This window comes from Serpentinimonas sp. SSL01, from assembly GCF_056323735.1.
This window is the reverse complement of sequence record NZ_CM150487.1, coordinates 781,895-893,646: the sequence shown is the minus strand read 5'-3', so window position 1 is coordinate 893,646 and position 111,752 is coordinate 781,895. Positions and strand designations below refer to the sequence as shown.

At 66.3% G+C, this 111,752-nt stretch carries 99 protein-coding genes, 1 tRNA gene and 7 pseudogenes (2 of these 107 running past the window's edge); 54 read left to right on the top strand and 53 right to left on the bottom strand.

Annotation, left to right across the window (positions count from 1 at the left end; genetic code table 11):
- The 3 genes in view from ACVMK0_RS04310 to ACVMK0_RS04300 are tightly spaced (at most 25 nt apart) and all read left to right on the top strand, a layout consistent with a single transcriptional unit that may run on beyond the window.
- A protein-coding gene (locus ACVMK0_RS04310) for an FAD-binding oxidoreductase (RefSeq protein ID WP_476464420.1) crosses the window boundary here: on the top strand, positions 1–1,337 show its 3' portion. It extends 130 nt beyond the left edge of the window; only the last 1,337 of its 1,467 coding nucleotides appear in the window; its start codon lies beyond the left edge, outside the window; it ends in the stop codon at positions 1,335–1,337.
- A complete protein-coding gene (locus ACVMK0_RS04305) occupies positions 1,334–2,164 on the top strand; it encodes a thymidylate synthase (RefSeq protein WP_045535307.1) in 831 nt (276 codons plus the stop codon). Before ACVMK0_RS04310 ends, ACVMK0_RS04305 begins: the two co-directional genes overlap by 4 nt.
- 25 nt (positions 2,165–2,189) lie before the next feature.
- Positions 2,190–3,086 carry a DMT family transporter gene (locus tag ACVMK0_RS04300; protein ID WP_476464419.1) on the top strand — a complete coding sequence of 299 codons (897 nt, stop codon included), beginning with the start codon at positions 2,190–2,192 and terminating at the stop codon, positions 3,084–3,086.
- Between the two features lie 226 nt (positions 3,087–3,312).
- Here ACVMK0_RS04300 and ACVMK0_RS04295 read toward each other — a convergent pair whose 3' ends face one another.
- Positions 3,313–4,893, bottom strand: a complete 1,581-nt coding sequence (locus ACVMK0_RS04295) for an IS91-like element ISCR22 family transposase (protein WP_011798713.1) — start codon at positions 4,891–4,893, stop codon at positions 3,313–3,315.
- Between the two features lie 60 nt (positions 4,894–4,953).
- On the opposite strand from ACVMK0_RS04295, the pseudogene ACVMK0_RS04290 reads away from it, so the two are divergent.
- Positions 4,954–5,130: pseudogene (locus ACVMK0_RS04290) on the top strand (hemerythrin domain-containing protein); the annotation flags it as partial.
- Positions 5,131–5,550: 420 nt separating this feature from the next.
- Here ACVMK0_RS04290 and ACVMK0_RS04285 read toward each other — a convergent pair.
- The 3 genes and pseudogenes from ACVMK0_RS04285 to ACVMK0_RS04275 form a co-directional block, all read right to left on the bottom strand.
- Positions 5,551–5,778, bottom strand: a complete 228-nt coding sequence (locus ACVMK0_RS04285; RefSeq protein WP_476464418.1) for a DUF2933 domain-containing protein — start codon at positions 5,776–5,778, stop codon at positions 5,551–5,553.
- Positions 5,775–8,285, bottom strand: a complete 2,511-nt coding sequence (locus ACVMK0_RS04280) for a heavy metal translocating P-type ATPase (RefSeq protein ID WP_476464417.1) — start codon at positions 8,283–8,285, stop codon at positions 5,775–5,777. Before ACVMK0_RS04280 ends, ACVMK0_RS04285 begins: the two co-directional genes overlap by 4 nt.
- A 312-nt stretch (positions 8,286–8,597) precedes the next feature.
- Positions 8,598–9,122, bottom strand: a pseudogene (locus ACVMK0_RS04275) (IS91 family transposase); the annotation flags it as partial.
- On the opposite strand from ACVMK0_RS04275, the gene ACVMK0_RS04270 reads away from it, so the two are divergent.
- Positions 9,062–9,376, top strand: coding sequence for a sodium:calcium antiporter (locus tag ACVMK0_RS04270; protein WP_476464416.1), 315 nt, complete (start codon positions 9,062–9,064; stop codon positions 9,374–9,376). The pseudogene ACVMK0_RS04275 and the gene ACVMK0_RS04270 sit on opposite strands and share 61 nt — an antisense overlap.
- 66 nt (positions 9,377–9,442) lie before the next feature.
- On the opposite strand, the gene ACVMK0_RS04265 is transcribed toward ACVMK0_RS04270, so the two are convergent.
- Positions 9,443–10,753 carry a short-chain fatty acid transporter gene (locus ACVMK0_RS04265; protein WP_476464415.1) on the bottom strand — a complete coding sequence of 437 codons (1,311 nt, stop codon included), beginning with the start codon at positions 10,751–10,753 and terminating at the stop codon, positions 9,443–9,445.
- Positions 10,754–11,092: 339 nt separating this feature from the next.
- Between ACVMK0_RS04265 and ACVMK0_RS04260 the strand changes: the two genes are divergently transcribed.
- Complete coding sequence (locus tag ACVMK0_RS04260) at positions 11,093–11,788, top strand: response regulator transcription factor (protein WP_476464414.1); 696 nt, start codon at positions 11,093–11,095, stop codon at positions 11,786–11,788.
- Positions 11,785–13,018: pseudogene (locus ACVMK0_RS04255) on the top strand (sensor histidine kinase). Before ACVMK0_RS04260 ends, ACVMK0_RS04255 begins: the two are co-directional and overlap by 4 nt.
- Here ACVMK0_RS04255 and ACVMK0_RS04250 read toward each other — a convergent pair.
- Both ACVMK0_RS04250 and dcd read right to left on the bottom strand, forming a co-directional pair.
- Positions 13,000–13,371, bottom strand: coding sequence for a cupin domain-containing protein (locus ACVMK0_RS04250; RefSeq protein ID WP_250960012.1), 372 nt, complete (start codon positions 13,369–13,371; stop codon positions 13,000–13,002). The pseudogene ACVMK0_RS04255 and the gene ACVMK0_RS04250 sit on opposite strands and share 19 nt — an antisense overlap.
- 20 nt (positions 13,372–13,391) lie before the next feature.
- Positions 13,392–13,958, bottom strand: coding sequence for a dCTP deaminase (dcd, locus tag ACVMK0_RS04245; protein ID WP_045535289.1), 567 nt, complete (start codon positions 13,956–13,958; stop codon positions 13,392–13,394).
- 141 nt (positions 13,959–14,099) lie between these two features.
- On the opposite strand from dcd, the gene ACVMK0_RS04240 reads away from it, so the two are divergent.
- Positions 14,100–14,531, top strand: coding sequence for a DUF4395 family protein (locus ACVMK0_RS04240; RefSeq protein ID WP_045535287.1), 432 nt, complete (start codon positions 14,100–14,102; stop codon positions 14,529–14,531).
- Positions 14,532–14,568: 37 nt separating this feature from the next.
- Here the strand turns inward: ACVMK0_RS04240 and dinG are convergent, their stop codons facing one another.
- Positions 14,569–16,857, bottom strand: coding sequence for an ATP-dependent DNA helicase DinG (dinG, locus tag ACVMK0_RS04235; protein ID WP_476464413.1), 2,289 nt, complete (start codon positions 16,855–16,857; stop codon positions 14,569–14,571).
- Positions 16,858–17,023: 166 nt separating this feature from the next.
- Here dinG and ACVMK0_RS04230 point away from each other — a divergent pair, with 166 nt between their 5' ends.
- Positions 17,024–19,963, top strand: a complete 2,940-nt coding sequence (locus ACVMK0_RS04230; protein WP_476464412.1) for a putative bifunctional diguanylate cyclase/phosphodiesterase — start codon at positions 17,024–17,026, stop codon at positions 19,961–19,963.
- Positions 19,964–19,969: 6 nt separating this feature from the next.
- Here the strand turns inward: ACVMK0_RS04230 and ACVMK0_RS04225 are convergent, their stop codons facing one another.
- Positions 19,970–20,692 carry an N-acyl amino acid synthase FeeM domain-containing protein gene (locus ACVMK0_RS04225; protein WP_144400270.1) on the bottom strand — a complete coding sequence of 241 codons (723 nt, stop codon included), beginning with the start codon at positions 20,690–20,692 and terminating at the stop codon, positions 19,970–19,972.
- A 533-nt stretch (positions 20,693–21,225) separates the two neighbouring features.
- Between ACVMK0_RS04225 and rpoD the strand changes: the two genes are divergently transcribed.
- Both rpoD and ACVMK0_RS04215 read left to right on the top strand, forming a co-directional pair.
- Complete coding sequence (gene rpoD / locus ACVMK0_RS04220; protein WP_476464411.1) at positions 21,226–23,610, top strand: RNA polymerase sigma factor RpoD; 2,385 nt, start codon at positions 21,226–21,228, stop codon at positions 23,608–23,610.
- Positions 23,611–23,634: 24 nt separating this feature from the next.
- A complete protein-coding gene (locus ACVMK0_RS04215; protein WP_476464410.1) occupies positions 23,635–24,759 on the top strand; it encodes an AI-2E family transporter in 1,125 nt (374 codons plus the stop codon).
- 36 nt (positions 24,760–24,795) lie between these two features.
- On the opposite strand, the gene ACVMK0_RS04210 is transcribed toward ACVMK0_RS04215, so the two are convergent.
- The gene (locus tag ACVMK0_RS04210) at positions 24,796–26,265 is read right to left on the bottom strand and encodes a methyl-accepting chemotaxis protein (RefSeq protein WP_476464409.1); all 1,470 of its coding nucleotides are present in this window, start codon (positions 26,263–26,265) and stop codon (positions 24,796–24,798) included.
- A 421-nt stretch (positions 26,266–26,686) separates the two neighbouring features.
- Here ACVMK0_RS04210 and ACVMK0_RS04205 point away from each other — a divergent pair, with 421 nt between their 5' ends.
- The 3 genes from ACVMK0_RS04205 to ACVMK0_RS04195 are packed head-to-tail and all read left to right on the top strand — an operon-like array spanning position 26,687 to position 32,411.
- The gene (locus tag ACVMK0_RS04205; RefSeq protein WP_476464408.1) at positions 26,687–28,921 is read left to right on the top strand and encodes a putative bifunctional diguanylate cyclase/phosphodiesterase; all 2,235 of its coding nucleotides are present in this window, start codon (positions 26,687–26,689) and stop codon (positions 28,919–28,921) included.
- Positions 28,918–30,054 carry an ABC transporter substrate-binding protein gene (locus ACVMK0_RS04200; protein ID WP_476464407.1) on the top strand — a complete coding sequence of 379 codons (1,137 nt, stop codon included), beginning with the start codon at positions 28,918–28,920 and terminating at the stop codon, positions 30,052–30,054. The genes ACVMK0_RS04205 and ACVMK0_RS04200 overlap by 4 nt, the downstream gene beginning before the upstream one ends.
- Positions 30,051–32,411 carry an ATP-binding protein gene (locus ACVMK0_RS04195; protein ID WP_476464406.1) on the top strand — a complete coding sequence of 787 codons (2,361 nt, stop codon included), beginning with the start codon at positions 30,051–30,053 and terminating at the stop codon, positions 32,409–32,411. The genes ACVMK0_RS04200 and ACVMK0_RS04195 overlap by 4 nt, the downstream gene beginning before the upstream one ends.
- Here the strand turns inward: ACVMK0_RS04195 and ACVMK0_RS04190 are convergent, their stop codons facing one another.
- Both ACVMK0_RS04190 and ACVMK0_RS04185 read right to left on the bottom strand, forming a co-directional pair.
- On the bottom strand, positions 32,412–33,263 hold the full coding sequence (locus tag ACVMK0_RS04190) for a class III extradiol dioxygenase family protein (RefSeq protein ID WP_476464405.1): 852 nt from the start codon (positions 33,261–33,263) through the stop codon (positions 32,412–32,414).
- 57 nt (positions 33,264–33,320) lie between these two features.
- Complete coding sequence (locus ACVMK0_RS04185; RefSeq protein WP_250960020.1) at positions 33,321–33,737, bottom strand: protocatechuate 4,5-dioxygenase subunit alpha; 417 nt, start codon at positions 33,735–33,737, stop codon at positions 33,321–33,323.
- A 125-nt stretch (positions 33,738–33,862) separates the two neighbouring features.
- Between ACVMK0_RS04185 and ACVMK0_RS04180 the strand changes: the two genes are divergently transcribed.
- Complete coding sequence (locus ACVMK0_RS04180; protein ID WP_476464404.1) at positions 33,863–34,870, top strand: LysR family transcriptional regulator; 1,008 nt, start codon at positions 33,863–33,865, stop codon at positions 34,868–34,870.
- Here ACVMK0_RS04180 and ACVMK0_RS04175 read toward each other — a convergent pair.
- On the bottom strand, positions 34,767–35,726 hold the full coding sequence (locus ACVMK0_RS04175; protein WP_476464403.1) for a helix-turn-helix domain-containing protein: 960 nt from the start codon (positions 35,724–35,726) through the stop codon (positions 34,767–34,769). The genes ACVMK0_RS04180 and ACVMK0_RS04175 overlap by 104 nt on opposite strands.
- A gap of 276 nt (positions 35,727–36,002) precedes the next feature.
- Between ACVMK0_RS04175 and ACVMK0_RS04170 the strand changes: the two genes are divergently transcribed.
- The 4 genes from ACVMK0_RS04170 (at position 36,003) to ACVMK0_RS04155 (ending at position 40,418) form a co-directional block, all read left to right on the top strand.
- Positions 36,003–37,184, top strand: coding sequence for a cytochrome P450 (locus tag ACVMK0_RS04170; RefSeq protein WP_250960022.1), 1,182 nt, complete (start codon positions 36,003–36,005; stop codon positions 37,182–37,184).
- A 38-nt stretch (positions 37,185–37,222) separates the two neighbouring features.
- Complete coding sequence (locus tag ACVMK0_RS04165; protein WP_045535266.1) at positions 37,223–37,546, top strand: 2Fe-2S iron-sulfur cluster-binding protein; 324 nt, start codon at positions 37,223–37,225, stop codon at positions 37,544–37,546.
- 46 nt (positions 37,547–37,592) lie between these two features.
- Positions 37,593–38,909, top strand: a complete 1,317-nt coding sequence (locus ACVMK0_RS04160) for an NAD(P)/FAD-dependent oxidoreductase (RefSeq protein ID WP_476464402.1) — start codon at positions 37,593–37,595, stop codon at positions 38,907–38,909.
- A gap of 159 nt (positions 38,910–39,068) precedes the next feature.
- Positions 39,069–40,418, top strand: a complete 1,350-nt coding sequence (locus ACVMK0_RS04155) for an esterase-like activity of phytase family protein (RefSeq protein ID WP_250960023.1) — start codon at positions 39,069–39,071, stop codon at positions 40,416–40,418.
- 8 nt (positions 40,419–40,426) lie between these two features.
- Here ACVMK0_RS04155 and ACVMK0_RS04150 read toward each other — a convergent pair whose 3' ends face one another.
- Complete coding sequence (locus ACVMK0_RS04150; RefSeq protein ID WP_250960024.1) at positions 40,427–41,338, bottom strand: LysR family transcriptional regulator; 912 nt, start codon at positions 41,336–41,338, stop codon at positions 40,427–40,429.
- A 167-nt stretch (positions 41,339–41,505) separates the two neighbouring features.
- Between ACVMK0_RS04150 and metE the strand changes: the two genes are divergently transcribed.
- The 8 genes from metE (at position 41,506) to ACVMK0_RS04110 (ending at position 49,013) form a co-directional block, all read left to right on the top strand.
- Positions 41,506–43,785 carry a 5-methyltetrahydropteroyltriglutamate--homocysteine S-methyltransferase gene (gene metE, locus ACVMK0_RS04145; RefSeq protein WP_045535261.1) on the top strand — a complete coding sequence of 760 codons (2,280 nt, stop codon included), beginning with the start codon at positions 41,506–41,508 and terminating at the stop codon, positions 43,783–43,785.
- Positions 43,786–43,852: 67 nt separating this feature from the next.
- Positions 43,853–44,062 (top strand): hypothetical protein, encoded by a 210-nt coding sequence (locus tag ACVMK0_RS04140; protein ID WP_476464401.1) that lies wholly within the window; start codon positions 43,853–43,855, stop codon positions 44,060–44,062.
- Between the two features lie 20 nt (positions 44,063–44,082).
- Positions 44,083–44,523, top strand: a complete 441-nt coding sequence (locus ACVMK0_RS04135; protein WP_476464400.1) for an NADH-quinone oxidoreductase subunit K — start codon at positions 44,083–44,085, stop codon at positions 44,521–44,523.
- Positions 44,406–45,236, top strand: coding sequence for a proton-conducting transporter transmembrane domain-containing protein (locus tag ACVMK0_RS04130; RefSeq protein ID WP_476464647.1), 831 nt, complete (start codon positions 44,406–44,408; stop codon positions 45,234–45,236). The genes ACVMK0_RS04135 and ACVMK0_RS04130 overlap by 118 nt, the downstream gene beginning before the upstream one ends.
- 187 nt (positions 45,237–45,423) lie before the next feature.
- A complete protein-coding gene (locus ACVMK0_RS04125; protein ID WP_476464399.1) occupies positions 45,424–46,419 on the top strand; it encodes a Bug family tripartite tricarboxylate transporter substrate binding protein in 996 nt (331 codons plus the stop codon).
- 57 nt (positions 46,420–46,476) lie between these two features.
- A complete protein-coding gene (locus tag ACVMK0_RS04120; protein ID WP_476464398.1) occupies positions 46,477–46,932 on the top strand; it encodes a MarR family winged helix-turn-helix transcriptional regulator in 456 nt (151 codons plus the stop codon).
- A gap of 78 nt (positions 46,933–47,010) precedes the next feature.
- Positions 47,011–48,051 carry a Rieske 2Fe-2S domain-containing protein gene (locus tag ACVMK0_RS04115; protein WP_476464397.1) on the top strand — a complete coding sequence of 347 codons (1,041 nt, stop codon included), beginning with the start codon at positions 47,011–47,013 and terminating at the stop codon, positions 48,049–48,051.
- Entirely contained in the window at positions 48,048–49,013 is a 966-nt protein-coding gene (locus ACVMK0_RS04110; RefSeq protein WP_476464396.1) for a PDR/VanB family oxidoreductase, read from the top strand. Before ACVMK0_RS04115 ends, ACVMK0_RS04110 begins: the two co-directional genes overlap by 4 nt.
- Positions 49,014–49,017: 4 nt before the next feature.
- Here the strand turns inward: ACVMK0_RS04110 and ACVMK0_RS04105 are convergent, their stop codons facing one another.
- Positions 49,018–50,574, bottom strand: coding sequence for an acyl CoA:acetate/3-ketoacid CoA transferase (locus ACVMK0_RS04105; RefSeq protein WP_476464395.1), 1,557 nt, complete (start codon positions 50,572–50,574; stop codon positions 49,018–49,020).
- 31 nt (positions 50,575–50,605) lie between these two features.
- The gene (locus ACVMK0_RS04100; protein WP_476464394.1) at positions 50,606–51,838 is read right to left on the bottom strand and encodes a thiolase family protein; all 1,233 of its coding nucleotides are present in this window, start codon (positions 51,836–51,838) and stop codon (positions 50,606–50,608) included.
- A gap of 120 nt (positions 51,839–51,958) precedes the next feature.
- Between ACVMK0_RS04100 and ACVMK0_RS04095 the strand changes: the two genes are divergently transcribed.
- The 3 genes from ACVMK0_RS04095 to ACVMK0_RS04085 are packed head-to-tail and all read left to right on the top strand — an operon-like array spanning position 51,959 to position 55,182.
- The gene (locus ACVMK0_RS04095) at positions 51,959–52,744 is read left to right on the top strand and encodes a crotonase/enoyl-CoA hydratase family protein (RefSeq protein WP_476464393.1); all 786 of its coding nucleotides are present in this window, start codon (positions 51,959–51,961) and stop codon (positions 52,742–52,744) included.
- Positions 52,741–54,624 (top strand): feruloyl-CoA synthase, encoded by a 1,884-nt coding sequence (locus ACVMK0_RS04090; protein ID WP_045535240.1) that lies wholly within the window; start codon positions 52,741–52,743, stop codon positions 54,622–54,624. The genes ACVMK0_RS04095 and ACVMK0_RS04090 overlap by 4 nt, the downstream gene beginning before the upstream one ends.
- A gap of 27 nt (positions 54,625–54,651) precedes the next feature.
- On the top strand, positions 54,652–55,182 hold the full coding sequence (locus ACVMK0_RS04085) for a MarR family winged helix-turn-helix transcriptional regulator (protein ID WP_476464392.1): 531 nt from the start codon (positions 54,652–54,654) through the stop codon (positions 55,180–55,182).
- Between the two features lie 59 nt (positions 55,183–55,241).
- Here ACVMK0_RS04085 and ACVMK0_RS04080 read toward each other — a convergent pair whose 3' ends face one another.
- The 7 genes from ACVMK0_RS04080 to ACVMK0_RS04050 form a co-directional block, all read right to left on the bottom strand.
- The gene (locus ACVMK0_RS04080; RefSeq protein ID WP_045535225.1) at positions 55,242–56,192 is read right to left on the bottom strand and encodes a Gfo/Idh/MocA family oxidoreductase; all 951 of its coding nucleotides are present in this window, start codon (positions 56,190–56,192) and stop codon (positions 55,242–55,244) included.
- 14 nt (positions 56,193–56,206) lie between these two features.
- Positions 56,207–57,085, bottom strand: coding sequence for a class III extradiol dioxygenase subunit beta (locus tag ACVMK0_RS04075; RefSeq protein ID WP_476464391.1), 879 nt, complete (start codon positions 57,083–57,085; stop codon positions 56,207–56,209).
- A gap of 3 nt (positions 57,086–57,088) precedes the next feature.
- Positions 57,089–57,538 (bottom strand): protocatechuate 4,5-dioxygenase subunit alpha, encoded by a 450-nt coding sequence (gene ligA, locus ACVMK0_RS04070; RefSeq protein WP_045535219.1) that lies wholly within the window; start codon positions 57,536–57,538, stop codon positions 57,089–57,091.
- A 101-nt stretch (positions 57,539–57,639) separates the two neighbouring features.
- Complete coding sequence (locus tag ACVMK0_RS04065) at positions 57,640–58,569, bottom strand: amidohydrolase family protein (RefSeq protein ID WP_476464390.1); 930 nt, start codon at positions 58,567–58,569, stop codon at positions 57,640–57,642.
- A gap of 21 nt (positions 58,570–58,590) precedes the next feature.
- Positions 58,591–59,274, bottom strand: a complete 684-nt coding sequence (gene ligK / locus ACVMK0_RS04060) for a 4-carboxy-4-hydroxy-2-oxoadipate aldolase/oxaloacetate decarboxylase (RefSeq protein ID WP_476464389.1) — start codon at positions 59,272–59,274, stop codon at positions 58,591–58,593.
- 1 nt (position 59,275) lies between these two features.
- Positions 59,276–60,304, bottom strand: a complete 1,029-nt coding sequence (locus ACVMK0_RS04055; protein ID WP_476464646.1) for an amidohydrolase family protein — start codon at positions 60,302–60,304, stop codon at positions 59,276–59,278.
- Between the two features lie 85 nt (positions 60,305–60,389).
- Positions 60,390–61,079, bottom strand: a complete 690-nt coding sequence (locus ACVMK0_RS04050; protein WP_476464388.1) for a substrate-binding domain-containing protein — start codon at positions 61,077–61,079, stop codon at positions 60,390–60,392.
- Positions 61,080–61,226: 147 nt separating this feature from the next.
- Here ACVMK0_RS04050 and ACVMK0_RS04045 point away from each other — a divergent pair, with 147 nt between their 5' ends.
- The 5 genes and pseudogenes from ACVMK0_RS04045 to ACVMK0_RS04025 form a co-directional block, all read left to right on the top strand.
- On the top strand, positions 61,227–62,183 hold the full coding sequence (locus ACVMK0_RS04045) for a LysR substrate-binding domain-containing protein (protein WP_476464387.1): 957 nt from the start codon (positions 61,227–61,229) through the stop codon (positions 62,181–62,183).
- A gap of 77 nt (positions 62,184–62,260) precedes the next feature.
- Positions 62,261–62,470: pseudogene (locus ACVMK0_RS04040) on the top strand (helix-turn-helix domain-containing protein); the annotation flags it as partial.
- 544 nt (positions 62,471–63,014) lie between these two features.
- Entirely contained in the window at positions 63,015–63,959 is a 945-nt protein-coding gene (locus ACVMK0_RS04035; RefSeq protein ID WP_476464386.1) for a chromate resistance protein ChrB domain-containing protein, read from the top strand.
- Complete coding sequence (gene chrA, locus ACVMK0_RS04030; protein ID WP_476464385.1) at positions 63,956–65,311, top strand: chromate efflux transporter; 1,356 nt, start codon at positions 63,956–63,958, stop codon at positions 65,309–65,311. Before ACVMK0_RS04035 ends, chrA begins: the two co-directional genes overlap by 4 nt.
- A pseudogene (locus tag ACVMK0_RS04025) lies at positions 65,312–65,458 on the top strand (type II toxin-antitoxin system RelE/ParE family toxin); the annotation flags it as partial.
- 118 nt (positions 65,459–65,576) lie between these two features.
- On the opposite strand, the gene ACVMK0_RS04020 reads toward ACVMK0_RS04025, so the two are convergent.
- A complete protein-coding gene (locus ACVMK0_RS04020) occupies positions 65,577–66,395 on the bottom strand; it encodes an enoyl-CoA hydratase/isomerase family protein (protein ID WP_250960046.1) in 819 nt (272 codons plus the stop codon).
- A 443-nt stretch (positions 66,396–66,838) separates the two neighbouring features.
- Between ACVMK0_RS04020 and grpE the strand changes: the two genes are divergently transcribed.
- The 5 genes from grpE (at position 66,839) to gabT (ending at position 73,631) form a co-directional block, all read left to right on the top strand.
- Entirely contained in the window at positions 66,839–67,429 is a 591-nt protein-coding gene (gene grpE / locus ACVMK0_RS04015; protein ID WP_250960047.1) for a nucleotide exchange factor GrpE, read from the top strand.
- 119 nt (positions 67,430–67,548) lie between these two features.
- A complete protein-coding gene (gene dnaK / locus ACVMK0_RS04010) occupies positions 67,549–69,504 on the top strand; it encodes a molecular chaperone DnaK (protein ID WP_476464384.1) in 1,956 nt (651 codons plus the stop codon).
- A gap of 116 nt (positions 69,505–69,620) precedes the next feature.
- Entirely contained in the window at positions 69,621–70,757 is a 1,137-nt protein-coding gene (gene dnaJ / locus ACVMK0_RS04005; RefSeq protein ID WP_045535200.1) for a molecular chaperone DnaJ, read from the top strand.
- A gap of 20 nt (positions 70,758–70,777) precedes the next feature.
- Positions 70,778–72,142, top strand: coding sequence for an MBL fold metallo-hydrolase RNA specificity domain-containing protein (locus ACVMK0_RS04000; RefSeq protein ID WP_476464383.1), 1,365 nt, complete (start codon positions 70,778–70,780; stop codon positions 72,140–72,142).
- A 94-nt stretch (positions 72,143–72,236) separates the two neighbouring features.
- A complete protein-coding gene (gene gabT / locus ACVMK0_RS03995; protein WP_476464382.1) occupies positions 72,237–73,631 on the top strand; it encodes a 4-aminobutyrate--2-oxoglutarate transaminase in 1,395 nt (464 codons plus the stop codon).
- A 42-nt stretch (positions 73,632–73,673) separates the two neighbouring features.
- Here gabT and ACVMK0_RS03990 read toward each other — a convergent pair whose 3' ends face one another.
- Genes ACVMK0_RS03990 through ACVMK0_RS03975 form a run of 4 tightly spaced genes read right to left on the bottom strand, consistent with a single transcriptional unit; the run spans position 73,674 to position 76,294 of the window.
- Positions 73,674–74,144, bottom strand: a complete 471-nt coding sequence (locus tag ACVMK0_RS03990) for a DoxX family protein (protein WP_045535194.1) — start codon at positions 74,142–74,144, stop codon at positions 73,674–73,676.
- Positions 74,135–74,950, bottom strand: coding sequence for an HvfC/BufC N-terminal domain-containing protein (locus tag ACVMK0_RS03985; protein ID WP_476464381.1), 816 nt, complete (start codon positions 74,948–74,950; stop codon positions 74,135–74,137). Before ACVMK0_RS03985 ends, ACVMK0_RS03990 begins: the two co-directional genes overlap by 10 nt.
- Positions 74,937–75,965 carry an MNIO family bufferin maturase gene (gene bufB, locus ACVMK0_RS03980; protein ID WP_476464380.1) on the bottom strand — a complete coding sequence of 343 codons (1,029 nt, stop codon included), beginning with the start codon at positions 75,963–75,965 and terminating at the stop codon, positions 74,937–74,939. Before bufB ends, ACVMK0_RS03985 begins: the two co-directional genes overlap by 14 nt.
- A 23-nt stretch (positions 75,966–75,988) precedes the next feature.
- Positions 75,989–76,294: a BufA1 family periplasmic bufferin-type metallophore gene (locus ACVMK0_RS03975; RefSeq protein ID WP_476464379.1), complete on the bottom strand. Its 306-nt coding sequence runs from the start codon at positions 76,292–76,294 to the stop codon at positions 75,989–75,991.
- 149 nt (positions 76,295–76,443) lie between these two features.
- On the opposite strand from ACVMK0_RS03975, the pseudogene ACVMK0_RS03970 reads away from it, so the two are divergent.
- Positions 76,444–76,683, top strand: a pseudogene (locus ACVMK0_RS03970) (sigma-70 family RNA polymerase sigma factor); the annotation flags it as partial.
- On the opposite strand, the gene ACVMK0_RS03965 reads toward ACVMK0_RS03970, so the two are convergent.
- Positions 76,594–76,905, bottom strand: coding sequence for a hypothetical protein (locus ACVMK0_RS03965; protein WP_476464378.1), 312 nt, complete (start codon positions 76,903–76,905; stop codon positions 76,594–76,596). The pseudogene ACVMK0_RS03970 and the gene ACVMK0_RS03965 sit on opposite strands and share 90 nt — an antisense overlap.
- Positions 76,906–76,909: 4 nt before the next feature.
- On the opposite strand from ACVMK0_RS03965, the gene ACVMK0_RS03960 reads away from it, so the two are divergent.
- The 4 genes from ACVMK0_RS03960 to ACVMK0_RS03945 all read left to right on the top strand — a co-directional run bounded on the left by ACVMK0_RS03960 (position 76,910) and on the right by ACVMK0_RS03945 (position 81,471).
- Positions 76,910–77,347: a DUF1109 domain-containing protein gene (locus ACVMK0_RS03960; RefSeq protein ID WP_052468402.1), complete on the top strand. Its 438-nt coding sequence runs from the start codon at positions 76,910–76,912 to the stop codon at positions 77,345–77,347.
- 166 nt (positions 77,348–77,513) lie between these two features.
- A complete protein-coding gene (locus tag ACVMK0_RS03955) occupies positions 77,514–78,707 on the top strand; it encodes an acyl-CoA dehydrogenase (RefSeq protein ID WP_476464377.1) in 1,194 nt (397 codons plus the stop codon).
- A 22-nt stretch (positions 78,708–78,729) separates the two neighbouring features.
- Positions 78,730–79,938, top strand: a complete 1,209-nt coding sequence (locus ACVMK0_RS03950; protein ID WP_476464376.1) for a CaiB/BaiF CoA transferase family protein — start codon at positions 78,730–78,732, stop codon at positions 79,936–79,938.
- A 39-nt stretch (positions 79,939–79,977) separates the two neighbouring features.
- The gene (locus ACVMK0_RS03945) at positions 79,978–81,471 is read left to right on the top strand and encodes an NAD-dependent succinate-semialdehyde dehydrogenase (protein WP_144400371.1); all 1,494 of its coding nucleotides are present in this window, start codon (positions 79,978–79,980) and stop codon (positions 81,469–81,471) included.
- A 19-nt stretch (positions 81,472–81,490) separates the two neighbouring features.
- Here the strand turns inward: ACVMK0_RS03945 and pcaF are convergent, their stop codons facing one another.
- From pcaF to ACVMK0_RS03930, 3 genes are all read right to left on the bottom strand, one after another.
- Positions 81,491–82,693 carry a 3-oxoadipyl-CoA thiolase gene (pcaF, locus tag ACVMK0_RS03940; RefSeq protein ID WP_476464375.1) on the bottom strand — a complete coding sequence of 401 codons (1,203 nt, stop codon included), beginning with the start codon at positions 82,691–82,693 and terminating at the stop codon, positions 81,491–81,493.
- A 225-nt stretch (positions 82,694–82,918) separates the two neighbouring features.
- Positions 82,919–82,995, bottom strand: a tRNA-Pro gene (locus ACVMK0_RS03935).
- A gap of 55 nt (positions 82,996–83,050) precedes the next feature.
- On the bottom strand, positions 83,051–83,500 hold the full coding sequence (locus tag ACVMK0_RS03930) for a MerR family transcriptional regulator (protein ID WP_476464374.1): 450 nt from the start codon (positions 83,498–83,500) through the stop codon (positions 83,051–83,053).
- 195 nt (positions 83,501–83,695) lie between these two features.
- Between ACVMK0_RS03930 and ACVMK0_RS03925 the strand changes: the two genes are divergently transcribed.
- Complete coding sequence (locus tag ACVMK0_RS03925) at positions 83,696–83,908, top strand: (2Fe-2S)-binding protein (protein ID WP_476464373.1); 213 nt, start codon at positions 83,696–83,698, stop codon at positions 83,906–83,908.
- Between the two features lie 101 nt (positions 83,909–84,009).
- Here the strand turns inward: ACVMK0_RS03925 and ACVMK0_RS03920 are convergent, their stop codons facing one another.
- The 10 genes and pseudogenes from ACVMK0_RS03920 to ACVMK0_RS03875 all read right to left on the bottom strand — a co-directional run bounded on the left by ACVMK0_RS03920 (position 84,010) and on the right by ACVMK0_RS03875 (position 89,928).
- Entirely contained in the window at positions 84,010–84,723 is a 714-nt protein-coding gene (locus ACVMK0_RS03920; RefSeq protein WP_476464372.1) for an ABC transporter ATP-binding protein, read from the bottom strand.
- 3 nt (positions 84,724–84,726) lie between these two features.
- Positions 84,727–85,506: an ATP-binding cassette domain-containing protein gene (locus ACVMK0_RS03915; RefSeq protein ID WP_476464371.1), complete on the bottom strand. Its 780-nt coding sequence runs from the start codon at positions 85,504–85,506 to the stop codon at positions 84,727–84,729.
- A 4-nt stretch (positions 85,507–85,510) separates the two neighbouring features.
- Positions 85,511–86,194, bottom strand: a complete 684-nt coding sequence (locus ACVMK0_RS03910; protein ID WP_250960058.1) for an ABC transporter permease — start codon at positions 86,192–86,194, stop codon at positions 85,511–85,513.
- Complete coding sequence (locus ACVMK0_RS03905) at positions 86,191–87,135, bottom strand: ABC transporter permease (RefSeq protein ID WP_045535179.1); 945 nt, start codon at positions 87,133–87,135, stop codon at positions 86,191–86,193. Before ACVMK0_RS03905 ends, ACVMK0_RS03910 begins: the two co-directional genes overlap by 4 nt.
- The gene (locus tag ACVMK0_RS03900) at positions 87,135–87,860 is read right to left on the bottom strand and encodes an ABC transporter substrate-binding protein (protein ID WP_476464370.1); all 726 of its coding nucleotides are present in this window, start codon (positions 87,858–87,860) and stop codon (positions 87,135–87,137) included. Before ACVMK0_RS03900 ends, ACVMK0_RS03905 begins: the two co-directional genes overlap by 1 nt.
- Entirely contained in the window at positions 87,839–88,606 is a 768-nt protein-coding gene (locus ACVMK0_RS03895) for a DUF4198 domain-containing protein (RefSeq protein ID WP_144400262.1), read from the bottom strand. The genes ACVMK0_RS03900 and ACVMK0_RS03895 overlap by 22 nt, the downstream gene beginning before the upstream one ends.
- Before the next feature lie 14 nt (positions 88,607–88,620).
- Entirely contained in the window at positions 88,621–88,833 is a 213-nt protein-coding gene (locus ACVMK0_RS03890; RefSeq protein WP_476464369.1) for a hypothetical protein, read from the bottom strand.
- A pseudogene (locus ACVMK0_RS03885) lies at positions 88,834–89,181 on the bottom strand (hypothetical protein); the annotation flags it as partial.
- Positions 89,078–89,503, bottom strand: a complete 426-nt coding sequence (gene nikR / locus ACVMK0_RS03880) for a nickel-responsive transcriptional regulator NikR (protein WP_476464368.1) — start codon at positions 89,501–89,503, stop codon at positions 89,078–89,080. The pseudogene ACVMK0_RS03885 and the gene nikR, both read right to left, overlap by 104 nt.
- 11 nt (positions 89,504–89,514) lie before the next feature.
- Positions 89,515–89,928, bottom strand: a complete 414-nt coding sequence (locus tag ACVMK0_RS03875; RefSeq protein WP_045535172.1) for a GlcG/HbpS family heme-binding protein — start codon at positions 89,926–89,928, stop codon at positions 89,515–89,517.
- Positions 89,929–90,052: 124 nt separating this feature from the next.
- Here ACVMK0_RS03875 and ACVMK0_RS03870 point away from each other — a divergent pair, with 124 nt between their 5' ends.
- Positions 90,053–90,745, top strand: coding sequence for a Bax inhibitor-1 family protein (locus tag ACVMK0_RS03870; protein ID WP_045535170.1), 693 nt, complete (start codon positions 90,053–90,055; stop codon positions 90,743–90,745).
- A gap of 289 nt (positions 90,746–91,034) precedes the next feature.
- Entirely contained in the window at positions 91,035–91,523 is a 489-nt protein-coding gene (locus ACVMK0_RS03865; RefSeq protein ID WP_476464367.1) for a hypothetical protein, read from the top strand.
- Between the two features lie 20 nt (positions 91,524–91,543).
- On the opposite strand, the gene rlmD is transcribed toward ACVMK0_RS03865, so the two are convergent.
- The 4 genes from rlmD to surE all read right to left on the bottom strand — a co-directional run bounded on the left by rlmD (position 91,544) and on the right by surE (position 95,821).
- A complete protein-coding gene (gene rlmD, locus ACVMK0_RS03860; RefSeq protein WP_476464366.1) occupies positions 91,544–93,112 on the bottom strand; it encodes a 23S rRNA (uracil(1939)-C(5))-methyltransferase RlmD in 1,569 nt (522 codons plus the stop codon).
- The gene (locus tag ACVMK0_RS03855; protein ID WP_045535168.1) at positions 93,112–94,029 is read right to left on the bottom strand and encodes a peptidoglycan DD-metalloendopeptidase family protein; all 918 of its coding nucleotides are present in this window, start codon (positions 94,027–94,029) and stop codon (positions 93,112–93,114) included. Before ACVMK0_RS03855 ends, rlmD begins: the two co-directional genes overlap by 1 nt.
- 98 nt (positions 94,030–94,127) lie before the next feature.
- Positions 94,128–94,976: a protein-L-isoaspartate(D-aspartate) O-methyltransferase gene (locus ACVMK0_RS03850; protein WP_476464365.1), complete on the bottom strand. Its 849-nt coding sequence runs from the start codon at positions 94,974–94,976 to the stop codon at positions 94,128–94,130.
- On the bottom strand, positions 94,973–95,821 hold the full coding sequence (surE, locus tag ACVMK0_RS03845; protein WP_045535166.1) for a 5'/3'-nucleotidase SurE: 849 nt from the start codon (positions 95,819–95,821) through the stop codon (positions 94,973–94,975). Before surE ends, ACVMK0_RS03850 begins: the two co-directional genes overlap by 4 nt.
- 215 nt (positions 95,822–96,036) lie before the next feature.
- On the opposite strand from surE, the gene ACVMK0_RS03840 reads away from it, so the two are divergent.
- From ACVMK0_RS03840 to gcvP, 6 genes are all read left to right on the top strand, one after another.
- The gene (locus ACVMK0_RS03840; RefSeq protein WP_476464364.1) at positions 96,037–97,215 is read left to right on the top strand and encodes a cytochrome-c peroxidase; all 1,179 of its coding nucleotides are present in this window, start codon (positions 96,037–96,039) and stop codon (positions 97,213–97,215) included.
- A gap of 264 nt (positions 97,216–97,479) precedes the next feature.
- Positions 97,480–99,168, top strand: a complete 1,689-nt coding sequence (locus ACVMK0_RS03835) for an electron transfer flavoprotein-ubiquinone oxidoreductase (protein WP_476464363.1) — start codon at positions 97,480–97,482, stop codon at positions 99,166–99,168.
- Between the two features lie 150 nt (positions 99,169–99,318).
- Complete coding sequence (locus ACVMK0_RS03830; RefSeq protein WP_045535162.1) at positions 99,319–99,534, top strand: hypothetical protein; 216 nt, start codon at positions 99,319–99,321, stop codon at positions 99,532–99,534.
- A gap of 140 nt (positions 99,535–99,674) precedes the next feature.
- Complete coding sequence (gene gcvT, locus ACVMK0_RS03825) at positions 99,675–100,892, top strand: glycine cleavage system aminomethyltransferase GcvT (RefSeq protein WP_476464362.1); 1,218 nt, start codon at positions 99,675–99,677, stop codon at positions 100,890–100,892.
- An 82-nt stretch (positions 100,893–100,974) separates the two neighbouring features.
- A complete protein-coding gene (gcvH, locus tag ACVMK0_RS03820; RefSeq protein ID WP_045535158.1) occupies positions 100,975–101,340 on the top strand; it encodes a glycine cleavage system protein GcvH in 366 nt (121 codons plus the stop codon).
- A 74-nt stretch (positions 101,341–101,414) separates the two neighbouring features.
- Positions 101,415–104,384, top strand: a complete 2,970-nt coding sequence (gene gcvP, locus ACVMK0_RS03815; protein ID WP_476464361.1) for an aminomethyl-transferring glycine dehydrogenase — start codon at positions 101,415–101,417, stop codon at positions 104,382–104,384.
- Positions 104,385–104,400: 16 nt separating this feature from the next.
- Here the strand turns inward: gcvP and ACVMK0_RS03810 are convergent, their stop codons facing one another.
- The 7 genes from ACVMK0_RS03810 to ACVMK0_RS03780 all read right to left on the bottom strand — a co-directional run.
- A complete protein-coding gene (locus tag ACVMK0_RS03810; RefSeq protein ID WP_476464360.1) occupies positions 104,401–106,053 on the bottom strand; it encodes an acetolactate synthase large subunit in 1,653 nt (550 codons plus the stop codon).
- Entirely contained in the window at positions 106,050–107,684 is a 1,635-nt protein-coding gene (locus ACVMK0_RS03805) for an FAD-binding dehydrogenase (RefSeq protein ID WP_476464359.1), read from the bottom strand. The genes ACVMK0_RS03810 and ACVMK0_RS03805 overlap by 4 nt, the downstream gene beginning before the upstream one ends.
- 45 nt (positions 107,685–107,729) lie before the next feature.
- Positions 107,730–108,878 (bottom strand): lipopolysaccharide assembly protein LapB, encoded by a 1,149-nt coding sequence (gene lapB, locus ACVMK0_RS03800; protein WP_045535150.1) that lies wholly within the window; start codon positions 108,876–108,878, stop codon positions 107,730–107,732.
- Entirely contained in the window at positions 108,868–109,158 is a 291-nt protein-coding gene (locus ACVMK0_RS03795; protein ID WP_045535148.1) for a lipopolysaccharide assembly protein LapA domain-containing protein, read from the bottom strand. Before ACVMK0_RS03795 ends, lapB begins: the two co-directional genes overlap by 11 nt.
- A gap of 79 nt (positions 109,159–109,237) precedes the next feature.
- Positions 109,238–109,537, bottom strand: coding sequence for an integration host factor subunit beta (locus tag ACVMK0_RS03790; RefSeq protein WP_045535147.1), 300 nt, complete (start codon positions 109,535–109,537; stop codon positions 109,238–109,240).
- A gap of 7 nt (positions 109,538–109,544) precedes the next feature.
- Positions 109,545–111,224, bottom strand: a complete 1,680-nt coding sequence (gene rpsA / locus ACVMK0_RS03785; RefSeq protein ID WP_045535146.1) for a 30S ribosomal protein S1 — start codon at positions 111,222–111,224, stop codon at positions 109,545–109,547.
- Between the two features lie 122 nt (positions 111,225–111,346).
- Positions 111,347–111,752, bottom strand: the end of a protein-coding gene (locus ACVMK0_RS03780) for a bifunctional 3-phosphoshikimate 1-carboxyvinyltransferase/cytidylate kinase (RefSeq protein WP_476464358.1). It continues 1,664 nt past the right edge of the window; only the last 406 of its 2,070 coding nucleotides appear in the window; its start codon lies off the right edge, out of view; its stop codon occupies positions 111,347–111,349.

The following is a 111,752-nucleotide window of genomic DNA, read 5'->3' as shown; positions in this document are numbered from 1 at the left end:
GCGGGCGCGCGCGCGCCGTGGTGCGCCCGGGCAGCACGGCGCAAGTGGCGGCCGTGGTGCGCGCCTGCGCCGCCGCCGGGGCCCCGATCGTGCCCCAAGGCGGCAACACCGGGCTGGTGCTGGGCGGCGTGCCCGACCCCAGCGGCACCGAGGTGCTGCTGTGCACCCGGCGCCTGAACCGCATCCGCGCCCTCGATGTGGCCAACCACAGCCTCACGCTCGAGGCCGGCTGCGTGCTGCAAACGGCGCAGCAGGCCGCAGCCGAGGCCGGCCTGTGGCTGCCGCTGAGCTTGGCTTCGGAGGGCAGCTGCACCATCGGCGGCAATCTGGCCACCAACGCCGGCGGCACCCAGGTGCTGCGCTTTGGCAACGCACGCGATCTGTGTCTGGGGCTCGAAGTGGTGTGCCCCGATGGCGCCATCTGGCACGGGCTGAGCGGCCTGCGCAAAGACAACACCGGCTACGACCTGCGCCACCTCTACATCGGCAGCGAAGGCACGCTAGGCATCATCACCGCCGCCACGCTCAAGCTGCAGCCGCAACCGGCGGCCCAAGGCTGCGCCTGGGTGGGCGTGCCCTCGCTGCCCGCTGCGCTGGAGCTGCTGGCGCTGGCGCAGCGCACGCTGGGTCCGGGCTTGAGCGGCTTTGAGCTCATGGGCCAACTGGCGCTGCAACTGGTGGCGCAGCACCTGCCCGCGCTGCGCCCGCCGCTGTGGCCCGATTGGCCCTACTGCGTGCTGATCGAGCTGAGCGAAAGCGCGGACTCTGAAACGCAGATGCAGGCCCGCTTGCAGTCCTTGCTGCAAAGCGCGCTGCAGCAGGGTTGCGCTGGCGATGCCGTGCTGGCCGAATCGCTGGCGCAGGCGCAGCGGCTCTGGCACGTGCGCGAGAGCATCCCGCTGGCGCAAGCGCAAGAAGGGCTCAACGCCAAGCACGACATCAGCCTGCCGATCTCGCGCATCCCCGCCTTTTGCGCCGAGGCCGAGGCCCTGCTGGCGCAGACCCTGCCGGGTGCGCGCTTGGTCAACTTTGGCCATCTGGGCGACGGCAACCTGCACTTCAATGTGCAGTGCCCCGCCGGGGCCGACGCCGCCGCCTTTTTGCGCCTGCACGAGGCGCGCATCAACGCGCTGGTGTTCGACTGCGTGCAGAGCCACGGCGGCTCGATCAGCGCCGAGCACGGCATCGGCACCTTGCGCGCCGCCACCCTGCCGCGCTACAAAGACGTGCAAGCGCTGACCCTGATGCGCCAGATCAAGCAGGCGCTGGACCCACAGGGCTTGCTCAACCCCGGGCGGGTGCTGGCGCGGCCCTTGCCGGATAATCCCCCCCCATGAGCCCGCGCCCCATCCGCACCCCCTACGAAGACCTGCTGCGCCACGTCATGCAACACGGCGTGGCCAAGGGCGACCGCACCGGCACCGGCACGCGCAGCGTGTTTGGGCACCAGCTGCGTTTCGATTTGAGCGAAGGCCTGCCCGTGGTCACCACCAAAAAGGTGTACCTCAAGGCCGTGATCGTCGAGCTGCTGTGGTTTTTGCAGGGCGGGCGCAACGTGCGCTGGCTGCAAGAGCGCGGCTGCACCATCTGGGACGAATGGGCCGGCCCCGACGGCGACCTCGGGCCGGTTTACGGCGTGCAGTGGCGCAGCTGGCCCACCCCCGAGGGCGGCCAGATCGACCAGATCGCCGAGCTCGTGCAACAGCTCAAAAGCAACCCCGACAGCCGCCGCCTGCTGGTCAGCGCCTGGAACGTGGCCGCGCTGCCGCAGATGGCGCTCATGCCCTGCCACGTGCTGTTTCAGTTTTACGTGGCTCCGGCCACGGCGCAGGGGCGCCCGCGCCTGAGCTGCCAGCTCTACCAGCGCAGCGCCGATCTGTTCCTCGGCGTGCCCTTCAACCTCGCCAGCTACGCGCTGCTCACGCACATGCTGGCGCAGCAGTGCGATTTCGAGCCCGGCGACTTCATCTGGTGCGGCGGCGACTGCCACATTTACGACAACCACCTCGAGCAAGTGCAGCTGCAACTCAGCCGCCCGGCCTACCCTTTCCCGCGCTTGCAGCTCAAGCGCCGCCCGCCTTCGATCTTCGACTACGAGCTGGCCGACTTCGAACTGCTCGACTACCAGCACCACCCAGCCATCAAGGCGCCGGTCGCGGTCTAAGCCCTTAAGCACCTAAACCGCCCCCATGCTCAGCCGCCAGCAATTGGTCGGGCTGGTCGCGCTCACGCTGATGTGGGGCGTCAACTGGCCGATGATGAAGCTCTCGCTGCAAGAGCTCACGCCGCTGTATTTCCGTGCCTTCACCATGACCGGCGGCACGCTCTGGCTGGCGGTGTTTTTTTATCTGCGCGGCGTGCGCATGGTGCCCTACGGCGCGTCGGAGTGGCGCAGCATCGTCACCTTGGGCCTGCCCAATCTGCTCGGCTGGCACACGCTGTCGATCTTTGGCGTGCAGGCGCTGGCCAGCGGGCGCGCCGCCATTTTGGGCTTTACCATGCCGGTCTGGACGGTGCTGCTGGGCGCGCTGTTCTTTGGCCAGCGCCTGACGCGGCGCAGCGTGGCGGCGGCGCTGGCGGTGCTGCTGGCCGTGACCCTGCTGCTGGCCGACGAATGGGGCAACCTCGCCGGCAGCCCCTTTGGCGTCGTCGTCATGCTCGGGGCGGCGATCTGCTGGGCCATCGGCACGCTGATGATGCGCCGCGCCCAGCTCACGCTGCCGGTGGAGGCGCTCACCGTCTGGATGATGGCGCTCACCAGCGTCTGCATGTGGCTCATGGCGGCGGCCAGCGAACCGTGGCCGCAGTTCCAGTTCAGCGTGCCGATGTGGATCAGCCTGGCCTACGGCGTGGTGTTCAACTACGGCTTTGCCCAGATCATCTGGTTTTCGCTCGCGCGCCACCTGCCGCCGGCCACCAGCGCCATGAGCGTGATGCTCGTGCCCCTGATCGGCACCGCCAGCGCCACCCTGATCATGAACGAATGGCCGCGCTGGCAAGACGGCGTGGCGGTGCTCTGCGTCATGGTGGCGATTGCGGCGGTGCTGCTGCCGCCGGGCAGCCTGCGCCGGGCTTGGCCGCGCTAAACCCGCCTCAAGCGCGCCGCCGCCAAGCCGGGGATAGGAAATCCAACCGCATGAGCGCAAGTATGGCACACGTTTGGGGCGTCTCAGGCATGCACACAGGGGGCTGCTGGGTTGATTTCTCAAAGCCAGTTGCCCGAGATTTTTCGGTATGACCCGTTTTTGGCGGTGACAGGCGCAGCGCTGCCTCGCAACGTTGGCAAAACCACTGTTAACCGCTGTTGCCACCCTACCAACTGACGCGCTGATCGACCTCGAAGTCCGGGGCCGGTTGGGTCGCTTCATCCCAGTCTGGGGCTGGCTCCACGCCCTCTGCGGCTTGCGCGTCGCACTCGTCCCACAGTGGCGGCCCGCGTGCCGGGGTGATGTGCGGCGGCTCCGTCTCCACCCCGATGTGCTCCAGTATTTGGCGGATATCGGCACTGTGTGTGATGAAGGCGATGATGTGCATTTGCCCGCCGCAGATGGGGCACAGCAGCGGGAACACCTCGTAGATACGGGCCATCAGCACCGCCCACAAATAGTGCGCCGGGCGCTTGGGTGGCACCGGCTGGGCGGGCTCGGTCTGGGTTGGCAGTGGGCTTCTTACCCCAAGTGCGCCCTCGCCTGCAGCCGTGCTGGCTGGCTCGGCTTGCACCTGCGCCGGTTTCACCGCTGCATCACGCGCCAGCGCCGTGACGGCAGGCCTCAAGGGTGAGTTCGGTGCCAGCACGCCAAAGTAGCGGTGGCGGTGCGTGCGCGGCGGGGGCACCAGCTTGGCGATACGTTCAATCAGCTCCAGCGGGGTGAGGGTGATCTCATCGGCCTTTACGCCGCGCTTGTTGTGAGGCAGGCTGCCGGGCTCGCTGTGCTGCTTGGCGCAGCGGTAGACCAGCTCGCTGCCCGCTTTGCGCAGCCGCTCCATGGCAAACGGCGGGCGGGCGCAGTAGCGCAGCAGCCGCTCCAGCCCGGCGCGGTCGTGCGCCGCTATGCACACGCTGGTGTCCGCCGAAAACCCGCTGTGCTTGTAGCCCAGCATCTCTTGGGCCTCGAAACTCTCCAGCAGGCCCCGTCCGACAAAGGCGCGCAGGATGCGTTTGCGTAAGCTGGCCTGCACCTGACCCACGGCATCCGCAGTCACGCCGGTGGCGGGGTGGAAGATGATGCGCGATGGTGAGCTTTGAGAAGCTGCATCAGCAGCATCGCCCTCCTCGCCCGCCACTTCCTCAAACACGCCATCGACTGCGCAGACATGGAAGTGCACATGCTCGTTCAGACTGGAGCCAAAGCGGTGGATGAAGGCGACTGCGCCTATGTGCAGTGCTGCCTTGTCCACATTGGCCGCACCAGGGCTGTTGGCTTGCAGCGTTTGCGCGATGACGCGTAGGAAGATGCGCAGCACCATGCCCAGCACCGGGCCCTCTCGCTGCATGTAGTACCGCAGCCGTTTGGGCACCGACAGCACCCACTGGCGCACCGGCAGGCGGGGAAACACATGGTCGGTGAGGTGTGCCGCCGTCTCAGCCATGCGCCGGGTGTTGCATGAGGGGCAGACACCCCTGCCTTTGCACGAGAAGGCGACCAGGAAGTCGTGTCCGCAGTCGTCGCAGCGGGCGCGGGCAAAGCCGTGGGCGAAGATGCCGCACTCCAGATATTTCTCGAACGCTTTGCGCACGTAGGGCCTGGGGCTGTGGTGGTCGCCCTGGCCCTCAAATTGACCCTCGCAAGCCAGCTCCAGCCAGCTCTCGTAGTGCTCGGCCACGGTTTGGTAGAGCAGAGTGCGTTCGGGGTGGCGGGGGTTGTAGCGCTTGGGTTTGGCGGTGGCTGGCATGAATACTGCGCAAATACACAGTATTTTGCAGACTTCTCCTCAGCCGTGTGAACGCTGGTCAGGCGGGAGACCCTGGCGCGCCAGATCTGCCAGATGCTGACCGTCCATGCGACGATCGAGGAAGAGATCTTCTACCCGGCGGCCCGGCTCGACGAGGCCGAAGTCGAGCACGCGAGCGCAAAGGAGCTCATCGCGCAGATCGAGCTGATGAAGGCGAGCGACCCGCTCTACGACGCTAACTGTCATGACCAGGACCGGGCACCCTGGACGATGGAAGACACTTGGGCGTGCGGGCCAGCGTGGGTAGAGGTCGGTCAATTCTTTGATGGCACTCGACCGCGATCGCTAACTTGACCCGCTGCCGACCACTCGTACCCAGGATTGCCTGCGGGCGATATCCGGTGCCTTTCGGTCCTGGTTGCGCCTGACAGCCCACATTAAATAGAGCCGCCGGGCTTGCCCGGCAGGCCGTTGGTCGGCGGCACCTGCGCGGGCCCGCACGCTTGTGAGCGGCGAGCGCCAGCACCCCGCCAAGACCAAGGGCGCCCATCCCGGAAGCGATCACGATACTGCGTCGGGTAATAGTCATCTTCATTTCGTCCTGTCCTGCAAGTGGCGCCATGGCACGGCGCGGTTGGTGCCTTGCCATGGATGTCTTCAGTGTCGACCGCTTCCATGGCCGCGATGCATGAAGACATGCATCAACAGGCAGATCGCGAGCGGCAACAGCAGCGGCAAGCTGGCCAGCAGATGCACGCGGTGCTCGAAGGCGAGCGCCAGCCCCGCACCGGCGAGCACGATGCAGATCGCCAGTCCGGCCGGGGAGCGTAGAAGACCCGCAATCCCGCGGCCCCCGGGCGGTGCCGGTTTCGGATGTTCTGTCATTTCCTGACCTCCAGCTTGGCGCGCTTCAGCAGCAGTGAATTGCCGATGACCGACAGCGAGCTTGCAGTCATGGCGATGACGCCGATCATGGGGTGCAGCAGGCCCAGAGCGGCAACCGGGATCGCAGCGAGGTTGTAGAACCACGCCCAGAACAGGTTCTCGACGATCTTGCGGAAGGTGGCCTTTGACAGCCGGATCGCCTCAACCACCTTGGTCAGCTCACCTGTGACAAGAGTCACATCGGCGGCCTCGATTGCGACATCCGCGCCCGCGCCGATGGCGATGCCGACATTGGCCTGTTTCAGCGCGGGCGCGTCGTTGATCCCGTCACCGACCATGGCGACATGCTGGCCGTGCTTTTCCTGCAATTCGCGGATGGCCTCGACCTTGCCTTCCGGCAGCACGCCGGCCCTGATCTCGTCAAGCCCGACCTGTGAGGCGACGTATTTCGCCGTGCGCTCGTTGTCGCCCGTGACCATGACGACATGAATGCCCAGATCGTGCATCGCCGCGATGGCAGCTTTCGAGTCTTCCTTCACCGTATCCGCCACCGCGACGAGCCCCGCAGCCTTGTCGCCGATGGCGACCAGCATCGCGGTCTTGCCCTCGGTCTCCAGCGCGACCAGCCGCTCTTCCAGCGCATCGGGCGCGATCCCGGCCTCGTTCAATAGCCGACGGCTGCCCACCCGCACGGTTTCATTGTCAACCTCGCCCTGCACACCGCGCGCGGTGATCGACTTGAACTGCGTGACCTCGGGCACGTCCAGCCCGCGCTCGCGCGCCCCGGTCACGATGGCCTGCGCCAGCGGGTGTTCGGACCCCGCCTCGACCGAGGCGGCAGCGCGCAGCACCTGTGCCTCATCGAACCCCGGCAGGGCATGGACATCGGTCAGCGCGGGCTTGCCGCGCGTGATCGTGCCAGTCTTGTCCAGCACGACCACCTTGATGTCCTTCAAGGTCTGGATCGCCTCGCCCGAGCGGATCAGCACGCCGCGCTCTGCACCCATGCCTGAGCCCACCATCAGCGCCGTGGGCGTGGCCAGCCCCAGCGCACAGGGGCAGGCGATGACCAGCACCGCAACACCCGAGAGCACGCCGACCATGAGCGGCGAAAGCTCGGGATTGACCCAGGGCAGGAAGCCCGCGCCCCAGTCCAGCACCGGCCGCAGGCTTTCGCCGAAGACCAGCCACATGGCGAAGCTGGCAAGGCTGACCACGAGCACCGCAGGCACGAACCTGCCGGTGACCCGGTCGGCGAATTCCTGGATCGGCACTTTCGAGCCCTGCGCCTCCTCGACCAGCCGGATGACCTGCGCCAGAAACGTGTCTGCGCCGACCCGCGTGGCGCGGACCTTCAGCAGCCCCTCCTTGTTGATCGTGGCGCCGATCACCGTATCGCCCGGTCCCTTTTCGATGGGAACGGACTCACCGGTGGCGATGGATTCGTCGAGATGGCTGTTGCCGTCCACGATCTCGCCATCGGTCGGCACCTTGGCGCCCGGACGCACGAGCATGACATCGCCCACGTCAAGCTCGGACACCGGCATCTCGACCTCGGCGCCATCACGCAGAACCGTCGCGGTCTTGGCGCCCATCGTGATCAGACGCTTGATCGCCTGGCTGGCCCGGCCCTTGGCGCGGGTTTCCAGATAACGGCCCAGCAGATGGAACGTCATGATCGTCGCCGCCATCTCGATGAACGAGGTCATCGGATAGACAAAGCCGATCAACCCGATCAGATAGGGCGGCAGGCTGCCCATCGAGATCAGCACGTCCATGTTCGCCGTGCGGTTGGTCAGCGAGCGCCAGGCCGAGACATGCGTGGCCCAGCCGCCGCGCAGAAAGACCACCGGAAAGGCCAACAGCGCGACGATCAGAAGGTAGCCGGGGATCGGCTGCCAGAACATGTGCGGGACCATGATCAGCATGATCAGCGATGCCGGAATCGCCGCGAACCACAGGCGGCTCCAGGCCTGCGCCAGATAGCGGTCCTCCGAGCCCTCGGCCTCCGGCGCGCGGCGCGATGTTGCTGTCTCGACCGCGTCGACCTCGTAGCCCGCGCTTTCAACCGCTTTGCGGATCGCCTGAGCATCGGTTTGTGTGCCGTCAAAGCGCACCCGCACCCGGTGGCTGGCGATGCTGGTCGAGACATCGGCGATCCCCGGCAGGCGGCGGATCGATTCTGACACGATCCCGGCGCAGTGATCGCTGCCCATCCCGGGCACGATCAGGCGAACCTCCGTCGCCCCGCTCCTTGCAACCTCTGAAACGGCATCGACCTCGTAGCCCGCGCGCTCGACCGCTTTCCTCAGCGCAGCCGCATCGACCTGGGAGGGGTCAAAGGCCACTTCGGCGCGGTGACTTGCAATGCTGGTGCGGATCTCACCAACGCCTTCCAGACGGCTCAGAGATGTCTTGACGATCCCGGCGCAATGATCGCTGCCCATGCCGGGAATGGTGAGCGTGGCAGTGGCGTGTTCGCTTGGTGTCTGAACTTTGGTGTTCATGTGGGGTCTCCCGTATTCTTTTGCGCCCGAAAGAGCGTGATTGCGCCGGACGGGGTGGCGAAGCTGACCGTCTCTTCGACCGGATCGAAACCCGCCTCCTGCATCAGCGTCGGCAGGGGATAGGAAATCCAACCGCATGAGCACAAGTATGGCACACGTTTGGGGCGTCTCAGGCATGCACACAGGGGACTGCTGGGTTGATTTCTCAAAGCCAGTTGCCCGAGATTTTTCGGTATGACCCGTTTTTGGCGGTGACAGGCGCAGCGCTGCCTCGCAACGTTGGCAAAACCACTGTTAACCGCTGTTGCCACCCTACCAACTGACGCGCTGATCGACCTCGAAGTCCGGGGCCGGCTGGGTCGCTTCATCCCAGTCTGGGGCTGGCTCCACGCCCTCTGCGGCTTGCGCGTCGCACTCGTCCCACAGTGGCGGCCCGCGTGCCGGGGTGATGTGCGGCGGCTCCGTCTCCACCCCGATGTGCTCCAGTATTTGGCGGATATCGGCACTGTGTGTGATGAAGGCGATGATGTGCATTTGCCCGCCGCAGATGGGGCACAGCAGCGGGAACACCTCGTAGATACGGGCCATCAGCACCGCCCACAAATAGTGCGCCGGGCGCTTGGGTGGCACCGGCTGGGCGGGCTCGGTCTGGGTTGGCAGTGGGCTTCTTACCCCAAGTGCGCCCTCGCCTGCAGCCGTGCTGGCTGGCTCGGCTTGCACCTGCGCCGGTTTCACCGCTGCATCACGCGCCAGCGCCGTGACGGCAGGCCTCAAGGGTGAGTTCGGTGCCAGCACGCCAAAGTAGCGGTGGCGGTGCGTGCGCGGCGGGGGCACCAGCTTGTCAGTCGGAAATCGCCATCGGCAATATCGTCGGCTCCAACATCTTCAACATATTGGGCATCCTTGGCGTGACCGCCGTGATCAGCCCGATCCCTGTGGCCGACAGATTCCTTGGCTTCGATCTGCCGATCATGATCGCCGTGTCCTTGGTGTTCACCGTGTTTCTGGTCACGCGACCCAGCATCGGGCGGCTTGCGGGTGGTTTGATGCTGGCGGGATATGTGGCTTATGTGATCAGCGCCCAAGGCTGAGGCGCATGAAAAACCCCGCCCGCATCGCTGCGGGCGGGGGATTGTTCCGCCAAAGGCGCCGTTGGTTTACCAGACAACCAGCAACGTGCCGATGATCGCACCCGTAATGAACAGGTGGATCAGACAAAAGCCCATGATATCCTTGGCTTTCAGCCCCGCCAGGGCCAGCATTGGCAAGGCCCAGAACGGCTGCAAGAGGTTGGTCCACGCGTCACCCCATGCCACGGCCATCGCCACACGGGCCATATCGGCACCCAATGCTTCTGCCGCAGGCAGGATCACCGGCGCCTGTACCGCCCACTGACCGCCGCCCGATGGTACAAACAGGTTCACGATCCCTGCGCTGATAAATGTCCACAGCGGCAGCGTCTCGGCGGTGGAAATGCTGACAAACCCTTCGGACAAGCTGGCTGCCAGCCCTGATTGCGTCATGATCCCCATGATCCCCGCATAGAAGGGAAACTGGATCACGATGCCCGCACCGCCCTTGATCCCATCGTTCAAAGCATCCAGCAGGTTGCGCGCCGTGCCATGCATCAGGATGCCAAGGAACAGGAACATGAAATTCACGATGTTCAGGTTGATGGCCCCACCACGCACAATCCAGTAATGCGCCAGAAACAGCAGCCCCGGCAGACCGATCATCCACATCAGCAGGCGGCTATTCTCCAGATGCTCGGCCGGGCGGGTGGGCGTGAAGGCGGGCTTGTCGTCCTGACCCAACTGCTCCCGCGTGACATAGACGCTTTCGGATTCGGATGGCAGCATCATCCGGTTGACCAGCGGGATCACGATGAACAGCACTGCCACAATCGCCAGATTGAACCCGGCAAAGATCGTCTCGCCGGTGCCGATCACGCCGATCTGGGCTTCGGTGAAATGCCCCGGCGTGGCGATGGTCAGCGGAATCGACCCCGACATGCCACCATGCCAGATCACAAACCCCGAATAGGCTGCCGCGATCAGCAGCCTGTAATCGACGCGCACCTGACGGGCCAGTTCCTTGGCGAACAATGCCCCCACCACAAGGCCAAACCCCCAGTTCACCCATGACGCCACCAGCGACACAACCGACACGAGCAGAATCGCTGCACCCGGTGTTTTTGCCAACCCGGCCAGTGCGGCCAGCAGCTTTTTCACCGGCGGCGAGGAGGCCAGAATGAAACCCGTCACCAAAACCAGCAACATCTGCATCGCAAAGGCCAACAAGGCCCAGAAGCCGTCACCCCACATCTGCACCACCGCAACCGGAGTGGCGCCTTCAAAGATCATGGCTGCGGCTGCCGCGATCAAAGTCAGAATCACAACAAAGATAAAGGGATCGGGCAGATACCGTTCCATCAGCTTGACAGCTGGTTTCGACAGGGTTCTCAGCATAAGACGCTCCTACAGGTAGTGGATGTTTTTAACGCAACTCCTATTGGTTGCGTGCTGACCCAATGTCAACCGCAGCCCCGGCCGGTAACCGCAAAGTCGATCCGCCTGCGCATGCCTGCCGGACTGGCCCTGCGCCTGGCTGTTCGGGCGATGGCGGATACCCCACGCAGACCCACTGCCGCCGATCGCCGCCGCCTTGGCCGCGCAGCCATAATGGTGCGCCTCCAAGCTGTCAAAGCGCTGTCAAACCGATCGTGGTTTACCCTCATCCCTCAGAGCCCCTTCAATCACCCCGCAAGCGCTTGCAGGCCATCGATCGAACGATAATTCCACTACACCATGAAGCTGCTGCTGATCGAAGACAACCCCGCCATGCAGGCCAGCCTGCAGCGTTCCTTGCAGCGGCGCGGTATCGAAGTGCTCTTGTGCGGCGACGGTCGTCAGGCCTTGGCCGCTTGGGCCGCCAGCGCCCCCGATGTGGTGCTGCTCGACCTGACCCTGCCCGGACTCGACGGCTTGCAGGTGCTGCAAAAGGCGCGTCAAAACGGCTTTGCGGCCCCGGTGATCATCCTCACCGCCCGCGGCACCGTGGGCGACCGGGTGCTCGGCCTCAAGACCGGGGCCGACGACTACCTGCCCAAGCCCTTTGACCTCGACGAACTCGAGGCCCGAATTTACGCCCTGCACCGGCGCAGCCAGGGCAGCGCCACAAGCTCTGGCAGCGCGCCCGACGCCGGCGCACGGCCCGCATTTTGCGGTCTGCGCGCCGACCCCGACAGCAGCGCGGTGTACTTTGAGGGCCGCGCGCTCGATCTGGCGCCGCGCGAACTGGCGCTGCTGCGCGCCCTGCTCGAGCGCCCGGGGCGCGCCATCGCCAAAGAGCAATTGCTGGAACGGGTGTTTCCCCACGCCGATGAAGTCCTGCCCGATGCGGTCGAGGTGGTGGTGTACAGACTGCGCAAAAAAATCGCCCACCTCGGCGTCCAACTCGTGACCTTGCGCGGCCTGGGCTATCTGCTCAAGGCGCAAGAATGAAATCACCCCCACGCTCGCTGCGCAACCAGCTGATGCTGGGCATTTTGTTGCCGGTGGTGGCTTTTCTGGTGCTCAACGCCTACGTGCTGTACCAACAGGCCCTGAATGCGGCCGACACCGCCTACGACCGCACCCTGCTGGCCAGCGCCAAAGCCATCGGCGAACAGCTCGAAGTGGTGCCCGATGCGCTGCACGGCCACCGGCTGTTGGGTTCGCTCACCTACGCGGCGCTGGAGGCCTTTGAGGCCGACAACTGCAGCCGCCTGTACTACCGCGTCACCGGATTTTCGGGCGAAATGGTAGCGGGCTTTGCCGACCTGCCGCCTTGGCGCGGCACGCTGCCCACCAACACCCTGTACGCCGCGCTGGTGCACTTTTACGACGACCACTACCAAGGCGAACCGGTGCGCGTGGCGGTGTTGTTGCAACCGGTGGCCGGGGTGTACGGGCTGGGCATGGCCACCATCCAAGTGGCCGAAACGCTGGAGCTGCGCCAAACCCTGGCGCGCCAGATTTTGCTCGACACCCTCTGGCGCCAAAGCCTGTTGATCGCCCTGATCGGTCTGGTGGTGTTCGTGGTGGTGCAGCGCGCCACGCTGCCGGTGCGCCGGCTCAGCGCCGCCTTGGCCGCACGGCCGGAAAACGACCTCAGCCCACTCGACAGCGCCGCCGCCCCAACCGAACTGCAACCTCTGCTGCAAGCCTCCAACCAGCACATGGCGCGCTTGAGCGATCTGCTGCAACACCAAAAGCGCTTTGTGCGCGACACCTCGCACCAGATCAAGACGCCGCTGGCGGTGCTGCGCACACAGTTGCAATCGGCCCTGCGCGGTGACGTCGATACCCATCCGTGTGCGCGCGCACGATTGGTCGCTCAAAGAACTGGCGCGCAACCTGCTGCACAACGCCATCCGCCACTCACCGCCGGGGGGCTCACTGCGCATCGAACTGCGGGCCGGACCGGAGCACGGCTCGGCCCTACTGACGATCGACGACAGCGGCGGCGGCCTGCCGCAGGATCTGCTTGACAACCCCTTTAGGCCCTTTCACACTGCGGTGCACGCCCCGCAGGGCTCGGGCCTCGGCTTGGCCATTTGTCACGGCATCGTGCAAACGCTGGGCGGGCAGATCGAGCTGCAAAACCGGCTCGACGAACACGGCCGCTGCGTCGGGCTGCGCGCCAGCGTGCGGCTGCCCCTGGCCGAGCCGCCCTACTCCACGATCACATAGACCTTGAGCACCGGCTCGAGCACCTGAAACGAGCCGGTAAAGCCGGGCGGGATGTGCAGGGTTTGCCCGGGGCCGGCCTCGACGTGGCTGCCGTCGTCGCGCCGGATGCGGCAGCGCCCCTCGAGCACCGTAAATACCTCGCGCTCGGCCGGGCCAAAGGCGATCGCCCATTCGCCCACCTCGCTGCGCCACAGGCCGGTGCTGAAGGTGCGCGCGCCCTGCAGCGGGGCGTCGAGCAAATCCCAAGTCTGGCGCAGCGGCAGGCCCACAATGCGCCGGTCGCGGCGCGGGCGTGAAAGCTCGGGCTCGCCGCTGGGCAGCGGGCCGAAACTGAACAGATCGTGCTCGGACATGGCGCTTCCCGCAATCCCGCTCAGGCGCGCGGCAGCGTCACCCCGTGCTGGCCTTGGTACTTGCCGCCGCGGTCTTTGTACGACACCTCACACACCTCGTCGCTCTCGAAAAACAGCACCTGCGCGCAGCCCTCGCCGGCGTAGATCTTGGCCGGCAGCGGCGTGGTGTTGGAAAACTCCAGCGTCACGAAGCCCTCCCACTCGGGCTCAAAGGGCGTGACGTTGACGATGATGCCGCAGCGCGCGTAGGTGCTCTTGCCCAAGCAGATGGTGAGCACGTTGCGCGGAATGCGGAAATACTCCAGCGTGCGCGCCAGCGCAAAACTGTTGGGCGGGATGATGCACGAATCGCCCTCGAAATCGACAAAGCTCTTGGCGTCGAAGTTTTTCGGGTCCACCACCGTGCTGTGGATGTTGGTAAAGACCTTGAACTCGCGCGCGCAGCGGATGTCGTAGCCGTAGCTGCTGGTGCCGTAGCTGATGATTTTTTTGCCGTCGGCTTGGCGCACTTGCCCCGGCTCGAAGGGCTCGATCATGCCCTGCTGTTCGGCCATGCGGCGGATCCACTTGTCGCTCTTGATGCTCATTGCTGCACTCCGTTTGCAGCGATTGTAGGGCTGCCGCAGCGCCCAAACCGGTCGCACAAACCGGTCGCCAACACCAGCCGCTGTGCACGACTGGCCAGAACCCGCTACAATACCCCCATCCGTTTCTTAAAGGAGTATTCCATGCTGCGTTTCGACGTCCCCCAAGTCTGGTCCAACGTGATCCGCCTCGAAGCCTTCCTCACCTTTGCCGTCGCCGCGCTGGCGTTGGCGTTCAATTTCGCTTGGCTGATGGCGCTGCTGGTCGCCTTGGGCTTGGTGCGCGGCTTCTTCGGCCACCACCGCTGCCCCTCGCACCACCTCTGGAAAGCGCTGATGCTGCGCGCCAACTGCGCCGGCAAGCTCGAAGACGCTGGGGCCAAAATGTTTGCCAACAAAATCTTGTTCATCGCCAGCAGCGTGTCGCTGGCGCTGTTCCTCTCGGGCAGCGCGCTGTGGATGGTGCCGGCGGGCATGCTGGTGGTGTTTGCCACGCTGGAATGGGCGTTTTCGTTCTGCGCCGCCTGCTGGGTCTATGGCGCTTGGTATCGGCGTTTTCCGCCGGCGAGCGCTTAAAGCCCTCCCGCCCCGTGCGCTGGGGCAAGCGCCCGGGTTAGCGCTCGGCCGGCTCTGGCAGCGGCTGAAGCGGCGCGCGCACGATGCGCTCAAAGCCCGGCAGGCCCGCCAGCAGCTGGCGCCCGTAGCTGCTTTGGTGCAAGCGCCGGTCGTAGCACACCACGTGCGCTTGGTCGTCTTCGGTGCGGATGGCACGCCCCACCCACTGCGCCAGTCGGATCGCCGCCGCGGGCAGCACCAGCTCTTGAAACGGGTCGCGCCCAGCAGCGCGCAGCCACTCGGCCCGCGCTTGGCCCACCGGGTCGTCGGGCGGGGCAAAGGGCAGTTTGGTGATGAACAAGTCCTCGCACAGCCGGCCCGGCAAATCCAGGCCCTCGCCAAAAGACTGCATGCCAAAAATGATCGACGGCTGCCCAGCCGCCACGCGCTCGGCGTGCAAGCGCAGCAGGCGCTGGCGTGGCAGCTCGTTTTGCACCAGCACCCGCGCGCGCAGGGCCGTCGGCAGGGCCTCGCAAGCCAGCCGCATCTGCAGGCGCGAGGTAAACAGCACCAGCGCCCCGTGGCGCACTGCGGCCAGATCTTGCAACAGGCTGCACACCAGCTCGGCGTTGAAGGCGCTGGCCTCTTTGGGGTCGGCGCGGGTGCCGCCCAGCACCAGTCGCCCCTGGCGGCTGAAGTCGAAGGGGCTGGGCACTTCGAGCGTGCAAGCGTCTGGGTCGTGCTCCAGCCCAGACTCGCGCAAAAAATAATCAAAACGCCCGCCGCTGCTCAAGGTCGCCGACGTCAGCACGGCGGCGCGCACCGAGCCCCACAGGTGCTGGCGCAAGGTGCTGCCGGGCAGGGTCGGGCTGGCGTGCGCCATCAGCGCCGCATCGGCCCCCGCAGACTGCACGCTGAACCATTTGGCGACCGGTTCGTCCCCTAGGCTGGGCTGCTGCAAAAACAAGCGCGCAGTCTCGTGCGCGGCCTCGAGGCGCGGCGTCAGGCTGCCCAACTGGGCGTACAGAGTCGCCAGCTGACGCGACTGCTGCGGCTGATCGCGCATTTCGGCGCGCAACGCCTTGGCCAGCAGCCGCAACGAGTCGATGAAAGCCCCCGAACTGCGCTGCAGCGCCTCCAAGGTCTGCAGCAACGCAGCGGGGGTTTGGCCTTGGCTGAGCCGGGCCACGCGCTCGGGCGCAAAGCCAGCCGGCACCGCCCCCAAAGCCGCCGCAGCGGCAGGGCGAGTCGCTGCATGGGCGCCCAGCAGGCCCAAGCCAGCAGACTCCCGCGGCGCCTCGCTCAGCTCAGGGCCATGCTGCTGCACCACCCAGCGCGCCAGCTCTTGCATGGCTTGGCGCAGCGCCGCCGCTTGTTCGTGCACGCCGGCCAGTTCTGCCAGCCCCAATGTGGCGCCGGCGCGCATGGCGCGCTGCGCCAAGCGCTCGATCCAGCCCAAGCGGCTCAAGTCCATGCGGCTGGCAAACTGCTCCAAGGCCACCGCCGGCAGGTGGTGCGCCTCGTCGATCACCAGCAGGCAGTTGTCGAGATCGGGCAAGGTGCGCGAGCCCAAGGTGCTGAGCAACAAGTCGTGGTTGACCACGATCACCTGCGCCCCCACCAACGCCTTGCGCTGCTCGAAATAGCTGCACTGGCCATAGACCGGACAATGGCGCGCCGCACACGAACTGGCTTGCACCGCCACCGACTGCCACAGCAGGCCTGCAGGGGGCTGGCTCAAGTCATCGAAGTCGCCGCTCCAGCGACCGCTGGCCAAATCGGCTTGCAGGGCCAGCAAGGTGTCCACGTCGCTGCTGCCCCCGGGCTGGGGTGGCTGCGCCTCGAGAAACCAATCGTCCTCGTGCAAATCCTCGTCGGCGGCGGCGTCATTGCCCCGCGCAGCCCCCAAGCCAGCCAAGCGGCGCTCCAGCTTGAGCTTGCACACGTAGCGGCCGCGGCCCTTGGCCAAGGCGTAGCGTATGGGCTGTTCGAACTGCGCCACCAGGGCCGGCAAGTCTTTGTGCACCAGTTGCTCTTGCAAGGCCACGGTGGCGGTGCTGATGAGCACGCGCGTGTTGCGCTCGAGCGCCAGCGCCAGCGCCGGCGCGCAGTAGGCGAGCGATTTGCCCACCCCGGTGCCGGCTTGGATGACGGCCAAGGCCCGCTGCGGCTCCACCCCGGGCAAAGCCTGCGAGGCCTCCAACGGCCCCAGATCGGCTTGACTGAAGGTCTGCGCCACTTGTTCGGCCATCAGGCGCTGCCCCGGCCGCGGCCGCAGCCGCTGGTCGCGCTGCAACAGCCGGTCGTAGCAGGCCAGCGCCTGCTGCGCCAGTTCGGGTTTATCCATAAGCAGCAGAGTGTGGCACAAGCGCAGAATACACAGAAAGCGCTGAAATTGGTCGCATAATCTGGCTCAGCGTCAAAAGGGAGCCAACAGCACATCGGGTCAGTCCCAGTTTATGCCCCCACTTTCACCCTTGTCTGCAGCTTGGTCATCCCGCCTCAACCATGGCTTGGACCGTTCGCTGCTGGCGCTCTCAGTGGTTTGGCTTCCCGTTTTGTTTGGTCTGCTGACCCTGTGGGCGCTCTGGAGCTGGAACAGCCATTACGCCCATGGCCAAGGCACCGTCCTGCAGTTTCGGGTGCTGCACGATGCGCAGGGTGCGTGGCAAGCCTCCGATGCCTTGCAACGGCTGACGCAAGCGGCACCGGAGCCGGTGCAGCAACAAGACAGCAACTTGCATGAGACGCCTTTTTGGCTGCTGCTGCAACCCCTGGATGCACCCCCCCCGTCTGCACGCATCGAGTTCCCCTCACGCCACGCCTACAGTCTGGCTTGTTGGGATGCCCGCACCCTGAACCTAGTGGCCAGCGGCTCGCGCTCCGAACCGCTGCAGGGCACCATGCAGCTGGCCCGGGCTGGCTTTGCCTTCGACCCCGCTGGCGCCAGCTCTTTGTTGTGCCGAACCGCACTGGTCGGCCCGGGCCGCATCGTGGCCTTGCAGTGGGATGCCACCGAACTGCACTTGCGCGAATTGCAATTTCACCGTGGCTCGGGCTTGCTCGACGGCGGTATTCTGGTGCTGGCGCTCTTTACCCTGATCGCTGGCCTGATCAACCGCAACCGCACCTACGTCCTGTTTGCGGCCTGGCTGGTGGTGAACTTGCGCATGGCCGCGCTCTCGATGGGCTGGGATCAGCAGTGGCTGGGGCACACCATCCCCTACGAATGGCTACAAACCATGCGGCCGTTGACGCTGGCGCTTTATTATGTGGTGACTTTTACCCTGTTCGTCTCGCTGCTGCGAGACGAGTTGGCGAAGGTCGGTTACGCCTTCCTGAGCACCGCCATCAAGTGGAGTTGTGTGCCGCTGCTGCTGCTGGCCGTCGCCCTACCTTATGCGCAATTTTTGCCCATCATATGGGTTTGCGCAGGCCTCAGTTTACTGGTTTTGCTGTTTCTTCTTGCCAAAATCTTTACGCGCACCCGCTCTAGAGCAGCTGCTTGGTACGCCGCTGCGATATCGGTTGTGCTCCTTGCAAGCTTGTTGGAAGTTGCGGCTGCGGCCCTGGGCCTCAAGGGGCTGTTGTGGGTCTTTAACAGCCTGACCGCCGCATTGGCCTCCAGCCTGCTGGCGTCGTTGGCGATCGCCGAGCAGATCCGCTTGGCGCAGGAGCAGCGGCTGGCGGCGCAAGCCGAGCTGCAACACAACTACGAAGTGCTGCCGATCGGCCTGTTCACGCTCGACCTGCAGGGCCACTTGAGCAGCGCCAACCCGGCCCTGCAACACCTGCTGGGCGAGACTGAAGCGGGTTTGCGCGCACAGACTTGGCCAGAACGCTTTGGCCCCACCCACTGGAATGCCCTGCTGGAGCAGACGCGCAGACACGGCACCGCCGAACTCGAGCTGCAGCACCAGACCGGGCCCGAACCGGGGCAACGCTTTCAGGTGCGCGCCGCCTTGGCCGGCGACAAACTCGAATGCACCCTGCAAGACATCACCGAAAAGGCCCAAGCCACCGAACACCTGCGGTTTTTGGCGCACCACGATACCCTGACCAAGGTGCTGAACCGGCGCGGCATCGAGCAGGTGCTCGGCGTCGGCTTGGCCGACTTGGCGCACGGCCATCCGCTGGCTGTGGCCTACTTGGACTTGGATCGCTTCAAGCTCATCAACGACCTCTACGGCCATGCCGCCGGCGACACCGTGCTGCACACCGTGTGTCAACGGGCCCAAATCCCCTTGAACCAGGGGATGCACCTGGGCCGAGTCGGCGGCGACGAGTTTTTGATCGTCATGCCGCACACCCCGCTGGCGCAGGCCGAGGCCGTGTGCAGGGAAGTCCTGAGCCAAATCGGCGGCAGCGCCTTTCAGGTCGGCGAGCGCGCCTTCCAAGTGCGTGGCTCCATCGGCTTGATCGAAGTCGCCACCGGCAGCTTGGCCAAAGACGTGATCGCCACCGCCGACCACGCCTGCCGCATGGCCAAAAAGGGCCAAGGCAACACGCTGGTGGTATTTGAGCGCAGCTCGGGCATCTTCAGCGATCACGAAGCGCAGTTGCACTTGGTCGAACAACTGGCCAGCCAGCAGTCTGTCGCGGGCCTGTTTTTGGAGATGCAACCGATCATGTCGTTGCGCACGCCGCATGGGTCCCACAACTTCGAAGTCTTGCTGCGCATGCACGACGAACACGGTCAACTGGTGCCGACGGTGCGTTTGATTCAGGCCGCCGAAATTGCCGGCCGCATGGGCGTGATCGACCGCTGGGTGCTGGCCAAAACCTTGGATTGGCTGGAGCAGCACCAGCAGGCCTTGGTACAAAACCGCTTCGTCTGCGTCAATTTGAGCGGGGCTTCGCTCAACGACGAGCGCTTCATCGACGACGTGTTTGCCATGTTCGAGCGCCACCGCGGTGTGGCGCATCGGATCTGCCTAGAGATCACCGAAAGCGTGGCCTTGCACGATATGGACAACACGCACCGCTTCATCGACCGGGTGCGCGCTGCCGGCGCCAAGGTGGCGCTGGACGACTTCGGGGCCGGCTACACCTCGTTTTCTTACCTGAAGGAACTACCGGCCGACTTGCTCAAGATCGACGGCAGCTTCATCGTCAACATGAACCGCCACCCGGCCAATGTGGCGATCGTCGAAGCCATTGTCAGCTTGGCGCAAAACCTGGGCATGAAAACCATCGCCGAGTGGGCCGAAGACTTTGAAACCGTGGAAACGCTGGCCGAAATCGGGGTCGATTACGTGCAAGGTTACGTGGTCGCCCGGCCCCAGACGCCAAAGGCGATCTTAGAAGCCCAGTCGGCAGCTGATTTCATCACCGATGACCGGCTGAAGGCCTACCTCAGCACCCTCGCTTCCAGCGAACTCGATCATGTCGATCTGGTGCTCGGCACCGATCCGCCCGCAGCGGCGTTGCCACGTTCCAGCGGACCCCGCTGACGCGCCTTATGCGATTGCTTGCTGATGCAGGTCGGGGTGCTCGGTATAAAACATGAACTCACTCCAAGCGTGCCCGGCATCCTCCCAGCGCTGGCGCACGTTTTGCACATCCAGATACATGACCCGGTGTGGAAGATCAAATACGTGTGACAGGGGGATATAGCCCAGATGCGGGTACACATCCTGGAACAGCATGCGCTCGTACTGGCGATCCAACGGAGCGCGGGCCGTGATGACCATGTAGCGGATTCCAGCCTGCAGGCAATACAGGTAGTAGGCCTTGAACAAGGCCGCTTTAACCAGCCTCGCTGTGCCGTCTAGGCTTACGCCCAAGCGCGTGGCTTCGGCCAGCGGCAAGCCCTGCATCCACTGCGGCAGTTGCACCGATTGCTCCAGCGCCAGCGGCTGCGCCTGGTTGGTCTGAATGCGCATGGTGCCCATGGGCGCGCCGTCGAGCTTGGATTCGGCCAGCAGCAGCACCACCCCATCGGCCCTGTCCAGCGCTTCGGGCTCGAGCAACGAGGCTGTCAAGGCCTCTGGCAAATGGCGGGCGTAGGCACTGTGCCGAACTTCCAGCACCTTGGCCATATCCTGCGCACCGCTGGCCAATCGCAACGTGAATGGCCAGTATTCGGTTCGTTTGAATGAGCCGACGTTGGCCTTGGCAACCAGCCTTGGTTGCATGGCAACATGGGTACTGACGCCTGCGGCATCGCTGATTGTCATCATGTCATGAGCTCCAGCATTTGCAGGTGCACCATGCGGCCTGCATGGTTTTCACTGTATGCCTGCTGCGCCACAACATGAGTCAGAAAACGACTGAACCTGAAGTCAGAAAATCCCTGACAAGCCGGATTCAAGCGCATGCCTGTAGACCTGCACAAGCAAAGGTGATCAGACCGGGCGTTGCTCGGTTCGACCACCTGCCAAGGCCAAAATCGCAACAAAAATTGCGCGAAAATTGCGCGAAAGTTTCTGAATCAGTATAATGTCCGGCTTACACAAGTGCGACAGCAGCACCTCCGAACCGGCCAACGCCCTCGCACGGGCAACAAGGGCTCCACGCTCTCGGCCACTGGAAATCCAGCCTTCGCAAGGACTGCACCCCAAATGTTCGCCCCCTCAACTTGTGCCGCACGCCCTGCCCTGTGGTTGGGTGTGGTTTTCCTTGACCCCCGTTGGCCCAACGCTCGTCGGCGGGTCGTGAACCTCCGACATCCCAATCAACGCCCGGGGTTTAGCCCGTGCAGAAAGCGCCGTTTGTGAGCTCCAAAAAACCGACCGCAAAAGCCCAAACTGAAGCCCGCACCACAGAGCCCCACTCCGCGCTGCCCTCGGTTCATGCGGTAGACGCCAGCCTGGAGCCTGTGGCTTCAGCGAAAGCGCCCGTTGCAAGCAAAAAACCGGCGCGCGCACCCAAGGCCGACGTGGCAACCCCAGCCCCTGTCGCCGCCGCCGCAACCGCCGCCGCAACCGCCGCCGCAACCGCCAAGGCCCCCGCCCTGCCCGCCACCGCAGCGGCTGCACCCGTGGCGGCACCAGCGGTCAAGCGCAGCCGCAAGCCTAAAGCCACGGCGCTGCCCGAGGCCATTCCGGCCGCGCCGCCGATCCGCGACGAAGTCGATCTGATCGACCTCGAAGAAGAGTTCAGCGCCGATCCCGATGCCGCGCTCGCGGCTGACGGCACCGCCGATGCGGGTGAGGCGTCCGAGACGGTCGAAAAGGCCAAGCCCTTGCGCATGAAAATCAGCAAGGCCAAAGAGCGCGCCCTGATGAAAGAGTTCGGGCTCGACGACACCATCCTGACCGAAGAAGAAGCCAAGGCCAGGCGCGACCACCTCAAGGCCCTGATCAAGCTCGGCAAGACGCGCGGCTACCTGACGCACGGCGAAATCAACGACCACCTGCCCGACAAGCTGGCCGAGGCCGAAACGCTCGAAGTCGTGGTGTCGCTGCTCAACGACATGGGCGTGGCGGTCTATGAGCAAACGCCCGACGCCGAAACGCTGCTGCTGTCCAACGCCGGCCCGACTTCGGCCACCGAAGAAGAAGCCGAAGAAGAAGCCGAGGCCGCGCTCTCCACGGTGGACAGCGAGTTTGGCCGCACCACCGACCCGGTGCGCATGTACATGCGCGAAATGGGCACGGTCGAACTGCTCACGCGCGAGGGCGAGATCGAAATCGCCAAGCGCATCGAAGGCGGCCTCAACGAGATGATGGCCGCGATCTCGCAGTCGCCCGCCACCATCAACGAAATCCTGAACATGGCCGAGGAAGTTCGCGCCGGTGCGGTGGTGATCTCGACCTTTGTCGATGGCTTTTCCGACGCCGACGAGGCCGACGACTACGTGGCCGAAGAAGACTTCGACGACTACGACGAAGCCAGCGACGACGACGGCAAAGGCGGCTCCAAGGCGGTGTCGCGCAAAATGGAAGAGCTCAAGCGCGAGGCCTTGGCGCGCTTCGATGCCCTGCGCGGGCTGTTCGAGCAGCTGCACTCCAGCTACGACCAGCACGGCTACGCCAGCCCGGCTTATCAGCAGGCGCAAGCGCAACTGACCGCCAAGCTGATGACCATCCGCTTCACCGCCAAAGCGATCGAAAAGCTGTGCGACACGGTGCGCCAGCAAGTCGAGTCGGTGCGCAAGAAAGAGCGCGAACTGCGCCGCATCATCGTGGACAAATGCCGCATGCCACAAGACAAGTTTGTGGCCGACTTCCCGCCCAACCTGCTCAACCGCCAGTGGGTCGAAAAGCAGGCCGCTGCCGGCAAGCCGTGGAGCGCCAGCATGGGGCGCCACATTCCGCCGATCCAGGAACTGCAGCAGCAGCTCATCGACCTGCAGACCAGCGTGGTGGTGCCGCTGGAGCAGCTCAAAGCCATCCACAAGCGCATGAACGACGGCGAGCGCATGTCGCGCAACGCCAAAAAAGAGATGATCGAGGCCAACCTGCGCTTGGTCATCAGCATCGCCAAAAAATACACCAACCGCGGCCTGCAGTTCCTCGACCTGATCCAAGAGGGCAACATCGGCCTGATGAAGGCGGTGGACAAGTTCGAATACCGGCGCGGCTACAAGTTTTCCACCTACGCCACTTGGTGGATCCGGCAAGCGATCACGCGCTCGATCGCCGATCAGGCGCGCACCATCCGCATCCCGGTGCACATGATCGAGACCATCAACAAGATGAACCGCCTCAGCCGCCAGCACCTGCAGGAGCACGGCTTCGAGCCCGACGCCTCGATGCTGGCCGAGAAGATGGAAATCCCCGAGGATAAAATCCGCAAGATCATGAAGATCGCCAAAGAGCCGATCAGCATGGAAACCCCGATCGGCGACGACGACGATTCGCACCTGGGCGACTTCATCGAGGACAACGCCAACACCGCGCCGATCGACGCCGCCATGCAAGCCGGCTTGCGCGAAGTAGTCAAAGAAATCCTCGACTCCCTGACCCCTCGCGAGGCCAAGGTGCTGCGCATGCGCTACGGCATCGAAATGTCCACCGACCACACGCTCGAAGAAGTGGGCAAGCAGTTCGACGTCACGCGCGAGCGCATCCGCCAGATCGAAAACAAAGCGGTGCGCAAGCTCAAGCACCCCAGCCGCTCCGATAAACTGCGCAGCTTCATGGACACGCTCTAAACCAGCCCCAAACAATCGCCGCCCATGCAAGACGTCCACCCCCCCGCCTGGCTGCGCAACGGCCTCGTCGCCTTGCTGCTGGGCGCGCTGCTGCTCGCTGGCCTGATCGTGCTGCAGCCCTTCCTGACCGCGGTGGCTTGGGCGGCGATCTTGGTCTACGTATCTTGGCCGCTGTACGAGCGGCTGGTGCGGCGCTTCAACGGTCGGCGCGGCTGGGCCGCGTTCATCATGACCATGGCGCTGGCCGTGATACTGGTCGCAGTGCCACTGTGGCTGCTGCTGATGATGCAGCGCGAGGGCACGGGCGCGCTGCGTGATGCGATGGCGTTTCTGCGGGCCGGCGTCGAACTGCCGCAGCCGCTGGCTGCAATCCCCGTGCTGGGGCCGTGGTTGCAAGAGCAGCTGGTGGTGATCGGTGGCGACCGCCAAGAGCTGGGCCGCTACCTCGCCGCACTCGGTGAGCAGTGGGGGCAGTGGCTTGGCGCGCGCGCCGTCGGCCTGCTGGGCGACCTGGGCATGAACGCGCTGCGCTTCGCGATCGCGCTGCTGACGGCGTTTTTCCTGTTTCGCGACGGCGAGCAGTTGTTCCAAGAATCGCGCCAGGTGTTGCGCGGGCTACTGGGCAACCGCGTCCAGGCTTACTTCGATGCCGTCGGCAACACCACCCGCGCCGTCGTTTATGGCCTGCTGCTGGCCGGGGTCGCGCAGGGCTTCGTGGCGGGGCTGGGCTATTGGGCGGTGGGCATCTCAGCGCCGGTGTTTTGGGGTGCGGCCACCGCGTTGCTGGCGCTGATCCCGTTCGGCGCCATTCTCATCTGGATGCCGATGGCGCTGTGGCTGCTGCTCACCGGCTATGTTGCAGCCGGCATCGGCCTGCTGCTGTGGGGCATGCTGGCGGTGAGCTGGATCGACAATCTGGTGCGCCCGCTGATCATCAGCGGCGTATCCAAGGTGCCGTTCCTGATCGTGCTGTTTGGCGTGCTCGGCGGGCTCGGCGCATTCGGGCTGATCGGGCTGTTCGTCGGCCCGGTCATCCTCGCGGTGCTGCTGGCCGTCTGGCGCGAATGGGCGGCTACCGCTGCTGCCGGCAGCGCGCCCGCTGCGCCTGCTGCGCCCGCTGCGCCCGATGATTTGCAGGCCCGGGGCTGAAAGCCAGCCCAACGGGAACAGCGCAACAAATCAAGCTTATTCGAGCCGGAAGCGGCACACCACTTCCGAGAGCGCGCGCGCCTGCTCGCTCATGGCTGCAGCAGCGGCTGCGCTTTGCTCGACCAGCGCCGCGTTTTGCTGCGTCATCTGATCGAGCTGACTGACTGCGGCATTGATCTGCGCCACCCCTTCGGCCTGCTCGGCCGAAGCGCTCGATATTTCGGCCACCACATCGCGCACGCGCTCGACCTGTTCGACGATGGCTTGGATTGATTCACCCGCCTGGTTCACCAGACCCACGCCCGCCCCGACACGATCGACGCTGTTGTTGATCAACACCTTGATCTCTTTGGCCGCTTCGGCGCTGCGCCCAGCCAGCGAGCGCACTTCGGAGGCCACCACCGCAAAGCCGCGCCCGGCCTCACCCGCCCGCGCCGCCTCGACCGCGGCGTTGAGCGCCAAGATATTGGTCTGAAACGCGATGCCATCGATCACGGAGATGATTTCGCTGATTTTTTTCGACGCTTGCTGGATCTCGCTCATGGTATGCACCACGCTGCCCACCACCTCGCGGCCTTGCTGCGCGCTCTGGCCCGCAGCCGTGGCCAGCTCGCTGGCGGTGCGCGCCGAAGCCGCCGAATGCCCGATGCCCTCCGACATGCTCTCCATGCTGGCCGCCGTTTGCTCAAGATTGCTCGCGCTCTGTTCGGTGCGCTCGCTCAGGTTCTGATTGCCGGCAGCAATTTCCTGCGCCACCGCCGTGATGCCGTCGGTGCCGTGGCGCACGTCGGCCACCACCTGCGCAATCTGTTTGCGCATGGCGTTCAGGGTGCGGCTCATCTGGCCAAACTCGTCTTGGCGCTTGATCGACAAGCTCACCCCCAGGTTGCCATCAGCCATCTGCTGCGCAAAGGCCATGACCTCGTTGAGGGGCGTGCGGATGCTGCGAATCAGCAACCAAGCCCCTGCCAGAATGAGCAGGATTAGCACCCCAAGCATGGCAGACGCGCGCGCCATGTTGAGGTCGCGTTGTACGGCAAAACCGGCCTGCGAATCTCTCAGCTGGCTGCTCTGCAGCTCTGCGAACTCACGCAGACTGTTCAGGTACGGCCCGACCAATGGGTTGAAAGTTTGGGTGATTTCTTGTATGGCGGCATCTGGCTGACCTTGCTCTCGCAACTGCCGCGCCCGAGCCAATGAGTCCAAAACCGCCTGGCGGCCCTGGGCAATGCGCTGCATCAGCTCTTGATCTTGGGCGCTCAAGGGCAAGGCTTCCAGCCGCTGCTGCACCGCTGTAATTTCTCGCACGGTCTGCGGAATCAAGTCGCCGAAGGTGGCATCCAGCGTCGGGTTGGAGGCAATAAAGGACGCCTGAACCCGAGTCACATTGGTTTCCACCAAACCGGCCCAACGGGTGGCCAGTTGCAGCTTCTCGCTCTTTTGCGCCAGCACGGCCTCAGATTCAGCTGTGATGGCGCGCGACTGCATGGAGGTGGTCAGGACCAAGCCGACCATTCCAAAAATCAGCAAAACCAAGCCAAGCCACAACTTTGCCCCCACGCTCAGACCAGCGTATCTTGATGGCGCTTGCAAGCTATGTTCCATACCGTTTCCCAACTTTCGTTTCTAAACATCCGTGTGGGCATCAAAGCCCAAATGCTGCCCAAATGCACGCAAAGTGCGTAAGCAGTGCGTAAGCAGTGCGTAAGCGGGGCGCATATTAACTCAAAGTCAGCGTTTGCACCGGGCTGTGTTTGCACCGGGCTGGCAAGCAGACTCCCTCTACGCAAAATGCTATTATGAGCCGCTAAATCGCTTTTTGCGCGTGTTGTTGGCACATGCACGCAGTGCACCATCCAGCACCTCCGCATCGGCGCCACTACATGCTGCCCCTAAACCCGCACCATCAGCTTCAACGATTGCATACATGACCGGCAAACCCTTGCAAGACCCGGCCGACATCTTCGTCTTTGCCGATGACCGCCCTGTGACGCCCCAAGACCTCACGCCGCCTAGCAAGCCTTGGCGCGTGCTGGTGGTCGATGACGACCCCGACGTGCACATCAGCACCGCCTTTGCGCTCGACCTCACCTGGACGTTGGAGCGCCCGATCGAGCTGCTGCGGGCCGAATCCGCGGCCCAGGCGCGCCAGATCTTGGCCGAGAGCACCGACATCGCCGTGGTCTTGCTCGACGTGGTGATGGAAACCGCCGACGCCGGCCTGTTGTTGGTGGACTACATCCGGCGCGAGCTCGGCCTGAGTGCCACGCGCATCGTGCTGCGCACCGGCCAGCCCGGCTACGCCCCCGAACACGAAACCCTGGCGCGTTACGACATCAACGACTACCGCTCCAAGTCCGAACTCACGCAGCACAAACTCGTCTCTGCCCTGATGGCGGCGGTGCGCGCCTACGAACAGGTGCGCACCATCGAGGCCAGCCGGCGCGGCCTGCAGCAGATCGTGCTCGGCTCGGCCGAGCTGATGCAAATGAGCGGTTTGCAGCGCTTTGCCGACGGCGTGCTGACGCAGGTCGCAGCCTTGCTGGGCGTGTCGCCCCATGGCTTGGTTTGCGCCCAAGGCCCGTCCCCAGGCGGTCCCTACACGGTGCTGGCCGCCGCAGGCCCCTACGCGGCCATGATCAACCAGCCGTTGGAGTGCCTCAATGGCCACCCGGCGCTGCTGCGCCTGCGCGAAGCGCTGCAACACCAGCGCAACCACTTGGGCCACTCCGAGACCGTGCTCTACGTGGGCAGCGAGCGCGGCATGGACATGGCCATTTACCTGCCCACGGCCCTGACGCAAGACGAGATCACCCTGCAACTGCTCGATGTGCTGTGCGTCAACCTCGGCGCCTGCCTGCGCAACCTCAACCTCGTGCAGCGCCTGCAGCAGGTGGCTTACCAAGATGCGCTGCTCGGCATCGCCAACCGGGCCCGGCTGATCGAATGCATCGAGGCCGCCGTGCACCGCCACGCCGCCCCGCACCTGCTGATCTTGACCGACATCGACGACTTCAACGGCATCAACGAGCTCATGGGACACCCCTTTGGCGACCGGGTGCTGCAGGCCCTGACGCGGCGCCTGATCGACTCGCTGCCCACCGCCGTGCTGGTGGCGCGGGTCTCTGGCAACTCCTTTGGCTTGTTTGGCACCGCCGATCTGCTGCAAGCCGCGCAGGTGCAGCAGGCCTTGGATGCGCCCCTGGTCATCGACGGCCAACCCTTCAAGGTGCGAGCTTCCATGGGCAGTTGCGCGGGCGCCGACCTGAGCAGCTCGGGCGCCGACGCGCTCAAGAACGCCTCCATCGCCCTCAAGCACGCCAAGTTGCAGCACCGTGGCGACTTGGTGTGTTTCGACTCGGCCATGGCGCAGCGCTCGCGCAACCACGCCGAACTGCTGGCGCGGCTCAATGCCGCCTTCAGCGACCAGCAGTTGTTCCTCGTCTATCAACCGCAAGTCAACCTCGACACGCGCGCCGTGATCGGCCTCGAAGCCCTGCTGCGCTGGCGGCGCGAAGACGGCACCATGGTGCCGCCCGACCGCTTCATCCCGGTGGCCGAGCAGTCGGGGCTGATCGACACCCTCGGGTTGTGGGTGTTCAAGACCGCCTGCCTCGACATGCAGCGCCTGATCGCCGCCGGCTTGGCCCCCCAGCTGATGGCGGTCAACGTCTCGGTGGCGCAGTTCAAGAGCCCCACCTTTGTGGCGCGGATCGAACAGACTTTGCTCGACACGGGTTTGGCCGCCGGGCGGATCGAACTCGAAATCACCGAGTCGGTGGCGGCGCTGGGGCTGGGCGTGGTCAAACCCATCTTGGAGCGCTTGCGCCATCTTGGGCTGTCGGTGGCCATCGACGATTTCGGCACCGGCTACTCCTCGCTCGCCTACCTCGATCGGCTGCCGCTGGACCGCATCAAGATCGACCGCGAATTTGTGCGCCAACTGCAAGACGGCCACGAAGCGCGCATCGCGGCCCTGATCGCGCAGCTTGGCTCTACGCTCGGTCTGCGGGTGTTGGCCGAAGGCATCGAAGACGCGCAAGTGTGGCGCAAGCTGCAAAACATCGGTTGCCACGAAGGCCAGGGTTTTCACATCGCCCGCCCCATGCCCTTTGCCGACTTGCCCGCTTGGCTGCGCCAGTGGAATCGCCGAACGCCATGAGCCCACCCCCAAGCCGCCGCCGCCTGCTCCGTCACGCCGTCGCCTGGCCCTTGGGGGCCACGCTGGCGGCGGTCGGGTTGCACGCTTGTGCGCCAGCAGCGCCGGTGCGGCTGGCCCTGCTGGCGGGCCTGACCGGCGCCATCAGCGATTTGGGGGTTGGGGTGCGCGACGGCGCGCTGCTGGCCATCGAACAGGCACGCGCCGCCGGCCGGGCGCTCGAGCTGCTGGAATTCGACGACGCCCAACGCCCCGAGGCGGTGCCCGAGGTGGTGCTGCGCATCGCCAGCGCGCAGGTTGCGGCCGTCATCGGGCCGGCCACCAGCAGCATCGCGCAAGCTTGGATCCCGCTGGCCCAGCAACACGGGCTGCTGAGCGTTTCGCCCACCGTGACCAGCCACGACTTCAGCGGCATCGACGATTTGTTTTTTCGCGTTTGCGCCAGCACGCACCTGTACGCCACCCACAGCGCCACCTTCGCCGTGCAGCGGCGCGGCTGGCGCCGGCTGACCCTGGTCCGCGACGAGGCCAACGCCGCCTACACCCGCAGTTGGGCCGATTTTTTTCTGGCCCAAGCCGGTGCGCTGGGGGCGGATGTAGCCGAACCGGTGGTTTACCGCGGGCCGCTGCAACCGCGGTTGGCGCACACGGTGCTGCAGCAAGCGCTGGCGCAACAGCCCGAGTCCCTCGTGCTGGTGGCCAGCGCCAGCGACACCGCCATGCTGGCCCAGTTGGCCCGGCGCAGCCCGCAGGCGCCGGCGCTGCAAGCCGCCGAGTGGGCCTCGACCGACCAGCTGATCGTGCGCGGCGGGCGTTCGGTGGAGGGCATGGTGGTGTCGCAATACTTTGACCGCGACAGCCGCAACCCGGTCTATCTGGATTTTTTGCAGCGCTTCGAGCAGCGCTTCAGGCGTGCGCCGGGTTTTGCCGAAGTCGCCGCCTACGATGCCGCCCAAGTGCTGCTGCAGGCGCTGCAACAGCAAACGGCTGGCGAAGCGCTCAACGCCACCTTGTTGCGCGTGCGCCGCTTCAACGGCTTGCAAGACCCGATCGTCTTCGACGCCTACGGCGACCACCTGCGCCCGCTGGTGATGACCGAAATTCGCAACGGCCGCTTTAGCACCGTACGCGCATGAAAGCCCCGCGCGCGCTCTCAATCCGCTGGCTGTTGGTGGGCCAGTTCGTGCTGGTGATTGCCTTGTCGGTCGCCTTGGTGGTGGCACTGATGCTGTTCTGGCGCCTGCCGCTGGAACGGGAGAGGCAGCATCACGAGCAGCAGCGCATGGCCACCGTGGTGGTGCAGCAGTTGCAGGACCTGCTCAACGCCACCGAACTGCAGCTCGAAATGCTCCGTGCTGCCAGCCCAGGCGGCCCGATCCAAGGCAAACGGGTTGACCCCCTCGTGCGCCGCTTTGCGCAGCAGTTGGTCGATCAGGCCGGCACTTTTCAAGCCATCTACTGGGTCGGCCCCGATGGGTTGCTGCTCGATTTTGTCTTGCCCTTTGCTTTCGGCTACCCTCATACCACTGAGCGCTCTGGGGCCGACCTGAGCAACCTGCCCATTTTGCGTTTGGCTGCTCAAGGCGAGCACCCGGTCTGGAGCGACCAGTACCTCTCGCCCTTGGTGGAGCAGCCGGTGGTGGGCATCGCCCTGCCCTTGTCCAACGGGTTCATGGTCGCCGAAATCTCGGTGCAGGCGCTGGTCACGGGCAGCGTCGAATGGGGCCAGCGCGGCGACCTGCTGGTGCTATTCACCGACAGCCGCGGCGAACTGGTCCGCTCGCCCGACCCGCTCGACCCCCTGCACCGGCGCAACATCGCCCACCTGGAGCCCATTGCTCGCGCCCTTGATGCGGCGCAGGCCCATGGCCGCATCGTGCATCTGGGTGAAACGTTTGAAGGCTACGCCCAGAGCCTAGACCGCCTCGGGTGGGTCGTTTTTACGGGCAAACCGCTGGATCTGGCACGGGCCTCGGAACGCGCCGCCATCGCCCTCACCGCCGTGGTGGTGGTGTTCGCGATCGGCTTTGGCCTGTTGCTCAACCTGCTGGTGGGCACCCGAATCGGGCGCCACCTGCGCCGCAGCGTGGCCTACTCCGAGGCGCTGGCGCGCGGCGACTACGAGGCCACGCCACTCCGCAGCCGCATCGCCGAGGTGCAGCAACTCGAACACAGCCTGAACCATATGGCACAGGAAGTGCGCCGCCGCGAGCAGCAGCTGCGCGCCATCATCGACCTCGGACCCACGGTGGCGGTGCAGATCTACGACCGCGACAGCCGGGTGGTGGACTGGAACCCGGCTTCGGAGCGCATGTTGGGCTACAGCCGCGCTCAGGCCATAGGCAAGCGGCCGGTCGATCTGTACTACGACACCCAGCAACAGGCCGATTTCGAAGCCATCCTGGAGCGCATCGCCCGCACCGGCGAACCCTTCGGCCCCTTCGAGGGCGCCTTGCGCGGCGCTGACGGCGCCTTGCACTGGATTTATTCCACCACCTTTGCGATCCCTGGGCAGCAGGCGGACGAAGTGCGCTTCGTCTGCATGGACATCGACATCAGCGAAATCAAAAGGCTGGAAGCCGAGCTGCGCAGCCTCAACAGCGAGCTCGAAGACCGGGTGCAGCAGCGCACCCAGAGCCTCGAACAGGCCAATAACGAACTGCAACGCACCCTGAACGAACTGCGCTCCACCCAAGACCGGTTGGTCCAAGCCGACAAACTGGCCGCCTTGGGCAGCCTGGTGGCCGGGGTGGCGCACGAACTCAACACCCCGATCGGCAACGCCCTGATGGCGACGAGCACGCTACAAGAGAGCCTGCGTCAGTTCCGCGAGCGCCTGCAGCAGGGGCTGCGGCGCAGCGAGCTCGACGCCTTTGTGCAACAAGTGGGCACGGCCGACGACATCGCCACGCGCAACCTCGAGCGCGCCGCCGAGCTCATCAGCTCGTTCAAACAGGTGGCGGTGGACCAGGCCAGTTCGCAGCGGCGCCGGTTTCAGTTGTCCGAACTGGTGCACGAAATCGTGCTAACCCTGCAGCCGATGCTCAAGCATAGCCCCTATGCGCTCGAGGTCGAGGTGCCCGCCGGCATCTGGCTCGACAGCTTTCCCGGCCCGCTCGGGCAGGTGCTGGCCAATCTGGTGCAAAACGCCTGGGTGCACGGGCTGCAAGGGCGCGCCAGCGGCCGCATCCGCATCGAGGCATCGGCCCTCGAGGGCGAGCAATTCGCACTCAGCGTGAGCGACGACGGCAAGGGCATTGCGCCGCACCTACAAGACCGCGTTTTCGAGCCCTTTTTTACCACCCGGCTGGGCCAGGGCGGCAGCGGGCTGGGCCTGCACATCGTGCACAACCTGGTGACGGGGGTGCTGGGCGGACGCTTGGCGCTCGAGAGCAGCCCGGGCCAAGGGGCCCGCTTCACCCTCACCTGCCCGCTGGTGGCCCCCCGGGAACTCGTCCAGGGAGCTGCCCCGGTCGGCAGCGCTGCGCCTTGATCAGGCCAGACACTCCAGCGCCATCACCCCGGTGGCGGTGTTCGAGATCGGGATGTGGTAGTTGCTGTGCACCTTGCGCACCCCAGCCCCGCCGCGCGTCAGGGCGGCGCGCATGGCCAGCCACATCAGCAGCTCCACCCCCTGGGTGCCGGCCCGTTCGACCAGTTCCAGATCGCTGAACTGGGTTGCCCACTCGGGGTTGGAGACCATGCTTTCGAGAAACTGCTGGTCGAAGGCCTTGTTGATGAAGCCGGCGCGCTCGCCCTCGAGCTGGTGGCTCAGCCCGCCCGTGGCCATGACCAGCACCCGTTTGTCGCTGTCCCAGCGCTGGATCGCCTCGCCCACCGCCTGGCCCAGCTTATAGACCCGCCGCGCCGTGGGCAGTGGGAACTGCACGGTGTTGATGTCGATCGGCACGATCTGCACCGGGGCCACCTCGTGTTCGGGCCAAAAAAGCTTCAACGGCAGCGTACAGGCGTGATCGACCAGCATCTCCTGGCAAGTCACGACATCAAACTCGTGCGCCACCAGATGCCGGATGATCTGCCACGACAGCTCCGGGCAGCCGGCCAGCGGCGGCAGCGTCGGGATGCCCCAGCCTTCGTCGGCGTTGTGGTACTCGGCGGCGGCCCCAACGGCGAAGGTCGGCATTTTGTCGAGAAAGAAGTTGAGCCCGTGGTCGTTGTAAAACACCACCACCACCTCGGGGCGCACCTGTTCGAGCCAGCGGTGGATGGGCGGGAAGCCGTCGAAAAAGGGCTTCCAGTAGGGCTCTTGCTGCCAGCCTTTGGCCAATGCGTTGCCGATGGCCGGAATGTGCGAAGTGGCCAAGCCACCGAGTAGGGTTGCCATGAGGTTCCTTGAGGCGCTATAGGGAAAATGGGGTTGGGGGTGGCGCGGGGTCTGTCGCTAGACCCCGAGCTTGGCCGCAGGCCAGTCGGGCTGCTGGTTGGCCGCGGCCAGTTTGGCCATGAACTCGGGCTTGCTCACGCCGGTCTGCTGTGCCCCGATGTCTTGCATGTTGAGGCCAAATATGCCGGCAAATTTGGCCAGGTAGTAGGCGTTGCCACCGGCTTGCAGCAGCGCCAGCACCTGCTTGGAGCGCACCGCCTCGGCCTGCTGCGGGTTCAGGCCGTAGCGCGCCATGTAGCCCTCGGGGTCGGCGACAAAAGCCTCGCGGTTGGCTTGGTGATTGAACGAAAAACACATTTTGTTGAGCGCGTAGCCCTTTTGGGCGAGCGCGCCGTCAAACGGCGTCGTGCCGGGGATGTCATGGGTATCGCTGGGGGCGCTGGGATCGCTGGGGTTGCGCATGGGGCTGCTCATTCTTGGGCTCCTGGGTGGTGTGGTCTGCAAGGGCGGTCCAGCACGGCTGGGGCGCTGACCGATTTGGCTGTGACGGGTGCCCCAGTGTGGCGCATGAATTGACTTCGATCAAGCCAGGAGGCATCATGCAACCCATGAATGATTTTGATTGGTACGCGCTCGATGCGCGCCTGCTGCGCCTGCTGGTGGCGGTGGCGCAAACCGGCTCGGTGACCGCCGCCGCCCAGCGCTTGGGGGTGACGCAGTCGGCGGTGAGCCACCAGCTCGATCGGCTGCGCGCCATCGTGGGCGACCCGCTGTTTGTCAAGTCTGGGCGCGGCATCGTGGCCACGGCGCGCACCGAGGCTTTGTTGGAACCGGCGCAGGCGCTGCTGGAGCAAATGGAGCGCTTTGCACAGCGCGAGCGCTTCGAGCCAGCCCTGTGGGAGGGCAGCGTCACCGTAGCGGCCAACGATCTGCAGCGCGACTTGCTGCTGCCGCCGCTGCTGCAGCGCTTGCAACACCTAGCCCCCAAGGTGCGGCTGCGCGTGATCCCGTCGGGCATCCCGAGCCTGGAGCTGCTGCGCCAACATCGGTGCCAGCTCGTGCTCAGCCCGCGTCCGCCCGATGGCACCGACATCGTGCAAAAGCGCCTGTTTGAAGACGCCTACCGGGTGTTTTACGACCCCACCCAACGCGCCGCCCCGTGCGACCTGGACGAATACCTGGCCGCCGACCACGCCACCGTGGTCTATGAGCCCAACCGACCCCTGGACTTTGACCAATGGCTGCTCGGGCGCGGGGTGCAGCGGCGCTTTCGGGTGCTGGTGCCTGGTTTTGCTGGCTTGGCTTCGTTTTTACCCGGCAGCCGCCTGCTCGCCACCGCCCCCGGCTTGCTGCAGCGCCACCTGCTGCGCGGCTTGGCCAGCGCCGCCCCACCGCTGGCCTGCCCGCCGTTGCCGATGTACTTGGTGTGGCACCTACGGCACCAGCACGACCCAGCGCAGCGCTGGCTGCGCGCCCAGATCGAGGCGCTGGCGCCGGCCCTGCTCAGCCCCCAGCCGGGGGTGGCTGCGCAACAGTCCGCACCGCCTGCAGCGCTTGCCGCTGCGCCTGCCGATACTGTTGCGGGCTCTGGCCGGTGCGGCGCTTGAAGAAGCGCGAGAAATACGCAGGATCGTCGAAACCGAGCTCGAGCGCCAAGCTGGCAGCCGGTGCGGCGATGTAGAGCAGGCGCCGACAGGCCTCGCGGGTCAGCCGTTCGTGCACCAGCTCGAGGGCGCTGCGGCCGCTGGCGCTGCGCGTCAGGCGGTTCAAGCGCTGCAGCGACAGCCCCAGCCGCTCCGCGTAGCGCTGCAGCGGCCAGTGCTCCAGAAAATGCTGCTCCAGCAGCAACAAAAATCGCGTGAAAAGCGCTTGGTGCTGGTGTGCCCGCGTGCCCGCCGGGGCGGCTTGGCGCTGTTGCGCGCTGGCTTGTGCCAGGCGCCACACCAGCGCCCGCGCCAGCCAGCCCAGCACCGGCGAACCGCCCGCCCCGGTGGGCCATTGAAACTCGTGCGTGAGCTCCCGAAACAGCGCATCGAGCCGCTGCGCCGCAGCTTCCTCGGCCCAAAAGTGCAACAGGCGCGGGGCGGCAAACAGCTCCTGAAAGGCCGCTCCAAGCGCCCCCGTCTCGCCCTCGAGCAGCCAACGTGCGCTCAGCGTCAGCACGCGGCCGTCGGTTTCGGGGGCAAAGCGGAAGCCATGCACCACATTGGGCGGCAGCACGATGGCCGCCGGCGCCTGCGCAGCGCTGCGGTGCTCGTCGAGCAACACCTCGGCCTGGCCGCGCCACAGCCACAGCACTTGGTACAGCCCTTGGTGCGTGTGCGGCTGGATTTCCCAATGGTAGAGGCGGCTGCGCGACTGCACCTCTTCGATGTGCAGCAGCTCCTGCCCCAGCGACGCCGCCTCGCCATAGAGCGCAAAACTGGGGATGTGCGTGCCGCCCGCCCAAGGTGGGCCGGCCAAGTCGGCCGATTGGCTGGGAACGCCAGCGCCATTGCTCCGGCTTGGGCCCTGCGGCGCTGGCCGGCCAGAAGCGGGGGGTGGCACAGCAGGGCGCACATAGGAGCGATTGGTCATGGTTGCATTTTGATCCAAAAGTACCAGCAATCGCCTAGATTTTTGCACGCCTTCAAAGCCCGCTCGGCCCTACAGTTCGGGCCTTGGCCAAGCAATCAAGCAAAGCCAAACAAAACACCAAGCCGGCCCCAGCAGGCCCAGCACACACAGGAGACGCGCGCCATGTTCAGCTTCCAGTTCGACCCCTATGCGCCGGCGATCGACGCCGACCCGTTCCCCTACTACCGCCGTCTGCGCGACGAACACCCCTGCTTTTGGAGCGAGCAGGCGCAAATGTGGGTGTTGTCGCGCTATGTGGACATCGTGAGCGCGCTCAACGACTGGCAAACGTACTCCAGCGCCAGCGGCAACCTGATGACCGAACTGCCGGGCCGTGCCGGCGCCACCCTGGGCAGCTCCGACCCACCCCGGCACGACCGCCTGCGCGCCCTGGTGCAACACGCCTTTATGAAGCGCAACCTGCAGGCGCTCGAAGAGCCGATCCGCGCCATGGCGCAGCAGGTGTTTGGCCAGCTGCGCGGCGTGTCGCAGTTCGATTTCAAAGACGTGTCCTCGCAGTTCACGGTCAAGGTGTTGATGAGCGCGCTCGGCCTACCGATGGGCGAGGAAGCGCTGGTGGCCGAGCACGAAGTGCGCGACCACGCGGTGCTGATGGTGCAAAGCGATGCCCGCACCCGCGCCAAGGGCCCCGAGCACATCGCCGCCTACCAATGGATGCAAAACTACGCCGCGCAAGTGATCGCCTTGCGCCGTGCCGAGCCGCGCAACGACCTGATCAGCCACTTCGCCATGGCCGAAATCGACGGCGACCGCCTCGACGAGCGCGAGGTGCTGCTCACCACCACCACCCTGATCATGGCCGGGGTCGAGTCGCTGGGGGGCTTCATGATGATGCTGGCCTACAACCTCGCCAGCTTCGACGCGGCTCGGCGCTCCGTGGTGGCCGACCCCTCGCTGCTGCCCGACGCGATCGAAGAAAGCCTGCGCTACAACACCTCGGCGCAGCGCTTTCGCCGCCGCCTGATGAAAGACGTGACGCTGCACGGCCAGACCATGCGCACCGGCGACTTCGTCTGCCTGGCCTATGGCAGCGGCAACCGCGACGAGCGCCAGTTCCCCGACCCAGACCGCTACGACATCGGACGCAAGCCGCGCGGCCATTTGGGTTTTGGTGGCGGCGTACACGCCTGCTTGGGCACGGCCATTGCCAGGCTGGCGCTCAAAATAGCCTTCGAGGAGTTCCACCGCGTGGTGCCCGAATACCATCGGGTGGCCGAGCAACTGCCTTGGATGCCTTCCTCCACCTTTCGCAGCCCGCTGGTGCTCGAACTGGCTGCAGGCTGATTTTTTATTTTTCGGACGCACTTTTCGGACGCACTTGCATGGCACAAATCACCTACATCGAGGCCCACGGCCAGACCTGCACCGTCGATCTGCCCGAGGGCTGGAACCTGATGCAAGGCGCGATCGCCAACGGCATCGAGGGCATCTTGGGCGAGTGCGGCGGCTCCTGCGCTTGCGCCACCTGCCACTGCTACGTCGATGAAAGCCACTTGCCCGATCTGGCCGAACCCAGCCAGACCGAACTCGACATGCTCGAGCACGTGGCCGCCGAGCGCCGCCCCAACAGTCGCCTGGCCTGCCAGATCAAGGCCACGGCGCGCCTCGATGGCCTGATTCTGCGCCTGCCGGCGGCGCAAGAATGAAGCCCCAATTGAAGTCCCGAATGAAGTCCCAGCCCAAGGGCACACCATGATCCCGCCCAGCCTGATCCAATCCAGCCTGGGTGCGCCACCGCAGACCCTAGAAAAAAGTGGCGAACCGGGTGGCGAACCGAGCGGCGTTTTGATCATCGGGGCTGGGCAGGCTGGCGTGCAAACCGCCGAGGCGCTGCGCAGCGGCGGCTACGCCGGCCCCCTCACCGTGCTGGGCGAGGAGCCACACCCGCCCTACCACCGGCCGCCGCTGTCCAAAGCTTGGCTGTGTGGCGAGCTGCAAGCGGCCCAGTTGCTGATGCGCGCCCCCGAGGCGCTGGCGCGCAAAGGCATCGATCTGCGCGTGGGCGTGCGCGTGCAAGCCATTGAGCGCGCCCAGCGCCGGCTGCGGCTGGCCGACGGCAGCACCCTGCCCTATGCCGCGCTGGTGCTGGCCACCGGCGCCAGCCCGCGCCCGCTGGCCTTGCCGGGCGCACCGGCTCTGGGTGTGCTCAGCCTGCGCGGCCTCGACGACGCCACCGCGCTGGCGGCGCGCTTGGCCGACTGCCAGCGCCAGCAGCAGCCCTTGCTGGTGATCGGCGGTGGCTTCATCGGCCTCGAGGTGGCGGCCAGTGCGCGCAAGCTCGGGGTCGAAGTCACCGTGCTCGAAGCCGCCCCGCGCTTGCTGGGCCGCGTGCTGGCACCGGCTTTGTCCGACTGGTACGCCGATCTGCACCGCCACCACGGGGTGCAGGTGCGGCTCGGCGCACAACTGGCCGCGCTGGAAACCGGGCCCGACGGGCAGGTGCGCGGCGCTTGGCTGCAAGATGGCAGCCATTGCCCTGGCGCCGCCGTGCTGGTGGGCATCGGGGTGCAAGCCAACGACGCGCTGGCCCAGGCCGCCGGGCTGGACTGCGAGCGCGGCGTGGTCGTCGATGCCTGCGGGCGCAGCAGCGACCCCCACATCTACGCCGCCGGCGACTGCACCGCCCGCCGCCTGCCCGATGGCACGCTGCTGCGGCTGGAATCGGTGCACAACGCCACCGAACAGGCCAAAAGCGTGGCCGCCGCCATCCTCGGGCAAGAGCGCCCCTTTGTCGCCACGCCTTGGTTCTGGAGCGAACAGTACGACAAAAAACTGCAAATGGCCGGCCTGAGCGCCGGGGCCGACCATTGGGTGCTGCGCGGCACAATGGACGCTGGCGCTTTCAGTTTGTACCACTTTCGCGGCCCGCGCCTGCTCGCCGTGGACAGCGTCAACGCCACCCGCGAGCACCTGCAAGCGCGCAAACTGCTCGACGCCGGCCTCTCGCCCACCCCAGAGCAGGCCGCCGACCCCGCCTTCGACCTCGCCAGCCTGCTGGCACCGGGCTAAGCGGCTGGCGGCGATTTCACGCAAGCTTCATCATCCGGTCGCGGCGCTTTCATATGCCGCTGGCACAGTGGTTTTCGAATCGTTCGGCTCGCGCTACCCCGCGCGCGCTGCCGCAATTCGCCCCCCGAAAAACCCACCCACCCAAGCCACCGACCGCCCATGAAACTGTCATTCTGCGCCGCCGCCGCCCTGTCGCTGGGCCTGCTGTCTGCCCCCGCCTTGGCTCAAACCGAATTTCCGGCCCGCTTGGCAGGGCATGCCATATTGCCCGCGCTCACGCTCGTCCCGGCCCCTGCTGGGGCGCCCGCCGACCTGCAACACGCTGGCAAGTTCACCACCGGCCAGCGGGTGGAGGCCATCGGCAGCATCGAGGGCCGCTCGGCTGGCCGCCCCACCGGGGTGCAGGTGCCGTTTCGAGGCCAACCCATGCAAGGCCATTCGGGCATTTTGCACAACGCCGACGGCAGCTTCTGGCTGCTGACCGACAACGGTGCCGGCAACCGCGCCAATTCGCCCGACTTCATGCTGCATTTGAGCCGCTACCGCATCAATTTTCAGACCAACCGCTGGGATCGGCTCGAGACCGTGTTCTTGCACGACCCCGATCGCCGGGTGCCGTTTCGCATCATCCACGAGGGCACGCCGCAGCGTTTCCTGACCGGCTCCGACTTCGACCCCGAGGGCGTGCAGATCGCTGGCGGGCATTTCTGGATCGGCGACGAGTTCGGCCCCTACCTGATCAAGGTCGATATGCAGGGCCGTGTGCGGGGTGTGTTCGAAACCCAGGTCGATGGCCGCACCGTGATTTCGCCCGACCACCCCAACGTGCGCACCCCCGCCGTGCCGGGCGGCGAAGTGGCTTTTCAGGTGCGCCGTTCGCGCGGCTTCGAAGGCTTGGCGTCATCACCCGACGGCAGCCGCCTGTTTGCCATGCTCGAAGGGCCGCTGTGGGACGCCAGCACGCGCGCCTTTGAACAGCGCGACGGCCGCGGCTTTTTGCGCGTGCTCGAGTTCGACGTGGCCACCGAGCGCTGGACCGGCCGCCAGTGGCGCTACACCTTGGAAGCCGACACCCACGCCATCGGCGACTTCAATCTGATCAGCCCCACCACCGCCTTGGTGATCGAGCGCGACAACGGCGAGGGCACCGCCGACCGCGCCTGCCCTGCCGGCCAGCGCCGCGCCGACTGCTTCCACGACATCGCCCGCTTCAAGCGCGTTTACAAAATCGAGATGAGCGAAGCCAATGTCAACGACGCCGTGCGCAAGATCGGCTTCATCGACCTGATGCGCATCCAAGACCCGAACCGGCTGGCGCGCGTGCCGCTCAACGACGGCGTGCTGACCTTCCCCTTCTTCACGATCGAAAACGTCGATCAGGTGGATGCGCGCCACATCGTGGTCGGCAACGACAACAACCTGCCGTTCTCGAGCAGCCGCCACCCGAACCGCGCCGACGACAACGAACTGGTGCTGCTCGACGTGGCCGAACTGCTGGCGGCGCGCTGAAGGACGGGTCAAGCCGCCATCGGCCCCGGCGGGGCAGCTGAGCCCTGACGCACCAGAGCCAGCAAGTCGTTGACGTACGGCACATCCAGGTCTGCGCTGCGCAGACCCAGGTGTATGTGCTTTTGTATGCCCCGGGCACCCAGCCGCACGGCGACGATGGGCAGGCGATCGCGGTGCGCTTGCACCACCCACAGCGGCAGCGCCGTCACACCGCGTCCGCTGGCCACCAACTGCAACAACACTTCGGTGTTTTCCACCGTTTTGTGCAAGCGTGGCGCCACCCCAGCCGGCGTCAGGAATTGGCTGTACACATCCAGCCGTTCGGGCGGCACCGGGTAGGTCAGCAGCACCTCGGAAGACAGCTCCTGTGGCTGCACCCGATCCTGCTGCGCCAGCGCGTGCCCTTGGGCCAGCACCAGCACCTGCTCGTAGGCGTGCACGGGTTCAAAATGCAGCCCCGGCTTGTGGTGCGGATCGGGCGTCACCAGCACGTCGATGTCGTGCGCAAACAAGGCCCCAATGCCTCCAAATTCAAATTTTTGCTTGACATCCAAGTCCACATCGGGCCAGCGCGCCAAGTAGGGGGCCACGTACTGCATGAGCCAAAGGTAGCAGGGATGGCATTCCATGCCCACCCGCAAGCTGCCGCGCTCACCGCGCGCAAACTGCTGCATGCGCTGCTCGGCGTGCTCCAGTTGCGGCAGCAAGCGCTGCGCCAGGTTCAGCAGGTACTGCCCGGCCTGGGTTGGAATCAGGCGCCGACCTTCGCGCCGCCAAATGGGTGTGCCAAAACGGTCTTCGAGCTTGCGCATGCTGTGGCTCAGCGCCGATTGCGTCAGGTGCAGGCGCTGCGCCGCAGCGGTGAGCGAACCGGTGCGCTCCACCTCGCGCAAGATCGCCAAATGAGTGCGCTCAATCATGATTGATGTTCATTGAAATCTGAAATAAGACCATTTTACTTCATCCATTGTCAAGGGCATCATCGGCCTGACCGGCTTACGCAGCAACGCTTTGCGCTGCTGCAAGCCGGCCACAGCGCCCGCTGGGGGCGCTGCGTCCGTTTGAATCGCAACCGCATTGGAGTGAGATGGTTACCACCCACAACTTGGGTTTTCCGCGCATGGGTATGCGCCGGGAACTGAAATTCGCCCTCGAGGCCTACTGGCGCGCCGAAACCGACTCGGCGGCGCTGCTCGATTGCGCGCAAGCGCTGCGCCAGCGCCATTGGGCTTGGCAAGACACGCTCGATTGGGCTCCCGTGGGCGATTTTTCGCTCTACGACCACATGCTCGACATGAGTTTCACACTCGGGCACCTGCCCCAGCGGGCGCAGGGTTTTGGGGGTGATGAACTCGAGCACTACTTTAGGCTGGCGCGCGGCCAAGGTCGGGCCGCGTGTTGTGGCGGCGCCATTGCAGCTGCCGAAATGACCAAATGGTTCGACACCAACTACCACTATCTGGTGCCCGAGTTTGACACCCAGACCCGCTTCGAGCTCGACGACCGACGCTTGCGCCAACAATGGGGCGAAGCCTTGGCCCAGGGCGTGCGCGGCAAGCCGGTGCTCATTGGCCCCGTCACCTACCTGTGGCTGGGCAAGATGCGGGGCGGGGGCGATCGCTTGCAGCTGCTGCCCGCCTTGCTCGAGGTGTATGCCGAACTGCTCAAGCGCCTGCATGCGTGGGGCGCCACGTGGGTGCAGATCGATGAACCGATACTGGTGCAAGACCTCGACCCCGACTGGCAGCACGCCTTCAATCTGGCCTACCACCAGCTCAAAAACGCACCCGTGCAAATCTTGCTGGCCAGCTATTTTGGGGGCTTGGGCGACAACCGCTATCTGGCTGCCAATCTTCCGGTGGCGGGTTTGCACATCGACGCCGTGCGCGGCCGCGATGAGGTGAGCGCCCTGCTCAACCTGCTGCCCTCCACCAAGGTGCTTTCGCTGGGCGTGATCGACGGCCGCAACGTCTGGAAAACCGACCTTTATGCAGCGCTCGGCTGGCTCGAGCCGCTGGCACAGCGGCTGCAAGAGCGGCTCTGGATCGCGCCCTCGTGCTCACTGCTGCACGTGCCGCTGGACTTGGATGCCGAACCCAATCTCGATCCATCGCTGCGCGGCTGGCTCTCATTTGCGCGCCAAAAACTGCAGGAGCTGCACCTGCTGGCGCGCGCCCTCAACCACGGGCGCCAGAGCGTCGCAGACCAACTGCAGTTGCACCAGCACGGGCTGATCGAGCGTGCGCAATCCACGCGGGTGCACCGCAGCGAGGTGCAAGCCGCCCTGCGCGCCAGCAACGCCTTGCCCGCGCACCGCCCCAGCCCCTACGCAGAACGCGCGCGCCAGCAGCAAGCGGTGTTGCAACTGCCCCAGTGGCCCACCACCACCATCGGCTCTTTCCCGCAAACCGGCGCGATCCGGCAGGCCAGACAGCGCTTCAAAAGCGGTCAGATCGACGCCGCCGCCTACGAGCAGGCTATGCGCGACGAGATTGCACTGTGCGTGCGCGAACAAGAGGCGCTCGGGCTCGACGTGCTGGTGCATGGCGAAGCCGAACGCAACGACATGGTGGAGTATTTTGGCGAACAACTCGAGGGCTTCGCCTTCACCACCCAGGGCTGGGTGCAGTCCTACGGCTCGCGCTGCGTCAAGCCCCCCATACTCTACGGCGACGTGCAGCGCCGGCTGCCCATGACGGTGCACTGGAGCCGCTACGCCCAGTCGCTCACGCACAAACCCATGAAAGGCATGCTCACCGGGCCGGTCACGATGCTCAACTGGTCTTTTGTGCGCGACGACCAGCCGCGCGAGCTCAGCTGCCGACAGCTGGCGCTGGCGCTGCGCGCCGAGGTGCTCGATCTGGAGCAGGCTGGCATTGCGGTGATCCAAATCGACGAGCCCGCGCTGCGCGAAGGCCTACCGCTCAAAAAAGCCGATCAGGCAGCCTACCTCGATTGGGCAGTGGCGTGCTTTGGCCTGAGCGCCAACGGGGTCCGCGATACCACGCAGATCCACACCCACATGTGCTATGCCGAGTTCAATGACATCATCGAGCACATTGCCCGCCTCGATGCCGACGTCATCACCATCGAGACCGCCCGCTCGGCACTGGATTTGCTCGAAGCCTTCGAGCGCTACGACTACCCCAACGCCATCGGCCCGGGGGTTTACGACATCCACTCCCCCAACCAACCCGAAGTCGAGCGCATGGTGGCGCTGCTGCGCAGCGCGGCCCAGCGCATCGCGCCCGAACGCCTTTGGGTCAACCCCGATTGCGGACTCAAAACGCGCCAGTGGCCAGAGGTCAGGCCAGCCCTGCAACGCATGGTGCAGGCGGCACAGCAACTGCGCCAATCCAGCCGCTGAACTGGCCCCCTGCCCCCTACAATCGTTTGCGCGCAATGGGCTGCGCGTGCAAATTCGTAGGGGCAGCATGAAACCGGTCGTATTCAAGCGCTTGCTGGCAGCGGCACTGGCCTTGGCCGGGGTCTGGCTGCTGCTGTTGCGCCAGCCCGGGGTCTGGCCGGGGGCCGACGGTTGGTTGCTGGGGGCGTTGGTGCTGGCCTGCGCCGCCCTGCTGCTGCTGGCCGTGCTGGGCATCGAGCCGCTGGCTGGCGCCGCCACCCAAGCCGTGGCGCAATGATTGAGGCTTGGGGTGCTGCTTTGAGCACGGGGTGGGAAGGGATTTCGGGCCTGTGGTCGGCCGGGGTTTCGGTCTGGTTGCCCACGGGCAGTGCGCTGGTGCTGCTTGGGTTGCTGGGCATGCTGCTGGCGCCCTCGATTTTGCGCAAACTGCTGGCCTTCAACGTCATGGGCAGCGGCATCTTTGTGCTGCTGCTGGCGCTGCGCCCGCCCGGCCCCAGCGGCGTGGCCGACCCGGTGGCGCAGGCGCTGATCCTGACCGGAATCGTCATTGCCATCGCCGCCACGGCGCTGGGGGCCACGGGTGCTGCACCTGCTGGCGCATGGGCCTGGCCAAGGCCGCCATGTTTTTGGCCGCCGGGGTGCTGGTGCTGTCGGCCGGGCGCGACGATCTGGCCAGCCTGCGCGGCGCGGTGGCGAGCGAGCCGCTGGCCTTTGCCGCGCTCACACTGGCCGGCGTGAGCCTGATCGGCCTGCCCCCCAGCCTGGGCTTTGCCGCCAAGTGGCAGATGATGCAAGCCGCCCTGCTGGCCGACCAGTGGCCCTGGTTGCTGTGGCTGCTGGGCGGCACCCTGCTCAGCGCGGCCTACGTGTTTCGGGTGTTGCGACTGGCTTTTTTGCCGGCTTCCGAAGCCTTTGAGGCGCGCGCGCCCTTGCCGCTGGGCCTGCGCTTTGGGCTCGACGGCCTAGGCACCGTCTTTTTGCTGCTCGCGGGTTTGCTGTGGAGCCTAGCCGGTTGGGCCGCACAGATCTATCACCGCCACGACGAACGGCACCACGCGCTGTGGGGCTTTTGGCTGGCGGCGCTGAGCGGCAACCTGTGGCTGATCGTGGCCCAAGACGCCATCGGTTTTTACGCCGGTTTTGCCCTGATGAGCTTTGCCGCTTACGGCCTGGTGGTGCATGCGCGCAGCGCCGACGCCTGGCGCGCCGGTCGGGTCTATCTGATCATGGCGGTGCTGGGCGAGGCGCTGCTGCTGTCCGGGTTGCTGCTGCGCGTGGCCGGCAGCGAATCGCTCGCCTTGCCGCTGGCGGCCAACGGGGGGCAGCACGCCAGCTTGTCCACGGCGCTGATTTTTCTGGGCACCGCTGGCCGCGCACGCTGTGGCTCGAAGAGCGCCAGTTGCGCCGCCTGCCCGTGGCCGGAGCGGCGCTGCTGGCGCTGCTGCTGCTGAGGCGCTGATCGCCCGCCTGCTCGGTGGGCCGTCACCTAGACCGGCACCATCCGGCCAAAAAACACCGCTTGCGCTCCGGGAAAACACTGATGAAATATAACTATTCTTCAATTAAGCTGCACAACCATCTGCACGTCAAGTCGGACGGCAGCCGCAAAGCCCCATAAATCCGCACCAGGAGCAACCCATGACCCATCGCCCACCCCAGCTGAATCGTCGTCACGCTCTCGCCCTAGGCGCGGGGCTGGCCCTCAGCGCAGCCACGATACCCGCCTGGGCCCAGTCGAGCTGGCCCAGCCGCTCGATACGCTTGATGGTCAACTTCCCCGCTGGCGGCAGCGCGGACGCCATCGCGCGCCCAATCGCGGCGGTGCTCGCCGAATCGCTGGGTCAACCGGTGGTGGTGGTCAACCGTGCGGGGGCATCGGGCAACCTCGGCGCTTCCGAGGCCGCGCGCTCTGCGGCAGATGGCTACACGATGCTGTTCAGCCCGGGCAGCACCATGAGCTCCAACCCCTTCCTCTTTAGCCAGATGCCGTTCGATGCCGAGCGCGACGTGATTCCGCTGGCCTCGGTCGCGCGGCTGTCCCTGTTCCTGATGGTGCATCCTTCGGTACCCGCCAACAACGTTCAAGAGCTGGTGGCTCACATCCGTGCCAACCCCACTCGTCTCAACTACGGCTCCAACGGCCAAGGCAGCTCACCCCACCTAGCGGCCGAGATGATGCTGCGTCAGGCAGGGCTCCAGGCATCGCACGTGCCTTATCGTGGTGCAGCGCCCGCCTTGGCCGCCTTGCTGAGTGGCGAGATTCAGTTCATGTTCGACTCCGGCCCTGGCCAGCCCCATGCCGCCGCGGGCCGTTTGCGGCTTTTGGGCGTGGGCAGCCCGGTGCGAGCAGCACAGCTTCCCAACGTCCCCACCCTGGTGGAATCCGGCTTCCCCGGTTTTGACGTGGACACGCTGTTTGGCATTTACATGCCCAGCGGCACACCCGTTTCCTTGCTCGACCGGCTGCACCAAGAAGTCAACCGCACGCTGACAAACACACGGGTGCAAGAGGCGATACGCGCCATGGGCGCTGAACCCATGGCCTTGAGCCGTCAGGCGTTTGCCGAACGCATGTCGAGCGACCGCAACCGCTTTGGGCAATTCATCCGCGAAGTCGGTATCACCGCCCAGTAACGCTGACGGTTGACTGCTCCATCGGGGCTTCACAGGCTTGTCGTATCCTTCAGGCCTGTGAAGCCCCGTTTCGATGAACACCTCTACCATGAGCCCGGACACCTGATCCGTCGGGCGCACCAGTTGGCGGTCGCCACATTTCACGCTGTGCATGGCCGTCACATCACCCCTGTGCAATACGCGGTATTGCGCGCCTTGGCCGAGCACCCGGGTATCGATCAGGTCACGCTGGCTGACAAAGTAGCGCTGGACACCTCGACCACCGCCGACATTGCCGCGCGGCTGGAAACGAAAGGCTGGATCGTTCGCGAGCTGCTACCCCGCAGGCAGCGCCGCTTGCGACTGACCGATGAAGGTCAAGCCATACTGGATCGCATGCTGCCGCATGTGGACCCCATGTACGGGCAGTTGATGCAACCCCTCTCTGCTGAAGAACAAGTCGAATTCCTGCGACTGCTGGCTAAATTTGTCCGTCTGGAAGATACCCAGACCCATATTGGGGATACGGGCTAACCCTCTTGCCAAATGCACACATCTGGGTAACAATACCATTCATTCAGTATACTGAATGTAAATTCCACAGGAGACCGCATGTTCCCACTCAACACCTGGTATGTCGCTGCGCGCAGCGATGAAATCGGCACCGAACGTCCGCTGGGGCGGCGCATCTGCAACCAACCCATGGCGTTCTTCCGCAACGCCGCCGGCCAGGTCGCTGCCGTGGAGGATTTCTGCCCACACCGGGGGGCTCCCCTGTCGCTGGGCTTCGTGCAGGGCGACACCTTGGTGTGCGGCTACCACGGCTTGGCCATGGGAGGTGATGGCAAGACGGCCTCGATGCCGTGTCAGCGCGTGCGGGGTTTTCCGGCCATCGCCAGTTACCCGGTGCATGAGGCGCATGGCTTCGTGTGGGTGTGGCCGGGCCACCCCAGCCGCGCCGATGTGGCATTGGTCCCCGCGTTCGAGTGGATGGGCAATCCGGCCTTCGGATACGGCGGTGGGCTCTATCACATTGGCTGCGATTACCGGCTGATGATCGACAACCTGATGGACCTGACGCACGAAACCTACGTGCACAGCAACAGCATCGGTCAGAAAGAAATCGACGAAGTCCCCTGCAAGACCCGTGTGGAGGGAGATCACGTCATCACCGAACGGTACATGGAAAACATCGAAGCGCCCCCGTTCTGGAAGATGGCGCTGCGGCTCAACGGCCTGCCCGACGACCAGCCGGTGGACCGCTGGCAGGTCTGCCATTTCACGCCCCCCAGCCACGTCATGATCGAGGTGGGCGTGGCTTTGGCGGGCAACGGCGGTTACCACGCCCCGGACGCGGTCAAGGCAGCCAGCTGGGTGGTGGACTTCATCACGCCGGAAACCGACACCTCCATCCACTACTTCTGGGGCATGGCCCGTCGGTTCAAACCCGACGATCAGGAACTGACCGACAAGATCCGAGAAGGCCAGGGGAAGATCTTCTCCGAGGATCTGGAGATGCTGGAGCGCCAGCAAAAGAACCTGAGCGCCCACCCGGACCGCAAGCTGCTGATGCTCAACATCGACACCGGTGGCGTGCAGTCCCGCAAGATCATCGATCGCCTGCTCGCCGCCGAGCAAGGAGTGGTCGCATGAGCGCGGTCATTATGACCGTGCGTGTGGTTGCTCGGCGTGAGGCCGCGCAGGACATCGTCAGCCTCGACCTGGCCAGCGTGGACACCACACCCCTGCCGCCCTTCGAGGCCGGTGCGCACATTGATGTGCATTTGCCCGGCGGACTGGTGCGCCAGTACTCCTTGTGCAACCCTCCGGGCGATGGCGGGATTTATCGCATCGCTGTGTTGCGCGACGCCGCCAGCCGGGGCGGGTCCCAGGCTGTTCACGAACACTTGCGCGAAGGCAGCACCCTGGCCATCAGCTCGCCCCGCAACCACTTTCCGCTGGCCGACGCGGCGCCGTTTCACCTGCTGCTGGCCGGTGGTATCGGCATCACCCCTCTATGGGCCATGGCACAAGCACTGTCACAGGCCGGCCAGCCCTTTCGGCTGCACTTTTGCACGCGCTCCCGCGAACGCACCCCGTTCATGGCTGAGCTGGCCGCTGCACCCTACGCCAGCCAGGTGCAGCACCATTTTGATGACGGAGCCGACCACCAGAAGCTCGACATCAGCGCGACCTTGCAGCAAGTGCCGGCGGGGACGCATCTGTACGTCTGCGGCCCACAAGGCTTCATCGAGGCCGTTCTGAAGGCCGGACGCGAGGCAGGCTGGCCAGAGGAGCGCCTGCATCGCGAATACTTTGGTGCAGCTCCCGTGTCAACGGCAGGTGATGCTGCTTTCGAACTCGAACTTGCGAGTGATGGCCGGGTGATACCAGTCCGGCCCGACCAGACGGCGCTGGCTGCCCTGCTGGCGGCCGGTATCGAGGTGCCCATGTCGTGCGAGCAAGGGGTCTGCGGGACTTGCCTGACGGGTGTGCAATCCGGTTTGCCGGATCACCGCGACCAATACCTCACCGACGAGGAGCGAGCAGCCAACGATCAGTTCCTGCCTTGCTGCTCAAGGGCATTGAGCCCCCGGCTGGTATTGGCCTTGTAACCCCTCATCGCCCCAGGTGGGCGCTGAGTCCTCCCCAGCGTTCACTGAAAATACCGGGGTCCATGGTGTTGACCGCCTTCATCAATGGGCGGAAAGCCATGTGAGCCAGGACGTCGTGTTCCAGGTCCACACCGGGCGCGATTTCGGTCAACTCCAGGCCGTCTTCGCGCAACCGGAAGACCGCCCGCTCCGTAATGAAAACGACCTCTTGCTGCCGTACAGCTGCGTCATGGCCGTTGAACGTGATCTGCTCGACCTGGTCGATGAACTTGCGAGCCTTGCCCTCCTGAATGATGGTCAAACGCCCATCACCCACCTGCACGTTCAGGCCGCCTGCCGTGAAGCTGCCGCAAAACACCAGCTTGCGGGTCGCCCGTGTGATGTTGATGAAGCCCCCGCACCCCACAGGCCGTCCGTTGAACTTGCTCACGTTCACATTGCCGTGGGCATCCGTCTGGGCCAGCCCCAGGAAACTGGCATCCAGGCCGCCCCCGTCGTAAAAGTCGAACTGCGCGCTCTGCTCAATGATCGACTCCGCGTTGTAAGCCAGGCCAAAGTCACCCAGTTGCGCGGGGATACCGCCATTGACCCCGGACTCGATCGACAGCATCAGCAGGTCTGAAACGCCCTCTTCCGCGGCCACGGCCGGAATGCCGGCCGGAATACCGATACCCAGATTGGTGACCGCCCCCGGCGTGACCTCCATGGCAGCCCGGCGGGCAATGACCTTGCGCTCGTCGAGCGGCATGGGCTGCAAATGGTCCACCGGCACCTGCACATCGCCGCACAAGGCGGGATTGAACTGCGTGGCAATGCTCTGCATGTGGTTTTCGGGTTGGCCGATGACCACGTAATCGACCAGCATGCCCGGCACCTTCACCGACTTCGGGTGCAAGCTGCCGGCCTGCACCACGGCCTCGACCTGACAGATCACGATGCCCCCGCAGCGCTTGGCCGCTTGGGCGATCGACAACTGTTCCAGCAGCATGCCTTCTTTGTCCAGCGTGATGTTGCCCCGCTCATCGGACAAGGTGCCGCGAATGATGGCGACGTCGATTTTTGGTGGCGCGTAATACAGCCACTCCTGCCCCTCAAACTGAACCCGTTTGACCAGGTCTTGCGTCGAACGGCGGTTCATCTTGCCGCCCTCCAGCCGGGGATCGACAAATGTACCCAGACCCACTTGGGTCAGCAAGCCCGGCGAACGGTTGGCAATCTGCCGCGTGAGGTGCGATAAAGAGCCTTGGGGGAAGTTGTAGGCCTCGACTTCGCCATCGAAAACCATCTTCATCATTTCTTTGCCGGTCTGACCGAAATGACCGGCCACCACCCGCTTGATCATGCCTGGGTGGGCAAAGTGCTTCATGCCGGCCGCGCCAGAATTGCCGATCGCGCCACAGGCCCAAGTGCTGAGCTGGCGCGGATGGCCGGTCTGCAAAAAGGTGCGCTCGAGGCCGTGCAACACCTCTTCGGCTAACCCGGTCACCGCCAAACCGCCCAAGAAAATGGTGGCTTCGTCGGGAATCAGGGCGCCCGCTTCGTCGGCGGTGATGATTTTCATGTTTGTCTCCGAAACATAGTGAACGTTGCAATCAGACTTCCACAAGCAGGGCCATCCCTTGGCCGCCGCCCACACAGGCAGAGGCCACCCCATAGCGCAAACCACGGCGCCTGAGCTCGCGCGCCAGGGTAATCGTCAGGCGCAACCCGGTTGCCGCCAGTGGATGGCCCAGGGCAATGGCGCCCCCGTTGACATTGAGCTGGTTGCGATCCAGCCCCAGCTCGCGCTCCACCGCAATGGTCTGTGCGCCTTGGGCCTCGTTGATCTCGAACAAGTCGATGTCGTTTAGGGATAGCCCGCAGCGCTCGAGCAAGGCACGAATGGCCGGGGCCGGGCCTATGCCCATGATTTCTGGCGCCACCCCCACGGCGGCGGCACCCACCAGCCGCGCCAGCGGCTTGAGGGCATGGCGCTGCACGTAAGCGTCGCTGGCCACCAGCGCCCCCGCGGCCCCATCGACCAAGGCCGAGCTGTTGCCTGCCGTCTGCACACCGCCTTCATAAACGGTGCGCAGCTGGGCCAGCGCGTCCACCGGTGACGGCCGCGGGTGGGTGTCTTGCGCCACCTGCGCCACCTTGCGTGGCAAACGGATGCCGCGCGGGTGGTAACCGGCCAGTGCAAAGGTCTCGGACTGCACCGGCACGATCTCGCCAGCCAAAAAGCCATCGGCCTGGGCTTTGAGCGCAAGCTCGAACGAGCGGCAGGCGTAGCGGTCAACGTCGACCCGACTGATGCCGTATAGGCGGGTCAGGTTTTCGGCGGTTTCGATCATCGTCACCGGCACCGCGGTGTCGATCAGCGCTTCCATCAAAAAATCCTTGAAACCCACCGGTGCTCCCAGCTTGAAACCCGTGCGGTGGTTGTAAGCGGCAATCGGGTTGCGCGTCATCGACTCGGCGCCCACCACCAGCGCCAGGTCGGCATAACCCAAGGCGATCTGATCGGCTGCTTGGCGCAAAAGCTCAAAGCCGGTGCCACAGATGCGCTGCACCAAAATGGCTGGCGTCGACAGCGGCACCCCGGCGTAGAGGCCGATGTGGCGAGGCAGCATGTAGGCATCGAAATCGGCCTGCGCCATCGATCCGGTGATGACAGAGTCCACATCGCTGGCCGCCACACCGGCGCGCTCGATCACGGCGCGTGCCACCTTGATGCCCATGTCGGTCGGCGAGATGTCGCCAAAGGCTCCGCAATAGTCCACCATGGGCGTGCGCACCCCGTCGAGCAGCCAAGCGTGGGCAAAACGATGGGCAAAGGTTTTCATCGGATGGGTCTCCAGTGGTTGGCGTCAATCGGCCCATGGGATAACCCTTGAGCCCGTTGTGATTGGCGATTTTTATTTATATACTATAACCAGATTTCATCGCTCAAGCAAGGAGACCCCATGTCAATCACCGCCCTTTCTGCCGATCTCTCTCTGGAACTGCGGGGCGCCGTGGCCATCGTGCGGCTCACCCGTGCGGCCAAGCGCAACGCCATCAACGATGGGCTGGTGATGGGCTTGCGCCAGGCTTTCGAGGGCTTTGGCCCCGACATCAAAGCGGCCGTGATCGCGGGAGACGGCAGCCATTTCAGCGCGGGGCTGGACCTGAGCGAACTGAGCGAGCGCAACGCGGTCGAGGGCATGCACCACTCCCGGATGTGGCACAAGGCGCTGGATGCGGTGCAGTTTGGCCGCGTGCCAGTGGTCGCGGCCTTGCACGGAGCCGTTGTGGGCGGTGGGCTCGAACTGGCCTGCGCGGCCCACATCCGCGTGGCCGATGAATCGGCCTTCTACGCACTGCCCGAGGGCTCGCGGGGTATTTTTGTCGGTGGTGGCGGATCGGTGCGCGTGCCGCGACTGGTCGGCGTGGCGCGCATGACCGACATGATGCTGACCGGCCGCGTCTACAACGCCCAAGAAGGCGAGCGGGCGGGCTTTGCTCAGTATCTGGTGCCCGCTGGCCAAGCCTTGGACAAGGCGCTGGAGCTGGCAGAAAAGATTGCCCTCAACACGCCGGCCACCAACTTTGCCCTGACCCACGTGCTGCCACGAATTGCCGAGCAAAGCGCCGACCACGGCCTGATGACCGAGGCCCTGATGGCGGCCATCGCCCAATCTGCACCCGAAGCCAAAGAGCGGGTCAGGGCTTTTCTCGAAGGACGCGCCAGCAAAGTGCAAAAATCATGAGCACACCCACCAGCAAGCCGCGTTACCGTGCGGTGGCGTTCGGTGTGAGCCAAGTGCGGGTGCGGGAAGGCGCCCAAGGCGTGCGCTATCTGCGCAGCGAGGCCGAGTTGCAGCCCTACGCCCGCACCATGGGCGAGCGACTCCTACACTGGGTGCAGACGGCACCCGATCGCACCCTGTTTGCCCGCCGCGAGCGCCTGCCCGACGGGGCGTTGGGCGACTGGCAGCACCTGACTTTTGCGCAAGCGCTGGCGGGTGCGCGCCGCATCGGGCAAGCGCTGCTGCAACACAAGCTGAGCGCGCAGCGCCCGGTCGTCATTCTGAGCGAAAACGATCTGGAGCATGCACTGCTTGCCTTGGCGTGCCTGTACGTTGGTATCCCCTATTGCTCGACTTCGCCGGCCTATTCGACCCTCAGCACCGACTTCGGCAAACTCAAACACGTGCTGGCCACGCTCACGCCCGGCCTGGTGTTTGCCAGCGACGGAGACCGATATGCCGACGCCCTGCGGGCCACCGTGCCGGCCGATTGCCCGATCGTGCTGACGCATCCGGGGCGCTTTCAGCGCGCAGACGGCCAATGGATGCGTTTCGATCGGCTCATGGCGACCGAGCCCACGGCTGCTGTGGACGCAGCCTACGCCAAGGTCGGACCAGACACGATCGCCAAATTCCTCTTCACCTCGGGCTCGACCAAGCTGCCCAAGGCCGTCATCAACACCCAGCGCATGTGGTGCGCCAACCAGCAACAGATGCGTCAGTTTTTGACCCCGCTGGCCATGGAGCCGCTGGTGCTGGTTGACTGGCTGCCCTGGAACCACACCTTTGGCGGCAACCACAACTTCGGCATGGTGCTGTACAACGGCGGCACGCTCTACATCGACGAGGGCAAGCCCGTGCCGGCGCTGATGGGCGAGACGCTGCGCAACCTGCGCGAGATAGCCCCTACGGTGTACTTCAACGTCCCCACCGGCTTTGAAGTGATCGCCGAGGTCATGCAAACCGATGCCGTGCTGCGCCAGAACCTGCTCAGCCAAGTGCGCATGTTCTTTTACGCGGCTGCGGCGCTCTCGCAGCCCATCTGGGATGCCCTGCACGCGGTGCAGGAACGGGAGATCGGGGAGCGCATCGTCATGGGAACGGGCTTGGGCATGACGGAATCTGGGCCGTTCGCCTTGTCGGTCAACAGCAGCGACGTGCAAGCCGGCGATCTGGGGGTGCCCGGCCCAGGGCTCGAAATCAAGCTGATCGAGACCGACGGCAAGACCGAAATCCGCTACAAAGGCCCGAACATCACCCCCGGCTATTGGCGCAGCCCCGAAGCCACCGCACAGGCTTTTGACGACGAAGGATTTTTTTGCAGCGGCGACGCCGTGGCCTGGATCGACCCGGCCAACGTGCACAAAGGCTTGCGTTTCGATGGCCGCATCGCCGAAGACTTCAAGCTCAGCACCGGCACCTTTGTCAGCGTCGGCCCGATGCGCGCCAAGGTAATTGCCGCCGGCTCGCCTTATGTGCAAGATGTCGTGCTCACTGGCCTGAACCGTGGCGAAGTGGGCGCCTTGATCTTCCCGAGTCCGCACGTCAGGGCGTTGAGCGCTTTGCCACCCCACGCGCCTTGGCCAGACGTGCTGAACCACCCCGCAGTGCGCAGCCATTTCCAGCAACTGGTCGATCAACTGGCCCAGTCTGCCACGGGCAGCGCTACCCGCATCGCCCGCGCCCTGTTGTTGGCCGAGCCGCCATCCATCGACCGGGGTGAAATCACCGACAAGGGCTCGATCAACCAACGCATGGTGCTCAAACAGCGCGAGGCGCTGGTGGAGGCCTTGCATGCCGACGCAGCCCCAAACATCATCAAACCCAAAGCACCCAAGTGAGCGCTGCCTCGGGGTAACATCCGGCCTATGTCCACTGTGCTTGAAGCGTCCACCGAAGCCACCTGCCTTTCCCCGGTGGAGATACCCACCGCCATCGACAACGCCTTTCTCGAAAGCCTGATCGGCTACAACGCCCGCCGGGCGGCCTTGGCCGTGATCGGGGTGTTCATGGAGCGCATGGCGCCTTACGGCTTGCGGGTGGTCGATTTTTCGGTCTTGACGCTGATCGCCCACAACCCCGGCATCACGTCCCGACAGCTCAGTTCGATGTTGGCCATTCTGCCGCCCAACCTGGTGGGCATGATCCGCCAGATGCAAGCGCGCGGGCTGATTGAAAAACGGCCCCACCCCAATGACCGGCGCGCCCAAGGGCTGTATGCCACCGCAGCGGGTGAGCAACTGCAAGCGCAAACCCAACAAGTGGTGTCAACGCTGGAATCCGAAGCCGTCACCCAATTGACGCCAGAGGAACGCCACACCCTGATCAGGCTGCTGCGCAAGGTTTATCAGCGCGACGACCCCAGCGAGCCCATACATCCGCTGCCGCGCGCCGACTAAAAAATCCAACCGCCCCGGGCTTGTCTGGGCCCAAGCCCGTTGCAGCAAGTTTATAGGCCCTAGCCCTGCAACTGCTGCTCCAACTGGTGCAGCACGCGGTAGCACGGCAGCACCTGGGCCACGCTGGCTTTGGGTTCGCGGCCTTCGCGGATGGCGGCGAAGAACTCGCGGTCTTGCAGCTCGATGCCGTTCATCGACACATCGACTTGGCTGACGTCGATCTTCTCGTCCTTGCCGTTGTACAGGTCGTCGTAGCGCGCCAGGTAGGTGGCGCTGTCGCCGATGTAGCGAAAGAAGGTGCCCAGCGGGCCGTCGTTGTTGAAGCTCAACGACAGGGTGCAGAGGGCGCCGTTGGCGGCCAGGAGCTGGATCGACATGTCCATCGCGATGCCCAGCTGGGGGTGGATCGGGCCTTGCAGGGCGTTGGCTTTGACGATGGGGGCGCCGCACTGCCAAGCAAACAAATCCACCGTGTGCGCGGCGTGGTGCCAGAGCAGGTGGTCGGTCCAGCTGCGTGGCTGGCCGAGCGCGTTCATGTTGCTGCGCCGGAAAAAATAGGTCTGCACATCCATCTGCTGGAGGTTGAACTGCCCGGCCTCGATTTTCTGGTGCACGTACTGGTGGCTGGGGTTGAAACGGCGCGTGTGGCCGCACATCGCCACCAGACCGGTCTGCTGCTGCAAGGCCAGGACCGCCTCTGCGCCCTTGAGGCTGTCGGCCAGCGGGATTTCGACCTGCACGTGCTTGCCCGCCCGCAGGCAGGCCAGCGCTTGCTCGGCGTGCATCTGCGTCGGGGTGCACAGGATGACGGCATCCACTTCCTTGAGCTTGAGCGCATCGGCCAATTCGGTGCCCACGTGCGCGATGCCGTACTGAGCGGCCACTTGCCGGGTTTTTTCCAGGTCGCGGCTGATAAGCGAAACGACTTCGACTTGATCGATTTTGGCGATGGCGTCCAGGTGCTTGATGCCGAATGCGCCGGCACCGGCGAGGGCGACTTTGAGGGTCATGGCTGGGGTTTCCTTCAGGCGGGTTCTAGAACCAAGTGGCCAACGGCCGTGTTGCTTGCGGGCACGTGATAAAAGCGGTGGCGCACGCGGGGCGGCGGGCCCATCGAGCGGCCGTCGGTCACGTCGGGCATGGCGCCGCGTGCGATCAGCCACATCACCAGTTCGATGCCTTCGCTGCCGGCCTCGCGCACGTAGTCGATGTGCGGCCTGGCGGCGCAGGCGGCCGGGTCGGCGATCATTTGATCGAGCCAGGCTTGGTCCCACTCGCGGTTGATCAGGCCGGCGCGTGCGCCCTGCAACTGGTGGCTCATGCCCCCGGTGCCCCAGATTTGCACGTTCAGCGGCGCGTCGTAGCTCTCGATGGCCTTGCGGATGGCCTGACCGAGCGCAAAGCAGCGCCGCCCCGAGGGCGCCGGGTACTGCACCACGTTGACGGCGAACGGGATCACCGGGCAGGGCCAGGCGCCTTGGATCGGATCGCGCTCGCCGAACAGCAGCGACAGCGGCACCGTCAGGCCGTGATCCACCTCCATTTTGTTGACGAGGGTGAGGTCGAAGTCCTGCTGGATGACCGACTGCGCGATGTGCGCCGCCAGTTCCGGGTGCCCCTTGACCACCGGCACCGGGCGCGGCCCCCAGCCTTCGTCGGCGGGCTGGAATTGGGCCGCGGTGCCGATGGCGAAGGTGGGGATGAGGTCGAGGCTGAAGGCGGTAGCGTGGTCGTTATAGACCAGAAAGATGACGTCGGGCGGGTTCTCTCGTATCCACTGCTTGGATTGCACGTAGCCCGCGAAAACCGGCTTCCAGTAGTCTTCTTGGGTTTTGTGCTGGTCGATGGCCACGCCGATGGCGGGCACGTGCGAGGTATAGACCGAGGCGGTGATGCGGGCCATGGTTCAGCTGCCTTTCTGCTGGGTTTGGTGGGCGGCCCCTTGCGGTTGGCGGTGGGGCTGTGCGTCGCCGTCTTCGCCCGGGTAGCGGTTGCCTTGGATCGAGCGGCCGCCCTTGACCATCATGTCGCGGTATTCCTGCTCGCTCATGCCGGTCATGGAGCCGGCCATTTGCTGGAAGCTTTTGCCGTCGGTGGCGCCGATTTTGGCCAGAAAGTAGATGTTGCCGCCGGTGCGCATGCACCAGTTGAGGTCGCGCGCCAGCACGGCCTGTTTTTGCTCCTCGGTCATGGGCCATTCGTCGAGGTAGGCGCGCTCGTCGGCCTTGAAGCGCTCGCGGTTCTCGGCCTTCATCAGGCTCATGCAGAACTGGTTGAGCCAGTAGCCCTTGCGGCTTTGCTCGGCATCAAAGATGATGGTGCCGGGCACGTTTTGATAGGGTTTGTCCAGAGCCATGGGTACACCTCAAGGAAAAATGAATCGCCGCCGGGCCGCCCCAAGGCGATTCGCACCCCCTCGGGGGGCAGCGCAGGCGCGCAGCGACAAGCGTGGGGGCATCATGCACCTGCCCAGTAGAGGCGCATCGGGTTGTCCACCAGCAGCTGGCGCTGCAATTCGGGTGTGGGCGCGATGTGCGGGATGAAATCGACCAACAGGCCGTCGTCGGGCATGTGGTCTTTGAGGTTCGGGTGCGGCCAGTCGGTGCCCCAGAGCACGCGGTCGGGAAATGCCTCCACCACCTTGCGCGCAAAGGGCACCACGTCGCGGTAGGCATGCTGTTCACCGTCGAGCGCATTCGGACCCTTCAAGGAGAGTCGCTCGGGGCAGCTCACTTTGCACCACACGTTGCGGTGCTCGCGCATCAACCGGAGGAACAGACCAAACTGCGGCCCGTCCACGGGCTGGCGCACGTCGGGGCGGCCCATGTGGTCCACCACCACGGTGGTGGGCAGGCTGGTGAAAAAATCCCACAGCTCGGGCAGATCCACCGCCTCGAAGTAGATGACCACGTGCCAGCCCAGCTTGGCGATGCGACCGGCGATCTCCAGCAGCTCGTCCTTGGGCGTGAAATCCACCAAACGCTTGACGAAGTTGAAGCGCACCCCGCGCACGCCAGCCTCATGCAGGGCTTGCAGTTCCTCGTCGGTGACGCTGCGCCGCACCGTGGCCACGCCGCGCGCCTTGCCGCCGCTGGCCAGGCAGGCATCCACCAAGGCGCGGTTGTCGGCGCCGTGGCAGGTGGCTTGCACGATCACGTTGCGCGCAAAGCCCAAGTGGTCGCGCAGGGCAAACAGTTGCTCTTTGCTGGCGTCGCAGGGGGTGTATTTGCGCTCGGGCGCGTAGGGAAAGCGCGCGCCGGGGCCGAAGACATGGCAGTGGGCGTCCACGCTGCCGGGCGGCAACTGGAACCGTGGCTTGCTGGGGCCGGTGAACCAGTCGAGCCAGCCGGGGGTTTTGGTGTAGTCACCCGAGGTGGGTTTGCTCATGGGTGCTGCTCCAGGGGCGGCTCAATCCACATAGCGCAACCCGGCCGCCGCCAATGGCTCGCGCATTTTGTACATGTCCAGCCCCAGCACCCCAGCCGCCAGCTGGTCGCGCTTGGCGCCTTCGTTGGCTTCGCGCTTCTGTGCCTCGGCCAGCGTTTTCGCCGCCAGGGCCTTGGGCACGCAGACCACGCCGTCGTCGTCGGCCACGATCACATCGCCCGGCGTCACGTAGGCGCCGGCGCACACGATGGGGATGTTCACCGAACCCGGCGTGGCCTTGATGGTGCCCTTGGACGACACGTAGCGGCTCCACACCGGGAACCGCATCTCGCGCAGGGTCCTGGTGTCGCGCACCCCGGCTTCGATGATCAGGCCGCGTGCGCCGCGCGCCATGAAGCTGCTGGCCAGCAGGTCGCCGAAGTAGCCGTCGCTGCAATCGGCGGTGACGGTGGCCACCACGATGTCGCCGGGCTGCAACTGCTCGGCGGCCACGTGCATCATCCAGTTGTCGCCGGGTTGCAGCAGCACGGTCACCGCCGTGCCGGACACATGCACGTCTTGCTGGATGGGGCGCATGTAGGGCTTCATCAGGCCCACGCGGCCCATGGCCTCGTGCACGGTGGCCGAACCCAGGGCAGCCAGTTGGTCGGCCACGGCCCGGTCGGCGCGGGTGATGTGGCGGTAAACGACGCCAAGTTCGTACATCTCACAGTCCTTTCTGCTTGAGAGCCGCGTCTAGGCGCTTGAACACCCGGCGCGCGTTGCCCTCGAAGACCTTGAAGCGCTGCTCCTCGGTGAGGTTGGGCGTGGCCGTCACGTAGCGCTTGGTGTCGTCGTAGTGGTGGCCGGTTTCGGGGTCGATGCCGCGCACGGCGCCGATCATCTCGCTGGCAAACAGGATGTTGTCCACGGGAATCACCTTGGTCAGCAAATCGATGCCCGGCTGGTGATAGACGCAGGTGTCAAAAAACACGTTGCCCAGCAGGTGCTGTTGCAGCAGCGGCTTTTTCAGCTCCTGCGCCAGGCCCCGGTAGCGGCCCCAGTGGTAGGGCGCGGCCCCGCCGCCGTGCGGGATGAGGAACTTGAGGGTGGGGAAGTCGGCAAACAGATCGCCTTGGAGCAGCTGCATGAAGGCGGTGGTGTCGGCGTTGATGTAGTGCGCGCCGGTGGTGTGGAAGCAAGCGTTGCAACTGGTGCTGACGTGGATCATGGCCGGCAGCTCGTGCTCGACCATTTTTTCGTAGATCGGGTACCAGTGGCGGTCGGTCAGGGGCGGACTGTTCCAGTGCCCGCCGGAGGGGTCGGGGTTGAGGTTGATGCCCACGCAGCCGTAGTCGCGCACGCAGCGCTCGAGCTCGGGGATGCAGGTGGCGGGATCGACGCCAGGCGACTGCGGCAGCATGGCCACCGGCACGAAGTGCTGGGGGTACAGCTGGCTCACGCGCGCGCACAGTTCGTTGCAGATAGCAGCCCAGTCGGACGAGGTGCGCAGATCGCCCACGTGGTGCGCCATGAAGCTGGCGCGCGGGCTAAAGAGGGTCAGGTCGCTGCCGCGCTCGCGCATCTTGGCCAACTGGTTGAGCTCGATGGTCTCGCGGATTTCGTCGTCGCTGATCTTCAGCGCCTTGGGGTCGGCCACGATAGACGGGTCTTTGAGGGCAGCCATCTGCAAATCGCGCCAAGCCCCGAGCGCCGGCGGCGCGGTGGTGTAGTGGCCGTGGACGTCGATGATCAGGGGCGGTCGCGCAGGGTTGGGGTGCATGGTCGGCGGGCGGTATTGGGGGTGTGGGGGTGATGGGTGGGTTTGGCGAAAGCTGGGCTCAAAGCGGCATCATGCCGTGGCGGCGCTTGCAGTCGGCGCTGGCCGGTGAGGCCAAAAAATCCAGGTAGGCGCGCACCGCATCGGGCTGCGCGCTGGTCGCGCACACCCCAGCGGAAAAAACGGTTTCGATCGCGCAACCCGGCGGGAGGGTGCCCAGCAGGGTGATGCCCGGCAGCGGCAGCAACTCGCTCAGCTGCTGAAAACCCAGCTCCACCGCGCCGCTGGCCACCAGGCTGCCCACGGGCACCCCGGGTGGCGGCGTGATGATGCGCGGGCGCAGCGCCTCCAGCAGGCCCCAGCGCTCGAACAGCTGCAGCAGCGCCGTGCCGCTGGGCCCGGTGGAAACCCCGAGGCTGCGCGCCGCCTGCACCGCTTGGCGCAGCGCCGCTTCGCTGCCCACGTCGGGCTGCGGCGCACCGGCGCGCACCGCCAGCGCCACCGGGCTGCGCACCCAGTCGATCCGGCTGTCGGGGCGCACGTGGCCGCTGGCGATCAGGCGCTCGATCGCATCGGCAGCCAGCAGCACGGCGTCGAAAGCTTCGCCTGCTTGCACCCGACGCGCCGCATCGACACCCCCGACCGACTCGAGCCGCAGCTCCAGCCCCGATTGGGCCTGACAGTCGCGCGCCAGATCGGCCAGCAGCAGCCGCGTGGCCATCGAAGAAATCGCTCGAATCGCTTGCGCCATGGGCAGAGGGTTTGCGGAGGGAGGTGAAGGCTGAATGTGTCTCGAGGTCGATTATGTTGCGCATGGGCGGTGCCGACAAGCGGGCGTACGGCGCTAGCTGATATAAAAAATTGGCATTTCAGGCTGAAGGCTATCTAAAATCTGCCTATGGACTTGAAACAACTCGGCTACTTCGTCCGCGTCGCGGAATTGGGCAGCTTCACCAAGGCCGCTGCGGCGCTGCAAGTGGCGCAACCGGCTTTGAGCCGGCAGGTGCGGCTGCTTGAAGTGGAGCTGCACCAAAGCCTGCTGCTGCGCAACGGCCGCGGCGCGGTGCCCACCGAAGCCGGGCAACTGCTGCTCGAGCACGGGCGCGGCATCCTGCACCAGGTGGAGCGGGCGCGCGAAGAGCTCGGTCGGGTGCGCGGCACCTTGGCCGGGCGGGTCGCCATCGGGTTGCCGCCTTCGCTGGCGCGGCTGGTTGCGGTGCCGCTCACGCGCCGCTTTCGCCAGCAACTGCCGCAAGCCCGGCTCTCGATCACCGAGGGGCTGTCGGTGAGCATGCAAGACGCGCTGCTCAATGGCCGGCTGGATCTGGCGCTGCTCTACAACGCGCAGCCGCTGCCCGAGCTTGAGTTGCAACCCCTGTTCGACGAAGAGCTGATGCTGGTGCAAGCCCACCCCGAGGCTGAGCCCCATGCGCCATCTGGGGCAACATCCCCAACCCTTGCCCCGCACCCTGCCCCGCTGCCCTTGGCCGAACTGGCCCAGCTGCCGCTGCTCATACCCACCCGCCCCAACGCGCTGCGCATGCACGTGGAGGTGGAACTGGCCAAGCTCGGCCTGCGCCCGCGCATCGCGCTCGAGATCGACGGCGTTGCCGCCATTCTCGATCTGGTTGCCGACGGCTTGGGCTGCGCCGTGCTGCCGCGCCATGCGGTGGCGGCATCGGGCCGGCCTGCGGCCTTTGCCATGCGTGCGATCGGCCCGCCGGCGCTGCGCATACCGGTCGCGCTGGCCTGCAGCGCCCAACGCCCCAGCACCCTCACCCAGCACGCCGCGCGCGAGTTGATCCTTCAAGTCTGCCCGCAGGGTCAGAACACGCTCAAGGCGTTGGCACGGTAGACGGTGCCGGGGGCGTGGCCGCAAGAGCGTATCCGGCCCGCCCGCCGCCGCCAGCGCGCGAGGAAATCGTGGGCTGATCCGTGGCGATCAAGCGGGTCGTCGCTTGGCAGATCGCGCAAGAGATGAAAGCCCAGCACTTGAGCAAGACCGCGCTGTCGCAGAAGATGCACACCAGCCGGGCGGCGCTGAATCGGCTTCTGGACGAGACCGACACCAGCCTGACGCTGACGACGCTCACCAGCGCTGCGAAGGCCTTGGGCAAAAACCTGCGCATCGAACTGGCTTGAGCACTTTCACAGAACGATCTCGCTAATTGGCATCATTCAGGCTATCCCCATGAAGTCACGATCCACAGGGAGCACCCTAGAGCCTTCGAAAGCGACTTAGACCGGCTGCTCAAGCAGATGGCGCCCGATCAGGTGCTGGGGCTGGTGCAAGACCTGTACGCCGCCAGCAAGGACAACAAGTTTTTTCTGCACGGCCCGTGACGCAGGCATTTTTTGATGCGCTGGTGCAAATGTTCGAACAGGCGCTGAATATCGGGGGCACGAATCCGCCTTTCGTCCCCACGGGGGAATATCCGGTTGGCGCAGGGGACAACCTGGCCGCAGCCCCTCCGCTCCAATGCAAGAGCAGCCGCCTGATCTCGCCTGCCCATGAATCCGCGCGAACGGATTCTGCGCGACAAGCCTACAAGCCTAGTAGTGGCGTCTTGCACGGTGCTAGGTGACTCCAGACCCATGCCTTAAATTGCCCCCAGCAGGATTGTTGTATATATAACAAGCTGTAACATAATATACAGTACACCGACAATCAACCAAGGAGCCTTCCTTGAGCCACCTCGCTCTTTTCGTCAGCCTGCCCACCAAGGCATCGACCGGCCGCATGCGCGTCTGGCGTTCTGTCAAAGCGCTGGGCTGCGCGACGTTGCGCGACGGGGTCTATCTGCTGCCCGACTCGGCAGACCGTGCTGCGACGCTGGACAAAGTGGCGGCGCAGGCGTTGGAAGTGGGTGGCAGCGGCGAGGTCTATCGACTCTCGGGGTGTGACGAAGCCCAGGAGGCCGCGCTGCGCGCCCTGTTCGACCGGGGCGCGGAGTACGCCTGCATCGCCGAGGAGATCAAAGAGCTCGGACGGAGCCAGGCTTCCCTGGATGTCGCAGCTGCCGCGCGCAAGCTCCAGCCGCTTGTGCGCCGCTTCGAGCAGGTGACGCGCATCGACTTCTTCCCAGGCGAGGCGCAGCGGCAGACTTTGAGCCTGCTGGACGACCTGCGCGACGCGATCACCCGTCGCGTGTCTGCCGACGAGCCGACCGCCCGGCAGGCGGACATTCCGCGGCTGAACCGCGCCGATTATCAAGGCCGGACCTGGGCCACGCGGGCGCGTCCGTGGGTGGACCGACTCGCTTCGGCCTGGCTGATCCGGCGGTTCATCGACTCGGACGCGCGCATCGTCTGGCTCGGCTCGCCGGCCGACTGCCGGGACGGCTGGCTCGGCTTCGATTTCGACGGCGCGGCCTTCAGCCACGTGGGCTCCAAGGTCACCTTCGAGACGCTGCTGGCGAGTTTCGGACTTGATTCCGCCCCCGCGCTGGTACGTCTGGGCGAGCTCGTGCATTGCCTGGATGTGGGGGGACTCCCGGTCGCGGAAGCGCTGGGCATCGAATCGCTGCTCGCCGGCTTGCGGGCATCTGAACCCGACGACGACACGCTGCTTGCCCGCGCGTGCGAAGTTTTTGACTGGCTACTCAAGAGTTACGAGGACAAGACCACGTGAACGATCAGACCACAGCACACACCGCGCAGTTGCGCCCTGCCCACCCCACGTTCCGGGAGGCCTTCTTATACTGGCTCAAGCTCGGCTTCATCAGCTTCGGCGGCCCCGCCGGGCAGATCGCCATCATGCATCAGGAGCTGGTGGAGAAACGCCGCTGGATCTCCGAACACCGTTTCCTGCATGCGCTCAACTACTGCATGCTGCTGCCCGGTCCTGAGGCGCAGCAGCTCGCCATTTACATCGGCTGGCTGCTGCACCGCACTTGGGGGGGCATCGTCGCCGGTGTCCTGTTCGTGCTGCCATCTTTCTTCATCCTAGCGGCGCTCACCTACGTCTACCTGGTCTTCGGTGACCTCACCTTTGTGCAGGGGGTGTTCAATGGCATCAAGCCGGCGGTGGTGGCCATCGTGGCGTTCGCCGCTTGGCGCATCGGCTCGCGCGCGCTGAAGAACTACGTGCTGTGGGCCATGGCCGCGTTGTCGTTCATCGCCATCTTCGCCTTGAAAAGTCCCTTCCCCTACATCGTCCTAGCAGCAGGACTGCTGGGCGCCTTGGGCGGCAAGCTCATGCCGGACAAGTTCAAGGTGGGCGGCGGCCACGGCGCCAGCAACAAGCAATACGGCCCGGCGCTGATCGACGACGACACGCCGCCCATCGCCCATACGCGCTTTCGCTGGTCATATCTCATCACCCTCCTGGTGGTGGCGCTGGCGCTCTGGACTGCGGCCATGTTGATGCTGCCGGCCGGCACCCTGAACGACATGGGCGAGTTCTTCACCAAGGCCGCGCTGGTCACCTTCGGCGGCGCCTACGCGGTGCTGCCCTTCGTCTATCAGGGCGGCGTGGAACACTACCAGTGGCTCACCGGCACTCAGATGATCGACGGCCTGGCCTTGGTTCAGACCATGCCGGGGCCGCTCGTCATGGTGGCGTCCTTCGTCGGCTTCGTCGGCGCCTGGACCAAGGAGATCTTCGGGCCGGATGCCTTGCTGCTGGCCGGATTCGCGGGCGCCTCGGTGGCCACCTTCTTCACCTTTCTGCCCAGCTTCGTGTTCATCTTGGCCGGCGCCCCACTGGTGGAATCCACCCATGGCGACCTGAAGTTCACCGCGCCGCTCACCGGCATCACCGCCGCCGTGGTGGGCGTGATCCTCAACTTGGCGCTCATTTTCGGCTGGTACGTGATCTTCCCCCATGCCACCGAGGCCGCGCCGTTCTCCGGCGGCTTCGAGTGGTTCTACGCACTGATCTCGGTGGCGGCCTTCATCGCGCTGTGGAAGTACAAGCAGGACGTCATTAAAGTGATCGGCGCCTGCGCCGCCATCGGCCTCGTCCATACCTACATCGTTTGAGGAGGAGGCAGCAAAGAATACCGCCAGACCTTTTTCAAGCCGTATCGCCTGATTGACCGTGTCACAGGCAGCCAAGTCATCGTTTACCTGATTGCAGACGGACGCCGTGACACGCCATCCGTGCTTGCGCGCCGCCTGCTGGGCGCTCGACCCGCAGCAACCCGCACGCGTGCCACCCAATCCAGACCGCCGGTTTTTCGGGTGGCAACCGTCCGCCAGCAGACGGAGTCGGGCTGAAGCGGCCGCAGGTGCGGCCCGGTGGCGTTCAGCGCCCCAGAAACACCGCCGGGCGCCGCTGCGCAAAGGCGGCGCGCCCTTCGGCAAAGTCGGCGCTGCGCTGGGTATGGGCCTCGCGTTCGCGCCATGCGGTGGCGTTGTGCTCGCCCAAGGCGATTTCTTGCAGGCTTTGCTTCATGCCTTGCAGGGCCAGTGGGGCCAGTTGCACCAGGCTGTGGCACCAGCGCGCCACCTCGGTGGGCAGCGCCTCGGGCGCCACCAAGGCATCGAGGTAGCCTAGGCGCAGCAGTTCGTCGGCGCTCAAGGGCTGCGCCAGCAAGAATATGCGCCGCGCCGCACCCAGCCCAAGCCGCGCCACAAAGCGCTGCAAGCCGCCGGCGCAGTAGTGCAGCCCGAGCGCGGCCGCCGGCATGCGCAGTTCCATGCCCTGCACCCCGAGCCGAAAATCGCACGCCAGCGCCAAATCGGTGGCGCCGCCATAGACGCTGCCGTTGAGCGCGCACAGCGTCACCGGGCGCACGCGCGCCAGTGCCGCGCACACGCGCTCAAAGCCTTGCGGCCCTTGGCTGGCATCGGCCTCAAAGCCGCCCATGTGGTAGCCGGCACTGAACACCGACCGCGGCGGCTGCACCCGCGCCGCCAGCACCAGCACGCGCACCGCTGCATCGGCCTCGATGCTGTCTAAGTGTTGCAGGAGCACCTGCAAATCGGCATCGCTCAAGCTGTTGCGCTGCGCCGGGCGGTTCAAGGTAAGGGTGGCCACCCCGGCCTCGATGTGCAGCATGGGGCTGGAGGCGGCGGGCCAGTCGGAGGCGTGGTCGTTGGTTTGGGAATGGTCGGGCGGCATGGCAGGCTCCGGTGTGCGCCGCGCATCATAGCCGGGCGGCGGCGGGTGGGCTGGGTGCGTTCGCAGCGCCATTGCGGCCGCAGGACGCATAAGCAAGAGCGTTCCCAGCTCGCCCGCCGCAGCCCACGCGGGGGAACCGGGTGCGCTCGCAGCGCCATTGCGGCCGAAGGACGCCTAAGCAAGAGCGTACCCAGCCCACCCGCCGCCGCCCGCGCGCGCGAGGAAATCGTGAGCTGATGAAGGTTTTCGATTTTGCCCTGCCCCGCCCCTTAGGGCACAATCGGTGCGGCTTGAGCAGAACCCGCCCGCGCCCAGTGGGGATTTTTTGCCCACCAGCCCTTGAAAGCGCGATCCTGCGCCCCATACTCAGAGCAGAGTTCTCGCTCTCACCTTCAACTAGCACCAAAGCCGCGTCGCGCGCAACACCCCTCGCACCAGCCGCCATGTCAGCCCATTCAGACCCCACCTACCACCGCCCCGAGCCCGCCGCCCCTGCGCCCAGCGCCCCCTACGCCCCGATTTCGCCCGAAGAAGCCGAGGCGGCTGCGGCTGCCGACGCCGCCGACTTGCAAACCGAGCAAGCGCAGGAGCTGGCGCGCCTGCAAGCCCAAAATGCCGAACTGGCCGAGCAGTACCTGCGCAGCAAGGCCGAGATGGAAAACCTGCGCCGGCGCACCGACGAAGAGGTGAGCAAGGTGCGCAAATTTGCCGTCGAAGCCTTTGCCGAAAGCCTGCTGCCGGTGCTTGACAGCCTGGAAGCCGGGCTGGCGGTGCAAGAGGCCACGGCGCAGCAGATACGCCAAGGGGCCGAGGCCACGCTGCTGCAGCTGCAAAGCGCGCTGGCGCGCCACAAGGTGCAGCCGATCGCGCCCGAGGCCGGCAAGCGCTTCGACCCGCACCAGCACCAAGCCATCGGCGTGGTGGCGGCACCCGGGCAAGAGCCCAACACCGTGGTGGCGGTGCTGCAAAAAGGTTACTTGATCGCCGAGCGCGTGCTGCGCCCGGCCATGGTCACGGTCACGGCGCCCAAATAAGCCGTTTTTCATACCCCAAAACGAGATCGCCAAACCGCAGCGCTTGAAATCCGGCCCATCGGCCACATCTGCGCCGCAGTCGTTTTTATTTCAGCATTTTCAGACTCTAGGAGCCACACATGGGCAAAATCATCGGCATCGATCTGGGCACCACCAACTCGTGCGTCTCGGTCATGGAAGGCAACAGCACGCGCGTGATCGAAAACAGCGAGGGCGCGCGCACCACGCCCTCCATCGTCGCCTATCAAGAGGACGGCGAGATTCTGGTTGGCGCCTCGGCCAAGCGCCAGGCCGTGACCAACCCCAAGAACACGGTCTATGCCGTCAAGCGCCTGATCGGGCGCAAGTTTGAAGAAAAAGAGGTGCAAAAAGACATCGGTCTGATGCCCTACAGCATCGTGCGCGCCGACAACGGCGACGCTTGGGTGGAGGTGCGCGGCAAGAAGCTGGCAGCACAGCAGGTGAGCGCCGAAATTTTGCGCAAGATGAAGAAAACCGCCGAAGACTACCTCGGCGAAAGCGTCACCGAAGCCGTGATCACGGTGCCGGCCTACTTCAACGACAGCCAGCGCCAAGCCACCAAAGACGCCGGGCGCATCGCCGGGCTCGATGTCAAGCGCATCATCAACGAACCCACCGCCGCCGCGCTCGCCTTTGGCCTCGACAAGCACGGCAAGGGCGACCGCAAGATCGCGGTCTATGACCTCGGCGGCGGCACCTTCGACATCTCGATCATCGAGATCGCCGACCTCGACGGCGAAAAACAGTTCGAAGTGCTCTCGACCAACGGCGACACCTTCTTGGGTGGCGAAGACTTCGACCAGCGCATCATCGACTACATCGTGACCGAGTTCAAGAAAGAACAAGGCGTCGATCTGACCAAAGACGTGCTGGCGCTGCAGCGCCTCAAGGAAGCGGCCGAAAAGGCCAAGATCGAGCTCTCCAACTCGACCCAGACCGACCTCAACCTGCCCTACATCACCGCCGACGCCTCGGGCCCGCGGCACCTCAACATCAAGCTCACCCGCGCCAAGCTCGAAGCGCTGGTCGATGAGCTGATCGAGCGCACCATCGCGCCGTGCCGCACCGCCATCAAAGATGCGGGCGTGAGCGTGGGCCAGATCGACGACGTGATTCTGGTCGGCGGCATGACGCGCATGCCCCGGGTGCAAGAAAAGGTCAAAGAGTTCTTTGGCAAAGAGCCGCGCAAAGACGTCAACCCCGACGAGGCGGTGGCCGTGGGCGCTGCGATCCAGGGCCAGGTGCTCTCGGGCGAGCGCACCGACGTGCTGCTGCTCGACGTCACGCCGCTGTCGCTGGGCATCGAGACCATGGGCGGCGTGATGACCAAGATGATCAGCAAGAACACCACCATCCCGACCAAGTTTGCGCAGGTGTTCTCCACCGCCGACGACAACCAGCCGGCGGTGACGATCAAGGTGTTTCAGGGCGAGCGCGAGATCGCCGCCGGCAACAAGCTGCTGGGCGAGTTCAACCTCGAGGGCATCCCGCCGGCACCGCGCGGCCTGCCGCAGATCGAGGTGAGCTTTGACATCGACGCCAACGGCATTTTGCACGTGGGCGCCAAAGACAAAGGCACCGGCAAAGAAAACAAGATCACGATCAAGGCCAACTCGGGCCTGACCGAGGCCGAAATCCAGAGCATGGTCAAAGACGCCGAGCTCAACGCCGCCGAAGACCACAAAAAAGTGGAACTGGTGCAGGCGCGCAACCAAGCCGACGCCTTGGTCAGTTCGGTGCGCAAGAGCCTGAAAGAGTACGGCGACAAGCTCGAGGCGGCCGAAAAAGAGTCGATCGAAGCCTCGATCAAGGCGGTTGAAGAAGCCGTCAAGGGCGAGGACAAGGCCGCCATCGAAGCCCGCAGCGCCGACCTGATGAGCGCGAGCCAGAAGCTGGGTGAGAAAATGTACGCCGACCAGCAAGCCAGCGCAGCGGCGGCAGGGGCCGCGGGTGCGGCCGGCGCTGGCGGCGACGCAGCGGGCGCGGGTGGTTCGCGCTCCGCCGCCGACAGCGACGTGATCGACGCCGAAGTGAAAGAAGTCAAGAAGGATTGATCCATCGCTGTAGTGCCGCGCCCCGAGCGCGGCCACGCAGCAGGCGCGCCGCCGCGACTCAGGGCCTCCACCGCCCGGGCGCGGCGTTTGCGCTGCATGACCAACCGGGTACCCAAATGGCCAAACGCGATTTTTACGAGATCCTGGGCGTGCCCAAGAGCGCCAGCGACGAAGACATCAAAAAAGCCTATCGCAAGCTGGCGATGAAGCACCACCCCGACCGCAATCAGGGTGCAGCGGCCAAGGCGGCCGAAGAAAAATTCAAAGAGGCCAAAGAGGCCTACGAGATGCTGAGCGATGCGCAAAAGCGCGCCGCCTACGACCAGTATGGCCACGCCGGCGTCGATCCAAACATGCGCGGCCCCGGTGGCGGGACCGAAGGTTTTGGCGGCTTTTCCGAGTCCTTTGGTGACATTTTTGGCGATATTTTTGGCGGCCAACGCGCCGGCGCCGGGCGCGGGCGGCAGGTCTATCGCGGCAGCGATCTGTCGTACGCGATGGAGGTCACGCTCGAAGAAGCCGCCAACGGCAAAGACGCCGAAATCCGCATCCCGAGCTGGGACGACTGCGGCACCTGCAACGGCAGCGGCGCCAAGCCGGGCACCAGCGTCAAAACCTGCCCGACCTGCAACGGCGCTGGCGTGGTGCAAATGCGGCAGGGTTTTTTCAGCGTGCAGCAAACCTGCCCGCACTGCCACGGCAGCGGCAAGATCATCCCCGAGCCCTGCACCGCCTGCGGTGGCCAAGGCAAGGTCAAGAAGTTCAAAAAGCTCGAAATCAAGATCCCACCCGGCATCGACGACGGCATGCGCATCCGCTCCAGCGGCAACGGCGAGCCCGGACGCAACGGCGGCCCGGCGGGCGATCTGTACATCGAAATCCGGCTGCGCAAGCACGACTTGTTCGAACGCGAGGGCGACGACCTGCACTGCCACGTGCCGGTGAGCATCACCACCGCGGCGCTGGGCGGCGAGATCGCCGTGCCCACGCTGACCGGCAAAGCCAACATCGACATCCCCGAAGGCACCCAGCACGGCAAGACCTTTCGCTTGCGCGGGCGCGGCATCAAGGGCGTGCGCTCGAGCTACCCGGGCGATCTGTACTGCCACGTCAACGTCGAAACCCCGGTCAAGCTCACCGAACACCAGCGCCGGCTGCTGCGCGAGCTCGACGAATCGTTCCAGAAAAACGGCAACAAACACAGCCCGAACGACAAGGGCTGGTTCGAGAAAGCCAAGGCTTTTTTCTCCTGATTTTGTGATCAAATGGGCGCATGAGCGTCCAAGTCACTTTCCTGGGCGGCGCCGGCACGGTCACCGGCTCCAAGTTTTTGGTGCAGCACGCGGGCCGCAGCCTGCTGGTCGATTGCGGCCTGTTTCAGGGCTATAAGCAGCTGCGGCTGCGCAACTGGGCCGCACTGCCCGTGGCGCTTGGCGGCATCGACGCCGTGGCCCTCACGCACGCGCACCTCGACCACAGCGGCTACCTGCCTCTGCTGGTGCGCCAAGGCTACCGCGGCCCGGTCTGGTGCACGCCGGGCACGCGCGACCTGTGCCGCATCCTGCTGCCCGACAGCGGCCACATCCAAGAAGAAGACGCCCAGTTCGCCAACCGCAAGGGTTTTTCCAAACACCAGCCGGCGCTGCCGCTCTACACCGAGCAAGACGCGCGCAAGTGCCTCAAGCAGCTGCACAGCGTGGCGCCGCTTCGGCTTTTCGAGCCGCTGCCGGGCTGGCAGGCGCGTTTCCATGGCGCCGGGCACATTTTGGGCGCTTCCAGCCTGTACCTCGAAGTCGGGGGGCGGCGGCTGCTGTTTTCCGGCGACCTCGGGCGCTGCGACGACCTGCTCATGTTCCCGCCCGAAGCCCCACCGGGGGCGGATGCGGTGTTCGTCGAATCCACCTATGGCAACCGCGAGCACCCCAGCGAGAACCTGGTCGATGAAATGGCCGGGCCGCTGCAGCGCGTGGCGGCACGGGGCGGCACCGTGGTCGCCCCGGTGTTTGCGGTCGGGCGCGCGCAGGCGCTGCTGCACGCCATCGTCGTGCTCAAGCAGCAGGGGCGCATCCCAGAGTCGCTGCCGGTGTACCTCGACAGCCCGATGGCGATCGAGAGCACCGAACTGTTTGCCCAGCACCTAGGCGAGCACCGCCTGAGCGCGGCCGAATGCAGCGCCATGGCGCGCGCCGCCACCATGACGCGCAGCGCCGACCAGTCGAAGGCCATTGCGCGCCAGCACGGCCCGAAAATCATCCTGTCGGCCAGCGGCATGGCCACCGGTGGCCGCGTGCTGCACCACCTGCAGTTGTATTTGGGCGACCACCGCAACTTGGTGCTGCTCACCGGCTTTCAGGCCGCCGGCACGCGCGGGGCCACGCTTGCCCAGGGTGGCAGCAGCCTGCGCATCCACGGCCAAGACTGGCCGGTGCGCGCCGAGGTGCTGCAACTGCACGCCTCGTCGGCGCACGCCGACGCGCCGCAGCTGCTGAACTGGCTGCGCGCCATTCCCGGCCAGCCGCAACGCGCCTTTGTCATCCACGGCGAGCCCGATGCCGCCGACACGCTGCGCCGCCGCATCGAAACCGAGCTGCGCTGGAGCGCGCTGGTGCCCGAACACGGCTCGACTTGGGACGTTTGAGGCCCCTCTGCCCGAGCGCACGCCGCCCTTGCGAATCGCGACCCGTCCGCAGCCCGACCCGCAGCCCCGACCACCGCTCCACCCGCAACCCCGCATGAACACCCCGCCCAGCACCCCACCCAGCACCGCGCCCGCCACCCCCACCACCCCAGCCACCAACGCCGCGCTGATGGCGCGCCGCCGCGCCGCCCTGCCCGCCGGGCTGGGCCAGACCTACGAGGTGTTCATCGAGCGCGCCGACAACGCCGAAGTCTGGGACGTGCAAGGCCAGCGCTACATCGACTTTGCGGGCGGCATCGCCGTGCTCAACACCGGGCACCGGCACCCGCGCATCGTGCAGGCGGTCAAGGCGCAGCTCGACCAGTACCACCACACCTGCTTTCAGGTGCTGGCCTACGAGCCCTACGTGGAACTGGCCGAGCGCCTGATTGCCCTCGCGCCCGGCGACTTTGCCAAAAAAGCCTTTTTCCTCTCCACCGGGGCCGAGGCGGTCGAAAACGCGGTCAAGATCGCCCGCGCCGCCACCAAGCGCTCGGCGGTGATCGCCTTTGGCGGCGGCTTTCATGGCCGCACCCTGCTCGGGATGGCGCTCACCGGCAAGGTGGCGCCCTACAAAAGCGGTTTTGGGCCTTTTCCGGCCGAGATTTACCACGCCGAATTCCCCAACCCGCTGCACGGCGTGAGCGTGGCCGACGCGCTGCGCTCGCTCGAGCACCTTTTCAAGTACGACCTCGAGCCCGCGCGCGTGGCCGCCATCATCCTCGAGCCGGTGCAGGGCGAAGGCGGCTTTTACGTGGCCCCACCCGAGTTTGCCCAAGCCCTGCGCGCGCTGTGCGACCAGCACGGCATCGTGCTCATCGCCGACGAAATCCAGACCGGCGCCGGCCGCACCGGCACCTGGCTGGCGTGCGAGCAGTGGGGGCCGCAGGCCTGCCCCGACCTGATCACCATGGCCAAGTCGATGGCTGGCGGCTTTCCGCTGTCGGCCGTGATCGGCCGCGCCGACCTGATGGACGCCCCCGCCCCCGGCGGCTTGGGCGGCACCTACGCCGGGCACCCGCTGGCCTGCGCGGCCGCGCTGGCGGTGCTCGACGTGTTCGAGCAAGAGCAGCTGTTGCCGCGCGCGCAAGCCGTGGGAGCGCGGCTGCGCGCCGGCTTGCAGGCGCTGGCAGCGCTGCACCCCGAAATCGGCGATGTGCGCGGCCTAGGGGCCATGCTGGCGATCGAGCTGTTTGCGCCCGAGCCCGCTGCACATTCCGCCGCACACCCCGCCTCCCACCCCAGCCAGCGCCAGCCCGACCCCGAACTCACACGCCGCGTCTGCGCCGAAGCGCTGGCGCGCGGGCTGGTGCTGCTCTCGTGTGGCCTGTACGCCAACGTGATCCGCATCTTGGTGCCGCTCACCGCCTCCGATGCCCTGCTCGACGAAGGGCTGGCGCTGCTGGGTGCGGCGCTGGCGGCGGCCAAGGGCGCAGCAAAGCCCGAATAAGTCGCTTGCCGCCCCCACAAGCCCTTAAACCACCTGCCCCGCTCAGCCTCTCAGCCCCCGGCCCCACAACCAGTGGTCGAGCGAGTACCTCCCGGCGCCGCGGCCCAGCAGGTAAAGCAGCGCCGCGGCCCAAGTCAAATGGGTCGGCCAAGCGTCTGGGTAGACCCAGAACTGAATCACCGCCGTCATGCACAACAGGCCCAGCGCGGCCCAGCGCGTGCCCAAACCCAGCACCAGCAGCAGCGGCAACAGGTGTTCGGCGTAGGTGGCCAAGTGCGCGGCCCACAGCGGCGGGATCAGTGGCAGGGCGAATTCGTGCTCGAACAACAGCAGCGCCGACTCGTTGACTTGCAACCAGCCATCGACCTTGGTGCGGCCCGAGAACCAGAAAATCCCGGCCAAGCCAAAGCGGCAGGCCAAGGCGATGAGCGCGTGGCTGATCCAGCGCTCCAGACTATCGGTAATGGCATGGGTGTTCAGATGCGTTGCTCTGGCTTGGGTGTTCATGTGCATGGCTTGGTGTTGGGGGGTTGGCAAAAAGCGCCTAGGCTGAGCAAGGTGTGCAAGGTCTGGGCCGGATGCGGGTCGGGGCTGTGGTGGGTGTCCGGCTGGACCTCGAGTGCCGCCGCCATTGCCACCCCCAAAGAGTGACCTTGGGCGCAGGCGGCAAGCAAGGCGGCACCCGATGCGCTCAGCGGTTGCCACTGCACCGCCCCGGTTGCAGCGCGCGCAAACAGCAGGCCGTCGCCCTGCCAGTGCGGCGGATTGGGGTCGTCCCAGTGCTCGCGCGCGGCACGCCAGAGGCTGCCGATGGGCAACTCGGCAAACCAGGCCCAGCGCGTGGCCGGGTGCAGGTGCAGGCGCCGCTCGGCCAGATCGGTCACCGCCAGGGCCTGCAAATTTTCGGGCCACAGGTGTGGGGCATCGGCGGCGGCGTGGCTTTGGCTCCAGAGCCGGTCCAGCCGCGCCACACCGGGCAGGTAGGGCAAGCCGCGCACGGCTTCGCACTGCGCCAAAAAATCCGCAAAACCCTCGCCGTAGTGCAGCAGCCGGCTGTCGCTGGGCGGCTGCGCGTGCACATATTCGATCGCGCAGGCGCTAAAACACGCTTCGCCGATGAGCGTCTGCACGGCCGGAAAATTGGCTTGCAGCGCATCCACGCAGCCCTTGAGCACTGTGTTGCGATAGACCCGCCAACCGGGCTGGGTTTGCCAGTCGGGCCGGGTTTGAAGCCCGGCCGCAGCGTTGGCTAGCGGCTCCGGCGCCCACAGCGCCGCCCAGAAGGCGTGCTGGAAGCTGTTCAAATCAAGCTGCTGCATGGGTCGCTCCCAGTCGAAACGCTTGCCTGCCCCGTGCGGCCCCGGCCAAAGCCATACCGGGCAATCCTGCTGCCTGCGCCGCCTGCCAGCCAGCGGCCTGCAGCCCGCGCTGAGCGCGCTCGCGCTCCTGCAGCAGCTCGTCAAAGGCTGGCACGTCGCCATCGCGCTCGATCAGGGTGGGGCGCGGCCCGATGCGCTCGATCAGGCGCTGGTAGAGCCGCCAGACGCCCTCCGACACCGGCGTCGCGTGCGCATCCACCCACAGCGCCTCACCGATCAGGGGGTCGGCTTGATGGCCTGCCAGATGAATCTCGAGCACCGCATCGGGGTCAAAGGCGCACAGCAGCGGCCACGGGTCGAAGCCGAGGTTGTGCGCCGACACACACACGTTGTTCACGTCCAGCAGCAGGCCGCAGCCGCTGCGCCGCGCCAGCGTGTTCAGAAAATCGGCCTCCTCCCACTCGTGCCCCGGCAGATGCAGGTAGTGTGAGGGGTTTTCGATTGCGATGCGCCGCTGCAAGCGCTCCTGCACCTGGTCGATGCGCCGCTCCAGCCGCGTCAGCGCCTGGCGGTTGCGCAAGATCGGCAGCAGATCGGGGGCGTAATGCCCATCCAGCACCGACCACGCCAGATGCTCCGACACCAGCGCCGGCTGCACCCGTTCGCACAGGGCAGCCAAGCGCTCTAGGTGCTGCACATCGGGCTCATCGGGACCGGCAAGGGACATCGACACCCCGTGCAGCGACAGCGGATGGCGCTCGCGCACCGCCTCCAGCCACGCCAGCCGCGGCCCGCCCTCGACCAAGTAGTTCTCTGGGTGCACCTCAAACCACAGGCCACTGGTGCGGCTCGAAGGCAGGGCACAGGCGGCATCGTAATGTTGCGGCTTCAGGCCCAAGCCCGCGCCCAAGCCCGCGCCCAAACCTGCGCCCAAGCCCGCCCCCAGCCCCGCCCCCAGCCCCGCGCCAAGCCCGGTGCCGGGATTGGCAGGTGCGGCATTTTGTGTCGCATCCATAGCGGCCACTTAGCGCGCCCGGATCAGGAACGGATGGGGGTGAGCGAACCCATGCCGGTGGGCGTTTTGATCGAGGTGCAGGTGCCTGCCGGCACGTACTTCCAAGCGTTGCCTTGGTAGTCGGTGCGCGCGCTGCCCGCGCAACTGGTGTCGGGGCCGGCGGCACAGTCGTTCTTGCCCGCCATCGAGACGCCATAGCAGCGCTCTTGCGCCACGCGTTGAGTGGTGTTGCTGCGGTCTTGCGCCACCACGACGGTAGCGGTCAGGGCCGTGAAAGCGGCCAGGGTGGCCACGGCGGCCAGCGATTTTCCAAGGGTGTTGGTGTTCATCAAAAAGCTCCATGCTTTGGGTGGTTGGAGTGCCCGGCCGTGGCGTCCATTGCTAGGCCGTGGCACCTGCTAGTTCGCTCGGCCACAGCGATTGGTTACAGTGCGGGCAGAAAAAATAATTTTTTGCGACGCTGTAACCTTGGGCCTGCATGCAACGAACTAGCAACATGACTGCAACCGAGCACGAACTGCGCGGCTTGCTCCTGCTGGGGCTGGATGGGGATGGCCCCGCCTACCACCAGTTTCTGCATCGGATCACACCCTTGCTGCGCGGTTATTTTCGTCATCGTTTAAACAAGTTACCAGATGAAGTTGAAGATTTGGTTCAGGAAACCTTGATGGCCATACACACCCAACGCCACACCTACCGGCGCAGTGAGCCGCTGACCGCTTGGGTGCACGCGCTGGCGCGCTACAAGCTGGTCGATCTGTGGCGCCGCCGCTCCCGCCACGAAGCGCTCAACGAGCCGCTGGACGAGGATCTGGCGCTGTTTGCCGGCAGCGACCAAAGCCCATACGAGAGCGCGCACGACAGCGCACACGAAACCCGGCGCGACCTGGCGCTGCTGCTCGAAGCCCTGCCTGAGCACCAGCGCCTGCCGATCGTGCACACCAATGGTGAGCGCCTTGGGTGCCGCCCTGCTGTGGCGCCTAGCGCACCCCGGGATGCGAGCGGGCACCCTGGCTTGGGCGGTGCTGCTGCCGGTGGCGTTGCTGTGGCTGTGGGCGGCATGGGTGCTTTGGCAGGCAGCGCCAGCGCAGCGGCTCGATCTGTTGCTGGGCCAAACTTGGCGCGTGTGCAGCCTCAACATCGTACTCACCGCCCTGCCCTTGGGGCTGGGGCTATTTTGGGCCCTGCGCGGGCTGGCCCCCACGCAACCGGTCGCGTGCGGCGCCGCTGCGGGGTGGCTGGCTGGCGCGTTGGCGGCGCTGCTTTATTCGCTGCACTGCGCCGAAATGGCCGCCCCCTTTCTGGCCGTCTGGTACGTGCTGGGCATGGCGGCCTGCGCCGGCCTAGGGGCGGCGCTGGGAGCGCGCAGCTTGCGCTGGTGAGGATATTGGGCAGGGGACGGCCTGCCCGGCAGCGCCATGAACGGGTGGAGTGGGCAGCGCGCAGCGATTGGCAATCAGGCGACACCGCGCATCTGCGCCAGACGCTAAACTTGGCCCGTCGGTGCGCCGGGCGACGGCGTGCAGCGACTCCACCTGCGAGCCCCTCATGCCCACCCCATCCTCCAGCCCCCGCTTCGATTGGTCCGACCCCTTTCTGCTCGATAGCCAGCTCAGCGCCGACGAGCGCGCCGTGCGCGATGCCGCCCGTGCCTACTGCCAAGCAAAACTGCTGCCGCGGGTGCAACTGGCGTTTCGCCACGAAAGCACGGACCGATCCATCTTCAACGAAATGGGCGCGCTCGGCCTGCTGGGCCCCACCATACCCGAAGCCTATGGCGGCGCTGGGCTTAATTATGTGAGCTACGGGCTGGTGGCGCGCGAGGTGGAGCGCGTGGATTCGGGCTACCGCTCGATGATGAGCGTGCAAAGCTCACTGGTGATGGTGCCGATCTACGAATTTGGCACCGATGCGCAAAAGCAGCAATACCTGCCCAAGCTGGCCCGCGGCGAGTGGGTGGGCTGCTTTGGCCTGACCGAACCCAACCACGGTTCCGACCCCGGCAGCATGATCACCCGCGCCAAGAAAGTGCCCGGCGGTTACGCGATCAGCGGCGCCAAGACGTGGATCACCAACTCCCCGATCGCCGACGTATTCGTGGTCTGGGCCAAGGACGATGAAGGCGCCATTCGCGGCTTCATCCTAGAAAAAGGCTGGAAAGGCCTGAGCGCACCGACCATCCACGGCAAGGTGGGCCTGCGCGCCAGCATCACCGGCGAGATCGTGATGGAAGACGTGCTTTGCCCCGAAGCCAACGCCTTCCCCGATGTGCGCGGCCTCAAGGGCCCGTTCACCTGCCTCAACAGCGCCCGCTACGGCATCGCTTGGGGCGCGCTGGGTGCGGCCGAAGACTGCTGCGCCCGCGCGCGCCAGTACGTGCTCGAGCGGCAGCAGTTCGGCCGCCCGCTGGCCGCCAACCAGCTGATTCAAAAGAAGCTGGCCGATATGGTGAGCGAAATCGCGCTCGGTCTGCAAGGTTGTCTGCGCCTAGGGCGCCTGAAAGACGAAGGCCAGGCCGCCGTCGAACTCACCAGCCTGCTCAAGCGCAACAGCTGCGGCAAGGCGCTTGACATCGCCCGCCAAGCGCGCGATATGCTCGGTGGCAACGGCATCAGCGACGAATACGGCGTGGCGCGGCACCTGGTCAACCTCGAAGTGGTCAACACCTACGAGGGCACGCACGACGTGCACGCCCTCATCCTTGGGCGCGCCATCACGGGCATCGCCGCTTTTGCCAACTGAGAGACTGAGAGCCAAACGCCCCATGCCCCCTGCCCCCTTCAGCGCCAGCCCCGCCGCCGCGCCGCCGCGGCCACTCGAGGGCGTGCGCGTGCTCGACCTCTCGCGCGTGCTCGCCGGCCCTTGGGCAGCACAGATACTGGCCGACTACGGCGCCGACGTGATCAAGGTCGAGCGCCCCGGCTGCGGCGACGACACCCGCGCCTGGGGCCCGCCCTGGTGGGGCGAAGGCGAGCAGCGGCTATCGGCCTACTTCGTCTGCGCCAACCGCGGCAAGCGCTCGGTGGCCATCGACCTGACCCAGCCCGAAGGCATCGAGCAGGTGCGCCAGCTCGCGCGCGAGGCCGACGTGCTGATCGAAAACTACAAAGTCGGCCAACTGGCGCGCTATGGGCTGGATGCGCCCAATCTGCAGGCCCTCAACCCGCGCCTGATCTACTGCTCCATCACCGGCTACGGCCAGACGGGCCCGCTCTCGCCCCGCGCCGGTTACGACTTTGCCATCCAAGCCGAAGGCGGCCTGATGAGCATCACTGGCAACCCCGACGGCGAGCCGCAAAAGGTGGGCGTGGCGGTCTCCGATCTGCTCACCGGCGTCTATGCCTGCAGCGCCATCTTGGCCGCGCTGCACGAGCGCGGGCGCACCGGGCGCGGGCGCGTGATCGACGCCGCCTTGTTCGACGTGCAAGTCGCCATGCTGGCCAACCAAGCCAGCAACCAGCTCATCGGCGCCACCCGGCCCAGCCGCATGGGCAACGCGCACCCCAACATCGTGCCCTACCAGGTTTTTGCCACCCGCGACGGCCACCTCGTGCTGGCCGTGGGCAACGACGCCCAGTTCAGCCGCCTGTGCGAGGCCATCGGCCAGCCGCTGCTGGCGCGCGACCTGCGCTTTGGCACCAACCCGGCGCGGGTGCAACACCGCCAGGAGCTGATCGAGCTCATCGGCCCGGTGCTGCGCCAGCGCGACACCGCCGACTGGCGCGCGCTGCTCGATGCGCTGGGCATCCCCTGCGCCCCCATTTTGGACGTGGCGCAGGTGCTCGAGCACCCACAAGTGGCGGCGCGCGGCCTGATCATCCCCGCGCAAGCGGCGCCAGAGGATGGCGCGCCGGGCACCCCGCCCGCGGTGGCGCACCCGATCCTGCTCGACGGCCAGCGCCCCTGCGCCGCACTGCCCCCACCCACACTCGGCCCCGCGCACACGCACTGGCAGCCGCTGCCGGGCACCTAACCCCCAAACGAGCGCATCAGCCACCCCATGTCCATGACTATGCCCACCCCCACCGCCTGCCCCTTGAGCCTGCTGCGCGACCCCAGCCTGCTCAAAACCGACGCCCTGATCGACGGCCGCTGGGTGCCCGGCAGCCAGCGCTTTGACGTGCACGACCCCGCCACCGGGGCCAAGCTGGCCGATGTCGCCAACCTCGGACCGGCCGAGGCCCAGCAGGCGATCGACGCCGCCCACGCCGCTTGGCCGGCCTGGCGCAACCAAACCGCCAAGCAGCGCAGCCAGATTTTGCGCCGCTGGTTCGAACTGCTGCTGGAGCACCAAGACGATCTGGCGCGGCTCATGACCGCAGAACAAGGCAAACCCTTGGCTGAAACCCGGGGCGAAGTCGCGTATGGGGCCAGCTTCGTCGAATGGTTTGCCGAAGAAGCCAAGCGCGTCAATGGCGAAACCCTGCCGCAGTTTGACCCGAATCGGCGCCTGCTGGTGCTCAAGCAGCCCATCGGCGTCTGCGCCGCCATCACGCCTTGGAACTTTCCGCTGGCCATGATCACGCGCAAAGTGGCGCCGGCGCTGGCGGCGGGCTGCCCGGTGATCGTCAAACCGGCCGAACTCACGCCCCTGACCGCGCTCGCCGCCGCCGAACTGGCCCAGCGCGCCGGCCTGCCGCCGGGCGTGCTCAACGTGCTCAGCGCCGACAGCGCGCGCTCGATCGCCATCGGCCAGGTGCTGTGCGCCAGCGACACCGTGCGCCACCTGAGCTTCACCGGCTCCACCGAAGTCGGGCGCATCCTGATGGCGCAGTGCGCGCCGACGGTGAAAAAGCTCGCGCTCGAACTCGGCGGCAATGCCCCCTTTATCGTCTTTGACGACGCCGACCTCGACAGCGCCGTCGAAGGCGCGCTGGCCAGCAAATACCGCAACGCCGGCCAGACCTGCGTCTGCGCCAACCGCTTTTATGTGCAAGCTGGCATCTACGAAGCCTTTATACAAAAATTCGCGGCCCGGGTCGGCACGCTGCAAGTGGGCAACGGCTTTGCCGAAGGCGTGGCCATCGGGCCGCTGATCGAGCCCGCCGCGCTCGACAAGGTGCAGCGCCACCTCGACGACGCGCAGGCCCAAGGGGCGCGCGTGCTGGTGGGTGGGCAGCGCCTGAGCGCGCTGGGCAGCGGCCAGTTTTTTGCCCCCACCGTGCTCGCCGACTGCCACGCCGCCATGCTGTGCGCGCGCGAAGAAACCTTCGGCCCGCTGGCCCCGGTGTTCCGCTTCGAGAGCGAACAAGAAGCCATCGCCGCCGCCAACGCCACCGAATTTGGGCTGGCGAGCTACTTCTACAGCCGCGACGTGGGCCGCATCTGGCGCGTGAGCGAGGCGCTGGAGTACGGCATGGTGGGCGTCAACGTCGGCATCTTGGCCACCGAACACGTGCCCTTTGGCGGAATGAAACAGTCGGGCCTCGGGCGCGAGGGTTCGCACCACGGCATCGACGAATACCTGGAGCTCAAGTACGTCTGCGTGGGTGACGTGCTGCGTTGAACCGCACCTGCGCGGCCCGTCAGACGCGCTCGAGCACCAGCGCGATGCCCTGCCCCACGCCGATGCACATGGTGCACAGGGCATAGCGGCCGCCCGTGGTGTGCAGGCGGTTGACGGCCGTGGTGGCCAACCGCGCCCCGCTGGCTCCCAGCGGATGCCCCAGCGCAATCGCACCGCCCCAAGCATTGACGCGCGGGTCGTCGTCCTGCAGGCCCAGCAGGCGCAGCACCGCCAGGCCTTGGGCCGCGAAGGCTTCGTTGAGTTCGATCACCTCGATTTGCTCCAGCGTCAGCCCGGTCTGGCGCAGCACCTTCTGCGTCGCCGGCACCGGGCCGATGCCCATGAGGCGGGGCGCCACCCCGGCGCTGGCCATGCCGACGATGCGGGCCTTCGGTGTCAGGCCCTGCTGGGCAGCGGTGGCTTCGTCGGCCAGCAGCAAGGCGCACGAACCGTCGTTGACGCCGCTGGCGTTGCCGGCCGTGACGCTGCCATCGGGCCGCACCACGCCCTTGAGCTTGGCCAGCCCCTCGAGGCTGGTTTTGCGCGGGTGCTCGTCGGTATCGACGACGACCGGGTCGCCCTTCTTTTGCGCGATGACAACGGGGCAGATCTCGCGCGCTAAGTGGCCGGCCTCGATGGCGGCCACGGCCTTGAGCTGGCTGGCCAGGGCCATGCGGTCTTGGGCTTCGCGCTCGATCTGGAATTCCAGCGCCACGTTCTCGGCGGTCTCTGGCATGGAGTCCACGCCGTACTTGTCTTTCATCAGCTTGTTGATGAAGCGCCAGCCAATCGTGGTGTCGTACACCGCGTTGGCGCGGCTGTAGGCGCTTTCGGCCTTGGGCATGACGAACGGCGCGCGGCTCATGCTCTCGACGCCACCGGCGACCATCAGCGTGGCTTCGCCGGCTTTGATGGCGCGCGCAGCGCTGCCCAAGGCATCGAGGCCCGAGCCGCACAGGCGGTTGATCGTCGCCGCAGCCACCTCGAGCGGCAGACCCGCCAGCAGGCTGCTCATGCGGGCGACGTTGCGGTTGTCTTCGCCGGCCTGATTGGCGCAGCCATAGAGCACGTCGGTCACAGCAGCCCAGTCCACCTTGGGGTTGCGCGCCATCAGCGCCTTGAGTGGAATGGCGCCCAGGTCGTCGGTGCGCACCGACGCCAGGGCGCCGCCGTAGCGGCCGATGGGGGTGCGGATGGCGTCGCAGATGTAGGCTTGGGTCATGTGCAATCTCCGTCAGGGTTTAGGGCACGAGCAAAGGCGTGAGGTCGGCCAGAGGCGCTCAAGCGGGTGGGGGGCGGGCTGCCGGTGCCGAGGGCCTCATGGGTCGGTGGCACTACCATGGGATGGCCCTGTCGCCCAGGGCTGACTTGCAAAGGCCATTGTTGCTGATTGGCCGATAGACGTGAAAAAGCCCGGACCTTGCGGTACCGGGCTTTGATCGTTTGTTGGTCGGCGTGGCGGGATTCGAACTCGCGACCCCTTGCACCCCATGCAAGTGCGCTACCAGGCTGCGCTACACGCCGAAGGTCAAATTCTAGCATGCTGCGAAGGACTGCTGCGCGCAGCCTCCCGGGAACGCTAGCACGGCTGGTCCAACAAACGGCGTATCGCCAGCAGCTCGGTGCGCACGGTGGCCCAGTTGGTCAAGGCCTGGGTGGAACCCACCGCAGCTTCTTCGTTGTCGGCGGGGTCAAAATCCGGGGAATTTTCGTGCTCCAGCTCCATGGGCGCCAAGGTGCAAGCCCCGCTGCGGCGCTGCTCGCGCTCCTGTTGCACCTGTTCTTGCAAGCGGTTGCGAGCACCCTGGATGGTGAAACCCTGCTCGTACAGCAGCTCGCGGATGCGGCGGATCATCAACACCTCGTGGTGCTGGTAGTAACGCCGGTTGCCGCGCCGCTTCATCGGGCGCAGTTGCGTGAACTCCTGCTCCCAATAACGCAGCACGTGCGGCTTGACGCCACACAGTTCGCCCACCTCGCTGATGGTGAAGTAGCGCTTGGCCGGGATGGGAGGTAGCTCCGTGGTCATGGCGTATCAGCGTTCTAAATCGTAAAGCTGCGAATCTACCCGAAGCGCGGGCCAAAACATAGGCTGCCGGGCCCAGAAAAACCCGCAGCTTGCACAAAATCTCCTATTGCCATCACGCTGCAAGGGTTATCAAAAAATGCTTGCGGACTTTAGTGCGAATCATTATCATCCGTTCAATCCATCAGGAGCTCATCCATGATCGTCTGTGTATGCCGCCGGGTCAGTGACAAAACCATCGCCGCCTGCGCCCAGCAAGGCGAAGGCTTCGACGCCATCCAGTTCGAACACGGCGTGGGAACCCAGTGCGGCCAATGCGTGCATGCGGCACAGCGCATCTGGTCAGAGTGCCACCCAAGCCAGCGTTTGCTGCATTTGCACCAAGAACTGGCTGCGGCAAGCCCGGGCTAAACCGCCACACAGCCTGCACCCTTAACAGACGAACGCTCACAGCCCACACACACCGTCGAGATTGATCACCATGTGGCTCGACTTGTTGCTCCCTTTGCTCATCACCACCGCAGTGGCTTGGTGGCTGCTGCGGCGCTGACCTCTTTCAGCTGCCCACCCTCGAGCCACAGCACGCGCTGCGCCAGCCGGCGCACCAAGCTGCGGTCGTGCGCCACCAGCAGCACCGCTGCCCCCGAACCCGCCAGCAGCTGCGGCAGATCGTCGAGCAGCGCCAGCGTGGTGACGCTATCCAAGGCCGAAAACGGTTCGTCGAGCAGCAGCACCTCGGGCTGCGCCAGCAGCGCCCGCGCCAGCACCACGCGCTGGCACTGGCCGCCCGAGAGCTGATGCGGCCGGCGCTGCTGCGCGCTGGCGGGCAACCCCAGCCGCTCCAGCATCTGCGCGGCGGTGGCGCGCTGCTGCCCGGGCGCACCCAGCCCAAAGCCTTCCAGCGGCTCCAGTGCGCTCTCGAGCGCGCTGCGGTAGGGGCTGAGCGCCAGTTGCGGCTCTTGCCAGACGTATTGGATCGCGCGGCGCTGCGCGCGTGTGCGCGCGCTCGGCAGCACTTGAGCGCGCCAGCGCAGCTCGCCGCTATCAAAGGGCTGCAAGCCGGCCAAGCAGCGCGCCAAGGTTGACTTGCCGCTGCCCGAGCGCCCCAACAAGCCGACGACCTCGCCCGGCGCCAGCTGAAGTGCAACGCCATCGAGCACCGGCGCCTGCCCCGCATAGGCGCAGCGCAGCGCTTGGGCAGAGAGCACGGGTTGCGGCGCCATCATCTGCTAGCCTCCCGCTTGCAGCACCTGGGCGGCGCGCAGCAGGGCTTGCCCGGCGGCGCTGGCCGGGGCGCGCATGAAAGCCGCCACCTGCGCCGCTTCGACCAGGCGCCCGTGTTCGAGCACCGCGATCTGCTCGCAATGCTGCGCCACGATGCGCAAGTCGTGCGTGATCAGCACCAGCGCGCAGCCGGTTTGCTGCTGCATCAGCGCCAGCGCCTGCAGCACCTCGGCCGCTGTGTCTGAGTCGAGGCTGCTGGTGGGCTCGTCGGCCCACACCAGTTGCGGGCGCAGCAGCAAGGCCATGGCGATCAGCACGCGCTGCTGCATGCCGCCGCTGAGCTGGCCGGCGTGCTGGCGCAGCACCGGCTGCGCCTCGAGCCCGACTTGCTCGAGCGCCGCCACAATCTCGGCCGGCCCGGCGCCGACCCGAGCCGCGCATTGGCGCAATTGCCACCCAACCGACAACATCGGGTCAAGCAAGGCCCCGGGGCTTTGAAAGATCAAAAACTGCCCCAGTCCGCGCTGCCGGTGGCGCTGCGCCGGCGTGAGCCGCAGCAGATCAGTGCCCTGCCAGGCGATGGCCCCCGACGCCACGCGCAACGGCGGTGCCAGCGGCCCCATGAGGGTGTGTGCGAGCAGCGATTTGCCGGCCCCGCTGCTGCCGACCACGGCCAGCCGTTGGCCAGCTTCGATGCGCAGGCTGAGCGCATGCAACAGCGTGGTGGTGCCAGACTGCACGCTCAAGTGCTGGATCTCGAGCAAGGGTGGGTGCGGCGCTTGCATGGGCTCACCAGCGCAGCACGGCGCGGTTGTCAATCTGGGTGCGCAAGCCCTCGCCCAGCAGGTTGAACACCAGCGCTGTGAGCAGCAGCGCCAGCCCTGGGCCCCAGAGCAAATGCGGTGCGGTCTGGAAAAACGGCCGCGCTTCGCTCAGCATCAGGCCCCACTCGGGTGTCGGGGGCTGGGCCCCGAGCCCGAGAAAGCTCAGGCTGGCGAGGGCCAAGATCACGCCCGCGGTCTCGAGGCTGGTCAGCACCGCCAGCGGCCCCAGCAGCGGCGTCAGCAGCGCCGGCCCGAGCACGCCGATCACGGCCAGCGCCAGCACCAGCGTGGGGAAGGCCAACAGCACATCGGCGCTGCGCATGAGCACGGCGTCGATCCAGCGCCAGCGCGCCGACTGCGCGCTCACGGCCGCCGCCAAGCCCCAGACCAAGGCCAACAGGCACAGCGCCGCCGCCGCCAACAGCGCCGCCCCAAGCGACACCCGCGCCGCCCAAACCACCCGCGACCAAACGCAGCGCCCCAGCACATCGGTGCCCAGCCAATGCTGTGCCGAGGGCGGCTCGAGACGGCGCAACCAATCTTGGGCCAGCGGGTCGTGCGGCGCCCACAGGCCGGGCCAAAGCACGCCGCTGAGCAAGAGCAGCAGCAGCGCCAGCCCGGTGTACAGACCCCAGGGTCTGGCGCTCATGGCTGCAGCCCTAGGCTGGCGCGCAGGCGCGGGTCGAGCGCGGCGGCGAGCAGATCGGCCACCAAGTTGACCAGCACATAGACCACCCCCATGGCCAGCAGATAGGCTTGCAGGACGGGGAAGTCGCGCTCGGCGATGGCCTCGAGCACCAGCCGCCCCAGCCCGGGCCAGCCAAAAATGCGCTCGACGATCACCACCCCGCCCAACAGCACGCCAAAAGTATGGGCCCAGAGCGTGATGCTGGGCACCAGGGTGCCGGGCAAAATGCGCGTCAGCAGCAGTTGCGCCGGCCCCAGCCCTTGGGCCAGCGCCAGCTTGAACGGCGCTGCGCTCATGACTTGCAGCGCGCGCTCGCGGATGAGCCGACTGGCCGGTGCCGCCACCCCCAACGCCAGCACCGCCGCCGGCAGCCACAGATCGCGCAGCTCCCCTTGGCCCAAGACCCGCACCCAGCCCCACTGAACGGCAAAAAAGTGCAAGGCCAACAAGGCCAGCCAAAAGCCCGGCAGCGCCACCAGCAGCAGCGTCAGAACGCGCCAACTGGCTGCCGCCCATGGGCTGCGCGCCAAGGCCGCGGCCAGCCCCAAGCCCACAGCCAGCGGCATGGCCAGCGCCAGCGCGCTCAGCGCCAGCAGCAGGCTGGGGCCAAAATGGGCCATGATCTTGGGGCCCACCGGGCGCCCGCTGGCGATCGAGTGCCCCCAATCGCCCTGCAGCACCGCTTGCAGCCAGCGCCAGTAGCGCTCGGCCAGCGTGCCGTCGAGCCCGAGCTGCTGGCGCAAAGCCGCTGCGTTTTCTGGGGTGAGCACGATGCCGGCGCGCATGGCTTCGAGCGCCACCGGGTCGCCTGGGGCCAGCGCCACCAAGGCAAAAGCCAGCATCGACATCGCCAGCAGCAACGGCGGCAACCACAGCAGGCGCTGCCAGATCGCCGCCCGCATCAGCGCGCCCCGTTTGGCAGCAGCGCGGCGCCGTAGTCGATCCAGTCGCGGTGCTCGGACATCGTCAGCCGCACCCCGGGGCGCGAGAGCACAAACTGCGGCACCAGCAGGATCGGGATGGCAGCCAGCGCCTCGTCGATGACGATGCGGTGCGCGCGCCGCACCGCCTCGAGGCACTGGGCGGCGTCGGCGCTGGCGCGGGCGGCGTCCAAGGCCCGATCCAGCGCCGCCCCGGCTGCCATGTGGCGGTAGCCGCGCCACGGCGTTTGGCTGTGAAACAGGTTGTAGAGCAAAAAGGTGGGGTCAAGGTTGGTGTTGCCCGCCAGTTCCACAAACAGATCGCCCGCCCCCGGCTCCAAGAAGCGCTGGCTGTACAGGGCAGAGTCGTCAACGGCCACGATTTCGAGCGCGATACCCACCGCGCGCAACATCTGTTGCAGCAGCTCTGGGAACGGGGCCACGGCGGCCAAGTTGGGGAACGCCGCCACCAAGCGCAGGCGCAGCAGCTCGCCGTTGCGCTGGCGCAAGCCATCGGGCCCGAGCGTCCAGCCGGCCGCTTCCAGCAGGGCACGCGCTTGCACCGGGTCGTGGCCCCAGCCTTGCACGTGCGCGCCTAGGCCAAACATCCAGTCGGGCAGCAGGCCGCGCGCCACCACCCCATGACCGCCGTAGAGCACCCGCGCCACCGCCTCCCGGTCTATGCTCAGCGCCAGCGCGCGGCGCAAGCGTGGGTCTGCGAGCCGGGCAAAGGGCGGCTGGCCGTGCAGGCGGTGTGCAGCACGCGCTCGCCTTTGCGGTCGTGGCAGCGCAAGGCCACAGCGGCCAGCGGGCGGCCGTCTAGGCGCAGCTCAAGTGGTAACTGGGTGCGCGGCCGCAGGCGCGTCGGGTCGCGCAGCGGCAGCAGCTCGAGCCGCTGCCCGAGCGCGCGCAGCGGGCGCCAGGTGCTGGCCGCGCCGGCGCTGCCGGCGGCACGCACATAGGCCTTGGCCTCTTTGGCGTAGCGCTCGCGCCACGGCTCGCCGCGTGCCCGCTGTGCGCTCCAGAGCGCGCGCAGCTCGGCACTGGGCTGCACTTCGTCCAGATAGCGCTCGACGCCTTCGGGCTCGATCTCGATCAGGCGCGCGGCGCAAGCCAGCTGCACGCACACCAAGCCGGGCTCCAAGGGCCCCATGTGGGTGACGGCGCGGGCGCGTTGGCGTCGCCAGCCCCAGGCGCGCTGCACCAAGCCACTGACCGTGCTCAGGCGCAGGCTGCGCTGGCGGCGCTGCTTGGGCGCCACCAGCGCTTGCAGGCCATGGCCCGACGACAGCTGCAGCTGCAGCGGCTGGTGCAGCACGGGGCGCAGCTGCAGCGGCTGCACCCAGGTGTCGTGGGCCCAAGCCGGTGCCACCCCAGCCAGCCACAGGGCCAAGCCGAGCAGCAGCCCCGAGCCCAAGGATGCCCAGGAAGGCGCGTGGTGGGCGGTGCGCATCAAAACGGCACCCGTTACGAGACTTCGAGCGCCCGTGGCTCGCCGAGCAGCGCTTGTGCGCCGCCGCCATAGGAGCGTGACAGGTACACCCGGTCGGTGGCGTTGCGCAGGTGCAGCGCCAGCTCGCCGGCGCCGATCCAGTGCGCCACGCTCAAATCGAGCGCGGTGTAGGACGGTAGCATCACGGTGTTGGCGTTGTCGCCCCAGCGCTGGCCCACGTGGCGCACCTAGGCCCAGCCGTTTTGCAGGGTGCCACCAAGGTCTAAGCCCAGGTTGTGCGCCTGCCAGCGGTCGGTGGACACAAACAGTTCGCGCCGCGGCAGCCCATCGACAGACTTGGCCACAAAGTTCACGGCGCCGGTCACCGTGCCCAGCCCATGCAAGACCGAGGCCGGCCCTTTGATGACCTCGATGTGGTCGTAAACAAAGGTGCCCCGGGGCGACATGGCCAAGCCCGGGTAGCGCAAAACGTCAAACAAAAACGGCACACTCAGCGCCTGCGCAAAGCCGCGCATCGTGACGCACGTAAAACCAAAGCACTGCCCGCTGAGCACCCCGGGCGCCGTGGCCAAGGCTTGCTGCGTGGTGCGCAAGCCGCGCTCGTGCATCTGCTCGCTGGTGATCGAGGTGGGCGTGCAGGGTGGCGACCGAGTACTCGTGGTGCTCGTGCTGCAGGTCGGTCAGGCGCGTCGACAACTGGCGCCGGTGGTGGTCGTAGACGTAGCTCATGACCGCCACACAAGGCTGCTCGGGATGCGCGCGCAAGCGTGCGGCGCCCAGGTCGTGGCGCAGCAGGTCGCGAAAGGCCTCCGAGCGGTTGGCGTAGCCGCGCTCGAGCACCAAGGCGTCGAAGGCGTCGGCCAAATCGTCGTCGAGCGACATGGTCAGGCGCTTCATGGTGGCCGCCCTCAGCCTCTCAACCCCAGCGCAGCGATGCCGGCCTTGGCGATCTGCGCGTCTTCGGGCGACTTGACGCCACTCACGCCCACCGCGCCCAAGCATTGCCCGTCTTTGAAGATCGGTACTCCGCCTTCGAGCATGCCCTGCAGCGTGGGCGCGCTCAGAAACGAGGTGCGGCCTTGGTTGATCACGTCTTCGTAGGCCTTGCTCTCGCGCCGCCCGAGCGCGGCGGTGTGCGCCTTGGCCATCGCGATTTGCGCCGAAATCGGCGGCGCACCATCGAGGCGCTGAAGCCACAATGCGTGGCCGCCGTCGTCCACCACGGCGATGGTCACCGCCCAGTGGTTTTTGAGCGCCTCGGCCTCGGCGGCGGCAGCAACGGCCTTGACGTCGGCCAGATCGAGTGCGGATTTGCTTTTCATGAACTTTCCTTGCAATGGTTGACTCTATGCAGCCTCAGGCTGAGGGTTGATCTGCACTTTCCAGTGCACATTATCTGCCCGTCGGCGCTAGAATCTGCTGCGAACCTTATAGGAGTTTTGCCACATGAACCAACCCACCCAATCTTGGGGCCGCTTCGGCGCCCCTACCGTATCGGCCGAGCAGCGCAACCGCGTGTTGCGCAACACCTACTGGCTGCTCGCCCTGAGCATGCTGCCCACTGTGTTGGGTGCTTGGGTGGGCATGGCCACGGGCATCACCGCCTCGCTAGGCGGCGTGACGGGCTTGGTGGTGTTCTTGGCTGGGGCCTTTGGCTTCATGTACGCGATCCATAAGACCAAGGATTCGGCCCTTGGTGTGCCGCTGCTGCTGGCCTTCACCTTCTTCATGGGCCTGATGCTCTCCCGCCTGTTGGCGATGGTGCTGGGCTTTCAGAACGGCACCAGCTTGGTGATGACGGCTTTTGCCGGCACCGCCGGCGTGTTTGTGGTCATGTCGAGCCTCTCGACCGTGATCAAGCGCGACCTCGAAGGCTTGGGCAAGTGGCTGTTCATGGGCGTGCTGGTGCTGATCGCTGGCATGGTGATCAACATCTTTGTCGGCAGCCCGATCTGGATGGCGGTTTTGAGCACCATGGCGATCGGCATTTTCAGCGCGCTGTTGCTGGTGGACCTCAAGCGCATCGTCGATGGTGGCGAGACCAACTACATCATGGCCACCATGGGCATTTACCTGAGCCTGTTCAACATCTTCCAGAGCCTGCTGATTTTGCTGGGCCTGATGGGCGGCGAGGAGTGATCTGTGGCGCAGGGGGCGTGCGGGCTTGCTTCCGCCTGCCTTCTGCTTGCACTCAGACTGCACCGAAGGTGCGCCTCATGGGCAATCTCGGTGCAGCTTGAATGAGCAATCTGGGGGGCCTTGTGCCCCCTTTTTTCTTGGCCCGTCAGCGGCTTTAAGGCCGACAATGCCTTCCACCATGTCCATCCACCCTGCAATCTCGCTCCTGCCCCGCTGGAGATGGCTCGCCCTCCTGCCGGCCTTTTTTCTGCTCAGCGGCTGCGAGATGCTGGGGCTGGAAACCCCCGGTATGGCCACGCAGCGCCAAGCCGCCGAGGCGCGCGCCGTGGGCGCTGCCTGCCGCCACGCGGTGCGCAGCATCGAAGACTGCTTTGCCTCCAACCCGCGCATGTCGAGGGCCGAAATTTTTGAGGGGTGGCGCGAAATGGACCAGCACATGCGCGATAACGAAATCCCGGGCATGCCGCAACAACCCGCTCCGCCTCCAGCCAACCCGACCGAGCAGATCTTGCCTGTGTCACCGGCTGGGGCAGTGGCTCCGGCACCCGCTGCGCCTCCGGCGGCCGCCCCGCGTGCTCCGGGCGCTCCAGCTGCAGTGGGCGCCGCCCCGGCTGCCCCGGCACCCTCGCCGGCGCAGCGGCCTGCAACACCAAGCACGCCCGGCGGGGCCACACCGGGTACGGTCGCCTTGCCACCGCGCCCTGGGCTTACACCCCCAGCGCCGCCTGCGCCCGCTGCGCCCAACCCGGCAGGCGCCCCTGCAGCGCCGGCGCGCTAAGCGAGAATCCTGGTGGCGCCTCAGCCGCCAGCCACGCGCTCGAACACCGCCATGCTCTCCACGTGCGCGGTGTGGGCAAACATGTTCACCACCCCAACCGCCGTGCAGCGGTAGCCCGCTTGGTGCACCAGCAGGCCGGCGTCGCGCGCCAGCGTGGCCGGGTTGCAGCTCACGTACACGATGCGCTGTGGGGGGCGCCAATCGAGTGCGCCGGCGACGGTTACGTGTGCTGCGGCGTCATTGGCCACACTGGCCTGCGCCTGCTGCCAGTCGGCCAGCGCTTTGACGAGCGCAAAGGCGCCCTCGCGCGGCGGGTCCACCAGCCATTTGTCGGCCACGCCATCAGCGCACAGCTGTTGCGGCGTGAGCTCGAACAGGTTGCGCGCCTCGAACCGGGTGGGGGCCAACCCACCGCGCAGGCTTTGGTTCTCGGCCCAGTTGCTTTGAGCACGCGCCACCAGCGCCGCGCTGCCCTCGATGCCCAGCACCTCACGCGCTTGGGTGGCCAGCGGCAGGGTGAAGTTGCCCAAGCCGCAGAACCAGTCGATCACGCGCTCGTGGGCTTGCGGTGCCAGCAGGCGCACAGCACGCCCCACCAGCACGCGGTTGATGTGCGGGTTGACTTGGGTGAAATCGGTGGGCCTAAAAGGTATGCGCAGCCCGAATTCGGACAAGGCGTAGTCTAGGCGCGGCAGATCGGCGGACTCATCCAGCAAATGCACGCTGTCGGGGCCCTTGGGCTGCAGCCACCACTGGATCGGGGATTCGGGCGTGCTGTGGCTGAGTGCAAAAGCGCGCAAACGCGCGCAGTCGGCAGCGCTTAAGGGTTGCAGATGGCGCAGCACCAGCGCCGTGAGCGCATCGCCCACCGCCAGCTCGATCTGCGGGCAGGTTTCGCGCGCGTCCATGGCCCCGAACAGCTCGCGCAAGGGCAGCAGCAGTGCGCTCACCTGCGGCGCCAGCACCGGGCAGACGCGCATATCGGCCACATAGCGGCTCTTGCGCTCATGAAAGCCCACCAGCACCTGCGCTTTTTTGGCCACATAGCGCACCGACAGGCGGGCGCGGTAGCGGTAGCCCCAAGCCGGGCCGACGATCGGCGGCAAAATGGATTCAGGCCGCACCTTGGCCAGGTGCCACAAGTTGTCTTCGAGCACGCGCTGCTTCATCGCCACCTGCGCCCCGGGCTCTAGGTGCTGCATCTTGCAGCCGCCGCAGGCCCCGGCATGCAAGCCAAAATGCGGGCAACGCGGGCGCACGCGCAGGGCCGATTCGCGGTGGATGGCGAGCAGATCGGCCTGCTCCCACTGGTTTTTGCTGCGCCGCGTGTGCGCGCTCACCCACTCGGTAGGCAGGGCGCCGTCGATGAACACCACCTTGCCATCGGGGCGCCGCGCCACGCCTTGGGCATCGAGGTCCATGGCATCGACGCACAGCCAAGTGGAAACCGGCAGCGCGCTGGGCGCCCCCGCAACCGGTGCCGGGCCGGCAGCAGGTGAAGTGCTGGCGGCGGGCGCTGGTTCGGGCTCGGAGCGATCGTGGGCGCAGGCAGGGTTTGGTTGGGCCGCTGGGGCCAGAGCGAGTGCCATCAACGCCGGGGCAAAAAAGCCGACGGGTCGACCGGACGACCTTGGCGCCGCACCTCAAAGTGCAGCTTGACCCGGTCGGCGTCGCTGCTGCCCATGTCGGCGATGCGCTGCCCCTGGCGCACCATCTGGTCTTCGCGCACCAGCAGCGCCTGGTTGTGCGCGTAGGCGGTGAGGAAGGTGTTGTTGTGCTTGATGATCACCAGATTGCCGTAACCGCGCAGTCCCGACCCCGCATACACCACCCGGCCCGCTGCCGCCGCCAGCACCGGGTCACCGGCGCGGCCTGCAATGCCGATGCCCTTGTTGCGCGATTCGTCAAAGGATTCGATCACCGGCCCGGCCGCAGGCCAGATCAGGCTGATGGTTTCCGCAGCACCGGCGGCTGGTGCAGGGGCTGCAGCCACCGGAGCCACCTCAGCAGGTGCTGCCCGGGGCTGCTCGGGTGCAGCAGCTGGGGTGGGGTCAGTGAGCGGCCGACCTTGGACGCTCGGGGTGGCCACCGGCGCTGCCGTGGTCCCGGCTGCGCCCGGTGCAGGGGTGGCCCCAGCGGGCGCAGCGGCCACAGCCCCAGGCGGACGAGCCGCCGCCGACACCACCACAGGCGGTGCCACGCGCAACACCTGCCCAACCTCGATCCGGTCTGGGTTGGTGATGCCGTTCCAGGCAGCGATGTCGCGCCAGCTTTGGCCCGTTTCAAGGCCAATGCGGATCAAGGTGTCGCCGGGGCGCACGGTGTAAAAGCCCGGCAGGCCGGCGTTTTCGGCACCAGGCGGCAGCGGAGCCGCCGCGGCGCGCACCGTGGGTTGCGGGCTGCGTTCGGTCACAGGAGCGCGTTGGGCCGTGGGTGCGGCGCACCCGAGCAGCGCCAGCGCCACCGCCGCCACACCGCCCCAAGCGACCGCGCGCCCTAAACCCATTCCTGCCCAGCGCGTGCCACCCTGCAAAAACCCAGCGGACTCAACCCATGCATTCATACCCATACCTCATCAAAAGCCCAATCGGGCCGATGCGCTCATCAGCCCAAACCCGATTTTAGGGGGACAAAGCGCACCGCATCGAGCACCTGCCGGCTCAAGCCCTGTGCCGTGCGCTCGATCAGCACCAGATGTTGCTGGCCGGGGCTGAGTTCCGTGGGCGCCACCAAGCGGCCACCGATGGCCAGCTGCTCGAGCCAAGCGCCGGGCAACTCGGGCCCAGCGGCAGCGGCGACGATGCCCGCATAGGGCGCCCCAGCCGGATACCCAGCCATGCCGTCACCCAACAGCAGGTGCAGGTTGGGCAAGCGCAGTTCGCGCAGGTTCTCGCGCGCGCGCTCGTGCAGGCCGCGCAGGCGCTCGATGCTGTACACCTCGTGGCACAACAGGCTCAGCAGCGCCGCTTGGTAGCCGCAGCCGGTGCCCACTTCCAGCACCCGCCCCAGCGGCAGCGGTCGACCGGTGCACAGCAGCTCCAGCATGCGCGCCACGATGGTGGGCTGCGAGATCGTCTGCCCCAAGCCGATCGGTAGACTGATGTCTTCGTAGGCCTGCGAAGCCAGCGCGCTATCGACGAAACGGTGCCGCGGCACGGTGGCCATGGCACGCTCCACTGCCGGGTGCTGCAAACCTTGCGCCACCAAGCGGCGCACCAGCGCCAGCCGCACCGCTTCCGAATCGAGCCCGCCACCTTGAGGGGCTGGTGCAGCGGCAGGCGTGGCGCCGTACTTGCCCGCGCTGCCAGACTTGGCCACCTGTGCGCCCGCAGCGCTGGGGGCCGCAGGCTGGGACGTCAGGCCCGGAATCTGCGCCGGAAAAGCCGGGCGCGTGGCTGGGCGCGCCGCAGCGCCCGAAGCCGGGCCAGCGCCACCGGCTTTGGAGCGGTTCATGGCTGCGCCGGCTCCGTACCAAGAGGTTTGGGCCCATCTGGCGGCTGTGCTGCGGCTGTGCGCGGGTGCGCGCGCGACCACTGCGCCACCGACTGGCCCCAGTAGGCCAAGCGGGCATGGTCGGTGAGGTCGATCTGCAGCGGCGTGACGGTGACAAAGCCGTGCTCGGTGGCATGGAAATCGGTGCCTTCGGCGTCGTCCTTGGCCGGGCCGGCGCTGCCGATCCAGTACATGGTGTCGCCGCGCGGGTTCATTTGGGTGATCACGCGCTCGGCCGCGTGGCGCCGCCCCAGCCGCGCCACCTTGAAGCCGCGCAGTTCGCCCAAAGGCAGGCACGGCACGTTGACGTTGAGCAACCAGGGCTCGGCGGGGTGCTGCGCGCCAGACTGCGGCTGCAACGAAGGCAGCAGCTGCCGTACCAGCTCCTGTGCCTTGGCGGCTGCGGCGTCGAGGTGGCGCCAGCCCTTTTCGGTCTGCGAAAAGGCGATCGCTGGCACACCAAACAGGTAGCCCTCCATGGCCGCGCCCACGGTGCCGGAGTAGATCGTGTCGTCGCCCATGTTGGCGCCGTTGTTGATGCCCGAGACCACCAGGTCGGGCGTGTAACCCAGCAAGCCGGTCAGGGCGATGTGCACGCAATCGGCCGGGGTGCCGTTGACGTAGCGAAAGCCGTTGGGCGCCCGATGGATGTAGAGCGGGGAATGCAGCGTGAGCGCGTTGGATTTGGCGCTGTTGTTGTGCTCGGGCGCCACCACCTCGACGCTGGCAACCTCGCACAGGGCCTCGTACAAAGCCACGATGCCCGCTGCTTGGTAGCCGTCGTCGTTGGACAGAAGAATCTTCATTGCGCTCGATTGTAGAACGTCACCGCTGCCAGCGCCGGTGCGCCAAAGCCGGCACTGGCGGCGCCCAAGTCAGCGCGGCAGTGGAGGGTGGGCCAAAAATATTTGCACACTTTTTGCAACGATTGCTTACAACTTTGATCTGCGTCAAAAACCTTAAGCTATTTAGGGATTATGCTGAGTCCAGCTAGTTTCACAACCCCCTAGGAGCGTCTACCATGAAGATTCAGGTTATCGCCGCCGCCGTCGCGCTCGCCGTGAGCGGTTTCGCCGCCGCATCGTCCAATACCCAAGCGCCGGTGCGTGTCGCTTCTGCCACCACGGGCGCGGGTGGGGCAACTGCTCCGGCGCGCGCGGCGGCCCCAGCCACCCCGGCACGCGGCGCCGCCCAAGCCACGCCAGCGCGCACCACCGTGCCGCCCATCCCAACCGCACCGGCTGCTGCATCCGATCCGTTCAAGCACCTCTACGCCCCCATTCGGCCCGCTCCCAATGTCAACTTGGGCAAGGTGGAGCTGGGCAAAAAGCTGTTCTTTGAGCCGCGCCTGTCCATGTCGGGCTTCATTTCGTGCAACTCCTGCCACAACGTCATGCGCGGCGGCGCCGACCACCTGCGCACCTCGATCGGTGACAAATGGCAAGAGGGCCCGATCAACTCGCCCACCGTGTTCAACTCGGCGCTCAACTTGGCCCAGTTCTGGGACGGGCGCGCCGCCACCCTGCGCGAACAGGCCGGCGGCCCGATCGCCAACCCGGGCGAAATGGCGTTCACGCACGAGCTCGCCATCGACGTGCTCGAATCCATTCCGGGGTACGTGCGGCAGTTCCGCTTGGTTTTTGGCAAAGAGGGCATCACCATGGACATGGTTACGGCTGCACTGGCCGAGTTCCAAACCACCCTCATGACGCCAAACTCGCGCTTTGACCAATGGCTGCTGGGTGAGACCACGGCCCTCAACGCCAACGAGCTCAACGGTTACCGGCTATTCAACGAAGTGGGGTGCGTTGCCTGCCACAACGGCCCCAACTTGGGTGGCACTGCGTTCCAGAAAATGGGTGTGGTCGAACCCTACCACAGCCGTGCCGGGGCCACCGTGATTGGGCGCGCCGCTGTCACCGGACTTGACGCCGACCGCTTCAACTTCAAGGTGCCCACACTGCGCAACGTGGAACTGACTTACCCCTACTTCCACGACGGCGGTGCCGACACCCTGACTCAAGCCGTCGATATCATGGGCCGGTTGCAACTGGGCCGGCGCTTTAGCGAGCGCGAAAACGCCGACATCGTCGCCTTCCTCAGAACCCTCACCGGTGATCAACCGCGCATCACCCTGCCGCACCTGCCGCCTTCGAGCGATGCCACTCCGCGGCCACGTCCGTTCGCGCGCGACCGCTAAGGCGCCCTGCCGCTGCGCACCCCAGCTTAGGGGTGCGCGCGGCTTGGCTTTGGGTGTCAACACCGGCAACTCATAAACCGCCGCCCCATCGTGGCGGTTTTTTCATGCCCGAAACTCAGGGTTTACCCGCGCCAGCGGCTCCTGAGTCGCGCAAACGACGGCCATGCAGGCCGCGCGCCGCCTACAATGGCGCACCCTCGAATCTGACAGTTTGCCGTAAGTTTAGGCACACGGCTGTGCCGCCCTCAATCACCGCAATACCGCATGAAAACCCCTGAATCGCTACTGGAACAACACGGCCCACGCGAGGCCATGGAATACGACGTGGTCGTGGTCGGCGGCGGCCCGGCCGGGCTGGCTTGCGCCATCCGTCTCAAGCAGTTGGCGGCCGAAAAAGGGGCCGAGTTGAGCGTCTGCGTGCTGGAAAAGGGCTCCGAACCCGGGGCGCATATTTTGTCGGGCGCGGTCATGGACCCGCGTGCCCTGAGCGAGCTGCTGCCCGACTGGAAAGAGCGCGGGGCGCCCTTGCACCAGAGCGTGAGCGGCGACGACGTGCTGTTTTTGAAAGAAAAATCGGCCACCCGCACCCCGGACTGGCTGGTGCCGCGCAATTTTCACAACCACGGCTGCTACGTGATCAGCCTTGGGGCGGTGTGCAAGTGGCTGGGCGAGCAGGCCGAAGCGCTGGGCGTGGAGATTTTTCCCGGCTTTGCTGCGGCCGAGCTGCTGTACACCGAATCCGGCGCGGTCAAGGGCGTGGCCACCGGCCACCTGGGGTTGGGCAAAGACGGGCAACCGGGGCCCGACTTCCAACTGGGCATGGAGTTGCACGCCAAATACACCGTCTTTGCCGAGGGTGCGCGCGGCCACTTGGGCAAGCAGTTGATCGAGCGCTTTGCGCTGGATGCAGGCAAAGACCCGCAAGCCTACGGCATCGGCATCAAAGAACTGTGGGAAATCCCGCCTGAGCAGGCCAAACCGGGCCTGGTGGTGCACACCGCCGGCTGGCCGCTGGATGCCCGCACCTACGGCGGCGGCTTTTTGTACCACCTCGAGGGCAACCGGGTCACGCTGGGCTTCGTGGTCGGGCTCGATTACGCCAACCCTTGGTTGAGCCCGTTTGAAGAGATGCAGCGCTGGAAAACCCACCCCAGCATCTGCGCCCACATTCAGGGCGGCAAGCGCATCGGCTACGGCGCGCGCGCCATCACCGCCGGCGGCCTGCTGAGTCTGCCCAAAACCGTATTCCCCGGCGGCGCGCTGGTGGGCTGCGAAGCCGGCTACCTGAACGCCGCGCGCATCAAGGGCAGTCACGCGGCCATCAAAAGCGGCATGCTGTGCGCCGAGGCCGCCTTTGAGGCGGTGCAAGCCGGCCGCAGTGGCGACGAACTGAGCGCCTACCCGGCCGCGTTTGAGCAAAGCTGGCTCCACGAAGAGCTGGACCAGGCGCGCAACTTCAAATCGTGGTTCAAAAAAGGCAACACCGTGGGTGCGCTCATGACCGGCATCGAGCACTGGCTGCTGCCCAAAATCGGCCTCAAGCGCCCCCCGTGGACGGTGCACCGCCACGCCCCCGACCACAGCTTGCTGCGCCCGGCGGCCGAGTGTGCGCGCATCGACTACCCCAAACCCGACGGCAAGCTCACTTTCGACCGCCTCTCCAGCGTCTTTGTGAGCAACACCAACCACAACGAGCACCAGCCAGCGCACCTGACGCTGCGCGACGCCGCCGTGCCCGTGCAGATCAATCTGGCGCGCTACGCCGGACCCGAGCAACGCTACTGCCCAGCCGGGGTGTACGAGTTCGTTGCGGCCGATGGCGGCGGCGAGCGCCTGCAGATCAACGCCCAGAACTGCGTGCACTGCAAAACCTGTGATATCAAAGACCCGACGCAAAACATCGTCTGGGTCACGCCTGAGGGCGGCGGCGGACCGAATTACGCGGGCATGTAAGGCCCCCTGAGGCCCCTCGCAAGGGCTTCAAAATTCTGTGTTAGGGTAGATGGTGGCCACGTTTTTGGGCCCCCGCTGCCTAGCAGGGAACCAGAGCCGGGTGCTCAGTATCAAGCCGTCGCCGTTTTTCTTCAACCCTCAGGAGTCAACATGGATTTCTCTAAAGTTTTGGACAAGGCCTACCACGGCCTGCCCGTATCCGAAGTGGCCGAAGCCCCGGTCGATGCCTTGTATGGCGTTTCGGCCGCCGACGCGGAAAAGCTCAAAGCGGCTTTTGGCATCAAGACCGTGCGCGATCTGGCCACCAACAAGTACTTTCTCGCGGCACAAGCCATCGTCGACGAGGCCGACGACCTCGAAGATTAAGAGGCTGGGTGCAGCGTCTGCGGGCCCCTCCATCCGGACGGTGGCCCGTTTTTATTGCCCGCTGGTTGTTTCGTAGGCTCATTGCACCTACCAGACGCCTGCGCTGGCTGCGACTGCTTTCTGCGCTACAGTCATGCGCCATGAGCGCACCCCAATCCACCCCAAGCACCCCATCCGCTTTGGCTGCTTCGCCCCCCCATGGCACCCCCACTGCGGCTGCCCCTTCAGCCCCCGCCCTGCAGCGCACGCCCCTGCACGCGCTGCACCAAGAGCTGAGTGCGCGCTTGGTGCCCTTTGCCGGCTACGAGCTGCCGGTGCAGTACCAGGGCAACGGCCTCGGGCTGCTGGCCGAGCACCTGCACACCCGCGCCAGCGCCAGCCTGTTCGACGTCTCGCACATGGGGCAGGTGCGCCTGAGCGGCCCCGACGCGGCGGCTGCGCTCGAAACGCTGCTGCCGATGGACGTGCTCGGCCTCGGGCTGAACCAGCAACGCTACGGCCTGCTGCTGGCCGACGACGGCGGCATCCTCGACGACCTGATGTTCGTCAACCGCGGCGACCACCTGTGGCTGGTGCTCAACGGGGCCTGCAAGGCCGCCGATCTGGCCTACCTGCAAGCGCGCCTAGGCCAGCGCTGCGCCATCGACGCCCTGCCCGAGCAAGCGCTGCTGGCGCTGCAGGGCCCACTGGCCGCCACGGCCTTGCAGCGGCTGCTGCCGGGGATTGAAAAGATGGTGTTCATGCAAGGCGCGGCGCTGCCTTGGCAGGGCCACGCGCTCTACGCCACGCGCAGCGGCTACACCGGCGAAGACGGCTTTGAGATCTCGCTGCCCGCAGCCGCTGCCGACGCCTTTGCGCGCGCGCTGCTGGCGCAACCCGAAGTGCAGCCGGCGGGCTTGGGGGCGCGCAATTCGCTGCGCCTCGAAGCCGGGCTGTGCCTGTATGGGCAAGACATCGATGCCGGCACCACCCCGGCCGAAGCGGCGCTTGGCTGGGCGATCCAGAAAGTGCGGCGCAGCGGCGGCGCGCGTGCCGGCGGCTTTGCCGGCGCCGAGCGCGTGCTGGCCGAGCTCGAAGGCCGCCAGCCGCTGGTTCGACGGCGCGTGGCGCTGCGGGCCAGCGAGCGCGTGCCGGTGCGCGAACCCGCGCCCCTGCTGGATGCTGCCAGCGGCCAAACCATCGGACAAGTGAGCAGCGGGCTGCTGAGCCCGAGCCTGAACCAGCCGATTGCCATGGGCTACGTGCCGCCCGAATACGCCGCCTTGGGCAGCCAGCTGCACGCCGTGGTGCGCGGCAAAACCGTGCCGATGACGGTCAGCGCCCTGCCCTTCGTGCCCACGCGCTACCATCGCGGCTGAAATCGCCGCCGAAATTTCGTACGCCCCCACCCGGGTCTGCGCGACCCAAAACTCCACCCCTTAGCTGCAAGGAAACCCTGTCATGAGCCTTAAGTTCACCCCCGATCACGAATGGCTGCGCCTCGATGGCGACTGCGCCACCGTCGGCATCACCGCCCACGCCCAAGACGCGCTGGGCGATGTGGTGTTTGTGGAACTGCCCGAAGTCGGCGCGCAGCTGGAACAAAAAGCGGTCGCTGGCGTGGTCGAATCGGTCAAGGCCGCCGCCGACCTCTACATGCCGGTGAGCGGCACCGTGCTCGAAGTCAACGAAGCGCTGCGCGCCGACCCGGCGCTGGCCAACACCGACCCGCTGGGCGCAGGCTGGTTTTTCAAGCTGCGCCTGAGCCAACCGGCCGAGCTCGACGCCCTGCTCGACGAAGCCGCCTACAGCCAGCTGACCCAGTAAACGCCGCACCGCACCGCCGCTCCAACCCATTTCGCCCCACCCCGCGCCGCCCCATTCCCCCAGACCCGCCTGCGATGACCCACCCTGCCCTACCCAGCTTGAGCGAGCTCGAGCAGCCGACCGAATTCCACGCCCGCCACATCGGCTTGAGCGCCGCCGACGAGGCGCAGATGCTCGCTGGCATCGGTGCGGATTCGCGCAACGCCTTGATCGGGGCCATCGTGCCGCCCGGCATCGTGCGCGCCGAACCGATGCAGCTGCCGCCGGCCGTGGGTGAGGCGGCGGCGCTGGCCGAGCTCAAAGCCATCGCGCAGCAAAACCAGCTGCTGCGCAGCTTCATCGGTCAGGGCTACTACGGCACCCACACGCCGGGTGTGATTCTGCGCAACATCCTCGAAAACCCGGCCTGGTACACCGCCTACACCCCCTATCAGGCCGAGATTTCGCAGGGCCGCATGGAGGCGCTGCTCAACTTCCAAACCCTGGTCTGCGACCTCACGGCGATGGACATCGCCAACGCCTCGATGCTCGACGAAGCCACGGCCGCGGCCGAAGCCATGACGCTGGCCAAGCGCTCGGTCAAGGCCAGCGGGCACACGATTTTGGTCAGCGCCGACTGCCACCCGCAGACCATCGAGGTGCTGCAGACCCGCGCCGCGCCGCTGGGCTTGGTGGTGCAGCTGGTGCATTCTGGGCCCGAGTGGCTGGCCGCGCTGCAGCAAGACGACTACTTTGCCGCCCTCAACCAATACCCCAGCAGCAGCGGTTGGTTGGCCGATTGGCAAACCAGCGCCGACCTGATTCACGCCAAAGGCGCGGCGCTGCTGCTGGCCACCGACCTGCTGGCGCTGGCCGTGCTCAAGGCCCCGGGCGAGATGGGGGCCGACATCGTGTTTGGCAGCAGCCAGCGCTTGGGCATGCCCATGGGCGCGGGCGGCCCGCACGCCGCCTTTCTGGCCTGCCGCGAGCCCTTCAAGCGCTCGCTGCCCGGCCGCTTGGTGGGGGTGAGTGTGGATGCCCACGGCCATCGCGCCTACCGGCTGGCGCTGCAGACGCGCGAGCAGCACATCCGGCGCGAAAAAGCCACCTCCAACATCTGCACCGCCCAAGTGCTGCCGGCGGTGATCGCCAGCATGTACGCGGTCTATCACGGCCCACAGGGCCTGCGCCGCATCGCCGAGCGCGTGGCGCGCTACACCGCCATCTTGGCCGCTGGGCTCGAGCAGCTCGGGGTGCGCTTGGTGCACCACAGCGCCTTCGATACCCTCACGCTCGACCTGGGCAGCGCCGCCGCCGCCGAGCAGCTGCACCAGCGCGCCGTGGCCGCCGGCATCAACCTGCGTCGCTACGTGGGCGAGCGCGCCGCCTGGGTCGGCATCAGCCTAGACGAAACCTGCACCCGCGCCGATTTGCACCGGCTCTGGGCCTTGCTGGCCGACGGCGCGCACGCGCTCACCTGCCTAGGCGAATTGGAACACGACACCGCGGCGCGCATTCCGCCCGCGCTGCGCCGACGCAGCGCCATCCTCGCGCACCCGGTGTTCAACCGCCACCACAGCGAAACCGCCATGCTGCGCTACATCCGGTCGCTGTCGGATCGCGATTTGGCGCTGGACCGCACGATGATCCCGCTGGGCTCGTGCACCATGAAGCTCAACGCCACCAGCGAGATGATCCCCATCACCTGGCCCGAGTTTGCCCACATGCACCCCTACGCCCCGGCGGCGCAGATGCAGGGCTACCGGCTGCTCGACGAGCAACTGCGGCACTGGCTGTGCCAGGCCACCGGCTACGCTGGCATCAGCTTGCAGCCCAACGCCGGCTCGCAAGGCGAGTACGCCGGTCTGCTGGCGATCCGCGCCTGGCAGGCTGCGAACGGACAAGGTCAGCGCGACATCTGCCTGATTCCGCAGTCGGCGCACGGCACCAACCCGGCCACGGCACAGATGGTGGGGCTGCAGGTGGTGGTGACGCGCTGCGACGAAGCCGGCAACGTGGACATGGCCGATCTGCAAGCCAAGTGCGAGCAATACAGCGATCGGCTGGCGGCGGTGATGATCACCTACCCCAGCACCCACGGCGTGTTCGAGACCTCGGTGCGCGAGCTGTGCGCGCTGGTCCACCGCCACGGCGGCCGGGTCTATATCGACGGCGCCAACCTGAACGCGCTGGTGGGCTTGGCCGCGCCGGGCGAGTTCGGCGGCGACGTGAGCCACCTGAACCTGCACAAAACCTTTTGCATCCCGCACGGCGGCGGCGGCCCCGGCGTCGGCCCGGTGTGCGTGGTACCCGATCTGCTGCCCTACCTGCCCGGCCACGCCAGCGCCGCCGCTGCTGGTGCCTACACCGGCCGCGCCGCGCCAGCGACTGGCGTGGGGGGCAGCGCGGCTGCGCAGCAGCCAAGCGTGGGGGCCATCTCTTCTGCTCCTTTGGGCAACGCCGCCGTGCTGCCGATCTCGTGGATGTACATCCGCATGATGGGTGCCGACGGCCTGCGCGCCGCCACCGAGAGCGCCATCCTGAGCGCCAACTACATCAGCCGCCGCTTGGCCCCCCACTACCCCACCCTGTACGCCAGCGACAGCGGCCACGTGGCGCACGAGTGCATCCTCGACTTGCGCCACTTCAAGGAAAGCTGCGGCGTGATGGCCGAAGACGTGGCCAAGCGCCTGATCGACTACGGCTTCCACGCGCCCACACTCAGCTTTCCGGTGGCCAACACGCTCATGGTCGAGCCCACCGAGAGCGAGCCGCTGGCCGAAATCGAGCGCTTCATCGAGGCCATGATCGCCATCCGGGCCGAAATCAGTCAGATCGAAGCCGGCCACTGGCCGCGCGCCGACAACCCGCTCAAGAACGCCCCGCACTGCGCCGCGCAGCTCACGCGCACAGACTGGCCGCACCCCTACCCGCGCGAAGTCGGTGCCGCCTTGCACGGCAGCGCCTTGGCCGGCAAGTACTGGCCCCCGGTCGGGCGGGTCGATAACGTCTATGGCGACCGCAACCTGTTTTGCACCTGTCCGCCGCTGGAAGAGGTGCAATGATGGGCGATCGGGCTGCTTAGGGCGCCACGGCCCGCTTGACGCCAAGCGCCAGCGGCCGCGGCAAGTGGCGCAGCGAGCGCAGCAGATAGGGCAACAGGCGCAGCTTCAAACCGCTGACCGAGCGCGGCACCACGGCTTCGATCAGGTGCGGGCCCGGTGTGGCCAAGGCGTGTTCGAGGGCAGCCAGAAAATCCTCGGTGCTGCTGGCGCGGCGCGAGGGCACGCCCATGCCTTGCCCCAGCGCCACGAAATCCAGCGCCGGCTGGCTCAGGTCGAACTGCTGCTGCGCGACGCTGCCGCCGGCCTCGGCCCCGACGCGCTGCAACTCCAAGTTCAAAATCGCATAGCTGCGGTTATTAAAAACGATGTTGATCACATGCAGCCGCTCGCGCGCCATGGTCCAGAGCGCTTGCAGGGTGTACATGGCTGAGCCGTCGCCGTGGAGCGCAATCACCGGCCGGTCCGGGCAGGCCAGCGCCGCCCCCACGGCGCATGGCAGGCCCTGCCCGATCGCGCCGCCGGTGAGGGTCAGCAGGTCGTGCGCCGGCGCCCCAGCGGTGTAGAGCGGCAGCAGCAGACCGGAGGTTTGCGCTTCATCGACGACGATGGCGCGCTCGGGCAGCAGGTGCCCAAGCGCTTTGCAGACCTTGTCGGCGTTGAACTTGCCGCTCGGGCGCGCGGGGCGCTGGACTGGCTGCAAGGCGGGCGTGGCTTGCGCCGCGCCTGCGGTGTGCACCAGTTGCTCTAGGCTGGCAGCCACGTCTTGCTCGGCGCTGCACAGGGTGTGCACGGTGCAACCATCAGGCACCAAGCGGCTGGCTTGACCGGGGTAGGCAAAGAACGAGACAGGCTCTTTGGCGTCGATCAAAATCAAATGCGCGAGCCCGCGCAATTGCACCGAGGCCAGTTCGGCCAAGTAGGCGATGCGCTCGATTGCGGGCAGGCCGGCCCCGCGCTGCAGGCGGGTTGGGAAGGTTTCGGCAAACAGCTCCACCCCGGCGTGTGCGGCCAAGCGCGCCGCCGCCAGCAGGGCCGGCTGGCGCAGTGCGCGCCCACCCAGCAGCAGCGCCTTGCGCCCCGGGCCTTGCAGCACGCGGGCCAAGCGCTCGAGGCTGGCGGTGCTGGCCAAAGATGGCGCGGCAGCGGGGGCCAAGGCCTGCGGCTGCGCGCCCTCGCTCCACGACACATCGGCGGGCAGGATCAGGGTGGCCACGGCACCCGGCGGGCCGATGCAGGCGGCCAGCGCCTCGGTGGCGTCGTGGCACAGCACTTGGGTGCTGGCTGAGGTGCGCACCCAAGCCGAGGCGTTGCGCGCCACGGTTTCGATGTCCGACTGCAAGGGCGCGTCGTGCTGCACGTGGCTGCGGGCGTGGTCGCCAACGATGTTGAGCAGCGGCACCCGCGCCTTGCGGGCGTTGTGCAGGTTGGCCAGCCCGTTGCCCAAACCGCAACCCAGATGCAGCAAGGTGGCGGCGGGTTTGTCGGCCATGCGCGCGTAACCGTCGGCGGCCCCGGTGGCCACGCCCTCAAACAAGGTGAGCACGGCGCGCATCTGCGGTGTGCGGTCGAGCGCGGCGACGAAGTGCATCTCCGAGGTGCCGGGGTTGGTGAAACAGGTGTCGATCCCGGCATCGACCAGGGATTTGAGCAAGGCTTGGGCACCGTTCATGGCGTGGCTTCTTGGTTGATGTGGCGCGCCGCGGCACGCGCCGTCAGGATGCAGGCGGGCAAAAAGGTGCCCTCGAGCGAGCGTTTTCCGCAGGCCCCGCCGCCACCGAATCCGGCCACCTCGCCCACGGCGTACAGTCCGGGCAGCGGCTGGCCGTGCGCGTCCAGCACCCGGCTGTGCAAGTCGGTCTGCAAGCCGCCCAGGCTTTTGCGGCTGATGAGCCGCAGTTGGATCGCGATGTAGGGCCCGGCCCCGCGCTGGCTCAAGGGGGCGGGCGCACAGGTGCGCAGCCGATCGGGCCCCCAAAGGCGGGCGTGCAGAATGCGGCGGATCTGCTCGTCGTTGCAGTGCGCCAGCCCGGCGCTGAACTGCGCGTCGTAGGCGGCGACGGTGGTTTCTAGGGTGCCGGGGGCCAGATCTGGGTTGCCGGCCAGCGCGTTCATGCGCTGCGCCAGCTCGGGCAGCGTGTCGGCGGCGATGAAATGCGGGCTCTCGGCCAGCATCTGGCGCACCAGCCGGTGGTTGCCGAGCAGGGTTTCGCGCAAAAACGCCAGCCAGCGCCGCTCGCGGATCTGCAGGTTGTGTTCGGCACCCGAAATCGCCAGCTCTTTGGCGGCGATGCGCCAGTTGAGCAACTGCCACGTGTAGCCGCGCGGCTGCGCCGCCACCCGCTGGCACAGGTCGTGGGTGTCAAAACCGGTCACTAGGGGTTGGGGCCCGATGCGCCGCCCAGCGCTGTCGAGCCAGAGCGCCGATTTGCAGGGGATGAGCGAGAGCCCGTGGCCCTCAAAATGCGGCTGCGGATGCGGCACCCCGGCGGCGTAGTTCCACATCCGCCCAGCGTGTGTGACTTGGCCACCCAGGGCCTGCACGCGCTCGTGCAGCGCGCCATCGGCATAGGGGTGGGCGCCGTTGAGCAGTTCGCTCGGTGCAGCCGCGCCCGCGGCAGCCGTGGGCCAGTGGCGGCGCACCTGCTCCAAGCTGCCGTTGATGCCGCCGGTGGCCACCACCACCTGCTCGGCCTCAAAATGCTGCTCGGCCCCGCTGCTTTCGTCGATGGCGAGGGCACCGCTGATGCGGCCCGCCTGCTGCGTGAGTTCGGTCACGCGGTGCCGGTGCCGCAGCTGCAGCCGTGGTGCGCCGCTGCTGCGCCCGGCTTGCTGCAGGGCGGCGATCACGGTTTGCGTCAGGTGCGCGGCGGTGCCCCACAGCACGTGGTAACGCGGCAGGCTGTTGCCCTCGCCGTACTGGCCGCGCTCGACCCAGTTGACAGCAGGCAAAAAGCGCAGGCCCAGCCCGAGCAACCACTCATAGACCTCGGGCGTGCTGCGCTGCACGTAGTGTTCGGCCCAGCGCCGCGGCCACAGCTCGCTGGCATCGAGCTCGCCAAAGCGCAGCCAGTCTTGCAGCGCGCGCTCGGGGCTGTCGGGGATGCGCTTGCGCCGCTGCAGCGGGGTATCGACCAAGCACATGCCGCCAAAGGCCCAACGCGCCAGGCCGCCTAGGCGCTGCGGGGTGTCGCGGTCGAGCAGCGTGACGCTGCGGCCAGCGCGCAGGCACTCCAAGGCCGTGACCAAACCGGCCAGCCCCGCGCCGATGATCAAGACTTCGCTGCGTGGGTGGCTAGGCATGGCGGGGCTGCAGGCTGGGTGGCTGGCTGGGTGGGCGGCTGGAGTTTAGAGTTCTTCGATGCGCAAGGGCGGGTAGCTGTCCCAGCTCTGGCAACCGGGGCAATGCCAGAAATACTGGCGCGCCTCAAAGCCGCAGCCGGCGCAGCGGTAGCGCTTGAGCGGCTCGCAAGCGCGTTCGAGCGCGGGCTTGACGAGGTTTTGTTCTACCGGCGATCCCCATTGCGACCCGCCCAACCACAGGCTGGCGGCCACCAGCGAGGGTTCGCGGCGCAGGTGCTCGAGGTAGAGGGCGCGCGCGGCTTGCGCATCGTCTTCGAGGCTGACCAAGGCTTGGGTGACGTCGAGCGAGGCGACGTGCTGCTCGCTCCACTGCTGCAACAAGGCGCGCACGGCTGGCGTGCGCCCCAAGCGCTTGCCCCACAGCGCCAGATTGTGCGCCACCAGCGGCAAATGCCCCGGGACATGCCGCACCATGCCTTGCAAAGCCTCCCAAGCCCCTTCGGTTTGCTGCAGGCTGTGGCGCAGATCGGCCAACTGCACCCAAGCCCGCGCCGATTCGGGGATGCGCTGCACCAGCTGCTCGAGCAACACCAGCGCCTCGGTGGTGTGTTGCTGCTGGCGCAAGCTGGCGGCTTGCTCACAGCGGTAATGCGCCAGCCGCAACTGAAAGCTGCCGCGGCCGGCGTCTTCCAGCAACTCGGCCATGGCGGCGGCCTGCTCCCAGTCGCGCGTGCGTTCGTAAATGGCCAGCCGCGCCAGCCGGGCATCGGTCTGAAGCGGCGTGCCCTCGAGCCGCAGCAGCGCCGCCTCGGCCCGATCGAGCAAGCCCGCTTTCAAAAAATCTTGGGCCAGCGCATGGCGTGCGCGCGCGCTCTCGTGCGCCGACAGGTCCGAACGCGCCAGCAGGTGTTCGTGCACCCGCACGGCGCGGTCGTAGTCACCGCGGCGGCGAAACAAATTGCCGAGCGCAAAGTGCAGCTCGGAGGTGTCGGGGTCGTTTTGCACGGCCTCGATGAAGGCATCGATGGCCTGGTCGTGTTGCTCGTTGAGCAGGTGGTTCAGGCCGCGAAAGTAGGCCTTGGGTGCGCGCCGGTTTTCCAGCCGCATCTGGCGCAAATCAAAGCGCGACGCCAGCCAGCCCAGTGCAAACGCAGCGGGCAGGCCCCAGAGCAGGCTGATCAGGTCAAATTCCATGAGGGGGCAGTTCGCCGCCGCTGGCTTTGGTTTCGGGCTGGTTGGCCGGTGGCGCCGCCGCAGCCCGCGCGGCGCGGCGCGCCCGCAGCCACAGCGGCGTCATGACCGCCACCCCCAGCGCCAGCCCCAGCACCAAGGCAGCCAAGACCACCAGCACCAGCGGGGCGTCCCAATAGGCGCCAAAAAACCAATGCAAGCGCACGGCGCCTTGGTTGTTGAGCGCGAACGCAAAGACGACAAAAAAAATGGCTGCCTTGAGCAGCCACGAGAGGTAATTCACGCTTGCCCCCAGTGGTGAGCAAGATTGTAACGGGCTGACCAGCCCGTCACACCTGCACCCTCTGCGCTAGGGCTGGGTTTTATGCGGAAGGGGTGCCGCCCCCGGCATCGACCTGCTCGCGCAGGGCTTTGCCGGGTTTGAAATGCGGCACGCGCTTGGCCTCGATGGCCACGCTCTCGCCGCTGCGCGGGTTGCGCCCCATGCGCGCCGCGCGCTCGCTGAGCGTGAAGCTGCCAAAACCGCGCACTTCCACGCGCTGCCCCTGGGCCAAGGCTTGCGCGATGGCCGACAGGATGGTTTTGACGGCCAATTCGGCGTCGCGCTGACCCAACTGAGCAAAGCGCTCGGCCAAAGCTTGCACCAAATCGCTGCGCGTCATGGCCGCATCAACCGTTGTTGTCGAGTTTGGCGCGCAGCAAGGCCCCCAGGCTGGTGGTGCCTGCGTTGCCCGCGTTTTGCTGGCTCAGGTTGGCCATGGCCTCTTGCTGCTCGGCCATGTCTTTGGCTTTGATCGAGAGCTGGATGTTGCGCGTCTTGCGGTCCACGTTGACCACCACGGCCGTGACTTCGTCGCCCTCTTTGAGCACGTTGCGCGCGTCTTCGACCCGGTCGCGGGCGATTTCAGAGGCCCGCAGGTAGCCGACCACGTCGGAGCCCAGATCGATCTCGGCCCCTTTGGCATCGACACTCTTGACCTTGCCGACCACGGTCGCGCCCTTGTCGTTCATCGACACAAAGGTGGTGAATGGGTCGCCGTCAAGCTGTTTGATGCCGAGGCTGATGCGCTCGCGTTCGACATCGACGCCCAACACGATGGCCTCGACCTCTTGGCCCTTCTTGAAGTTGCGCACCGCGGTTTCGCCGGGCTCGTTCCACGACAGGTCCGACAGGTGCACCAAACCGTCGATGCCGGCCGCGAGGCCGACGAACACGCCAAAGTCGGTGATCGAGCGGATCGGGCCCTTGACGCGGTCGCCGCGCTTGGTGGCTTCGGCAAACTCGTGCCACGGGTTGGCGCGGCACTGCTTCATGCCCAGCGAGATGCGGCGTTTGTCTTCGTCGATCTCGAGCACCATGACCTCGACCTCGTCACCGAGGGCCACCAGCTTGTTGGGGGCGATGTTCTTGTTGGTCCAGTCCATTTCGGAGACGTGCACCAGCCCTTCGATGCCGGGCTCGAGTTCGACGAAGGCACCGTAGTCGGCGATGTTGGTGATTTTGCCGAACATGCGCGTGCTGGCCGGGTAGCGGCGCGCCACGCCCATCCAGGGGTCGTCGCCCATTTGCTTGAGGCCTAGGCTGACGCGCTGTTTTTCGGCGTCGAACTTGAGCACTTTGGCCGTGACTTCTTGGCCCGGCTGCACCACTTCGGACGGGTGGCGCACGCGGCGCCAAGCCATGTCGGTGATGTGCAGCAGGCCGTCGATGCCACCCAGATCGACGAAGGCGCCGTATTCGGTGATGTTTTTCACCACGCCGTGCACGATCGCGCCTTCGCGCAGGGTGTCGAGCAGCTTGGCGCGCTCTTCGCCCATCGAGGCTTCGACCACGGCGCGGCGCGACAGCACCACGTTGTTGCGCTTGCGGTCAAGCTTGATGACCTTGAACTCGAGCGTTTTGTTTTCGTAGGGCGTGAGGTCTTTGGTCGGGCGGCTGTCCACCAGCGAACCGGGCAGGAAGGCGCTGATGCCGTTGACCATGACCTTGAGGCCACCCTTGATCTTGATGCTGGTGGTGCCGGTGACGAAGTCGCCGGACTCGAGCGCGCGCTCGAGCGCCATCCACGAAGCCAGCCGCTTGGCCTTGTCGCGGCTCAGGATGGTGTCGCCGTAGCCGTTTTCGACCGCTTCCACGGCCACCGAGACGAAGTCGCCGGCTTGGACTTCGAGTTCGCCCTGATCGTTTTTGAATTCGGCAATCGGCACGTAGGCTTCGGATTTGAGGCCGGCGTTGACCACGACGTGGTTGTGCTCGATGCGCACCACTTCGGCGGTGATGACCTCACCTTGGCGCATTTCGGCGCGCTTGAGCGATTCTTCAAAAAGGGCGGAAAAAGATTCAGACATGGGGCTTCCTGGGCCGCGTGCGCCTTGCAAGGGAACGATCACAAGGCATGCGGCGGATACAAAAACGCAGGGCCAGCGGGCGCTGCGGGTTTCATGGTTGTGAACCCTCGGGCCTGCGGCTGTCAGAGGCAGCCGGCGGGGCCGTTGGGGCCTGAGTTACACACCTGCCACCAGTCGAGCACCTGTTGCACCGATTGCTCGATGCTCTGCTCGGAGTTGTCCAGTAGGCGGGCGCCCTCGGCTGGCTTCAAAGGCGCGGCGCTGCGCGAGCGATCGCGCTCATCGCGCGCCTGAAGGTCAGCCAAAAGGTCTGCCATTGTAGCAGGGATGCCTTGCGCCATCAATTGCAGGTGGCGCCGCTGGGCGCGCTGCTCGGCGCTGGCGGTGAGATAGACCTTGAGCGCGGCATCCGGGAACACCACCGTGCCCATGTCGCGCCCGTCGGCCACGAGGCCGGGCAGGCGCCTGAAATTGCGCTGCAGCTCCAGCAGCGCGGCGCGCACCTCGGGCAGCGCGGCCACGCGCGAG

Bases quoted from the DNA above. Each gene is read 5' to 3' on its own strand.
- ACVMK0_RS04305 (WP_045535307.1), top strand. From the start codon at position 1,334: ATGAGCCCGCGCCCCATCCGCACCCCCTACGAAGACCTGCTGCGCCAC.
- ACVMK0_RS04300 (WP_476464419.1), top strand. From the start codon at position 2,190: ATGCTCAGCCGCCAGCAATTGGTCGGGCTGGTCGCGCTCACGCTGATG.
- ACVMK0_RS04295 (WP_011798713.1), bottom strand. From the start codon at position 4,893: ATGCCAGCCACCGCCAAACCCAAGCGCTACAACCCCCGCCACCCCGAA.
- ACVMK0_RS04285 (WP_476464418.1), bottom strand. From the start codon at position 5,778: ATGACAGAACATCCGAAACCGGCACCGCCCGGGGGCCGCGGGATTGCG.
- ACVMK0_RS04280 (WP_476464417.1), bottom strand. From the start codon at position 8,285: ATGAACACCAAAGTTCAGACACCAAGCGAACACGCCACTGCCACGCTC.
- ACVMK0_RS04265 (WP_476464415.1), bottom strand. From the start codon at position 10,753: ATGCTGAGAACCCTGTCGAAACCAGCTGTCAAGCTGATGGAACGGTAT.
- ACVMK0_RS04260 (WP_476464414.1), top strand. From the start codon at position 11,093: ATGAAGCTGCTGCTGATCGAAGACAACCCCGCCATGCAGGCCAGCCTG.
- ACVMK0_RS04250 (WP_250960012.1), bottom strand. From the start codon at position 13,371: ATGTCCGAGCACGATCTGTTCAGTTTCGGCCCGCTGCCCAGCGGCGAG.
- dcd (WP_045535289.1), bottom strand. From the start codon at position 13,958: ATGAGCATCAAGAGCGACAAGTGGATCCGCCGCATGGCCGAACAGCAG.
- ACVMK0_RS04240 (WP_045535287.1), top strand. From the start codon at position 14,100: ATGCTGCGTTTCGACGTCCCCCAAGTCTGGTCCAACGTGATCCGCCTC.
- dinG (WP_476464413.1), bottom strand. From the start codon at position 16,857: ATGGATAAACCCGAACTGGCGCAGCAGGCGCTGGCCTGCTACGACCGG.
- ACVMK0_RS04225 (WP_144400270.1), bottom strand. From the start codon at position 20,692: ATGATGACAATCAGCGATGCCGCAGGCGTCAGTACCCATGTTGCCATG.
- ACVMK0_RS04215 (WP_476464410.1), top strand. From the start codon at position 23,635: ATGCAAGACGTCCACCCCCCCGCCTGGCTGCGCAACGGCCTCGTCGCC.
- ACVMK0_RS04205 (WP_476464408.1), top strand. From the start codon at position 26,687: ATGACCGGCAAACCCTTGCAAGACCCGGCCGACATCTTCGTCTTTGCC.
- ACVMK0_RS04200 (WP_476464407.1), top strand. From the start codon at position 28,918: ATGAGCCCACCCCCAAGCCGCCGCCGCCTGCTCCGTCACGCCGTCGCC.
- ACVMK0_RS04195 (WP_476464406.1), top strand. From the start codon at position 30,051: ATGAAAGCCCCGCGCGCGCTCTCAATCCGCTGGCTGTTGGTGGGCCAG.
- ACVMK0_RS04190 (WP_476464405.1), bottom strand. From the start codon at position 33,263: ATGGCAACCCTACTCGGTGGCTTGGCCACTTCGCACATTCCGGCCATC.
- ACVMK0_RS04185 (WP_250960020.1), bottom strand. From the start codon at position 33,737: ATGAGCAGCCCCATGCGCAACCCCAGCGATCCCAGCGCCCCCAGCGAT.
- ACVMK0_RS04180 (WP_476464404.1), top strand. From the start codon at position 33,863: ATGCAACCCATGAATGATTTTGATTGGTACGCGCTCGATGCGCGCCTG.
- ACVMK0_RS04170 (WP_250960022.1), top strand. From the start codon at position 36,003: ATGTTCAGCTTCCAGTTCGACCCCTATGCGCCGGCGATCGACGCCGAC.
- ACVMK0_RS04165 (WP_045535266.1), top strand. From the start codon at position 37,223: ATGGCACAAATCACCTACATCGAGGCCCACGGCCAGACCTGCACCGTC.
- ACVMK0_RS04160 (WP_476464402.1), top strand. From the start codon at position 37,593: ATGATCCCGCCCAGCCTGATCCAATCCAGCCTGGGTGCGCCACCGCAG.
- ACVMK0_RS04155 (WP_250960023.1), top strand. From the start codon at position 39,069: ATGAAACTGTCATTCTGCGCCGCCGCCGCCCTGTCGCTGGGCCTGCTG.
- ACVMK0_RS04150 (WP_250960024.1), bottom strand. From the start codon at position 41,338: ATGATTGAGCGCACTCATTTGGCGATCTTGCGCGAGGTGGAGCGCACC.
- metE (WP_045535261.1), top strand. From the start codon at position 41,506: ATGGTTACCACCCACAACTTGGGTTTTCCGCGCATGGGTATGCGCCGG.
- ACVMK0_RS04140 (WP_476464401.1), top strand. From the start codon at position 43,853: ATGAAACCGGTCGTATTCAAGCGCTTGCTGGCAGCGGCACTGGCCTTG.
- ACVMK0_RS04130 (WP_476464647.1), top strand. From the start codon at position 44,406: ATGTTTTTGGCCGCCGGGGTGCTGGTGCTGTCGGCCGGGCGCGACGAT.
- ACVMK0_RS04125 (WP_476464399.1), top strand. From the start codon at position 45,424: ATGACCCATCGCCCACCCCAGCTGAATCGTCGTCACGCTCTCGCCCTA.
- ACVMK0_RS04115 (WP_476464397.1), top strand. From the start codon at position 47,011: ATGTTCCCACTCAACACCTGGTATGTCGCTGCGCGCAGCGATGAAATC.
- ACVMK0_RS04110 (WP_476464396.1), top strand. From the start codon at position 48,048: ATGAGCGCGGTCATTATGACCGTGCGTGTGGTTGCTCGGCGTGAGGCC.
- ACVMK0_RS04105 (WP_476464395.1), bottom strand. From the start codon at position 50,574: ATGAAAATCATCACCGCCGACGAAGCGGGCGCCCTGATTCCCGACGAA.
- ACVMK0_RS04100 (WP_476464394.1), bottom strand. From the start codon at position 51,838: ATGAAAACCTTTGCCCATCGTTTTGCCCACGCTTGGCTGCTCGACGGG.
- ACVMK0_RS04095 (WP_476464393.1), top strand. From the start codon at position 51,959: ATGTCAATCACCGCCCTTTCTGCCGATCTCTCTCTGGAACTGCGGGGC.
- ACVMK0_RS04090 (WP_045535240.1), top strand. From the start codon at position 52,741: ATGAGCACACCCACCAGCAAGCCGCGTTACCGTGCGGTGGCGTTCGGT.
- ACVMK0_RS04085 (WP_476464392.1), top strand. From the start codon at position 54,652: ATGTCCACTGTGCTTGAAGCGTCCACCGAAGCCACCTGCCTTTCCCCG.
- ACVMK0_RS04080 (WP_045535225.1), bottom strand. From the start codon at position 56,192: ATGACCCTCAAAGTCGCCCTCGCCGGTGCCGGCGCATTCGGCATCAAG.
- ACVMK0_RS04075 (WP_476464391.1), bottom strand. From the start codon at position 57,085: ATGGCCCGCATCACCGCCTCGGTCTATACCTCGCACGTGCCCGCCATC.
- ligA (WP_045535219.1), bottom strand. From the start codon at position 57,538: ATGGCTCTGGACAAACCCTATCAAAACGTGCCCGGCACCATCATCTTT.
- ACVMK0_RS04065 (WP_476464390.1), bottom strand. From the start codon at position 58,569: ATGAGCAAACCCACCTCGGGTGACTACACCAAAACCCCCGGCTGGCTC.
- ligK (WP_476464389.1), bottom strand. From the start codon at position 59,274: ATGTACGAACTTGGCGTCGTTTACCGCCACATCACCCGCGCCGACCGG.
- ACVMK0_RS04050 (WP_476464388.1), bottom strand. From the start codon at position 61,079: ATGGCGCAAGCGATTCGAGCGATTTCTTCGATGGCCACGCGGCTGCTG.
- ACVMK0_RS04045 (WP_476464387.1), top strand. From the start codon at position 61,227: ATGGACTTGAAACAACTCGGCTACTTCGTCCGCGTCGCGGAATTGGGC.
- ACVMK0_RS04020 (WP_250960046.1), bottom strand. From the start codon at position 66,395: ATGCCGCCCGACCATTCCCAAACCAACGACCACGCCTCCGACTGGCCC.
- grpE (WP_250960047.1), top strand. From the start codon at position 66,839: ATGTCAGCCCATTCAGACCCCACCTACCACCGCCCCGAGCCCGCCGCC.
- dnaK (WP_476464384.1), top strand. From the start codon at position 67,549: ATGGGCAAAATCATCGGCATCGATCTGGGCACCACCAACTCGTGCGTC.
- dnaJ (WP_045535200.1), top strand. From the start codon at position 69,621: ATGGCCAAACGCGATTTTTACGAGATCCTGGGCGTGCCCAAGAGCGCC.
- ACVMK0_RS04000 (WP_476464383.1), top strand. From the start codon at position 70,778: ATGAGCGTCCAAGTCACTTTCCTGGGCGGCGCCGGCACGGTCACCGGC.
- gabT (WP_476464382.1), top strand. From the start codon at position 72,237: ATGAACACCCCGCCCAGCACCCCACCCAGCACCGCGCCCGCCACCCCC.
- ACVMK0_RS03990 (WP_045535194.1), bottom strand. From the start codon at position 74,144: ATGCACATGAACACCCAAGCCAGAGCAACGCATCTGAACACCCATGCC.
- ACVMK0_RS03985 (WP_476464381.1), bottom strand. From the start codon at position 74,950: ATGCAGCAGCTTGATTTGAACAGCTTCCAGCACGCCTTCTGGGCGGCG.
- bufB (WP_476464380.1), bottom strand. From the start codon at position 75,965: ATGGATGCGACACAAAATGCCGCACCTGCCAATCCCGGCACCGGGCTT.
- ACVMK0_RS03975 (WP_476464379.1), bottom strand. From the start codon at position 76,294: ATGAACACCAACACCCTTGGAAAATCGCTGGCCGCCGTGGCCACCCTG.
- ACVMK0_RS03960 (WP_052468402.1), top strand. From the start codon at position 76,910: ATGGTGAGCGCCTTGGGTGCCGCCCTGCTGTGGCGCCTAGCGCACCCC.
- ACVMK0_RS03955 (WP_476464377.1), top strand. From the start codon at position 77,514: ATGCCCACCCCATCCTCCAGCCCCCGCTTCGATTGGTCCGACCCCTTT.
- ACVMK0_RS03950 (WP_476464376.1), top strand. From the start codon at position 78,730: ATGCCCCCTGCCCCCTTCAGCGCCAGCCCCGCCGCCGCGCCGCCGCGG.
- ACVMK0_RS03945 (WP_144400371.1), top strand. From the start codon at position 79,978: ATGCCCACCCCCACCGCCTGCCCCTTGAGCCTGCTGCGCGACCCCAGC.
- pcaF (WP_476464375.1), bottom strand. From the start codon at position 82,693: ATGACCCAAGCCTACATCTGCGACGCCATCCGCACCCCCATCGGCCGC.
- ACVMK0_RS03930 (WP_476464374.1), bottom strand. From the start codon at position 83,500: ATGACCACGGAGCTACCTCCCATCCCGGCCAAGCGCTACTTCACCATC.
- ACVMK0_RS03925 (WP_476464373.1), top strand. From the start codon at position 83,696: ATGATCGTCTGTGTATGCCGCCGGGTCAGTGACAAAACCATCGCCGCC.
- ACVMK0_RS03920 (WP_476464372.1), bottom strand. From the start codon at position 84,723: ATGATGGCGCCGCAACCCGTGCTCTCTGCCCAAGCGCTGCGCTGCGCC.
- ACVMK0_RS03915 (WP_476464371.1), bottom strand. From the start codon at position 85,506: ATGCAAGCGCCGCACCCACCCTTGCTCGAGATCCAGCACTTGAGCGTG.
- ACVMK0_RS03910 (WP_250960058.1), bottom strand. From the start codon at position 86,194: ATGAGCGCCAGACCCTGGGGTCTGTACACCGGGCTGGCGCTGCTGCTG.
- ACVMK0_RS03905 (WP_045535179.1), bottom strand. From the start codon at position 87,135: ATGCGGGCGGCGATCTGGCAGCGCCTGCTGTGGTTGCCGCCGTTGCTG.
- ACVMK0_RS03895 (WP_144400262.1), bottom strand. From the start codon at position 88,606: ATGCGCACCGCCCACCACGCGCCTTCCTGGGCATCCTTGGGCTCGGGG.
- nikR (WP_476464368.1), bottom strand. From the start codon at position 89,503: ATGAAGCGCCTGACCATGTCGCTCGACGACGATTTGGCCGACGCCTTC.
- ACVMK0_RS03875 (WP_045535172.1), bottom strand. From the start codon at position 89,928: ATGAAAAGCAAATCCGCACTCGATCTGGCCGACGTCAAGGCCGTTGCT.
- ACVMK0_RS03870 (WP_045535170.1), top strand. From the start codon at position 90,053: ATGAACCAACCCACCCAATCTTGGGGCCGCTTCGGCGCCCCTACCGTA.
- ACVMK0_RS03865 (WP_476464367.1), top strand. From the start codon at position 91,035: ATGGCCACGCAGCGCCAAGCCGCCGAGGCGCGCGCCGTGGGCGCTGCC.
- rlmD (WP_476464366.1), bottom strand. From the start codon at position 93,112: ATGGCACTCGCTCTGGCCCCAGCGGCCCAACCAAACCCTGCCTGCGCC.
- ACVMK0_RS03855 (WP_045535168.1), bottom strand. From the start codon at position 94,029: ATGGGTTTAGGGCGCGCGGTCGCTTGGGGCGGTGTGGCGGCGGTGGCG.
- ACVMK0_RS03850 (WP_476464365.1), bottom strand. From the start codon at position 94,976: ATGAACCGCTCCAAAGCCGGTGGCGCTGGCCCGGCTTCGGGCGCTGCG.
- surE (WP_045535166.1), bottom strand. From the start codon at position 95,821: ATGAAGATTCTTCTGTCCAACGACGACGGCTACCAAGCAGCGGGCATC.
- ACVMK0_RS03840 (WP_476464364.1), top strand. From the start codon at position 96,037: ATGAAGATTCAGGTTATCGCCGCCGCCGTCGCGCTCGCCGTGAGCGGT.
- ACVMK0_RS03835 (WP_476464363.1), top strand. From the start codon at position 97,480: ATGAAAACCCCTGAATCGCTACTGGAACAACACGGCCCACGCGAGGCC.
- ACVMK0_RS03830 (WP_045535162.1), top strand. From the start codon at position 99,319: ATGGATTTCTCTAAAGTTTTGGACAAGGCCTACCACGGCCTGCCCGTA.
- gcvT (WP_476464362.1), top strand. From the start codon at position 99,675: ATGAGCGCACCCCAATCCACCCCAAGCACCCCATCCGCTTTGGCTGCT.
- gcvH (WP_045535158.1), top strand. From the start codon at position 100,975: ATGAGCCTTAAGTTCACCCCCGATCACGAATGGCTGCGCCTCGATGGC.
- gcvP (WP_476464361.1), top strand. From the start codon at position 101,415: ATGACCCACCCTGCCCTACCCAGCTTGAGCGAGCTCGAGCAGCCGACC.
- ACVMK0_RS03810 (WP_476464360.1), bottom strand. From the start codon at position 106,053: ATGAACGGTGCCCAAGCCTTGCTCAAATCCCTGGTCGATGCCGGGATC.
- ACVMK0_RS03805 (WP_476464359.1), bottom strand. From the start codon at position 107,684: ATGCCTAGCCACCCACGCAGCGAAGTCTTGATCATCGGCGCGGGGCTG.
- lapB (WP_045535150.1), bottom strand. From the start codon at position 108,878: ATGGAATTTGACCTGATCAGCCTGCTCTGGGGCCTGCCCGCTGCGTTT.
- ACVMK0_RS03790 (WP_045535147.1), bottom strand. From the start codon at position 109,537: ATGACGCGCAGCGATTTGGTGCAAGCTTTGGCCGAGCGCTTTGCTCAG.
- rpsA (WP_045535146.1), bottom strand. From the start codon at position 111,224: ATGTCTGAATCTTTTTCCGCCCTTTTTGAAGAATCGCTCAAGCGCGCC.